This is a genomic window from Actinoplanes sp. CA-252034 (assembly GCF_050956125.1).
Taxonomy (GTDB): domain Bacteria; phylum Actinomycetota; class Actinomycetes; order Mycobacteriales; family Micromonosporaceae; genus Actinoplanes.
Map to the genome: position 1 here is coordinate 3666039 of NZ_CP191846.1, position 111943 is coordinate 3777981.

108 protein-coding genes, 3 pseudogenes and 1 riboswitch (2 of these 112 only partly in view) are annotated in these 111943 nt (G+C 71.0%); of the genes and pseudogenes, 64 read left to right on the forward strand and 47 right to left on the reverse strand.

Translation table 11 applies throughout. From position 1 onward, the window contains the following. Nucleotides 1-136: the 3' portion of a DUF6529 family protein gene (locus ACQPZW_RS16445; RefSeq protein ID WP_433795747.1), read on the forward strand. Its footprint begins 371 nt before the window's first position; 136 of the gene's 507 nt are visible here — the last part of the coding sequence; its start codon lies off the left edge, out of view; the stop codon is at nucleotides 134-136. 9 nt (nucleotides 137-145) lie between these two features. Here ACQPZW_RS16445 and ACQPZW_RS16450 read toward each other — a convergent pair whose 3' ends face one another. Beyond that, complete coding sequence (locus tag ACQPZW_RS16450) at nucleotides 146-931, reverse strand: cyclase family protein (RefSeq protein ID WP_433795748.1); 786 nt, start codon at nucleotides 929-931, stop codon at nucleotides 146-148. Between the two features lie 170 nt (nucleotides 932-1101). Between ACQPZW_RS16450 and ACQPZW_RS16455 the strand changes: the two genes are divergently transcribed. From ACQPZW_RS16455 to ACQPZW_RS16465, 3 genes are all read left to right on the forward strand, one after another. Beyond that, nucleotides 1102-2622: a hypothetical protein gene (locus ACQPZW_RS16455; protein ID WP_433795749.1), complete on the forward strand. Its 1521-nt coding sequence runs from the start codon at nucleotides 1102-1104 to the stop codon at nucleotides 2620-2622. Nucleotides 2623-2706: 84 nt separating this feature from the next. Continuing rightward, nucleotides 2707-3810 (forward strand): LLM class flavin-dependent oxidoreductase, encoded by a 1104-nt coding sequence (locus tag ACQPZW_RS16460; RefSeq protein WP_433795750.1) that lies wholly within the window; start codon nucleotides 2707-2709, stop codon nucleotides 3808-3810. Continuing rightward, nucleotides 3807-4421, forward strand: a complete 615-nt coding sequence (locus tag ACQPZW_RS16465; RefSeq protein WP_433795751.1) for a CE1759 family FMN reductase — start codon at nucleotides 3807-3809, stop codon at nucleotides 4419-4421. Before ACQPZW_RS16460 ends, ACQPZW_RS16465 begins: the two co-directional genes overlap by 4 nt. Before the next feature lie 83 nt (nucleotides 4422-4504). Here the strand turns inward: ACQPZW_RS16465 and ACQPZW_RS16470 are convergent, their stop codons facing one another. Together ACQPZW_RS16470 and ACQPZW_RS16475 are read right to left on the reverse strand one after the other, a co-directional pair. Then, nucleotides 4505-5755, reverse strand: a complete 1251-nt coding sequence (locus ACQPZW_RS16470) for a ThuA domain-containing protein (RefSeq protein WP_433795752.1) — start codon at nucleotides 5753-5755, stop codon at nucleotides 4505-4507. Between the two features lie 131 nt (nucleotides 5756-5886). Continuing rightward, nucleotides 5887-8532, reverse strand: a complete 2646-nt coding sequence (locus tag ACQPZW_RS16475; RefSeq protein ID WP_433795753.1) for a hypothetical protein — start codon at nucleotides 8530-8532, stop codon at nucleotides 5887-5889. 267 nt (nucleotides 8533-8799) lie between these two features. On the opposite strand from ACQPZW_RS16475, the gene chvE reads away from it, so the two are divergent. Continuing rightward, complete coding sequence (gene chvE / locus ACQPZW_RS16480; protein WP_433795754.1) at nucleotides 8800-9933, forward strand: multiple monosaccharide ABC transporter substrate-binding protein; 1134 nt, start codon at nucleotides 8800-8802, stop codon at nucleotides 9931-9933. Between the two features lie 78 nt (nucleotides 9934-10011). Here chvE and ACQPZW_RS16485 read toward each other — a convergent pair whose 3' ends face one another. The 4 genes and pseudogenes from ACQPZW_RS16485 to ACQPZW_RS16500 all read right to left on the reverse strand — a co-directional run bounded on the left by ACQPZW_RS16485 (nucleotide 10012) and on the right by ACQPZW_RS16500 (nucleotide 12951). Further along, complete coding sequence (locus ACQPZW_RS16485) at nucleotides 10012-10569, reverse strand: methyl-accepting chemotaxis protein (protein WP_433797557.1); 558 nt, start codon at nucleotides 10567-10569, stop codon at nucleotides 10012-10014. After that, nucleotides 10567-11565 (reverse strand): annotated as a pseudogene (locus tag ACQPZW_RS16490) (GAF domain-containing protein); the annotation flags it as partial. The pseudogene ACQPZW_RS16490 and the gene ACQPZW_RS16485, both read right to left, overlap by 3 nt. Before the next feature lie 211 nt (nucleotides 11566-11776). Then, nucleotides 11777-12268, reverse strand: a complete 492-nt coding sequence (locus ACQPZW_RS16495; RefSeq protein ID WP_433795755.1) for a transcriptional regulator — start codon at nucleotides 12266-12268, stop codon at nucleotides 11777-11779. 119 nt (nucleotides 12269-12387) lie between these two features. Continuing rightward, complete coding sequence (locus ACQPZW_RS16500; protein ID WP_433795756.1) at nucleotides 12388-12951, reverse strand: hypothetical protein; 564 nt, start codon at nucleotides 12949-12951, stop codon at nucleotides 12388-12390. A gap of 361 nt (nucleotides 12952-13312) precedes the next feature. Between ACQPZW_RS16500 and ACQPZW_RS16505 the strand changes: the two genes are divergently transcribed. The 4 genes from ACQPZW_RS16505 (at nucleotide 13313) to ACQPZW_RS16520 (ending at nucleotide 14807) form a co-directional block, all read left to right on the forward strand. Next, complete coding sequence (locus ACQPZW_RS16505) at nucleotides 13313-13771, forward strand: hypothetical protein (protein WP_433795757.1); 459 nt, start codon at nucleotides 13313-13315, stop codon at nucleotides 13769-13771. Nucleotides 13772-13990: 219 nt separating this feature from the next. Beyond that, on the forward strand, nucleotides 13991-14320 hold the full coding sequence (locus ACQPZW_RS16510) for a hypothetical protein (RefSeq protein WP_433795758.1): 330 nt from the start codon (nucleotides 13991-13993) through the stop codon (nucleotides 14318-14320). A 95-nt stretch (nucleotides 14321-14415) separates the two neighbouring features. Continuing rightward, a complete protein-coding gene (locus ACQPZW_RS16515) occupies nucleotides 14416-14664 on the forward strand; it encodes a hypothetical protein (protein WP_433795759.1) in 249 nt (82 codons plus the stop codon). Continuing rightward, nucleotides 14631-14807 (forward strand): hypothetical protein, encoded by a 177-nt coding sequence (locus ACQPZW_RS16520; protein WP_433795760.1) that lies wholly within the window; start codon nucleotides 14631-14633, stop codon nucleotides 14805-14807. Before ACQPZW_RS16515 ends, ACQPZW_RS16520 begins: the two co-directional genes overlap by 34 nt. 57 nt (nucleotides 14808-14864) lie before the next feature. Here the strand turns inward: ACQPZW_RS16520 and ACQPZW_RS16525 are convergent, their stop codons facing one another. From ACQPZW_RS16525 to ACQPZW_RS16540, 4 genes are all read right to left on the reverse strand, one after another. Continuing rightward, a complete protein-coding gene (locus ACQPZW_RS16525) occupies nucleotides 14865-15302 on the reverse strand; it encodes a cupin domain-containing protein (protein WP_433795761.1) in 438 nt (145 codons plus the stop codon). Further along, nucleotides 15299-16762 carry an FAD-binding oxidoreductase gene (locus ACQPZW_RS16530; RefSeq protein ID WP_433795762.1) on the reverse strand — a complete coding sequence of 488 codons (1464 nt, stop codon included), beginning with the start codon at nucleotides 16760-16762 and terminating at the stop codon, nucleotides 15299-15301. The genes ACQPZW_RS16525 and ACQPZW_RS16530 overlap by 4 nt, the downstream gene beginning before the upstream one ends. A gap of 524 nt (nucleotides 16763-17286) precedes the next feature. Continuing rightward, the gene (locus ACQPZW_RS16535) at nucleotides 17287-18168 is read right to left on the reverse strand and encodes a S66 peptidase family protein (RefSeq protein ID WP_433795763.1); all 882 of its coding nucleotides are present in this window, start codon (nucleotides 18166-18168) and stop codon (nucleotides 17287-17289) included. Between the two features lie 147 nt (nucleotides 18169-18315). After that, a complete protein-coding gene (locus ACQPZW_RS16540; RefSeq protein ID WP_433795764.1) occupies nucleotides 18316-18612 on the reverse strand; it encodes a hypothetical protein in 297 nt (98 codons plus the stop codon). Between the two features lie 101 nt (nucleotides 18613-18713). On the opposite strand from ACQPZW_RS16540, the gene ACQPZW_RS16545 reads away from it, so the two are divergent. The 5 genes from ACQPZW_RS16545 to ACQPZW_RS16565 all read left to right on the forward strand — a co-directional run bounded on the left by ACQPZW_RS16545 (nucleotide 18714) and on the right by ACQPZW_RS16565 (nucleotide 23055). Then, entirely contained in the window at nucleotides 18714-19340 is a 627-nt protein-coding gene (locus ACQPZW_RS16545) for a response regulator (protein WP_433797558.1), read from the forward strand. Between the two features lie 16 nt (nucleotides 19341-19356). Next, complete coding sequence (locus ACQPZW_RS16550; RefSeq protein ID WP_433795765.1) at nucleotides 19357-19524, forward strand: hypothetical protein; 168 nt, start codon at nucleotides 19357-19359, stop codon at nucleotides 19522-19524. A gap of 56 nt (nucleotides 19525-19580) precedes the next feature. Then, nucleotides 19581-21521, forward strand: a complete 1941-nt coding sequence (locus ACQPZW_RS16555) for an AAA family ATPase (protein ID WP_433795766.1) — start codon at nucleotides 19581-19583, stop codon at nucleotides 21519-21521. After that, a complete protein-coding gene (locus ACQPZW_RS16560) occupies nucleotides 21518-22444 on the forward strand; it encodes a hypothetical protein (RefSeq protein WP_433795767.1) in 927 nt (308 codons plus the stop codon). The genes ACQPZW_RS16555 and ACQPZW_RS16560 overlap by 4 nt, the downstream gene beginning before the upstream one ends. A gap of 65 nt (nucleotides 22445-22509) precedes the next feature. Then, nucleotides 22510-23055 carry a D-alanyl-D-alanine carboxypeptidase family protein gene (locus ACQPZW_RS16565; protein WP_433795768.1) on the forward strand — a complete coding sequence of 182 codons (546 nt, stop codon included), beginning with the start codon at nucleotides 22510-22512 and terminating at the stop codon, nucleotides 23053-23055. A 5-nt stretch (nucleotides 23056-23060) separates the two neighbouring features. Here ACQPZW_RS16565 and ACQPZW_RS16570 read toward each other — a convergent pair whose 3' ends face one another. Further along, entirely contained in the window at nucleotides 23061-23525 is a 465-nt protein-coding gene (locus ACQPZW_RS16570) for a GNAT family N-acetyltransferase (protein WP_433795769.1), read from the reverse strand. A 160-nt stretch (nucleotides 23526-23685) separates the two neighbouring features. On the opposite strand from ACQPZW_RS16570, the gene ACQPZW_RS16575 reads away from it, so the two are divergent. Both ACQPZW_RS16575 and ACQPZW_RS16580 read left to right on the forward strand, forming a co-directional pair. Further along, nucleotides 23686-24156, forward strand: a complete 471-nt coding sequence (locus tag ACQPZW_RS16575) for a hypothetical protein (protein WP_433795770.1) — start codon at nucleotides 23686-23688, stop codon at nucleotides 24154-24156. Continuing rightward, on the forward strand, nucleotides 24153-24470 hold the full coding sequence (locus ACQPZW_RS16580; protein WP_433795771.1) for a winged helix-turn-helix domain-containing protein: 318 nt from the start codon (nucleotides 24153-24155) through the stop codon (nucleotides 24468-24470). Before ACQPZW_RS16575 ends, ACQPZW_RS16580 begins: the two co-directional genes overlap by 4 nt. 44 nt (nucleotides 24471-24514) lie before the next feature. On the opposite strand, the gene ACQPZW_RS16585 is transcribed toward ACQPZW_RS16580, so the two are convergent. Together ACQPZW_RS16585 and ACQPZW_RS16590 are read right to left on the reverse strand one after the other, a co-directional pair. Continuing rightward, entirely contained in the window at nucleotides 24515-24826 is a 312-nt protein-coding gene (locus ACQPZW_RS16585; protein WP_433795772.1) for a hypothetical protein, read from the reverse strand. Between the two features lie 99 nt (nucleotides 24827-24925). Next, nucleotides 24926-25933, reverse strand: a complete 1008-nt coding sequence (locus ACQPZW_RS16590) for a hypothetical protein (RefSeq protein ID WP_433797559.1) — start codon at nucleotides 25931-25933, stop codon at nucleotides 24926-24928. Between the two features lie 135 nt (nucleotides 25934-26068). On the opposite strand from ACQPZW_RS16590, the gene ACQPZW_RS16595 reads away from it, so the two are divergent. The 5 genes from ACQPZW_RS16595 to ACQPZW_RS16615 all read left to right on the forward strand — a co-directional run bounded on the left by ACQPZW_RS16595 (nucleotide 26069) and on the right by ACQPZW_RS16615 (nucleotide 31588). Further along, entirely contained in the window at nucleotides 26069-26479 is a 411-nt protein-coding gene (locus ACQPZW_RS16595) for a helix-turn-helix transcriptional regulator (RefSeq protein WP_433797560.1), read from the forward strand. After that, nucleotides 26476-26889: a VOC family protein gene (locus tag ACQPZW_RS16600; protein ID WP_433795773.1), complete on the forward strand. Its 414-nt coding sequence runs from the start codon at nucleotides 26476-26478 to the stop codon at nucleotides 26887-26889. Before ACQPZW_RS16595 ends, ACQPZW_RS16600 begins: the two co-directional genes overlap by 4 nt. 10 nt (nucleotides 26890-26899) lie before the next feature. Beyond that, nucleotides 26900-29242, forward strand: coding sequence for an ATP-binding cassette domain-containing protein (locus tag ACQPZW_RS16605; RefSeq protein ID WP_433795774.1), 2343 nt, complete (start codon nucleotides 26900-26902; stop codon nucleotides 29240-29242). A gap of 19 nt (nucleotides 29243-29261) precedes the next feature. Then, entirely contained in the window at nucleotides 29262-30173 is a 912-nt protein-coding gene (locus tag ACQPZW_RS16610; RefSeq protein WP_433795775.1) for a hypothetical protein, read from the forward strand. 101 nt (nucleotides 30174-30274) lie between these two features. Continuing rightward, nucleotides 30275-31588 carry a hypothetical protein gene (locus ACQPZW_RS16615; protein WP_433795776.1) on the forward strand — a complete coding sequence of 438 codons (1314 nt, stop codon included), beginning with the start codon at nucleotides 30275-30277 and terminating at the stop codon, nucleotides 31586-31588. 144 nt (nucleotides 31589-31732) lie between these two features. Here ACQPZW_RS16615 and ACQPZW_RS16620 read toward each other — a convergent pair. Beyond that, a pseudogene (locus ACQPZW_RS16620) lies at nucleotides 31733-32514 on the reverse strand (MBL fold metallo-hydrolase). A gap of 444 nt (nucleotides 32515-32958) precedes the next feature. Between ACQPZW_RS16620 and ACQPZW_RS16625 the strand changes: the two are divergent. The 10 genes from ACQPZW_RS16625 to ACQPZW_RS16670 all read left to right on the forward strand — a co-directional run bounded on the left by ACQPZW_RS16625 (nucleotide 32959) and on the right by ACQPZW_RS16670 (nucleotide 43124). Further along, nucleotides 32959-34422, forward strand: coding sequence for an APC family permease (locus tag ACQPZW_RS16625; RefSeq protein WP_433795777.1), 1464 nt, complete (start codon nucleotides 32959-32961; stop codon nucleotides 34420-34422). A 26-nt stretch (nucleotides 34423-34448) separates the two neighbouring features. Further along, on the forward strand, nucleotides 34449-35393 hold the full coding sequence (locus ACQPZW_RS16630) for a hypothetical protein (RefSeq protein WP_433795778.1): 945 nt from the start codon (nucleotides 34449-34451) through the stop codon (nucleotides 35391-35393). Nucleotides 35394-35398: 5 nt separating this feature from the next. Continuing rightward, on the forward strand, nucleotides 35399-36664 hold the full coding sequence (locus tag ACQPZW_RS16635) for a pyridoxal-dependent decarboxylase (protein ID WP_433795779.1): 1266 nt from the start codon (nucleotides 35399-35401) through the stop codon (nucleotides 36662-36664). Between the two features lie 40 nt (nucleotides 36665-36704). Then, complete coding sequence (locus tag ACQPZW_RS16640) at nucleotides 36705-37229, forward strand: AAA family ATPase (protein WP_433795780.1); 525 nt, start codon at nucleotides 36705-36707, stop codon at nucleotides 37227-37229. An 84-nt stretch (nucleotides 37230-37313) separates the two neighbouring features. Further along, nucleotides 37314-37943 carry a lysophospholipid acyltransferase family protein gene (locus tag ACQPZW_RS16645; protein ID WP_433795781.1) on the forward strand — a complete coding sequence of 210 codons (630 nt, stop codon included), beginning with the start codon at nucleotides 37314-37316 and terminating at the stop codon, nucleotides 37941-37943. A 149-nt stretch (nucleotides 37944-38092) separates the two neighbouring features. Next, nucleotides 38093-39631 (forward strand): ABC transporter substrate-binding protein, encoded by a 1539-nt coding sequence (locus tag ACQPZW_RS16650; RefSeq protein WP_433795782.1) that lies wholly within the window; start codon nucleotides 38093-38095, stop codon nucleotides 39629-39631. Further along, nucleotides 39628-40593 (forward strand): ABC transporter permease, encoded by a 966-nt coding sequence (locus ACQPZW_RS16655; RefSeq protein ID WP_433795783.1) that lies wholly within the window; start codon nucleotides 39628-39630, stop codon nucleotides 40591-40593. The genes ACQPZW_RS16650 and ACQPZW_RS16655 overlap by 4 nt, the downstream gene beginning before the upstream one ends. Next, entirely contained in the window at nucleotides 40586-41425 is an 840-nt protein-coding gene (locus ACQPZW_RS16660; RefSeq protein ID WP_433795784.1) for an ABC transporter permease, read from the forward strand. Before ACQPZW_RS16655 ends, ACQPZW_RS16660 begins: the two co-directional genes overlap by 8 nt. Further along, nucleotides 41377-42468: an ABC transporter ATP-binding protein gene (locus tag ACQPZW_RS16665; protein WP_433795785.1), complete on the forward strand. Its 1092-nt coding sequence runs from the start codon at nucleotides 41377-41379 to the stop codon at nucleotides 42466-42468. Before ACQPZW_RS16660 ends, ACQPZW_RS16665 begins: the two co-directional genes overlap by 49 nt. After that, on the forward strand, nucleotides 42465-43124 hold the full coding sequence (locus tag ACQPZW_RS16670; RefSeq protein ID WP_433795786.1) for an ABC transporter ATP-binding protein: 660 nt from the start codon (nucleotides 42465-42467) through the stop codon (nucleotides 43122-43124). Before ACQPZW_RS16665 ends, ACQPZW_RS16670 begins: the two co-directional genes overlap by 4 nt. A gap of 25 nt (nucleotides 43125-43149) precedes the next feature. On the opposite strand, the gene ACQPZW_RS16675 is transcribed toward ACQPZW_RS16670, so the two are convergent. Beyond that, nucleotides 43150-43848, reverse strand: coding sequence for a hypothetical protein (locus tag ACQPZW_RS16675; protein ID WP_433795787.1), 699 nt, complete (start codon nucleotides 43846-43848; stop codon nucleotides 43150-43152). Between the two features lie 131 nt (nucleotides 43849-43979). Here ACQPZW_RS16675 and ACQPZW_RS16680 point away from each other — a divergent pair, with 131 nt between their 5' ends. Then, on the forward strand, nucleotides 43980-45137 hold the full coding sequence (locus tag ACQPZW_RS16680) for an NAD(P)/FAD-dependent oxidoreductase (protein ID WP_433795788.1): 1158 nt from the start codon (nucleotides 43980-43982) through the stop codon (nucleotides 45135-45137). 629 nt (nucleotides 45138-45766) lie between these two features. Further along, entirely contained in the window at nucleotides 45767-46192 is a 426-nt protein-coding gene (locus tag ACQPZW_RS16685; protein WP_433795789.1) for a DUF6196 family protein, read from the forward strand. Nucleotides 46193-46213: 21 nt separating this feature from the next. On the opposite strand, the gene ACQPZW_RS16690 is transcribed toward ACQPZW_RS16685, so the two are convergent. Continuing rightward, complete coding sequence (locus ACQPZW_RS16690; protein WP_433795790.1) at nucleotides 46214-46588, reverse strand: nuclear transport factor 2 family protein; 375 nt, start codon at nucleotides 46586-46588, stop codon at nucleotides 46214-46216. A gap of 122 nt (nucleotides 46589-46710) precedes the next feature. On the opposite strand from ACQPZW_RS16690, the gene ACQPZW_RS16695 reads away from it, so the two are divergent. Beyond that, nucleotides 46711-46932 carry a hypothetical protein gene (locus tag ACQPZW_RS16695; RefSeq protein WP_433795791.1) on the forward strand — a complete coding sequence of 74 codons (222 nt, stop codon included), beginning with the start codon at nucleotides 46711-46713 and terminating at the stop codon, nucleotides 46930-46932. 1076 nt (nucleotides 46933-48008) lie between these two features. On the opposite strand, the gene ACQPZW_RS16700 is transcribed toward ACQPZW_RS16695, so the two are convergent. Further along, complete coding sequence (locus tag ACQPZW_RS16700; RefSeq protein ID WP_433795792.1) at nucleotides 48009-48884, reverse strand: MMPL family transporter; 876 nt, start codon at nucleotides 48882-48884, stop codon at nucleotides 48009-48011. Nucleotides 48885-48925: 41 nt separating this feature from the next. Next, complete coding sequence (locus tag ACQPZW_RS16705) at nucleotides 48926-50437, reverse strand: MMPL family transporter (RefSeq protein WP_433795793.1); 1512 nt, start codon at nucleotides 50435-50437, stop codon at nucleotides 48926-48928. Between the two features lie 96 nt (nucleotides 50438-50533). On the opposite strand from ACQPZW_RS16705, the gene ACQPZW_RS16710 reads away from it, so the two are divergent. From ACQPZW_RS16710 to ACQPZW_RS16725, 4 genes are all read left to right on the forward strand, one after another. After that, a complete protein-coding gene (locus ACQPZW_RS16710) occupies nucleotides 50534-51106 on the forward strand; it encodes a TetR/AcrR family transcriptional regulator (protein ID WP_433795794.1) in 573 nt (190 codons plus the stop codon). 9 nt (nucleotides 51107-51115) lie between these two features. Then, on the forward strand, nucleotides 51116-52534 hold the full coding sequence (locus ACQPZW_RS16715) for a serine/threonine-protein kinase (RefSeq protein WP_433795795.1): 1419 nt from the start codon (nucleotides 51116-51118) through the stop codon (nucleotides 52532-52534). Between the two features lie 119 nt (nucleotides 52535-52653). After that, nucleotides 52654-54387: a hypothetical protein gene (locus ACQPZW_RS16720; RefSeq protein WP_433795796.1), complete on the forward strand. Its 1734-nt coding sequence runs from the start codon at nucleotides 52654-52656 to the stop codon at nucleotides 54385-54387. Then, entirely contained in the window at nucleotides 54380-54727 is a 348-nt protein-coding gene (locus ACQPZW_RS16725) for a hypothetical protein (protein WP_433795797.1), read from the forward strand. Before ACQPZW_RS16720 ends, ACQPZW_RS16725 begins: the two co-directional genes overlap by 8 nt. Nucleotides 54728-54729: 2 nt before the next feature. Here the strand turns inward: ACQPZW_RS16725 and ACQPZW_RS16730 are convergent, their stop codons facing one another. Then, a complete protein-coding gene (locus ACQPZW_RS16730) occupies nucleotides 54730-55512 on the reverse strand; it encodes a hypothetical protein (protein WP_433795798.1) in 783 nt (260 codons plus the stop codon). Between the two features lie 73 nt (nucleotides 55513-55585). Here ACQPZW_RS16730 and ACQPZW_RS16735 point away from each other — a divergent pair, with 73 nt between their 5' ends. Next, nucleotides 55586-55936: a GntR family transcriptional regulator gene (locus ACQPZW_RS16735; RefSeq protein ID WP_433795799.1), complete on the forward strand. Its 351-nt coding sequence runs from the start codon at nucleotides 55586-55588 to the stop codon at nucleotides 55934-55936. 20 nt (nucleotides 55937-55956) lie between these two features. Next, nucleotides 55957-56934 carry a hypothetical protein gene (locus ACQPZW_RS16740; protein WP_433795800.1) on the forward strand — a complete coding sequence of 326 codons (978 nt, stop codon included), beginning with the start codon at nucleotides 55957-55959 and terminating at the stop codon, nucleotides 56932-56934. Nucleotides 56935-57007: 73 nt separating this feature from the next. On the opposite strand, the gene ACQPZW_RS16745 is transcribed toward ACQPZW_RS16740, so the two are convergent. Together ACQPZW_RS16745 and ACQPZW_RS16750 are read right to left on the reverse strand one after the other, a co-directional pair. Then, nucleotides 57008-58300, reverse strand: coding sequence for an MFS transporter (locus tag ACQPZW_RS16745; RefSeq protein ID WP_433795801.1), 1293 nt, complete (start codon nucleotides 58298-58300; stop codon nucleotides 57008-57010). Between the two features lie 151 nt (nucleotides 58301-58451). Beyond that, nucleotides 58452-59000, reverse strand: a complete 549-nt coding sequence (locus tag ACQPZW_RS16750) for a CGNR zinc finger domain-containing protein (RefSeq protein WP_433795802.1) — start codon at nucleotides 58998-59000, stop codon at nucleotides 58452-58454. Between the two features lie 69 nt (nucleotides 59001-59069). On the opposite strand from ACQPZW_RS16750, the gene ACQPZW_RS16755 reads away from it, so the two are divergent. Together ACQPZW_RS16755 and ACQPZW_RS16760 are read left to right on the forward strand one after the other, a co-directional pair. After that, entirely contained in the window at nucleotides 59070-60098 is a 1029-nt protein-coding gene (locus tag ACQPZW_RS16755) for an EamA family transporter (protein ID WP_433795803.1), read from the forward strand. 106 nt (nucleotides 60099-60204) lie between these two features. After that, nucleotides 60205-60846, forward strand: a complete 642-nt coding sequence (locus tag ACQPZW_RS16760) for a sensor domain-containing protein (protein WP_433795804.1) — start codon at nucleotides 60205-60207, stop codon at nucleotides 60844-60846. On the opposite strand, the gene ACQPZW_RS16765 is transcribed toward ACQPZW_RS16760, so the two are convergent. From ACQPZW_RS16765 to ACQPZW_RS16775, 3 genes are read right to left on the reverse strand one after another with little or no spacing between them, the layout of a single operon-like run. Then, nucleotides 60770-62164 carry an RNA polymerase sigma factor gene (locus ACQPZW_RS16765; protein ID WP_433795806.1) on the reverse strand — a complete coding sequence of 465 codons (1395 nt, stop codon included), beginning with the start codon at nucleotides 62162-62164 and terminating at the stop codon, nucleotides 60770-60772. The two genes, ACQPZW_RS16760 and ACQPZW_RS16765, sit on opposite strands and share 77 nt — an antisense overlap. After that, nucleotides 62157-62498, reverse strand: a complete 342-nt coding sequence (locus ACQPZW_RS16770) for a YciI family protein (protein WP_433795807.1) — start codon at nucleotides 62496-62498, stop codon at nucleotides 62157-62159. Before ACQPZW_RS16770 ends, ACQPZW_RS16765 begins: the two co-directional genes overlap by 8 nt. Continuing rightward, nucleotides 62495-62965, reverse strand: coding sequence for an SRPBCC family protein (locus ACQPZW_RS16775; RefSeq protein WP_433795808.1), 471 nt, complete (start codon nucleotides 62963-62965; stop codon nucleotides 62495-62497). The genes ACQPZW_RS16770 and ACQPZW_RS16775 overlap by 4 nt, the downstream gene beginning before the upstream one ends. Before the next feature lie 81 nt (nucleotides 62966-63046). On the opposite strand from ACQPZW_RS16775, the gene ACQPZW_RS16780 reads away from it, so the two are divergent. Next, entirely contained in the window at nucleotides 63047-64144 is a 1098-nt protein-coding gene (locus tag ACQPZW_RS16780; RefSeq protein WP_433795809.1) for a GNAT family N-acetyltransferase, read from the forward strand. Between the two features lie 150 nt (nucleotides 64145-64294). On the opposite strand, the gene ACQPZW_RS16785 is transcribed toward ACQPZW_RS16780, so the two are convergent. From ACQPZW_RS16785 to ACQPZW_RS16795, 3 genes are all read right to left on the reverse strand, one after another. Beyond that, nucleotides 64295-64954 (reverse strand): MSMEG_1061 family FMN-dependent PPOX-type flavoprotein, encoded by a 660-nt coding sequence (locus ACQPZW_RS16785; RefSeq protein ID WP_433795810.1) that lies wholly within the window; start codon nucleotides 64952-64954, stop codon nucleotides 64295-64297. Between the two features lie 62 nt (nucleotides 64955-65016). After that, nucleotides 65017-65502 carry a cupin domain-containing protein gene (locus tag ACQPZW_RS16790; RefSeq protein ID WP_433795811.1) on the reverse strand — a complete coding sequence of 162 codons (486 nt, stop codon included), beginning with the start codon at nucleotides 65500-65502 and terminating at the stop codon, nucleotides 65017-65019. Nucleotides 65503-65512: 10 nt separating this feature from the next. Then, on the reverse strand, nucleotides 65513-65683 hold the full coding sequence (locus ACQPZW_RS16795) for a hypothetical protein (protein WP_433795812.1): 171 nt from the start codon (nucleotides 65681-65683) through the stop codon (nucleotides 65513-65515). A 62-nt stretch (nucleotides 65684-65745) separates the two neighbouring features. After that, nucleotides 65746-65961: riboswitch (cobalamin riboswitch) on the forward strand. Nucleotides 65962-66071: 110 nt separating this feature from the next. Between ACQPZW_RS16795 and ACQPZW_RS16800 the strand changes: the two genes are divergently transcribed. Both ACQPZW_RS16800 and ACQPZW_RS16805 read left to right on the forward strand, forming a co-directional pair. Further along, entirely contained in the window at nucleotides 66072-68471 is a 2400-nt protein-coding gene (locus ACQPZW_RS16800; protein ID WP_433795813.1) for a ribonucleoside-diphosphate reductase subunit alpha, read from the forward strand. Further along, nucleotides 68471-69466, forward strand: a complete 996-nt coding sequence (locus tag ACQPZW_RS16805; protein ID WP_433797562.1) for a ribonucleotide-diphosphate reductase subunit beta — start codon at nucleotides 68471-68473, stop codon at nucleotides 69464-69466. Before ACQPZW_RS16800 ends, ACQPZW_RS16805 begins: the two co-directional genes overlap by 1 nt. Before the next feature lie 56 nt (nucleotides 69467-69522). On the opposite strand, the gene ACQPZW_RS16810 is transcribed toward ACQPZW_RS16805, so the two are convergent. Continuing rightward, nucleotides 69523-70530: a hypothetical protein gene (locus tag ACQPZW_RS16810; protein WP_433795814.1), complete on the reverse strand. Its 1008-nt coding sequence runs from the start codon at nucleotides 70528-70530 to the stop codon at nucleotides 69523-69525. Nucleotides 70531-70622: 92 nt separating this feature from the next. Between ACQPZW_RS16810 and ACQPZW_RS16815 the strand changes: the two genes are divergently transcribed. The 5 genes from ACQPZW_RS16815 to ACQPZW_RS16835 all read left to right on the forward strand — a co-directional run bounded on the left by ACQPZW_RS16815 (nucleotide 70623) and on the right by ACQPZW_RS16835 (nucleotide 75804). Then, nucleotides 70623-71234, forward strand: a complete 612-nt coding sequence (locus tag ACQPZW_RS16815) for a TetR/AcrR family transcriptional regulator (protein WP_433795815.1) — start codon at nucleotides 70623-70625, stop codon at nucleotides 71232-71234. Next, nucleotides 71231-71755, forward strand: a complete 525-nt coding sequence (locus tag ACQPZW_RS16820) for an HAD domain-containing protein (protein ID WP_433795816.1) — start codon at nucleotides 71231-71233, stop codon at nucleotides 71753-71755. Before ACQPZW_RS16815 ends, ACQPZW_RS16820 begins: the two co-directional genes overlap by 4 nt. A gap of 173 nt (nucleotides 71756-71928) precedes the next feature. Beyond that, nucleotides 71929-73983 carry an NAD-dependent DNA ligase LigA gene (gene ligA, locus ACQPZW_RS16825; RefSeq protein ID WP_433795817.1) on the forward strand — a complete coding sequence of 685 codons (2055 nt, stop codon included), beginning with the start codon at nucleotides 71929-71931 and terminating at the stop codon, nucleotides 73981-73983. A 120-nt stretch (nucleotides 73984-74103) separates the two neighbouring features. Beyond that, nucleotides 74104-74340 carry a hypothetical protein gene (locus tag ACQPZW_RS16830; RefSeq protein ID WP_433795818.1) on the forward strand — a complete coding sequence of 79 codons (237 nt, stop codon included), beginning with the start codon at nucleotides 74104-74106 and terminating at the stop codon, nucleotides 74338-74340. A 567-nt stretch (nucleotides 74341-74907) separates the two neighbouring features. Then, complete coding sequence (locus ACQPZW_RS16835) at nucleotides 74908-75804, forward strand: phosphotransferase (protein ID WP_433795819.1); 897 nt, start codon at nucleotides 74908-74910, stop codon at nucleotides 75802-75804. Between the two features lie 27 nt (nucleotides 75805-75831). Here ACQPZW_RS16835 and ACQPZW_RS16840 read toward each other — a convergent pair whose 3' ends face one another. Together ACQPZW_RS16840 and ACQPZW_RS16845 are read right to left on the reverse strand one after the other, a co-directional pair. After that, complete coding sequence (locus ACQPZW_RS16840) at nucleotides 75832-76497, reverse strand: hypothetical protein (RefSeq protein WP_433795820.1); 666 nt, start codon at nucleotides 76495-76497, stop codon at nucleotides 75832-75834. A 6-nt stretch (nucleotides 76498-76503) separates the two neighbouring features. Then, on the reverse strand, nucleotides 76504-76983 hold the full coding sequence (locus ACQPZW_RS16845) for a SigE family RNA polymerase sigma factor (protein WP_433795821.1): 480 nt from the start codon (nucleotides 76981-76983) through the stop codon (nucleotides 76504-76506). 615 nt (nucleotides 76984-77598) lie between these two features. On the opposite strand from ACQPZW_RS16845, the gene ACQPZW_RS16850 reads away from it, so the two are divergent. The 3 genes from ACQPZW_RS16850 (at nucleotide 77599) to ACQPZW_RS16860 (ending at nucleotide 81099) form a co-directional block, all read left to right on the forward strand. After that, the gene (locus tag ACQPZW_RS16850) at nucleotides 77599-78591 is read left to right on the forward strand and encodes a GlxA family transcriptional regulator (RefSeq protein WP_433795822.1); all 993 of its coding nucleotides are present in this window, start codon (nucleotides 77599-77601) and stop codon (nucleotides 78589-78591) included. Nucleotides 78592-78600: 9 nt separating this feature from the next. Next, the gene (locus ACQPZW_RS16855; protein WP_433795823.1) at nucleotides 78601-80034 is read left to right on the forward strand and encodes a DJ-1/PfpI family protein; all 1434 of its coding nucleotides are present in this window, start codon (nucleotides 78601-78603) and stop codon (nucleotides 80032-80034) included. 66 nt (nucleotides 80035-80100) lie between these two features. Next, nucleotides 80101-81099, forward strand: a complete 999-nt coding sequence (locus ACQPZW_RS16860) for a GNAT family N-acetyltransferase (RefSeq protein ID WP_433795824.1) — start codon at nucleotides 80101-80103, stop codon at nucleotides 81097-81099. Nucleotides 81100-81661: 562 nt separating this feature from the next. On the opposite strand, the gene ACQPZW_RS16865 is transcribed toward ACQPZW_RS16860, so the two are convergent. Then, complete coding sequence (locus ACQPZW_RS16865) at nucleotides 81662-82762, reverse strand: alpha/beta hydrolase (RefSeq protein ID WP_433795825.1); 1101 nt, start codon at nucleotides 82760-82762, stop codon at nucleotides 81662-81664. Between the two features lie 133 nt (nucleotides 82763-82895). Between ACQPZW_RS16865 and ACQPZW_RS16870 the strand changes: the two genes are divergently transcribed. Further along, a complete protein-coding gene (locus ACQPZW_RS16870; protein ID WP_433795826.1) occupies nucleotides 82896-84176 on the forward strand; it encodes a sensor histidine kinase in 1281 nt (426 codons plus the stop codon). 232 nt (nucleotides 84177-84408) lie between these two features. Continuing rightward, nucleotides 84409-85053 carry a response regulator transcription factor gene (locus ACQPZW_RS16875; protein WP_433795827.1) on the forward strand — a complete coding sequence of 215 codons (645 nt, stop codon included), beginning with the start codon at nucleotides 84409-84411 and terminating at the stop codon, nucleotides 85051-85053. A 263-nt stretch (nucleotides 85054-85316) separates the two neighbouring features. Here ACQPZW_RS16875 and ACQPZW_RS16880 read toward each other — a convergent pair whose 3' ends face one another. Then, nucleotides 85317-90689: a carboxyl transferase domain-containing protein gene (locus tag ACQPZW_RS16880; protein WP_433795828.1), complete on the reverse strand. Its 5373-nt coding sequence runs from the start codon at nucleotides 90687-90689 to the stop codon at nucleotides 85317-85319. Between the two features lie 342 nt (nucleotides 90690-91031). Beyond that, the gene (locus tag ACQPZW_RS16885; protein ID WP_433795829.1) at nucleotides 91032-91466 is read right to left on the reverse strand and encodes a GNAT family N-acetyltransferase; all 435 of its coding nucleotides are present in this window, start codon (nucleotides 91464-91466) and stop codon (nucleotides 91032-91034) included. 47 nt (nucleotides 91467-91513) lie between these two features. Between ACQPZW_RS16885 and ACQPZW_RS16890 the strand changes: the two genes are divergently transcribed. Next, nucleotides 91514-92221, forward strand: a complete 708-nt coding sequence (locus ACQPZW_RS16890; protein WP_433795830.1) for an MOSC domain-containing protein — start codon at nucleotides 91514-91516, stop codon at nucleotides 92219-92221. A gap of 17 nt (nucleotides 92222-92238) precedes the next feature. Here the strand turns inward: ACQPZW_RS16890 and ACQPZW_RS16895 are convergent, their stop codons facing one another. The 6 genes from ACQPZW_RS16895 to ACQPZW_RS16920 form a co-directional block, all read right to left on the reverse strand. Next, nucleotides 92239-93015 carry a GNAT family N-acetyltransferase gene (locus ACQPZW_RS16895; protein ID WP_433795831.1) on the reverse strand — a complete coding sequence of 259 codons (777 nt, stop codon included), beginning with the start codon at nucleotides 93013-93015 and terminating at the stop codon, nucleotides 92239-92241. Between the two features lie 78 nt (nucleotides 93016-93093). Continuing rightward, complete coding sequence (locus ACQPZW_RS16900; RefSeq protein WP_433795832.1) at nucleotides 93094-93264, reverse strand: hypothetical protein; 171 nt, start codon at nucleotides 93262-93264, stop codon at nucleotides 93094-93096. A gap of 247 nt (nucleotides 93265-93511) precedes the next feature. After that, entirely contained in the window at nucleotides 93512-94195 is a 684-nt protein-coding gene (locus ACQPZW_RS16905; RefSeq protein ID WP_433795833.1) for a GTP pyrophosphokinase, read from the reverse strand. Nucleotides 94196-94203: 8 nt separating this feature from the next. Then, entirely contained in the window at nucleotides 94204-95988 is a 1785-nt protein-coding gene (locus tag ACQPZW_RS16910) for a diguanylate cyclase domain-containing protein (RefSeq protein ID WP_433795834.1), read from the reverse strand. Between the two features lie 228 nt (nucleotides 95989-96216). Further along, entirely contained in the window at nucleotides 96217-97092 is an 876-nt protein-coding gene (locus ACQPZW_RS16915; protein WP_433795835.1) for an excalibur calcium-binding domain-containing protein, read from the reverse strand. A gap of 258 nt (nucleotides 97093-97350) precedes the next feature. Then, on the reverse strand, nucleotides 97351-98124 hold the full coding sequence (locus ACQPZW_RS16920; protein ID WP_433795836.1) for a hypothetical protein: 774 nt from the start codon (nucleotides 98122-98124) through the stop codon (nucleotides 97351-97353). A 50-nt stretch (nucleotides 98125-98174) separates the two neighbouring features. Here ACQPZW_RS16920 and ACQPZW_RS16925 point away from each other — a divergent pair, with 50 nt between their 5' ends. The 4 genes from ACQPZW_RS16925 to ACQPZW_RS16940 are packed head-to-tail and all read left to right on the forward strand — an operon-like array spanning nucleotide 98175 to nucleotide 101287. Next, nucleotides 98175-98873 carry a GNAT family N-acetyltransferase gene (locus ACQPZW_RS16925; RefSeq protein ID WP_433795837.1) on the forward strand — a complete coding sequence of 233 codons (699 nt, stop codon included), beginning with the start codon at nucleotides 98175-98177 and terminating at the stop codon, nucleotides 98871-98873. A 13-nt stretch (nucleotides 98874-98886) separates the two neighbouring features. Further along, nucleotides 98887-99723 (forward strand): MEDS domain-containing protein, encoded by an 837-nt coding sequence (locus ACQPZW_RS16930; protein ID WP_433795838.1) that lies wholly within the window; start codon nucleotides 98887-98889, stop codon nucleotides 99721-99723. Next, nucleotides 99720-100637, forward strand: a complete 918-nt coding sequence (locus tag ACQPZW_RS16935; RefSeq protein WP_433795839.1) for an anti-sigma factor RsbA family regulatory protein — start codon at nucleotides 99720-99722, stop codon at nucleotides 100635-100637. Before ACQPZW_RS16930 ends, ACQPZW_RS16935 begins: the two co-directional genes overlap by 4 nt. Nucleotides 100638-100642: 5 nt before the next feature. Continuing rightward, nucleotides 100643-101287, forward strand: a complete 645-nt coding sequence (locus ACQPZW_RS16940) for an HAD family hydrolase (RefSeq protein WP_433795840.1) — start codon at nucleotides 100643-100645, stop codon at nucleotides 101285-101287. Here the strand turns inward: ACQPZW_RS16940 and ACQPZW_RS16945 are convergent. Continuing rightward, nucleotides 101232-101462 carry a DoxX family protein gene (locus tag ACQPZW_RS16945; RefSeq protein WP_433795841.1) on the reverse strand — a complete coding sequence of 77 codons (231 nt, stop codon included), beginning with the start codon at nucleotides 101460-101462 and terminating at the stop codon, nucleotides 101232-101234. The genes ACQPZW_RS16940 and ACQPZW_RS16945 overlap by 56 nt on opposite strands. Nucleotides 101463-101536: 74 nt before the next feature. Between ACQPZW_RS16945 and ACQPZW_RS16950 the strand changes: the two genes are divergently transcribed. Further along, complete coding sequence (locus ACQPZW_RS16950; RefSeq protein WP_433795842.1) at nucleotides 101537-101800, forward strand: winged helix-turn-helix transcriptional regulator; 264 nt, start codon at nucleotides 101537-101539, stop codon at nucleotides 101798-101800. A 437-nt stretch (nucleotides 101801-102237) separates the two neighbouring features. On the opposite strand, the gene ACQPZW_RS16955 is transcribed toward ACQPZW_RS16950, so the two are convergent. The 5 genes from ACQPZW_RS16955 to ACQPZW_RS16975 form a co-directional block, all read right to left on the reverse strand. Beyond that, a complete protein-coding gene (locus ACQPZW_RS16955) occupies nucleotides 102238-102624 on the reverse strand; it encodes a VOC family protein (protein ID WP_433795843.1) in 387 nt (128 codons plus the stop codon). A 321-nt stretch (nucleotides 102625-102945) separates the two neighbouring features. Beyond that, nucleotides 102946-103419, reverse strand: coding sequence for a DinB family protein (locus ACQPZW_RS16960; RefSeq protein ID WP_433797563.1), 474 nt, complete (start codon nucleotides 103417-103419; stop codon nucleotides 102946-102948). Nucleotides 103420-103473: 54 nt separating this feature from the next. After that, on the reverse strand, nucleotides 103474-104802 hold the full coding sequence (locus ACQPZW_RS16965; protein WP_433795844.1) for a PEP/pyruvate-binding domain-containing protein: 1329 nt from the start codon (nucleotides 104800-104802) through the stop codon (nucleotides 103474-103476). Beyond that, on the reverse strand, nucleotides 104799-105086 hold the full coding sequence (locus tag ACQPZW_RS16970) for a hypothetical protein (RefSeq protein ID WP_433795845.1): 288 nt from the start codon (nucleotides 105084-105086) through the stop codon (nucleotides 104799-104801). The genes ACQPZW_RS16965 and ACQPZW_RS16970 overlap by 4 nt, the downstream gene beginning before the upstream one ends. A gap of 307 nt (nucleotides 105087-105393) precedes the next feature. Beyond that, a complete protein-coding gene (locus ACQPZW_RS16975) occupies nucleotides 105394-106506 on the reverse strand; it encodes a TetR/AcrR family transcriptional regulator (RefSeq protein ID WP_433795846.1) in 1113 nt (370 codons plus the stop codon). A gap of 239 nt (nucleotides 106507-106745) precedes the next feature. Here ACQPZW_RS16975 and ACQPZW_RS16980 point away from each other — a divergent pair, with 239 nt between their 5' ends. Further along, nucleotides 106746-108317, forward strand: coding sequence for an ATP-binding cassette domain-containing protein (locus ACQPZW_RS16980; RefSeq protein WP_433795847.1), 1572 nt, complete (start codon nucleotides 106746-106748; stop codon nucleotides 108315-108317). A gap of 161 nt (nucleotides 108318-108478) precedes the next feature. On the opposite strand, the gene ACQPZW_RS16985 is transcribed toward ACQPZW_RS16980, so the two are convergent. After that, nucleotides 108479-110089 carry a methyl-accepting chemotaxis protein gene (locus ACQPZW_RS16985; RefSeq protein WP_433795848.1) on the reverse strand — a complete coding sequence of 537 codons (1611 nt, stop codon included), beginning with the start codon at nucleotides 110087-110089 and terminating at the stop codon, nucleotides 108479-108481. Nucleotides 110090-110269: 180 nt separating this feature from the next. On the opposite strand from ACQPZW_RS16985, the gene ACQPZW_RS16990 reads away from it, so the two are divergent. Together ACQPZW_RS16990 and ACQPZW_RS16995 are read left to right on the forward strand one after the other, a co-directional pair. Next, a complete protein-coding gene (locus tag ACQPZW_RS16990; protein WP_433795849.1) occupies nucleotides 110270-111034 on the forward strand; it encodes a 3-hydroxybutyrate dehydrogenase in 765 nt (254 codons plus the stop codon). A 1-nt stretch (nucleotide 111035) separates the two neighbouring features. Beyond that, nucleotides 111036-111943 (forward strand): annotated as a pseudogene (locus ACQPZW_RS16995) (helix-turn-helix domain-containing protein); it runs 1062 nt beyond the window's last position.

Here is a 111943-nt window from a genome sequence, read left to right on the forward strand (position 1 = left end):
GCTGCTGCTCAGCCGGCCGGGCGACGGGCGGGGCTGGGGTCTGCCGGTGGCCGGTGGGCTGGTGCTGACCGCGGTGGCCGGGTTGTGGCTGACGTCGGCGCTGTGGTTCTTCACCACCATCGGCCTGAAATGGTGACGTGACGGGTCACCAGGTGGCCAGCACCCGGGCCTGTCCGCCGGAGCCGCCCTCGTAGGGGATCAGGCCCACGAAGATCGTCGCGCCGGTGCGGGGCAGGCGGTCGAGGCCGGCCAGGTTCTCCAGGCCGTAGCGGTCGGCGCCGGTCAACGCCAGGTGCGTGTCGAAGGTCTCCGAGATCCCCGGGTCGATGCTGAGCGTGTCGACGCCGAGGCTGCGGATCCGGCGGCGGCGCAGCAGCCACTCGCAGGCGTCCGTGCCGAACCCGGGGAAGTGCAGCGTCCCGGCCGCGTCGGTGCCCCGGTACGCGTTCGCGTCGCCGACCCGGGAGCCCCAGCCGGAGTACATGAGCACCGCCGCGCCGTCCGGGATCCGCCCGTGCCGGCGCTCGAACTCCCGCAGGTCGTCGACGGTGACCTCGGTATCCGGGTCGTGGGCGGCCCGCCGGGCGATGTCGACGACGACGGCCGGCACGATCAGCTCGTCCGGCCGCAGTTCGGTGGCGAGCCGGCCACCCGCGGTGAAGTGCGCGGGCGCGTCGACGTGGGTGCCGATGTGCTCGAGGACGCGCCACTCCTGCATGTAGTAGCCGTCGTCCTCGATCGTCGTCACGGTCCGGCGGACCGCCTCCTCACCGGGGCTGAACCCCGGGAACGTCTCGGACAGCGGATAGGTGAGGTCGCGGAGGCCACGGCCGGTGCGGGCGGCGGCGGGTTCGGCGGTGACGGCGGTGGCGGCGAGCCCGGCAAATCCGGCGAGCGCGGCCCGGCGGGTGACATTGTGTCGAGTGCACATGCACACATCGTGCCGGTGGCGAGGCGTGCGTCCAATAGGAATCACACTGTGTCGATCCCGTGACCGTCGGTCCCGCCGGTGTCCACTATGACCACGACACGGGTGGCCGTACATCCAAAAGGTTCTGATCCGGGATCTCACCGTGACCAGCCGCTGACAGTGTGTCGAATGTGAACGCTGCTCGGGGGAAGGCGCTCGCCTGGCTCTGTCATCCGGTGACGGTGACAGCGCTGGCGCTACTCATCATCAATGACCATCTGCTGAAGTCCGCCTGGCCGGGATGGGTGACCGGCAAGCTCAGCGACGCGGCCGGGATGGTCCTGGCGCCGCCGCTGCTCGCGGCCCTGACGGGCCTCATCGTGCCGCGCCTGCCGTTCCGGAGGGTGGCGGTTGCGGCGATCGTCACGGTGGGTGCGGGGTTCGCCTTCGTCAAGCTCTGGGGGTACGGGGCGCAACTCGCGTCCGAGGCCTGGAGCCTGATCACGCCCTCGCTGGTCCGGGCCGACCCGTCCGACCTGCTGGCCTGCCCGTTCCTGGCAGTGGCCTGGTGGGCAGCGCACCGGCCGCTCGGGGCAGTGCCCGCCCGGCGCTGGATGCGCGCACTGCGGCTGGCCGTGGTGCTGCCCGCGGCGCTGTTCGGTGTGGCGGCGACCAGCGCGACGCCGACGCCGGAGGCGACCGGGGTGCTGGTCGAGGGCGACGTCGTCTATCTCGTCGCCCACGACGCCGGCTATGGGTCTGCCTGGTCGGTGAGCCGCGATGGCGGGCGCACGTTCGTGGACACCGAACCCCTGCCCCTCCCGTCGGCCTCCGTCCCTGCCCCCGCCTCCGCAGCCCCTTCCGCCTCGGCCTCCGCCGCCGCCGGGACGTCGGACTGCGCCCGATCGGTGCCGGTGGTCTGCTACCGAGTGACGGACGCATACCGGATCGCGGTGGATAGTCGCACCGGCGACGGCCCGTGGCGGGAGTACTGGAGCCTCAGCCAGGCGCAGTGGTCGGCACTCAAGGAGGGCTATCCGCACGAGGACTCGACGCACCTCAGGTCGGTCGCGCTGGCGGTGCTGGACGTGCCCGGCGGTCACGTTCTGGTGGTCGCGAACGGCCGGGACGGGTTCGCGGTCCGGGATGAGGCCGGCTCGTGGCGGCGCATCGGCATCCCGGCCCTGCCGGACGACGAGTCACCGCTCGACCTCCCGGAGGCCGACGCACCGGTGATGACCGACGACACGCCGGGCATCGCGGCGTTGTCGCTCGGCATGTTCCTGGCCGGCCTCGTGCTGACCTGCGCCGGCGTGCATCGGGCGGTACGGGCCGGGCGGAGCCGGGCCTGGTGGCTGCTGCCGGTCCCGTTCGTGGGGGTCTTCCTCTGCACGTTGCCGGCATCCGTACTGGCCTGGGACGGCATGCCGGAGCTGGCCGGTTTCCTGACGATCGTGACCGCGGCGGCGAGCCTGGCGCTCGCGGTCATCGCTCTCGTGGTCGGCCGGGCGCCTCTCGAGGAGTTGGGCCGGGCGCTCGTGCTGATCCTGGGGATGCTGGGCCTGGCGTATCTGATCTGGCTCCTGGTCGGCCGTCGTGACCCTCTGCTCCTGCTGTTGTGCCTGCCCGTCGGCGCGATCGTGGCCGCTCCGGGCGTGTTCTGGATCCTGAGGCCCCCTCGTGTGACCCCCGCCGCAGCCAGATTTGTTTGAATCTGAAATAGTTGCGCAGTCAAACGCGTTGTGCGGGGCAGTCCGGGAAGTCAGATTCCCGGCCGATCAGTCCAGGAGCCGGTCATGCAGTTCGGAATCTTCAGCGTCAGCGACATCACGACGGACCCGACCACCGGCCGGACCCCCAGCGAGGCCGAGCGGATCAAGGACATCGTCGCCATCGCCAAGCACGCGGAGGAGGTCGGCCTCGACGTCTTCGCGCTCGGTGAGCACCACAACGAGCCGTTCTTCTCCTCGTCGCCGACCACCACGCTTGCCTACATCGCCGCGCAGACCTCGACGTTGCAGCTGTCCACCGCCACCACGCTGATCACCACCAACGACCCGGTGAAGATCGCCGAGGACTTCGCGATGCTGCAGCACCTCGCCGACGGCCGCGTCGACCTGATGCTCGGCCGCGGCAACACCGGGCCGGTCTACCCGTGGTTCGGCAAGGACATCCGGGCCGGCATCCCGCTCGCCATCGAGAACTACTCGCTGCTGCACCAGCTGTGGCGTGAGCACGTCGTCGACTGGCAGGGCAAGTTCCGCACCCCGCTGCAGGGCTTCACCTCCACGCCGCGCCCGCTCGACGAGATCCCGCCGTTCGTCTGGCACGGCTCGATCCGCAGCCCGGAGATCGCCGAGCAGGCCGCCTACTACGGCGACGGCTTCTTCGCCAACCACATCTTCTGGCCGGCGTCGCACACCCAGCGGATGGTCCAGCTCTACCGGCAGCGGTTCGAGCACTACGGCCACGGCTCCGCCGACCAGGCCATCGTCGGTCTCGGCGGGCAGGTGTTCATGCGTAAGAACAGCCAGGACGCGGTGAAGGAGTTCCGCCCCTACTTCGACAACGCCCCCGTCTACGGCCACGGCCCGTCGCTGGAGGACTTCACCCGCGAGACGCCGCTGACCGTCGGCAGCCCGCAGCAGGTCATCGACAAGACCCTCGGCTTCCGGGAGTACGTCGGCGACTACCAGCGGCAGCTGTTCCTGCTGGACCACGCCGGCCTGCCGCTCAAGACCGTCCTCGAGCAGCTCGACCTGCTCGGCGAGGAGGTCGTCCCGGTGCTGCGCAAGGAGTTCGCCGCTCTCAAGCCCGCGCACGTGCCGGACGCGCCCACCCACGCGTCCCTGCTCGCCGCCAAGAACGCCACGGCCGCCAAGGAAGAAGTGAAGGCATGAAGCAGCGCAAGCTCGTCGTCATCAGCGCGGGCCTGAGCCAGCCGTCGTCGACCCGCCTGCTCGCCGACCAGTTGGCGGCGGCGGCGGGCGGAGCGGCCGCCCGGCTCGGGGTCACCCTCGACGTGCAGTTCATCGAGCTGCGCGACCTGGCCCACGAGATCACCGACAACATGCTCACCGGCTTCCCCGGGACCACGCTCAAACAGGCCCAGGAGGCGGTCACCGCGGCCGACGCCCTGATCACCGTGACCCCCGTGTTCTCGGCCGGCTACAGCGGACTGTTCAAGTCGTTCTTCGACGTCCTCGACAAGGACGCCCTGGTCGACAAGCCGGTGCTGCTCGCCGCCACCGCCGGCACCGCCCGGCACTCGCTGGTCCTGGAGCACGCGATGCGCCCGCTCTTCTCCTACCTGCGGGCGGCGATCCTGCCGACCTCGGTCTTCGCGGCCAGCGACGACTGGGGCGCCAACTCGGTCGAGGGCCCGCTGCGCGCCCGCGTCGACCGCGCGGCCGCCGAGCTCGCCCGCGAGGTCGAGCGCCGCGAGCCGGCAGTGGTCACCGACCCGTTCGCGCTCACCGCCAACTTCGAGGACATGCTGAAGAACCTCTGAGCCGGATGGCCCGGGTCTCCCCGGGCCACCGCTCCTGTCACCCTCTTCTCAAGCCTCGTGTCACCCGGGGCGGGAGCCTCGTGTCACCCGAGGCGGAAGCTCTGTGCGGCGCTTCCGTTGCACGCGTACTGGACGAGCTGGACGCTGTCGGCCGCGCTGGCGGCGGGGACGTCCAGGCACTTGCCGCTGTTGCGGTTGACGAAGTGGTAGTTACCGCCCCCCTCGGCGATCGCCTGCCACTGCTGGTTGTTGCCACCGCCGTACGCCCACGTCTGGATCTTGGCATTGTCGGCCGTGGAAACGTCGGTCACGTCGAGGACCTGGGCGCTGTTGCCGCGGTTGTCGATGCGGACGTAGCCACCGCCGGCCGAGGCGAACCGGTACTGCTGCGCGTTCGAGCCGTTGCAGGCGTACTGCTGGATCGCGGTGCCGTTGACTGTTCCGGCCGCTCGCGCGTCGACGCACTTGCCACTGCTCTTGTTGATCACCTGGTACCAGACGGCCGGGTCGATCGGGCTGTCGCCCGGCGGCGGGGTGGTCGGGCCCTGGCCGCCCAGCCACTGCAGGCCCTGGATCAGCCACTGGTTCTGCTGGGCGCTGGCGAACGTCGACGACGTACGCGTGTTGGTCTCGTAGTTCATGGCGTTGTGGCCGAAGTTGGCGTACAGCATCCGGTAGTTCTTGTTGGTCCACAGGATCGGGTAGTAGCCACTGCGCCACTGCTGGTTCGGGTCGGTGCCGACCGGGAACGTGGACGCGTCGAGCGAGGCCAGGACGTCGATGTTCGGGTTCTGGCGCAGGTCGTTGCTCCACGAGTACCACTCGCTGACCGACGACTGGATGGTGGCGGGCAGCCCGGCCGTGGACGGGTGGTTACGGTTGTCGATCCGCAGGGTCTCCGCGGTCGGGCCCCACGTGTTGGTGGCGAAGTTCCCCGAGCCCAGGAACGTGTTGTGGTACCAGCTCCACGAGCTCGCGCTGGTGGTGAACGCGCTCACGTGGAAACCGAGGAACCCGCCGCCGTTCTGCATGTAGGCCTGGAACGCGGCCCGTCGCTCGGCCGGCGGCCCGTCGTCCAGGAACATGACCACCTGCACGCCGGCCAGGCCGGAGGCGCTCAGGCGGCTCCAGTCGGTGGTGGCCTCCCAGGTGAAGCCGTGCTGGGCGGCGGCCTTCGGGAACCAGTCCCGGGCTTCGGAGTCGAAGTCGATGTGCGCGGCGTCCCAGGTGCCGTTGTAGAAGGCGAGCACCTTGAACGGGGCGGCGGCGGCCACCGGGGCGGTGTGCGCGAACAGGCCGGTGGCGATCGCGGTGAGCAGGGTAAACGATGCCACAAGGGCGCGTCTGAGCAGGGTTCTGGCCAACGGGGACACCTCGGGGACGCAGGGGCGGGGGAGGGCGGCGCCGCTTGGCGTACATCCTCAGACATCGATGCCCGGCCTCGCAAGGTTAACAGTCCTAATAGTTAAAACATTTTCCTAACGTGTCCGTCACCCTGGCGGACACAGCTCCTGCGGGGCCGCCCCCGGGAAGTCCCGACTCCAGTCGACCTCGACCGGCTGCGCGCAGGTGTGGCGGATGACAGCGTCGAGGTCACTCTCGATGCGCCACAGCGCCGACTTGCCGTCCAGCAGATACAACCGGTCGCCGTCGAGCCGGGGGAGCTCAGGCGCAGGCCCTGAGTGTGCAGGGACAGTATCCGTCTGCCGCTCCGGGCGTCCCAGACCCGGGCCTCGGCCCCGTCGACGACGGCGACAGTCCGCCCGGCACTGTCGAAGGCGGGAGTGTTCGTCTCGTCCAGGCCGTCGGCTCGGGCCACGACCCGCGGCGCCTCCGCGTCGGTGACATCCATGATCGTGACGGTGGCGTTGCCGAGGTAGGAGGTGACGGCGATCAGCCCGCCCGCCCCGGCCTGCACGACCGCGGGATGCGGAACATGCAGCAGGGTCGCGATCAGCCGACCGTCGGGCGTCCAGCTCTCGATGGCGTCCTGGTTGCCCTGACGGCGACTGAGGATGATGCCGGAACCGTCGGCGAGCACGGCGGTCCCGACGACGTCGCCGGGAGGCAGCCGTCGGAAGGAGGAGTCACCCGGGCGCCACACCCGGGCTGTCCCGTCCAACCCCACGGCACTCAGCAGGGAGCCTGAGCGGTCCATCCCGTCCAGCATCCCGAGGCCGTCCGGCGCCGCGATCCGGTAGGGGTGGTCCAGGTCCGCCAGATCCCAGAGGTCCGAGCGGGTACGCCCGGTCCAGTAGATCGCCCGGCGGTCGTCGACGCCGGCCGAGTGCCGGTGACCGTCCGCCACGGACATCCGGCCCGCCGGTAGCCAGGCCCCACCGTCGCGCCGCCAGAGCTGCTGGTCACCCGTGTCGTCGCCGTAGGTGAGCGCGTACCGCCCGGGCGGATCGAGGTATCCGCGACCGAGAGTGGTGGCGCCACCGGCGGCATGCGCCAGCAGCAGCGCATCGCGTGCCTTGGTGGTGGGTGCGAGCCGATAGGCGGCCAGTGCGAGCATGGCCGCCTCACGCGGCCGCCCGGCGATCATGTCCCTGGCGGTTTCGGAAGCCCGCAGGGAGAGCGCCTCGTTGCGCTGCCGGGCGGCCCGGTGCTGCGCGGCCGCCGCGGCCAGCGTGGTGCCGGCCAGGAGGATCGCCAGCGCGGCCATCCCCGCGGCGACCCGGCGCGACCGTCGTGCGGCGCGCCGGCCGGCCTCGGCACGCCCGCGATCCGCGTCCAGACCGGCGTCGAGGAACTCGCGTTCACGGTCGTTGAACCTGTCCCGCAGCGGCGCCGCCTGATCGAGGGAAGCACCCCGGTAGAGAATGTCGGGGTCGCGATCGTGAGCCTCCCAGTCCGCGGCGGCCCCGGCGAGCCGATGCTGGATGCGCAGGACGTCCCGGTCCTGGGCGAGCCAGCCTGCCAGCCGTGGCCAGGCTCGCAGCAGGGCCTCGTGGGTCAGCTCGACGGTGTCGCGGTCGATGGTGATCAGCCGGGCTGCGGCGAGCAGGTCCAGGAGGGCGTCCGGCACGGGCAGATCGGCGCGGCGGGCCCGCCGCTTGGTGTCCTCGACACCGTCGCCCGGCACCACCAGACGCGTGAACAACAGGCGGGCCGCCCTGCGATCGTCCTCGGTGAGATGTTCGTAGGTGCGTTCGGCGGTACGGGCGAGAGCATGCTCGATACCGCCGACGTCCTCGTAGCCGCCCAGCGTCAGCACCACTCCACGGCGGCGCTGCCAGGTCTCGGCGAGCGCGTGCGACACCAGCGGGAGCGCGTTCGGCTGCCCGGCGACATCCGAGATGAGCCGGGCGACGAGCGCCGTCTCGATCGTCGCTCCCGCACGGACGGCCGGTTCCGTGATCGCCGACCGCAGTTCCTCGACGGACATCGGCCCGACCAGCACCTGCGCGCGGTGCAGTGCGGTGACCAACTCGGGGTGCCGTGCGCAGTGACCGTAGAAATCGGCGCGCACGCCGACCACGATGTGAGCCCGTGGCCCGGCGGCGGCGGTCAAGGCCCGGATCAGCCAGAGCCGTTCGGCGTCGCCGCAGAGGGTGAACACCTCCTCGAACTGGTCGACCACCAGCAGCACATCGCCGCCGGCCTTCGCCAGCCAGCCGCGCAGCGACTCCGGGCCGGCGGCCAGGTCGCTGCGGACGCGGTGCGCGGGCTCGTCGGCGAGGTGCGCTATGGCCGCGGCCAACTCGGTGACCGGGTCGGCTCCCGGCGTGACCAGGATCGTGGTGCGGTCGGTGCGGGCCATCAACCCGGCCTGCAGCAGCGACGACTTTCCCGCGCCGGAGGGGCCGAAGACACCGACGAAGGGACGCTCGTCGACGAGGGTCACGAGGGTCCCGGTCACCGCCTCGCGGCCGAAGAACCGGTCGGCGTCACCCACCCCGTAGGCGGCCAGGCCGGCGTACGGGGTGGGCGCGTCGGGGTCCGTACCCCGTTGCGCCGCAGCGACGCGCCGCCACCGCTCGGTCCACTCGTCGACGTCACCGCCGCAGGCCCCGACGACGGCGAGGGTGATGGCGAGGCTGGGCAGGCGACGGCCGGACAGCGCATCGGACAGCGCCGCCGCGGAGTAGTTGGTCAGCCTCCCCAACTCGCGGTACGGCAGCCCCCGGTTCCGTGGCGAAGTCGTCGCAGGTCGCCGACGAGCCGCAGGAGCGGGGTGTCCTCGGAATCCAGCGGACGTTCCCGTCGGGGCACGTGACCTCCCTCGCTCGTCCGTGCTGCCGGCCCGTGTCCGGTGTTTGTTGTTCAGTTCTCAGCACGATCCCGAACATCCCGTCGACGCCTACGGTCGGGTTCATCCTCCGGCGAGCCGATCTCTCCACAGTAGATGTGGCGAAACAGCAAGGAGCTGCGCATGCGAAAGTCCCGTGTCGTCCTGGCGGCCGCGGCCGCCCTGCTGGCCCTCTCCCCGGGCGCCTGCGGCTCCAGCGAGAAGACCGTCGACAAAGACGCATCCTCCGGCGCCGCGGACAACGCCGGCGCCCTCATCGGGGTCACCATGCCCACGCGCGCGTCGCAGCGGTGGAACGGGGACGGCGAGAACGTCAAGAAGGAGCTCGAGGCGCTCGGGTACAAGGTCGACCTCCAGTACGCCGAGGACGACATCCCGACCCAGGTGAACCAGATCGACAGCCAGATCACCAAGGGCGTCCGGGTGCTGATCATCGCCTCCATCGACGGCGCCGCGATCACCTCGCAGCTGCAGACGGCCGCGGACGCCAAGATCCCGGTCATCGCCTACGACCGATTGATCCTCAAGTCGCCGAACGTCGACTACTACGCGACGTTCGACAACTTCAAGGTCGGTGTGCAGCAGGCGAACTCGCTGCTCATCGGCCTCAAGCTGGTCAACGCCGACGGTACGCCCGGCACCGCGAAAGGCCCGTTCAACGTCGAGCTGTTCGCCGGCTCGCCGGACGACAACAACGCCACGTTCTTCTTCAACGGCGCGATGTCCGTCCTCCAGCCATACCTGGACAAGGGCGCGCTGAAGGTGCCGAGCGGACAGACCGATTTCAAGTCGATCGCCATCCTGCGCTGGCAGGCCCGGGAGGCCCAGAACCGGATGGAGAACCTGCTGACCTCCACCTATCGTTCCGGGGTGAAGGTCGACGGCGTGCTGTCGCCCTACGACGGCCTGTCGATCGGCATCGTCTCGGCACTCAAGAGCAGTGGGTACGGCACCGCCGGCCTGCCGTACCCGGTGATCACCGGACAGGACGCCGAGGTGACCTCGGTGAAGTCGATCATCGCCGGTGAGCAGTACTCCACGATCTTCAAGGACTATCGCGATCTGGCGAAGACCAGCGCCCAGATGGCCGACGCCATCCTCAAGGGGAGGAAGCCGGTCACGAACAACGAGAAGGACTACGACAACGGCGTGAAGGTGGTGCCGTCGATGTTGCTCGACACCACGATCGTGAACAAGGACAACTACGAGAAGGCACTGATCGACAGCGGCTTCTACACGCAGGCCCAATTGCGGTGACGCTCCGCCGGGGCACGCGGACCGCCGGCGGCTGCTGCCGGCGGTCCGGCGACCACGCCATCCACCGAGGACGACGCCTCAGGCGAGGATCGCGTCCGTGACCATGACCTGCTCCTTGAGAACGCCGCTGATCAGCCGCTGGGTCTGGTTGATCTCCTCGACCGCGTGGTGGATCTGGGCCAGCGAGGCCGTGACCGCGTCGACCTTCACCTGGATCGCGCTGACCTTGGCGCTCACCTCGTCGGTGGCCCGCTCGGTCTCGGTGGACAGTTCCTTCACCTCGCCCGCGACGACGGCGAACCCCTTGCCGGACTCACCGGCCCGGGCCGCCTCGATCGTCGCGTTCAGGGCGAGCAGCTTGGTCTGCGCCGCGATCGTCTGGATCGCCCGCACCACGTTGTTGATCTCCGAACTGGCCTGGCCCAGGGCCGCCACCTGCTCGTTCGCTTCGGCTGCCAGGCTCTCGCTGTTCTCCGCGACGGCCGACGCCGAACTGACGTTGCGCTCCACCTCGGCGATCGAGTCGAGCAGTTCCCGGCCCGCCTGGTGCAACTGCTCGGTCGACGCGAACCGCTCGAGCGCCTGACCGACCAGGAACGCCGTGTTACGCAGGGCGCTCTCCCGGCCCGGGTACATGAGCAGCGTCCGGGTGGCGAAGAAGTCCATCGTCCCGACGATCCGCCCACCGACCCGGATCGGCAGGCACACGCCCGACTTCACCCCGACCGCCTGGGCCGCCGGCCGACGCACACAGTCGGTCAGCTCGCCCAGGTCCTCGACGAAGACGAGATCCCCACGGTCCCACGCGCGCCCGGACAGGCCGACACCCTTCGCGAACGACGCGGTCATCGTCACCTGCCGGAACTCCGCGCCCGCGTCACCGGACTCCAGGGCGAAACGCAGCACCTGCGCGTCGTCGTCGAGCGCCCAGAACGAGCCGTACTGCCAGTCGAAGTCCCGGCGGATCGTCTCCAGTGCCGACCGCAGCGCCTCGTCCCGGCTGGCGGCCTGGGTCATCTGCCGGATCACCGTGGAGACCGCCTCCACGTCCTGCGCGGTCTTCTCCTGCTGCACCAGTTCGTGCAGGCGTACCAGGGTGCCCGACGCCAGGACGCCGATCGCCCGGAGCGCGGCCAGCCGGCCCTCCGACGGGTCGAGCTCCTCGGTGGTGAAGAAGTCCATCGTGCCGATCACCCTGCCGGCCTCGATGATCGGGAAACAGATGCCGCTGCGCACCCCGGCACGCAGGGCCTCGGGTGCGCGCACGCAGTCCCGCACCTCAGCGAGGTTGCGGACGAAGACCAGGTCCCGGGTACGCCAGGCGCGCCCCGACAGGCCCACGCCCTCGGCGAACGACGCCTGCAGGGTCACCTTCCGGAACTCGTCGTTGACGGTTCCGCTGTCCTGCGAGAACCGCAGCACGTTCGCCGCGTTGTCCAGCTGCCAGTAGGAGGCGTACGCCCACCCGAACCGCTCCCGCACGAGCCCGAGGATGGCGCCGATCGCCTCGTCCGGGGTGGTCACCTTCTCCATCGCCTGCACGATCTCGGTCACCGCCTCGACGTCGGCCGCCGCCTCGGCGAGCTCCGACTGGAGACGGTTGATGGTCTGGCTGTTGCGCGGTCCGAACATGCGATGGTCCCTCCGTGGGAGCGACTCCGTGCCGCTCGAGACTCCCTTTCGGGTCGGACCCGTCCGGCATGAGCCTCGTGAGGGAACACCGGAAAGGTCAGGGCAACGCGGCTGCAACGTACGCGTCCGTCCGCGGCTGACGCCGTCGGCTCTCAGGCCGGTTGACCGGCTCTCACACCGGTGGCCGGCTCTCAGACCTGTGGGCCGGCTCTCAGATCGGCGGGCCGGCGATGATCAGGGCCGACACGGCGAGCCAGCCGATGTGCCAGGCCTGGTCCAGCTCGAACAGGCCGGTGCCGGGACCGCTGGTCGCCGCGCCGGACGGCCGGACCACACCGACGTGGTCGAGGTAGCCGCCGCGGCCCAGCAGCCGGCCCAGACGGATCAGCGGGGTACGCAGGTCGGCGACGAAATGGGTGACGGCGTTGAGCGCGATGCCCGCCACGAGCCACGGCGGCTCCAGCGGCAGGCGCAGCCACCAGCCGGCGGCGAGCAGGAAGATCGTGGTCGTCGCGGTCCACGACATGACGTGCTTCGCGCAGTGCCACAGCGCCACCGACCGTACGCATCCCGCGTTGTCGAGGCCCTTGCCGTACGCCTGCCCGCTGGTCTGCACCCAGTGGTCACCGATGTAGTGCCCGGCGAGCATGACCGCGAACGCCACCGCCGCGATGACCGCCCTGACCAGATCCTCGTGCTGCATGCCACGATCCGCCTTCGCCGAGAGTGCCGTCCCCTGCCCCACTCCAGCACTACGACGCGGCTGGAACCCGAAAACGTGTCCGCGCACACTGGGTCACGTCCGTCACCCCAAACCATAAATCAGGTCAGATCCCACCCCTGTACGCGGTGGACGCGGGCGGTCTTGGGGTAGGCGCCGTCCGCGGACCGGCCGCCGATCTCGAAGATGTCGATCATCAGGATCAGCGGGTAGCCCGGAGCCTGCCCGAATCTCCCGAGCACCCGGCCCTCGCAGCCGATCACCGTGCCGCCCGCACCCCAGATCGCGGTCCACGTGTGCGGGCGGGCCGCGTCGACCGGCACGAGGACCTCGGTCATGTCGGTGCGCAACCGGTCGTCGTGGTGCGCCTTGACCCCGATCCTCGCGGTCGTCGTGGAGCCCACCGCGTCGGCGTCGATCTCGAACACGCAGATCTCGCCGCTGTCACGGGGGCCGAGATGCTCGCTGCCGACCAGCCAGACGGCGAGCATGGCGCCCGGGTCGACGGAGGCGCTCACCGTCACCTCGACCCGGCCGGCCGACGGCGTCCAGAGCAGGCGGGTCCCGGCCGGGGTGCGCACGGTCAGTCCGTCCGGGCGATGCCGGTGGGTGCCACGCTCCTCGCCGGGCGCGCCGGAGAAATCACCGGTCTGCAGGTTGGACACCCGCAGCGGGGCGTCCTCGGGCCGCCAGTCCGGCTGGTCGGCGTCGATCCGCAGCCGCAGCCCGTCACCCTCCAGGTCGTAGCGGGCCGGGACCGCTCCGGAGTGCTCCAGTGCGGCAGATAGTGATCGATCCAGAGGTCCTCGCGCAGCGCCGGGCCGGTGAAGTCGTCGGCGAGATCAGGCGCGCGGGGCGGCGGCGCGGGCAGCGCTTCAAAGGTCACACCCCATCGTTTCCGATGACGTAACGTCATCGCCGCGCGGGTCGCTATGACAGTGCGTGACTCCCACGATGCGGACGACTGCGTCACACCCGTACGGGCCCGCGCCCGGCCCGGCACTGCCGGAAGGTAGCCTCCGGCCCATGCGAGCAATGACCACCGTGGCCGTCGTCACCAGCACCCTTCTGGCGATCTCCGGCTGCGCCACCAGCGGACAGTCCGTCGAGCCGGCCGCCACCGCGGCCCCGGCGGTGAGCATCAGCGGCCTCGACGAAGCCACCGCGGCCGTGTGTGGCATCGCCCACCAGGCCACTCTGGGTGAGGGCGGACACGACTTCGACGTCACCACCGCCAACCAGATCGTGACGCTCGGTAAGAACTCCAAGAGCACGATCATCACCGCGGCCGCGAACGTCCTCTCGGTCTCGACCCGGCAGGCCCAGAGTGCCGCGGGCCAACCGGAGGAGGCCAGCCATCTCGCCGAGCTGCGGACCGCGATGCTGAAGTTCCAGACCATCTGCCAGGACGTGGACGCCCTCGTCGTCAGCATCGAGGAGAGCGAGCACGCCGTCGACGACGACTCGGTCAAGTCGACCCGCTGATCGCCCTGCAGAGAGCCCCCGGCCCGCGTACGGCCCGGGGGTTCCGTGTATCCGGGGACGACATCGGTCACGACGTGCTGATACGGTTCCGGGCGCTCACCCGGAAGGAGTCGTTTGTTCGATGAGGATGATCGGCTGTCCGGCCCATGTGAGCGGAACCGGTGGGGGCGGTAGGGTCACCGTCCACACGTCACCTGGCCTTGGGGGAGTGCCTTGCAGGTGAACGATCCGGCCCGCGACGCGTTACAACAGGTGGAGAGCGCCGCACACCTGTACGCGACGGCCGAGAACGAGATAGCGGAGTTCCGGGAGATCCTGGCCCGGCAGCACCCGAACGACCGCGGCACCTACGCGTGCGCCGCCCTGGACCGGGTGATCACCGACATCGCCTTCGATCACCGGACCGAATGTGACGGCGGCGCGGACTGCCGGACCTGCGCGGGCATGCGGGACGCGCTCACCATCGCGGTGGCGAGCGTTCGTTCGATGATCGCGGACGAGATGACCTGGCGGAACCGCCGGAACCGGCGCTGGTTCTGGAATCGCTGACCGGCCGGTGACGGACCGGACTCGCCGAATCCGGGGGATCGGCGTTTGCCGGGTGCAAACATGGGGAAAAGGGGACGGGCGGCAAGGGAGGCGTCATGTCCGACACCCTGCTGACGCGGGCCGGCGCCCGCCTCGACCAGGCACCGCCCACCGGGCCACTGGCCTGGCAGCGGACCGGGACGATCGGGACCGAGCTGGTGCTCCCGCACGCCGGTGAGCGGCCCGGCGGGACGGCCGTGGTCACCGGGTGCACGCCACACGCGATCGACTGGCAGGCCGGGATCGACGCCGGCGCCGCGGTCCGGTGCGGGTGCCGTCGGCCCGGATCCTCACGTCGTCGCTGACCGTGGTCTCCGGCACGGCGACCTACCACCTGATCAGCCCGCATCGCCTGCGGATCACCGGCGACGGGCCCGCGGTCACCTACGAGATGAACCCGGCCGGGCTGGTCGCCCATCACCCGGGGACCCTGCGCCTGGTCCGCTGACCGTTCACCGCAGCCCGGCCGGCCTCACTGAATGCGGGAAGCGGCTGGGCGGCGGCGTCACTGCATGTGGAAGTCGGCGAAGTCGAAGCCCGGCGCGACCACACAACTGACCAGGACCGGCTCGGTGCCGGCCGGCTCGGCCGCCTGCCAGACGCCGGCCGGGATCAGCACCTGAGGCTCCTGGCCGGCCGCGACGTCCGGGCCGAGCAGCACCTCGTCACCGCCGGACGGCCGGTCGCCGTCACCACCACGCCGGAGCAGCAGCGGGCCACCCGAGTGCCAGAACCACAGCTCGGCCGAGCGCACCACGTGCCAGGCGGACTGCTCGCCCGGATGCAGCAGGAAGTAGATGGCGGTCGCGGCATGCCGGGGGCCGTCGTAGCCGTCCGGCTCGAACGTGACGGGAGAGCGCCACGTCTCCCGATACCAGCCGCCCTCGGGATGCGGCTCCAGTCCGAGGCGTTCGACGAGATCAGAAGCCATGGAACGGATCATAGGGCGTACGGGACCCGGAACAGTCCACTCGGGTCGGTAGCGGCCTGGAGACGGCGTAGCCGCTCGAGGTGGGGGCCGTGATAGCGGAGCGGATCGGTGGGCCCGGGCTCCAGATAGTTCACGTAGCGCCCCGACGACCACGGCGCCATCGCACGATGTCCCGACTCGATCCACCCGTACCCGTCGGCCACCGCGGCCGGCTCGGCCTCCCGCAGGTCCACCAGCCACTGCAGCATGCTGCTTGCACCGTGCCACGGAAACGCGGTGGCGTCCGCCGCGACCCGGGCCGGCGCGCCGGTCATCCGCTTGAGCTTGGCCAGGCCCGGACGGCGGCTCGCGGCCCGCGCCCGCACCACGGCGAGCAGCGCGTCCACGCCGGCCGGCGGAACCGTCGCGGGAAGGATCTCGCTACCGATCACGTGGGTGCCCCGGGCCGCGCCGGCCGCTCGTTCCCGTAGCAGCTGGACGTGCGGTTTGCTCTCGAACGACGTGGTGGCGGGCTCCCGGCCGATCGCCCGGGTCAGCGCGGCCACCTCGGCCGGGGCGTCGCCGCCGAGGACGTAGCCGCCGATCCGCACCGACAGCGTGCCCGCCGCGTCCGAGACGAACTGGCACGCCGACCAGCTGTCGTCCGGCGCCGTCATGATCCGCGCCTGCCAGCCGGCGGCGACCGCGGCCGCGTCCGCCCACGGATAGGTGAGCTGGTACGCCCCGGTGGTCCCGGCCGGGTGGGTCCGCATCCGCCACGACGTGACCACCCCGAACCTGCCGCCGCCACCGCCCCGCAGCCCCCAGAACAGCTCCGGCTCCCGTTCCTCGTCGACCGTCCGGTGGCTGCCGTCCGCCGTCACGACGTCCGCGGCCACGACGTTGTCGCAGGTCAAGCCGTAGGCCGAAGCGGCCGACCCGATCCCGCCGCCGCAGGTGAGGCCGCTGATGCCGACGCTGCCGCAGGTGCCGGCCGGAACCGACACGGCATGCGCGCCGAGGCCGGTGTAGACGTCGAGCAGCGACGTGCCCCCGCCGATCGTCGCGGTCCCGGTCGCCGCGTCGTACGCCACCGTCCGCATCGGCCGCACGTCCAGCACGATCCCGGTGGCGGTGGTCGACGCGCCGACATAGGAGTGGCCACCGCCGCGCGGCACGACCGGCAACCCGGTCCGCACGGCGAATCGCACCGCCTCCACGACGTCCGCCGGGCCGGCACACCGCACGACCGCCGTGGGACGAATGCTGTCGAACCGGGGCGAGAAGAGCTGTCGTGCCTGATCGTAGGAGGTGCTCCCCGGTTGTTCGAGCCCGCCTTCGAGGCCGGCGGCCAGCGCCTGCCAGTCCGCCGCGGTCGGTCCGGGCGGGGGTGTCCGCACCGGGCTCGGCGTGATTCCGTTCCGGCCCGCCGGCCGGGACCCGATCATCCCGGCAAGGCCGGCGCCGAACAGGGCGCGACGGGAGAGCGGCATAAAAACATCCTGACATATGCCGTTCTGTCCGTTTGGCGGTTCGCCGATCTGAGCCCGTTACAGTTCCGGCGAGGGCGAGGGCGAGGGCGAGGGCGAGGGCGAGGGCGAGGGCGAGGGCGAGGGCGAGGGCGAGGGCGAGGGCGAGGGCGAGGGCGAGGGCGAGGGCGAGGGCGAGGGCGAGGGCGAGGGCGAGGGCGAGGGCGAGGGCAAGGGCAAGGGCAAGGGCAAGGGCAAGGGCAAGGGCAAGGGCAAGGGCAAGGGCAAGGGCAAGGGCAAGGGCAAGGGCGATTCGCTCACCCTTCTTTCTTCGTACGGTCCACCCTCAGAACCGTGGCTGTCCCCGCGAGCGATGCGCCCCTCCCGGCCGCAGCGCGACCGCCGGGCTGAATGCGGTGGTCACCGGCACGTCCGGGCGGCCACGATCACGTCGGTGGCGCGTGGGTGGTGTCCCGGCTGCCGCCGACCGGGACATGAGGTGCCGCCGACCGGGACGTGAGCTGCCACCGGCCGGGACGTGATCGGTGTCAGCGGACGGCGGGTTGGACGGTGAGGGTGCCGGTGTCGGCGTCGAGGTGCGCCGGAACGCCCAGCGGGACCGCCAACCCGGTGGGACCGTGACCGATCGGAAGGCCGGCGAGGACGGGGATACCCAGGTCGTTGAAGTGTTCGGCCAGGACCCGGTCGGCGTCGGGGCAGGCGGTGAACGAGCCCACGGCCACGCCGGCGAGCCCGTCGAGCAAGCCGCAGCGTCGCAACTGGACGATCATGCGGTCCACTCGGTAGGCGGCCTCGTTCACCTCCTCGACCAGCAGGATCGCGCCGGTCAGGTCGGGCTGGTGCGGGGTGCCGGCGGTGGCGGCGAGCAGGGTCAGGTTGCCGCCGAGCAGTGTGCCCTCGATCTTCCCGCAGTGGTGAACCGGCGAGGGTGAGGCTCTGATCGTCAGCGGGGTGGTGGTCATCAGGGCCTGGCGGGCCGAGGCCGTGGTCGGTGCGTCGTTCAGCAGGGTGCTGCCGGTGGGGCCGTGGACGGTGGCCAGGCCGATCTCGTGCCACAGGGCCAGGTGGAGGGCGGTTATGTCGGAGAAGCCGATCACCAGCTTGGGGTCGGCGCGCAGGGCGGCGTAGTCGAGGTGGTCGACGATGCGCTGGGTGCCGTAGCCGCCCCGTAGGCACAGGACTCCGCGGACCTCCGGGTCGCGGAACGATGCCTCGAGATCGAGGCGGCGCTCGTCGTCCGTACCGGAAAGGAAGAATCGCCTGCCGAGAGCGTGCCTGCCCGGCCGAGTCCGCAGACCCCAGGTCTTCAAGATCCGGGCCGCGTCGGCGGCCTGCGCGTCGGTGACCGGGCCGGCCGGCGCCACCAGGGCCACGAGGTCGCCGGGTTGCAGGCGCTTCGGTCGGATCATCACCGCAGCGTAGGCCGACGGCACGGACCGTCCGTGCGGGGTGGGCGGCGTAGGTGCGGGATCAGCGCCGGGGCCAGGGGCGGCCCGCGCAGAGCCGGCACGGGCCCACACGGGTCACCCGGAAGGGATCGCCCGCGGGTATGTCCGTCAGCGGCGGTCGGCGGCGGCGTAGGAGACGGCCGCGGTGACGGCGGAGACGGCGATGACCGACGGCCAGGAGCCGATGCGCTTGGCCAGGGGATGCGAGACGGCGAACGCTCCAAGGTACGTCGCGACCAGGGCGCCGGTGGTGACCGGGCCGGTGCGGCGTGCCCACTCGCGGCCCGCGATCAGGCCACCGGCGGCGAGGACTGCGCCACCGAGGGGGCGGATGCCGGTGCGGCGGGCGATCTGCCATCCGCTGATCAGGGAGCCGGCGGTGATCACCGCGGTCGGTACGCGCATGACCCGACCGTACACGGCTGCCCGGCCACCCCGATCGGGACTCGGCGGCGCGCGGCTATCGTGACGCGGTGACCCCTGCGAACGACGCCGTGACCCGCGTGATGGTCGTCGATGATCATCCGATGTGGCGGGACGGGGTGGCCCGTGATCTGAGCGAGGCCGGCTATCTGGTCACCGCGGCGGTCGGGGAGGGCGCACAGGCGCTCCGGGTCGCGCCGGCCGCGGCCCCCGACGTGGTCGTCCTCGATCTGCAACTGCCCGACCTGTCCGGTGTCGACGTGATCCGCGGGCTGCTGGCAGCGCTTCCGGGCGTGCGCATCCTGATGCTCTCGGCCAGCGGCGAGCAGCAGGACGTGCTGGACGCGGTGAAGGCCGGTGCGAACGGCTACCTGATCAAGTCGGCGGGGCGGGACGAGTTCCTCGACGCGGTCCGGCGCACCGCCGAGGGGGACGCCGTGTTCACCCCGGGGCTGGCGGGCCTGGTGCTGGGGGAGTACCGCCGTCTGGCCGCCACCCCGGCCGCCGACGACCGGCCGCAGCTCACCGACCGGGAGACCGAGGTGTTGCGGCTGGTGGCGAAGGGTCTCACCTACCGGCAGGTCGCCGGCCGACTGGTGGTCTCCCACCGCACGGTGCAGAACCACGTGCAGAACACGCTGGGCAAACTGCAGCTGCACAACCGGGTCGAGCTGGTCCGTTACGCCATCGAGAACGGCCTGGACGTCTAGCGTCTACTGTCGAGCCGTGATCCGTGTCGATCGTTCCCGGATGCCCGCCCCGCCGCAGTTGACAAGTCACTGGGCTGCGGAGCGCGCGGTGGCCTCGCAGTTCTACTCGGTTCCGGTGTACGAGCGCCGTCAATCGCAGTTCGCCTTCGATTCCCCCGGGCTCGGCATGTCCGGCAGGCCCTGAACTTGTTGTTCCACGGGAAATGCGCGTTCTGCGAAAGCCTCGGGCGGTTCGACGTCATGCAGTTCCGTCCCGAGGCCGGCGTGGTCCGCCCGGACGGCACGCTGTTGCCCGACCACTACTGGTGGATCGCCGGTGAGTGGAGCAATCTGTATCTCGTCTGCTCCGCCTGCAACCGGCATCTGGCGGGCGGCCGCGGGAGCAGGTTCCCGCTGGAGGACGAGACCTTCCGCGCGCCCCTCCTGGCGTCGCCGGAGGCGCTCGCCGCGGAGATGCCCCTGCTCCTGGACCCCTGCGAGGATGAACCGGAGGACCATCTCGTCTTCCTGGCCGATGGCACCGTCATCAGTCACACCGAGCGGGGTGAGACCACGGTCGAGTTGCTCGGCCTCAATCGTGCCGATCTCGTCGAGGCGCGCGCGGAGCATGCCGAGACGATCCAGGACATGATCGGGTACCTCAGGCCGGGCAACGCCGACGACATGGTGCCCGTGGCGCAGCATCTGGGCGAGATGATGGGTCCTGATCACCCCTGGACCGGGCTCACACGTCAACTCGTCGGCAATCTCAAGTCCTTGCTCCCGCTCAACCTGCGTCGGTATCTCGACGCCGGTGTCACCCAGCCGGAATCACGACGGCACACGGCGTCGGATCGCCATCGTGACTTCGCCCGGCGGCAGGAGAGCTTCAGTCTCGCCCGTCCCGGCGACGCCGAGATCTATCGCAGCTTCAGCCGCTACATCGAGCGTGTGACGATCAGGAACGTCAAGGCGATCGGGGAGATGGATCTCGACCTGACCCGTTCGGCGGCCCTCACGACCCCCTGGACGGTCCTCCTGGGCGAGAACGCCGCCGGTAAGAGCACCGTCCTCCAGGCCATCACCCTGGCTCTGATCGGCCGGGTCGGCGTGGAGCGTCTGGGCCTCGACGCCCGCGCCTTCATCCGCCGGTCGCCGGGCGTGAACAACGGCTGGGTGCGCGTACGGCTCAGCGGCTCGCACGGGGATCGGATCCTGCGGTTCACCCAGAAGGGTTTCCGGTACGACAACGCCGAGGAGCCGCAGACGCTGGTGCTGGCGTACGGCGAGACCAGGTTGCTCCCGGCGCCCGGGCTGCCCGGCGCGTCGGGCCATCGCTGGGGCCGGGTCGAGGGACTCTTCCGGCCGGCCCGCGCGCTCGTCGACGCCCGGCAGTGGCTGCTCGACGCCTCACCCGAGACCTTCGATTACGTGGCCGCCGCAATCCGGGACCTCCTCGGGTTGCCGGAAAGCCGGTGGCTGTACCGGGACGGTCAGTCGGTCTGGGTCGTGGAGCGGAATCGCCGGATCTCGCTCGGCGAGCTGAGCACGGGATGGCAGTCGGTGCTGGCCACGGTGATCGACATCCTTGAGCTGGTGACCCGGTTCTGGCCCACGCCGGGCTCCGCCGAGGGGGTCGTGCTGATCGACGAGCTCGGCGCCCACCTGCATCCCCGCTGGCGGATCCGCGTGGTGAGCGGCCTGCGCCGAATGCTGCCGCGGATGCAGTTCATCGTCTCCACGCACGAGCCGCTCTGCCTGCGCGGCGTCGAGGAGCACGAGACCGTGCTGATGCAGCGCGACGAGCAGGGTCTGGCCCACGCCACCACCGATCTGCCGTCGCCGCGGGACCTGCGCGTCGACCAGCTGCTCACCTCTCGTCACTTCGGTCTGGGCACCACCCTGGATCCCGAGATCGACGCACGGTTCGACGAGTACTACCAGCTGCTCGCCGTGCCGGAGAGCGCCCTCACCGGCGACCAGCAGAGCCGTCGCGAGCGGCTGGCCGTCGAGTTGCAGGGTCACGGCGTCCTCGGCTATACCCGCCGTGACCAGCTCGTATACGAGGCCATCGATGCCTTTCTGGCGGCCGAACGGCATACCCGCAACCCGGACCCCGGGCTCAAGGAGACGACTCTGCGGCGGGTTCGCGATCTGTGGAACATCACTCGGATCGCCGAGTCGGGGGACGAGCGGACGTGATCCGGGTCGACCGGGGGCGGGTGCCGGCGCCGACCGTGCTCACCGACGTCCGAAGCAAGGGGCTACGGGAGGCCGTGCGGGCCCGGAAGTCTCTGGAGAAGTGGATCGCCGACGGCAACACGCCCGAGAAGTGGACGTTCTCCTTCACGGCTTATCGCGAGCAGGAGATCAAGGCAGCCCTGACGAGGCTGTTCCACGGCAAGTGCGCCTATTGCGAGACCAGGTATGCCGCCACCCAGCCCATGGACGTCGAGCATTGGCGGCCGAAAGCACAGGTCGAGGACACCGCAGGCCCGATCCGGCCCGCATACCACTGGCTGGCGGCGTCCTGGACCAATCTGCTGCCGAGCTGCATCGATTGCAACCGGCGACGCATGCAGGACGACGTGCTGGCCGGCCGAACGCACGCGATCGGCAAGCAGGACCAGTTCCCGTTGGATGTGGGCTCGCGGCGCGCCACATCGGCCGCCGAGATCGGCTCCGAGGTTCCGCTTCTGCTCGACCCGTGCGTAGACGATCCGACGACGTTCCTGGACTGCACCGATGACGGCCTGATCACGTCCCTGGCCGCGGGCGGTCTGCCGCACCGCCGGGCTCGCGCGTCGATCGAGGTGTACGCGCTCAACCGCAACGGCCTCGTCTTCGAGCGCAAGGAGCTGCTGCGGCGGATCCGGTTGCGGATCGCCCGGGTCGCGCAGATCCTGCGGCTGCTCGACGGTCTCGTTGCCACGGATCCGGTCGCTCTCGTGCTGGACGAAGTCCTCGCCGACGATCTGCGGGAGCTGGCCCGGATGCGCCGGGACGATCAGCCGTACGCGTTGTTCGCCCGTTGCCTCATCGACCGATGGATGGATGAGATGACCACCCGTGGCGCGGCGCCGGGTGCTCTCGATCCGCGCGCCGCACCCGGCCGGGCACAGTAGGTACTCAGCCCGGATTGAGTAGGCGTACCCATGTTCCGGGATCCATGTTCGGCGATCTTCTTCTCATGTCTGAAGAACGTCGCCGGGATCCGGTCTATCGTGCTGTCACCCGGGTCGCCGCCTATCTGCTGTCGCCGGTCGCCTGCCTGGTCGCTCCGGGGCGGGCCCGGGTCACCGCCTGCCGCTGGGCGCTGACGCTGCGCTTTCCGGCCGAGGACCTGACCGGGCTGCGGCCGGAGGCTCGTGCGGCGTTCGAGGCGGCGCGGACGCGGGCGCTGTGGCGGCACGGCGAGCCGATCGGGCTGACCTCCGGTCATCGGACGGCCGCGCGGCAGGCGGCGCTCTACGCCGAGGAGGTGCGGCGCAGCGGGTCGGTCGCGGCGGCGCGGCGGTGGGTGCTGCCGCCGGGCGAGTCGCGGCACGTGGCGGGGACGGCCATGGACGTACGGCCGACCGAAGGTGCCCGCTGGCTGGAGGAGCATGGTGGCCGGCACGGGCTCTACCGGATGTACGACAACGAGTGGTGGCATTTCGAGCACTGCCCGGACGGCCCGCCGGCCCGGTTGCCCCACCCGGGGGTGAGCGGCACGGTCGACGCCGACCGGCCGTGACCGCGTCACCCCAGTTTCAGGACCACGAACTCGTCGGAGCCCTCCCGGATCACCTCGAGCTCGTCGAACCCGCATCGTTTCAGCGCGCGGATGGACGCCACATTGTGGACGGCCGCTTCGGCGTACAGCGGGCGGGTCTCCTCCTGGCCGGGCCCGACGAACGCCGCGAGCGCCCGCGTGCCGAGGCCGCGCCCCCAGAACTCGCGGCCGAGCCAGAACCCGACGAGCCGCCGCCCGTCCTGCCACCAGGCCACGATGTTGCCGGCCACGTCACCGTCGACGACGATGGTCCGGGCGCGGCCGGTCGGGTTGCCGAGCACCCGCTGCTCCCAGTGCTTGACGAACGCGTCGCGCTCGCGACCGGGGAAGTCGGCGCGCCGCTGGGCCTCGGGGTCGCTCTGCTGCACGAAGAAGACCTCGATGTCACCGGCCTCGACCGGGCGAAGCCGCAGCGGTTCACTGTCGTCCACCCATCGACTCTACGCGCGGCCGAGAGCGGGATCACGATCGTGTCGCGTCGACGACGCGCACGGGTGTCCGAGCTGATCCTTCCTAAAGGAAAGCACTTGCCTACCAGGAAAGTGAGGGTGTACTTTCCTGGTAGGCAAGTGCTTTCCGGAGGAGGAAGTAATGGACATTCCCCCGATCGACGCCGAGCTCGCCCTGGCCGAGGTGCGGGCCCGCCGCGAGCAGGTCGTCGACACCAATCTGGTGCCCACCTGGTTCTGGCCCTCCGTCGGCGCCCTGATGCTGCTGTTCGTCGGAGCCATGGAGACCGACATCCCCTGGGTGATGGCGGTCGGCACGATCGTCTACACCCTGGGCCTGGGTGCCGTGATCCTCGCCGTGGTCCGCAAGGCGCGTGTCCAGGTCCGGTTCGAGCTGCTCGGCGCTCGCGGTCTCGGCGCGATCCTCGGGTTCGCCGCCGGCCTGACCGCGATCGGTGTCAGCCTGGGCTTCGTGCTGGAGGCGCTGTCGGTTCCGTTCCCGGCGTTCCTGGCCGCGGTGCCGGTGGCCGTCGGCCTGACCGTGGGCGGTCCGGCGCTGATGTCCTACCTGCGCCGGCTCATGCTGTCGCGCCCGCCGGCGGGTTCCCGGTGACGCCCCGGTTCGACGAGCTGATCCACGCGCCGACCCGGTTGTCGCTGGTCAGCCTGCTGGCGGCGACCGACTGGGCCGACTTCAAGTTCCTCCGCGACAGCCTGGAGATGTCCGACTCGGCCCTGTCCAAGCAGCTGACCACGCTGGAGGCCGCCGGTTACGTGGAGATCCGCAAGTCGTTCATCGCCAAACGCCCCCGCACGTCGGTGCGGCTGACCGTTCCCGGTCACGCCGCGTTCGCCGGGCACGTGGCCGCCCTGCAGGAGATCGTCGCCCGGGCCGGTCTGGCGGTCCTGCCCGACCAGGTGAGCTGAGCGCCCGGTCCAGAAAGCCGGCCGGCTCGCCCCGAAGCGCCGGCTCACTCGACCGGCAGCTCGACGCGGCGCCCGAGGCCCCACTCCAGGGCCTCGTCGTCGGTGACCATCGCGAACGCCCCGCCCGGCACGTCGTCGAGCGAGACCGCCCGCGACGCGGCGGCGAGCAGCTCCGTCTCGCCGGCTCCGGCGATCGGGAAGACGTAGACGTCGCCGAACTCCTCCCCGTCGTCGATCAGCGCGACCGTCCCGTCCTCGTCGAGCTCGGCGAGGAACTCCTCGATCCGGTCGATCCACTGGTGCGGGCCGGCCACCGGGATCATCGGGACGTGGATCTCGACGACGACTTCAGCCATGCCCCCATGCTCGGCCACCCCGCCGCCGCCCGCACCCGGTATGGCTCTCACCGGTGTCCCGGCGACGCCGGGACACCGGTGACGACCACACGGCGGCTGTCAGTCGGTGACGGCGGGCAGCGACTGGGCGGCCTTGAGGGCGGCCGCCGCGGCCTGGTACGGGTTGTGGGTGTAGCCGCGTGACAGCGTGCCGGTGACGGTGAAGTAGGAGGCGGCGAGCTTGGCCGGGTCGGTGGCGATCTCCCCGCGTCCGGGAACGTCGTTGCCGTCGTCCCAGCCCCACGGCGCGTTGGCCGAGTTGGTGCCGCAGGAGAAGGTGCCGGTGCCGCAGCCGCCCGAGGTGTCCCCGGCGAAGGTGCCGAGCGACGCGAAGAGGCTGGAGTTGTTGCGCTGCGCCCACAGCCCGCCGTCGGCGAAGACGTCGATCAGCCGGTAGCGGACGTCGCGGTCGTTGGCGTCGCCCGGTGCCTCGGAGACGCTCAGTGACGGGTAGTAGACGATCCCGTCCCCGTCGATGTCGTACTGCGGCCACGCCTTGAGCCCGTGCCCACCCCGCTCCTGGGCGGTGACCGGGTGCTGGAAGGAGTCGTGCGGCGACGACTGCAGCTGCAGGGTCCCGTCGATGGTCTCGGCCCCGTTGGCCCAGCCGCTGCCGGCCGGCTTGTAGGAGTAGAAGTCGCTGTGCGCCACCGTGACCGCGCCCTTGAGGCTGCCGTACTCCGAGCCGTCCTTCTCGACGATCTCCAGCACGCCTTCGCCGTCGTTCTCGTGCTCGGTCTCGAAGAACGGGTGGTCGATCCAGTCGCGCGGGTGGAAGAACAGGTACGTCAGGTACCAGTGGGTGCCGGTCTCGACGACCGAGTAGTAGACCGCGGCGTCAGTGTTCGTCCCGGCGTTGTCCCAGTTGTCCCTGCCGTTCAGGTTCCCGTCGAAGTCGTATCGGGTGATGTAGTCGCTCTTGCCGCCCAGGGCGTGCGAGCCGGTGGTGTCGACGTCCTGGTAGTGGATCGGCGCCCAGCGCAGCGCGATCTCGGCCCGGCTGGGCGCCGCCTGTGCGGGGGTGGCCAGAGCGGTCGCGATCAGGGCGCCGGCCGCCAGTGAGCGCATGATTCGCACACGTCCTCCTTGTATCGGTGGACGTGAATATAAAAGATTCTTCACTTTTTGCGGTAGCCGCCGGGCGAACCGACGACGAACTACTCTGGGCCGGTGACTGACGCCCGGTTGCGCGAGCTCGTGTTGATGCGCCGTGTCCGCGACCGGATCGACCGTGACTACGCTCAGCCGCTCGACGTCGAGGCACTGGCGCGGTATGTGCACGTGTCCGCCGGGCACCTGAGCCGGCAGTTCAAGGCGGCGTTCGGCGAGTCGCCGTACAGCTACCTGATGACCCGCCGGATCGAGCGGGCGATGACCCTGCTGCGCCGGGGCGATCTGTCCGTCACCGACGTGTGCTTCGCGGTCGGCTGCTCGTCGCTGGGCACGTTCACCACCCGGTTCACCGAGCTGGTCGGCATCTCCCCGGGCGCCTATCGCAAGCTGGGCGCCGACGGGCTGCGCGGCCTGCCCGGATGTGTCACCAAACAGGTGACCCGGCCGGTCAGGAATCGAGAAGTCACCGGCGACCGCACGTCTCTAGCATCGAGGGCATGAGCAGCCTGGTCATCCACTCCGCGTTCCTGCCCGCCGACGACCCGGAGAAGTCCCTCGAGTTCTATCGTGACGGCCTCGGCTTCGAGGTGCGCAACGACGTCGGTTACGGCGACATGCGCTGGATCACGGTCGGCCCGCCCGATCAACCGCAGACCTCGATCGTCCTGCACCCGCCGGTCTCCGACCCCGGCATCACCGACGACGAGCGCCGGGTCATCGCCGAGCTGATGGCCAAGGGCAGCTACGCCGCCATCATCCTGGGCGCCACCGACCTGGAGCAGACTTTCGACAAGCTTCAGGCCACCGGGGCCGACGTGGTCCAGGAGCCGGCCGATCAGCCGTACGGTGTCCGGGACTGCGCGTTCCGCGACCCCGCGGGCAACCTGGTGCGTATCAACCAGCTCGTCTGAGAGGACCTCGATGACCGCCCACCGCTCGATCCGCGTCCACGGAGCCCGGGTCAACAACCTCAAGGACGTCAGCGTCGAGATCCCGAAACACCAGCTCACGGTCTTCACCGGGGTGTCCGGTTCGGGGAAGAGCTCGCTGGTGTTCGGCACGATCGCGGCCGAGTCGCAGCGGCTGATCAACGAGACCTACAGCGCGTTCGTGCAGGGCTTCATGCCGAGCCTGGCCCGCCCGGACGTGGACGTGCTGGAGGGCCTGACCACGGCGATCATCGTCGATCAGGAGCGGATGGGCTCCGACCCGCGTTCCACGGTCGGCACCGCCACCGACGCCAACGCGATGCTGCGGATCCTGTTCAGCCGGCTCGGTGACCCGCACATCGGCTCCCCGCAGGCGTACTCGTTCAATGTCGCCTCGATCTCCGGGGCCGGCGCGGTGACCGTGGAGAAGCACGGGGCCACGGTCAAGGAGCGGCGCAGTTTCAGCATCACCGGCGGCATGTGCCCGCGGTGCGAGGGCCGGGGCAACGTCAACGACTTCGACCTGACCCAGCTGTACGACGACACGAAGTCGATCAACGAGGGAGCCATCTCGATCCCGGGCTACAGCATGGAGGGCTGGTTCGGCCGGATCTTCCGGGGCTGTGGCTTCTTCGACGTGGACAAGCCGATCGGCAAGTACACCAAGCGCGAGATGCACGACCTGCTCTACAAGGAGCCCACCAAGATCAAGGTGGACGGGATCAACCTGACCTACACCGGCCTGATCCCCAACATCCAGAAGTCGTTCCTGTCCAAGGACGTCGACGCGATGCAACCGCACATCCGCGCCTTCGTCGAGCGGGTCATCACCTTCACGGTCTGCCCCGAGTGCGACGGCACCCGCCTGGCCGAGCACGCCCGCAACTCGAAGATCAAGGGGATCAGCATCGCCGACGCGTGCGCGATGCAGATCAGCGACCTGGCCGCCTGGGTGCGCGCCCTGGACGAGCCGTCGGTCGCCCCGCTGCTGGAGAAGCTGCAGCACACCCTCGACTCGTTCGTCGAGATCGGCCTCGGCTACCTCTCCCTGAACCGGCCGGCCGGCACGCTCTCCGGCGGCGAGGCGCAGCGCACCAAGATGATCCGGCACCTCGGGTCGGCGCTGACCGACGTGACGTACGTCTTCGACGAGCCGACCATCGGCCTGCACCCACACGACATCCAGCGGATGAACGAGCTGCTCCTGCGCCTGCGCGACAAGGGCAACACGGTGCTCGTGGTGGAGCACAAACCCGAGGCCATCGCCATCGCGGACCGGGTGGTCGACCTCGGCCCGGGCGCCGGCACGGCCGGCGGAGAGATCTGCTTCGAGGGTACGGTCGACGGCCTCCGCGCCAGCGGTACCGTCACCGGCCGTCACCTGGACGACCGCTCCCGGCTCAAGTCGTCGGTCCGGACCTCGTCGAGCGCCCTGGAGATCCGCGGCGCCGCCACCCACAACCTGAAGGACGTCGACGTCGACATCCCGCTCGGCGTGCTGGTCGTGGTGACCGGGGTGGCCGGCTCGGGCAAGAGCTCCCTGATCCACGGCGCGGTCGCCAAGCGTGACGGGGTGGTGGCGATCGACCAGACGGCGATCCGGGGGTCCCGGCGGAGCAACCCGGCCACGTACACCGGCCTGCTCGAACCGATCCGCAAAGCCTTCGCCAAGGTCAACGGGGTGAAGCCGGCCCTGTTCAGCGCCAACTCCGAGGGTGCCTGCCCGACCTGCAAGGGCGCCGGCGTCATCTACACCGACCTGGGCATGATGGCCGGCGTGGCCAGCCCGTGCGAGGAGTGCGAGGGCAAGCGGTTCGAGGCCTCGGTGCTCGACTACAAGCTCGGCGGCAAGGACATCAGCGAGGTCCTGGCCATGCCGGTGACCGAGGCCGAGCGGTTCTTCGCCGAGGGCGAGGCCCGGATCCCGGCCGCGCACGCCATCCTCGAGCGCCTGGTCGACGTGGGTCTCGGCTACCTGACTCTGGGCCAGCCGCTGACCACCCTGTCCGGTGGTGAGCGGCAGCGGATCAAGCTGGCCACCCGGATGGGCGACAAGGGCGGCGTCTACGTCCTGGACGAGCCGACCACCGGCCTGCACCTGGCCGACGTCGAGCAACTGCTGGGCCTCCTGGACCGGCTGGTCGAGGCCGGCAAGTCGGTGATCGTCATCGAGCATCACCAGGCCGTCATGGCGCACGCCGACTGGATCATCGACCTGGGCCCGGGCGCCGGCCACGACGGCGGCCGGATCGTCTTCGAGGGCACCCCGGCCGACCTGGTGAAGGAGCGCTCCACCCTGACCGGCGAGCACCTGGCGGACTACGTCGGCGCCTGAGATGGATTAGCCTGCCTCGATGGGGCAGGAGAGGTTCGCGCGGCAGACGGCCCGGATCAGCCGGGAGATCCACGACAGCGGCCTGCGTGTCTTCGCGCTGGCCGCTGTCGTGGAGCCGGTCGCGGCCGTGTTCGGCAATCTCGTGGAGACCGGCGGCGAGATCACCGCGGTCCAGGTGGAGTATCCGGCGCCGGACGGCCGGTGGGTCCAGGTCGAGTCGGCCCGCGGTCCTCTCGCGCCGTTGCGGCTGCTCCTGGAGCAGCGGGCGGGGCGCGACGCCGGCCTCAACTGGTCGCAGGAGGCGGGGACGCTTCTGGTCGACGGCCGGCCGGTGCCGGCCGAGACCGTCCGTGCGGGCGACCGGTGGCGGGCCTGGCGCTGCGACGTCGAGGGGATCCGCATCACCGTGCTCGGTCGCGACTGGGCGGCCGATCCGGTGCCCGTGGTGACGCTCGCCGACCCGGCGCCGATGCTCGACCGGCTGGCCACCGCTTCCCCGGTGCAGCCCTGGCAGCATCTGCGGTCCAATGCTCCGCGGGAACCGCACCGTGTTCTGATCGAGACCATTCTGAGTCGTGATATTGAGCACTCGAAATGGTCTGTAGAAATCGGCGCGATGCCCGATTCGTCAGTTGTCCCGGGCGAGTTGTGGGAGGCCGCGGTGCTGCGACAGAGGGAGCTCGGTGATGATCCGGACGCGGAGCGCTCGATCCGCGACATGGTGCACCTCGTCTCCAGTCTCCAGCACGAGGCCGACTGGTTCCGGAATGACGCTGACCTGCGCAGACGTGCGCTGGCCGAGATCCTTCTCAAGGTCACCGGCCTCTCTCCGGACGTGCCGAGCTCGGCTGCCCAGGAGGCCTGGCGCCACCGTGCGGACGGCCGGGACTGGCGGGCCACCTGGCGCGACTGGGCGGCCGGACGACCCTGACCGGGGGAATTGACGCGCATCGTCTTGGCGGTTGCTCGTACACTGCCAAATCGCGGCACCGGGGGAGTGCCGTTCTACCTCTCGAATGGAGATCTCTGCGCATGAAGCGCTTTGTGACCGGCGCGGTCGCCGGCGTCGCCGCCGCGGCCCTCATGGTCGGGTGTGCGGACCAGATTCAGCAGCTCGAGCCGAAGCTCGAGTTGAAGAAGGCCGCGGAGGACCTCGGCGCGGCGGACAAGCTGGGCTTCACCATCAAGGCCGGCGGCAACGTCGACGACCTGATCGCCCTGGCGAAGAAGGAGTCCGGCGAGGAGGGCTTCACCGACGAGGACGCGGACATCCTCCGCAAGATCTACAACTCGTCGTTCACCGTCGCCTGGGACAAGGCTGCCGAGGGCGTCAACGACGACAAGGCGCTGATCAACGCGACGATCGACGGCCTCACCGGCGCGGAGATCCGGGTCGTGGACCAGATCGCCTACATCAAGGTGCCGGTCAAGGAGATCGCCGCCAAGTTCGGTGCTCCGGCCGCCGAGATCGATGAGCTCTCCGCCGAGATCGGTGGTGAGATCCCCGGCGTCGACAAGCTGATCGACGGCGGGTGGGTCTCGATCGCCGCGTCCGACGTGGAGAAGTTCACCAAGGAGCTGGGCGGCGCCGCCGCCACCACGCCGACGACTCAGGAGGAGAGCGAGAAGCTCGCCGCCGAGTTCAAGACCAGTGCCGAAAACCTGCTCACCGGCGCCGACGTCGTCCGTGACGCGAACGACGAGACCCACCTCACCGTGACCTCGTCGACCGTCAAGGCCCACGCCGAGGCGAAGCGGCTGGTCGAGGCGATCGAGAAGCTCGCCACCAAGGACCAGGGCGAGATCCTGAAGGGGGCTGTCGGCGACAGCTTCGACACGCCTCCGGCCGACAAGCCGATCGTGATCGACCTGTGGATCGACAACGGCAAGTTCAAGGCGTTCGAGGTCAACTTCCTGCAGTTCGTCGAGGGCAACACCGGCCGTGCCTCGGTGCGCGTGGAGATCTCCACCAGCACCGAGATCACCGCACCGGAGGGCGCCACCAAGCTCGACGTCGCCCCGATCTTCGAGGCGATCAGCCAGGCCGGCGCCGGCCTCGTCGGTGCGGGCGGCCTCGGCTCGGAGGGCACCGGCACCGGCACGGGCGGCGACGCCAAGGTGTGGGCGGAACTGGTCGGCCAGCAGGCCGTCCTCTCCGCGCTCGCCGAGGGCGGCAAGCCCGCCAAGTACCTCAAGGAGGCCGCGGAGGAGACCGCGTTCGGCGACATCAAGATCAAGGTCGTGCGCAACGGCGTCGCCCAGGTCAACTCCGGCGGCAGTGTCGCCTGCGTGACCGTCCCGGCGTCCACCAGCGGCAAGCCGAAGGTCGTCGCGGCCGCCTGCTGACGTCCCGGAACTCCGCCGAGCCCGGCCCGCTTTCACAGCGGGCCGGGCTCCGGCATTTCCACCCCCGCCCGCTCTGACCCGCTCTGACCCGCCCGGCGCGGCGCGGCGATCGTGCGGCACGGGCTCATCGGGTCGGTGGACGGATCATCCGGCCTGGGCGCGGCGCAGCAGTTCGGGGTCGTGGGCGTTGACGATGGTCAGGTCGGGCGAGGCGGCGGCCCACAACTCGGCCAGGCGGGCGTGGTTGGCACGGACCAGGGAGCGGTCGTGGGCGATCATCCGTTCCGAGGCGACGAGCATCCGCGGGCCGGGGTGGTGCCGTCGATCTGTCCGCGGTGGTAGAAGGCGTCACCGGCGTGCAGGACCCAGCGGTCGCCGGCGTCCACGGCGACCGCCGCGTGGCCGCGGGTGTGACCGGGCAGGGCGATCAGCACGACGCCCGGCCGGATCTCGGTGGCCGAGGCGAATCCGCGCCACCCGTCTCCGGCCGCCGGGTGATGCTCGACCAGGTGGGGGTTGTGGTCGCGCTGGGCCGGTGGGTACCGGTAGCGCTCGTTGCGGGTGCGCGGGCGCTGGGCGGCGTCCGACTCGGCGGCGGTCAGGTGCACCCGCGCCTGCGGGAAGTCGGCCAGGCCGCCCGTGTGGTCGGCGTCGAAATGCGTGAGCACGACGTCGCGTACCGCCGCGGGGTCGTGACCGAGACGCTGCACCTGCCGTGACGCCGTCTCGGAAGGGTCGAGGACCGGCTTGATCAGGTGTCGCGCGGCGCCGATGCGGCGTGCCGGATCGGCGGCGTCGCGCAGACCGAAGCCCGAGTCGACCAGCAGCAGGCCATCGCCGCTCTCCACGAGCAGCACGTGGCAGACCAGTCCGCCGGGGGTCAGTGCGGGCCGCATGGTGCCGCAGTTGAGGTGGTGGACCCGCATCGGCCGGCCTCCGTTTCCCATTCGTGAGACGAGGTGCCGAAATCCTATGCGGCGAGATCTGAAAGTGATGTCACCGTCTGTGGCGGATGGATATTGCAGCGCTGAAGATCGTTTTCCCTCGCGTGACCCGGCGCTGCCCACGGAATCCTGATCGTCATGGCAATTGTCGGGCCTGAATTCTCATGCGTTCCGACGTATGTGCTAGTCGGCTGCGGGCCCGCGCTGGAAGGCGGTCACCGAAGGTGATTGTGGGGCGCGCAGCACATTGAACGTCACTGATAGCCATACCCGTTGTTCACCGCGTAAGGTTCTTCCGGCTCAGTTGATCAACTGTGGGCACGACCCTCGCGAAGGAGGCCGATCGGGACCAACTACTCTTCTGGCTTCGTCCACATCGGACAACTCTCCTGCTGACTCCTTCCCCCCTCAAGGAGATAGATAATCATGGCTACAGTAGCCGCGGCGATGGCCCGCCGTACGGTCACAGCGGGCGCAGCCTGGGCTCTGGGCGCCACCACGTCCGCCCCGATGGTCGTTCTCGTCGGCGGTATCGTCGCCACCTACGCCGGTTCCGAGGTGACGGCGCTTCCTCTCCTCTTCGCACTGGTCGGCGGCGTGGTCACGCTGCTGCTCGTCGGATACGCCGCGATGGTCCGGGCGGTCCCGCACTCGGCCCCCTACTACGCCGTCACCGCCCGCGGGCTGGGCGCGACGAGCGGTGTCGCGGCCGGCTTCGTCGCGCTGCTCGCCTACAACGCCCTGCAGATCAGCCTCTACGGACTGTTCGGATCGATCATGTCCGGGATCACCGGCATCGGCGCGTGGTGGCTGTTCGCGGCCGCGGCGATCGGTGTCGTGACGGTCCTCGGGACCCGCCGCATCGTCCTGTCGACCCAGATCGTGATGGGCGTACTCGTACTCTCGCTCGTGGTCGTGGGTCTGTTCGTCGTCTTCGGGTTCGTCGACGCGCAGCACGGCATTCCGACCGCCGCCTTCGACCCGGCCGGCCTGAGCGTCCCCGGCCTCGGCCTCGCGGTGGCCCTGACCCTGGCCGCCTACACCGGTCCCGAGGGCATGGCCGCGTTCATCGAGGAGGAGGACAGCGGCGAGGGCAAGCGCGGTAAGGCGATCAGCCGGGGCATGATGATCTGCGCGCTGAGCCTGATCGGCGTCTACACCGCCGCGGCGTGGGCCATGCAGGCCGCGACCGGTACCGCCGAGGTGGCCGGCGCCGCCAAGGCGGACCCCAATCTGCCGGTGACGCTGCTGTCCGAGCGCGTGCACCCGGCCTTCGGCATCCTCGGCGTCGTCGTCCTGGTCCTGGCCATCCTGACCTCGCTGATCAGCTTCCACAACATCATCAACCGGTACGCGTTCGCGATGAGCCGCGAGCAGGTCCTGCACCAGTTCCTGTACCGCACCGGCGCCGGCACCGCGGCCGACGCCCCGGTCGGCGCGAGCCGTGCCCAGAACGCGCTCGCCGCCGTCGTGGTGCTGGTGTGGGCTATCTCCGGCGCCGACCCGGCCACCACCCTGTTCAGCTGGGCCAGCACCGTCGGCGCGATGGGCCTGCTCGCGCTGCTGATCGTCTCGGCGGCGGCCGCGTTGCGCTACTTCGCCCGCAACGCCGACTCGGGCGAGAGCGGCTGGGCCACCACCGTCGCGCCGCTGTTCGGCCTGGCCTTCGGCATCGCCATCCTGGTCACCATGCTCCTTCAGCTCGACGCCCTGGTCGGCGCCGAGCCCGGCTCACTGGCTCCGTACGCCCTGCCCGCCCTGCTCGTCGTCGCCGCGATCGCCGGTGTCTGGCGGGCTGTCAGCCTGCGCCGGTCCCGGCCACAGGTCTACGAGGGCATCAGCCACGGCGTGCCCAGCGTGTACGCGGTTCCCGACCGCATCGACCTCTGAGCCCCGCGAAGGGAAATCGAGATCCCATGTCGTACAACGTCCCCGGCCGACATGCTCAGCCCTCCTGGGACGACGGCTCCCCGACCCCACCCTGGGGGCCGCCCGTCTCACCGCAGCAGCCGCAGCAGTACCCGCCGCAGCAGTATCCGCAGCAGCCCGCGTACCAGCAGCAGCCGTCCTGGCACCAGCACGCCGCACCGCCGCCGCCCCCGCCGCAGTGGCAGCAGCCGGGCGGGCCGACCCAGGAGGACCGGCGCTGGGCGTATCTGCGGCACAGCGCCGGCACCAGCCTGCGCGGGATCAACGCCATCCACGTCACCCGGGCGCTGGAGCGGCTGCACTCCCGGGACCAGCCGCTGGCCCCGCACGGCGTGACCCTCTTCTTCGTCACCGAGGCGCCCGCGCAGCACCTGGGATACCAGGTCCTCAGCGCCTCCCGATGGGGTTACGCCGGCCCCGAGTACGACAACCTGATCGCGTTCCTGACCGGTCTGAACGCCACCGCCGAGACCTTCATCGCCCAGCACGAGAAGGCCGGCCGTGTGTGGGATCCGCGCGACCCCGACTACCTGATGGTCAACGTCGGTGACATAGAGCGCCCGTCGACGCCGACCCGCTACGTCGGGATCGGCATGGAGACGCTCAACACCGACAGCCGGCAGTGGTACGAGGTGGTGCCGGTCCTGCTCAGCTCGGGCATCAGCAGCCTCCAGGCGATGAGCTACGTCCCCGGTGAGGGGGCGGCGCAGCTCGTCGACGGCTCGGAGATAAGGGTGGTCCGCGACGACAACAAGCGCGGCCGGGGCAACGACCTGATCTGCAACAACCCGCTCGACGCGACGCAGGTCTACTCCACCACCCAGAACGTCCCGGAGCGGCTCGGCACGCAGCTGCGCCAGGCCTGGCCGGCGTTCGAGGAGCTGGCCAGGACACTGGCCGGGCACCTGAATCCACACGGTCAGGTCTGGTGAATCCGGTGGACGCGCCTGCGATATGGCCGGGGGACTGGTCCGAGGCGCTGAGACTGGACCGGGCCCCCGGGCTGATCGACGTCGACGCGGTGCTGACCATGATGGTCGCCCGCGCCGAGCAGGCACAGCGCCGGACCATCGGGTTCCCGGCGGCCACCGACATCGACTGGAGCCGGACCCAGGGGTTGTTCACCCGGCTGTTCAACAACGTCGGTGATCCCGGCACGGCGCCGGCCGGGGCCGCGCACACCAACGTGCTGGAGGTCGAGGTCATCCGGTGGTTCGCCGACGTCGTCGGGCTGCCGCAGAACGACCGCTGGGGGTATGTCACCTCCGGCGGCACCGAGAGCAACATCGCCGCGCTCCGGGTGGCCCGTGACCGCTATCCGGACGCGGTGCTCTACCTGACCCACGCCGGCCACTACTCGATCCGCAAGACCGCCGGCCTGCTCGGCATCCACCCGCACGACGTCGCCATGGTCCGCGACAGCTGGTACGGGGAGATGGACTACGGCCACTTCGAGCAGCTGGTCGCCCGGCACAGCGGCCGTCCCGCGATCGTGGTCGCCACCGCCGGCACCACCCTGTGGGAGGCCGTCGACCAGTGGGACCGGATCGAGGCGATCCTCGACGACTACCACGTGACCCGCCGGCACATCCACGTCGACGCCGCCTTGTCGGGCATCCCGCTGGCTCTGGACGGGATGCTCGGCCTGGGCGCCGGCAGCCCGATCGACAGCATCGCCATCTCCGGGCACAAGTTCCTCGGCACGCCGATCCCGTGTGGTGTGGTGGTGATGCGCGACAGTGTCCGGGTCGAGCGGGGCGAGCACATCAGCTACACCGCGACCGTGGACAGCACGGTGCTCGGCTCCCGCTGTGGGCAGGCCGCGGCCCTGCTGTGGACGGCCATCGCCATGTACGGCCGCAACGGCCATCAGGCGCGGGCGCTGCGGGCCCGGCGGATCGCGGCGTACGCGGTGGAGCGGATCAGCGCGCTCGGCTGGCCGGTCTACCGTCACCCGGACGCGTTCACCGTCGTGCTGCAGACGCCGCCGGCCGCGCTGACCGCCGAGTTCGGCTGGGTGCTGTCGGTCGACGGCGACTTCTGCCACATCATCTGCATGCCCGGCGTGACGACCGAGGTCGTGGACGAGTTCGTCGCCGACCTGGGCCGTGTCGTCGCGCGGTGGGCGGTGATGGCCGAGTGCCGCAGCCGGCCGGTATGGCGGGCCGTCGATGCCGGGGAGGACCGCATCCTGTCCGCGTGATCACTGCCTCAGGAGGCATGCGGGTGACAGCATTCAGTCTGTGGCGCAGCGGCTGATTCTGATCAACGGGCTTCCCGGCTCCGGCAAGACGACTCTCGCCCGCCGGCTCGCGTCCGCACTGCGGGTGCCCCTGATCGGCAAGGACGCCCTGAAGGAGGCGATGGCGGCTGCCGCGCCCGGGGTTCCGCCGGGCGCTCTCGGGCGGGTCGCGTCGCGGGTGATGTGGGAGCTGGCGGCCGCCACGCCGGGTGTCGTCATCCTGGAGAGCTGGTGGTTCCGCCCCCGTGACCTGGGGTTCGTCGTCGAGGGCGTGGCCCGTTCGGGAGCCGTCAGCACGGTCGAGGTGTGGTGTTCGGTGCCGCCCGAGGTGGCCGCCGAACGCTACCGGAACCGGGGCCGGCACGCCGTCCACGACGACGCCCGGCGACTCGCCGAGGACTGGCCGCGCTGGGCGGCCGAAGGCGAGCCACTCGACATCGGCCCCACCGTCGTGGTCGAGACCGACCGGCCGGTCATCGCCACCCACCTCATCCAGGCGATCACCCAGGCCATCGGGGGCGTGTAGCAGTTGGTAAGGCGTACGACCCCGCGCGGTTGTCCGCGCCGACGACAATGGCATGGGTCAGCGGGGCTCACGGAGAGGGCGGACGTGTACGAACTGGTCAAGAGGGCTGTCCGATTGCGGGTCGAAGGGGCCGAGCACGTGCCGGCCGAGGGGCCGGTGCTGCTGGCGTCGAACCACCTCTCCATCACGGACTCGACGTTCCTGCCGATGGCGGTGGCACGGCACGTCACCTTCATGGCGAAAGCCGAGTACTTCACCGGGCGCGGGCCGTTCGGGCGGTTCGTGTCCTGGTTCATGTCGCGTGACGGGCAGGTCGCCGTGGACCGTGACGACAAGCGGGCCGCGGTCGCGTCGCTGGACACGTGTCTCGACGTGCTGCGCAAGGGCAACGCGTTCGCGATCTATCCGGAGGGCACCCGCTCACCGGACGGGCGGCTCTACCGGGGGCGTACCGGGGTGGCGTGGCTGGCGCTGAAGTCGGGGGCGCCAGTGGTGCCGGTGGCGATGTTCGGCACCGACCGGGTGCTGCCGCCCGGCTCGGTGATCCCGCGGCCGGCGCGGGTGCGGGTCGTCTTCGGCAAGCCGGTGCAGCTCGCGGCGATCGCCAGTGATCCGGAGAGCGCCCGGGAGCGGCGCGCGGCCACCGAGGCGATCATGGCGGCGATCGGCAAGATCTCCGGCCAGGAGTACGTGCCGAAGTACGCCCGGCCCTAGCACGGCGTGAAGGGCGTCCCGGCGGACGGGGCGCCCTTCGGCGTACATCCCTGTGCCCATCTTTGTGTAGTTGCCATGAGTTTGCAATAGAACCGTCGGACTGATCACCGCTTATTGCCATGAATGTGCAACAGCACAAGGATGGCGGCATGCTTCGTCTCCTAGGGACCGCCGCCGTCACCGTGCTGGCCCTCACCGCCTGCTCGGCGCCGGATGCCACCGGGTCCACATCGGCCGGCAGCACCTTCGTCGTCGCCACCTCCGGCGAGCCGGACACCCTCAACCCGATCCTGGGGTACGGCACGGACGGCGCCGCACTGATCTTCGACGGCCTTGTCGCACGGGACGCGAGCAACACCCTGGTCCCGGCCCTCGCCGCCGAGCTGCCCACGGTCGCGGCGGACGGGCGTACCGTCACCGCGAAGCTCCGCCCCGGGATCACCTTCCACGACGGCAGCCCGCTCACCGCCGACGACGTCGTCTTCACCTACACCGCCGTGCTGGACCCGGCCGTCGACTCGACGCTCCGCTCCGACCTGGACATGCTCACCGGGGTCACCGCTCCCGACCCGTCCACCGTCGTCTTCACGCTGAGGTACGCCTACGCCCCGTTCCTGCAGCGGCTCACCCTCGGCATCGTCCCGGCGAAGGCCCTGCGCGGCCAGGACGTCAACAAGTCCACCTTCAACCAGAAGCCGGTCGGGACCGGGCCGTACCGGATCACCTCCTGGACACCCGGCGACCGGCTCGCCCTCGCCGCCAACGACACGTGGTGGGGCGGAAAGCCCGCCAACAGCGGTGTGATCGTCGCGTTCGTCGCCGACGACAACGTCCGCGCCCAGCGGGCCCGCGCCGGCGAGTTCGACGCCGTCGAGCTGGCCCCCAAGCTGGCCACCGCGTTCCCCGGCCACACCGTGCACAGGACGCCGACCGCCGACTACCGCGGCGTCATGCTGCCGATGAGCGACCCGGTCACCGGCGACATCGCGATCCGCAGGGCGCTCAACGCGGCCGTCGACCGGACGGCCATGGTCACCGGTGTGCTCGCCGGAGCCGGCGATGCCGCGTACGGCCCGGTGCCGCCCACCTCGCCGTTCCACGTCGCGACCGAGCCCGTCCCGGTGAGCCTCGACGAGGCCGGATGGGTCGCCGGCGCCGACGGCATCCGGGCCAAGAACGGGCAGCGGGCCGAGTTCACGCTGATGTACCCGGCCACCGACAGCCTCCGCAAGGAACTCGCGCTCGCCGTCACCGCCGACGCGAAGAAGGCCGGCATCGAGGTCCGGCCGGAGGGCCTCACCTGGGACGCGATCGAGCCGCGGATGACGAGCGACGCGCTGATCATGGGATGGGGCACGCCGTACGACCCGGACTTCGTCTCCTACAAGCTGTTCGGCTCGCAGTTCGCCGGGCAGGGCTTCTTCAACCCCGGTGGCTACCGTTCGCCGATCGTCGACCGTGCGCTGCAGGACGGCCGCGACAACGCCGACCCGGCGAAGCGCCAGGCCGCCTACGCCACCTTCCAGCAGCAGCTCGCCGCCGACGCCCCGTGGGTGTTCCTGACCTACCTGCGGCACACCTATGTGGTCCGTGACGACGTCGCCGGGGTCACCCCGCGCGTCGAGGCCCACGAGCACGACGTCGCCAACAGCCTTTGGTGGAACATCCACACCTGGACCCGCCGATGATCAGAGTGATCCGGCGGCGGCTGGCCTTCGCGTTGCCGGTGCTCCTGGCCACCAGCATCGGCATGTTCCTGCTCGGCGCGGCGTCCCCGATCGACCCGGCCAAGCAGTACGCCGGGGCCGCCGCCTTCACCATGAGCGAGGAGAGCCTGCGGCAGATCCGGGAGAACTGGGGCGTCGACGATCCGCTGCCCGTGCAGTACCTCCGCTGGCTCGGCAACCTCCTCCAGGGCGACCTGGGCTGGTCCACGTCCCGTCACGAGGCGGTCGGATCGGTCATCGCCGCCCGGGCCGGATGGACGCTGCTGCTGATCGGCATCACCCTCGCCGTGGTGCTGATCGGCAGCCTGGCCCTCGGCACCGTCGCCGCCTACCGACACGGCGGGCTGCTCGACCGGGGGGTGCGGGCCGCCGCGTACGCCGTCGAGTCGATGCCGGTCTTCTGGATCGCTCTCGCCGCCATCGCCGTGTTCGCGCTGGGCCTCGGCTGGTTCCCGGCCGGCGGCCTGACCGACGTCCGCGCCACCGGTGTCGAGTTCACCGACGTCGCCCACCATCTGGTGCTGCCGGTGACCGTCCTGGCGATCTCCCAGGCCCCATGGTTCGTGCTGTTCGTCCGCGACGCGGTCGCCGAGAGCCTGCGCGAGGACCACGTGCTGGCCGCCCGGGCCCGCGGCCTGGCCGGCCGGACCGTCCTGTTCGGGCACGCCCTGCGCACCGCGCTCCTGCCGTTCCTCACCCTGGTCGGCACCCACCTGCCCGAGCTCGTCGGCGGCTCGGTCCTGGTCGAGACGGTGTTCTCGCTGCCCGGCCTCGGCGCGGTCAGCGTGCAGGCGGCGCTCGGCAGCGACTTCCCGCTGCTGGCCGCGATCACCCTGATCACCACGGCGGTGGTGCTGACCGCCAACCTCCTCACCGACCTGGCCTACACGGCCGCCGACCCCCGGGTGCGCATCGATGGCTGACCTGCTGACCGCGCGGCGGGCACGGGTCTCCGTGCCGCTCGTCGTGCTGCTCGTCGCGGCCGGTGCCGTCCTCCTCGTGCCGCTGATCGCCCCACTCGACCAGAGCGCCGTCGCCCTCGACCGGGTCGCGCTGCCGCCGTCGGCCGCCCACCCGGGCGGCACCGACGACCTCGGCCGTGACGTGCTGCACCGCAGCATCTACGGACTGCGGGTGTCGCTGCTGGTCGGCGTGGTCGCCGCCCTCGCCGCCACGGTGATCGGCGGCGTCGTCGGCGGGCTGGCCGGCCTGCTCGGCGGCTGGGTCGACCGGGTGCTGATGCGCGTCGTCGACACCGTCGCCGCGCTGCCACACCTGCTGCTCGGCATCTTCATCGTGGCGATGCTGCGGCCCAGCCTGGGCGCGGTGATCCTGTCGATCGGCCTCACCCACTGGCTGTCCACCGCCCGGATCGTCCGCTCCGAGCTGCTGTCGCTGCGCACCCGCCCGTTCATCGACGCCGCCATCGCCGGAGGAGCGAGCCGCGCCCGGATCCTCACCCGGCACCTGCTCCCGCACGTGCTCCCGAAGATCGCCCTGGCCACCACCCTGATGATCCCGCACGCGGTCTGGCACGAGACCTCGCTGAGCTTCCTCGGCCTCGGCCTGCCACCGCATCTGGCATCACTGGGCAACATGATCAATGACGGTCAGCGCTCGTTGCTGACCGGCGCCTGGTGGGCGAGCATCGTCCCCGGCGCGGTCATCGTCGTCGTCACCCTCGCCATCGCGGCGCTGGCCGCCCGATGGCGCGACCGTCTCGACCCCCGAGTCCGTGCGGAGCTCAACCTGTGAACCCACTGCTGGCCATCGAGGGCCTCACCGTCCGCTTCCACCTCCGCGACGCGGTCGTCGAGGCTGTGACCGACCTCGATCTGACGGTACGCCCCGGCGAGCTCCTGGCCGTGGTCGGCGAATCCGGGTGCGGCAAGTCGGTGCTGGCCCACGCCCTACTGGGCCTGCTGCCCGCCAACACCACGGTCACCGGCCGAGCCCTGCTCGGTGCGGTCGATGTCCCCGGCGCGGCGGATCCGTCCGGGGCGGTGGATCCCTCTGAGGCGGTGGATCCCTCTGAGGTGGTGGGTCCGCCCGGGGTAGGGGGTCCGTCCGGGGTGGTGGGTCCGTCCCGGGCGGTGGATCTGCTCGGGTGCGGGGAGAGGACGCTGGCCCGGCAGATCCGGGGCCGGCGGGTCGGACTCATCCCGCAGAGTCCCGCCACCGCGCTCACCGCGGTGCGGAAGGGCCGGCGGCTCCTCGCCGAGACGCTCAAGGCACACGGACGCGACCCCGGGCTGGCCGACCGGGTCGCGCTGGAGGCCGGGCTCGACCCGGCGGCCCTGGAACGGTACCCGTTCGAGCTGTCGGGCGGCATGGCGCAGCGACTGGCCACGGCGCTGGCACTGGCCACCGAACCGCCACTGCTGATCGCCGACGAGCCGACCAGTGGACTGGACCGGCCGCTCGTCGACCACACCCTCGACCTGCTCCGGCGCCGCTGCGACGACGGCGCCGCGGTCCTGCTGATCACCCATGACCTCGCCGCGGCCGAACGCGTCGCCGACACCGTCGCCGTCATGTACGCCGGCCGGATCGTCGAGCACCGGCCGGCGGATGATCTGTTTCGGGCGCCGGGTCACCCGTACACTCGAGGGCTCCGGAATGCCCTCCCGAACCGTGAGTTCCGGGCCATCGCCGGCCATCCGCCGATGCTGACCGCGCTCCCGGAGGGATGCGCGTTCGCGCCGCGCTGCGACCGGGTGAGCGAGGCGTGCGCGACCCAGCCGGCCGGGCCGGTCGCCTGCCACCACCCGCTCACCACCGCGGAGGTGCTCGCATGAGCCTCGTCGCCGACGGCGTCAGCGCCGGATACGACGGCCGGCACGTCCTCGACGGCGCCTCCCTGACCATCGAGGCGGGCGAGACGGTCGGCCTTCGCGGTCCGTCCGGCAGTGGCAAGTCCACGCTGGTACGGGTCCTCGCGCTCCTGCACCAGCCGGACGCCGGGCACGTCACCCTCGACGGCGAACGGGTCACCGGAGTCCGCCATCGGGTGCCGGCCGTCGTCCGCACCCGGATCGGTCTGCTGTTCCAGAGCCCGCGCGCCGCGAGCGACCCACGCCTGACCCTCGCCGACCTGATCGCCGAGCCGCTGCACGCCGTCCGGCACCCGCGGGACGCGATCGCCGGCCGTGTCGCCGAGCTCGCCGACCGGACCGGGCTGACCGCCGACCTGCTGGCCCGGCGCCCGCACGCGGTCAGCGACGGCCAACTGCAACGCGCCTGCCTGGCCCGCGCCCTGGCGAACCGTCCTCGCTACCTGTTGTGCGACGAGGCGACCACCATGCTCGACGCCTCCACCCAGGCGCTGGTGGCGGCCGTGATCACCGCCGAGCAGGAGACCACCGGCCTGGGCGTCCTCGTCGTCTCCCACGATCCGGCCCTGCTGTCCCGCTGGCCGGACCGGGTGGTGGACCTGGAGCCCCGCGGTGACTGATGCCCGGGCGGCCGCGCCGGGTGGCTTACTGAAGCTCGCTGAACTTCTTACCGGCGCGCATGTCGCTGATCATCGTGAGGACGCCGGCCGCTCCACCGTGCTCGTCCACCCAGTGGGTCACCACGCACGCCGCCAGCAGGTATTTGCGGTCGGACCCGGCGTCCCCGAACGTCGCCCAGTCCGCGTCGACGATCGGCGCCGCCTCCTCGTAGGGGACGCGGCACCGGTTGCCGCCGTTCGCCGGATCCAGGTAACGGGCGTCGTCGGAGATCAGCACGGCAAGGCCCTCGTCGAACCAGTCCGGCACCGACTCATACACCGAACCGAGCCGTTTGTGCAGCTCGATGTGCGCCAGCTCATGCGTCGCGATCGTCTCGTTCGCCCCGTCCGGTGACAGCCGCAGCGCCCACCGGCCGAACGCCTGCCCCTTCTCCCCGCCGCCACCGATGCTCTGGTAGCACTCCTCGGTGGCACAGATCAGCACCCGGGCATCGGAGGTCCGCTCGCCGTAGAAGCCGCTGATCCGCTGCTCCGCCGTGGTCACGATCCGCTGATAGGCGTCGTCGTCGCGCTCGGCGTAGACGCCCTCGCCCAGGCTGGACAACCCGTAGCATTGCGGGCAGGCGATCGCGGCGATCGACGGGGCCGCGACCGCGGTCGCGCCGATCGCAAGGCCGAGAAGACCGGCCACCAGCCCGGTGATGATCCAGCGACGCTTGGGCATGCGGCCGACAATAGCCCCTCCACCTGTCGAGGCGGACCGGCCGGATGATTCGCCGAACGCGACCCGGGTGGCCCATCGACAGGCGAACCGCGAGCCTCCACTATGGCCTGGAGATCGGCTAGGGGAGATAGATGACGACATACGATGTGATCGTGGTGGGGGCGCGCGTCGCCGGGTCCCCGTTGGCGGCGCTGCTGGCCAAACGCGGATACCGGACTCTGCTGGTGGATCGCGACACGTTCCCCAGTGACACGGTGTCGACCCACGTCCTGCACCCGCCGGGCGTGGCCGCGCTCCGCCGCTGGGGCGTACTGGACCAGGTCATCGCTACCGGTGTGCCGCCGGTCAGGCGGTACACCACGGACTTCGGGCCGGTCACCGTCGGCGGTGCGCCCGGCACACCCGACAACCCTCATGCGTACGCACCCCGCCGCATCCTGCTCGACAAGATCCTCCTGGACGCGGCCGTCGCCGCCGGTGCCGAGTTCCGCGAGGGCTACACGGTCGAGGAGGTGCTGGTCGACGACGACGGCCGGGTCACCGGCATCCGGGGCCTCGACGGAACGGTCGAGCACGCCCGCATCGTGGTCGGCGCCGACGGTCGCAACTCGGTGGTCGCCAAGGCGGTGAACGCGCCCGCCTACGAGGACCATCCGCCGCTCACCGTCGGTTACTACGCCTACTTCAGCAATCTGCCGATGGACGGGACGTTCGAGGCGTACAGCCGGCCCGGCCGCGGCTGGGCGGTCTGCCCCACCAACGACGACCTGACCATGGTCATCGGCGGCTGGCCGCACTCCGAGCTCGCCGAGCACCGCAACGACATCGACGGCACCTTCGCGACGATGTTCGAGACGGCCCCCGCCTGGGCCGACCGCTACCGCGACGCCAAGCAGGAGACCCGCTGGGTCGGCGCGTCGGTGCACAACTACTTCCGCGTGCCACACGGCCCGGGGTGGGCGCTCGTCGGCGACGCCGGCTACTCCCGCGACTACATCACCGCGCAGGGCATCACCGACGCGTTCCTCGACGCCGAGCTGCTCGCCGACGCCATCGCCGACGACGACCTGCCCGGTTACCAGGCCCGCCGCGACGCCCGGGCGATGCCGTTCTACCAGATGACCCTGGGCATCGCGTCCCTCCAGCCGCCGGACGAGCAGACGATCCAGCTGGTCGGCGCGATCGCCGGAGACCAGGAGAAGATGGACGCCTTCACCCGCCTCAACTCCGGCGTCACCTCACCGGCCGAGTTCTTCGCTCCGGAGAACATGGCCCGCCTCTTCGCCTGACCTCGCCCGCCGCCTTGCTCGGCCTAGCCCTGCCTCGCCCTGCCCTGCCTGGCCTCGCCCTGCCTGGCCTCGCCCTGCCTGGCCTCGCCCTGCCTGGCCTCGCCCTGCCCTGCCTGGCCTCGCCCTGCCCTGCCTGGCCTCGCCCTGCCCTGCCTGGCCTCGCCTGGCCTTGCTCGGCGTCGTCTTTTCTTGGCTGGCCTTGGCCGGCCTGGCCGCGCTTGGCCTTGCCTCGCCTATCCGAACGCCCGGCCGCATCCCGCGGTCGGGCGTCCCGGTGGCCGCCTCTAGTCGAGCTTCCGAGGTTGGAGTCTGTGTCCACGTCACCCGCCGGGCGGCAGGTGTGCCCACCTTCACCGCCCCTGTAACGGGCGCCCGAACCCACTCCCGGCACCGGGCGCACTCGGCCGTCCTCGGCCGGAGGGCGCCATTGGCACCCGAACCGCCGACCGGGTACACCTACCGGCACGACAGTCACCGCAACAGCGACCAGCCGCCTTCGGGACCGCCTCCCCGGCGCCGCCTTTCCTCGCCTCTCGATCCGCGCCCCGGTTGCTCGGTTGACGGTCGGCCGCCCGGATGTGGCAGAGACGACTGCGCCGGCGTGCGATGCCGTGCAGGATCACCGCACGGTGAGCATCAGCCGGGAGTCGCCCGAGGAGACGGGGCAGCGTCTGCGCGCGGTCGTCGCGGCCGCGCGGCTACACATCCTCGACGGCGAATGGTCCTTCTTCGAGGCCCCGCTGAGCGAGCCGCCGGCCCTGACGGCCGACCTGCTCGCGGTGGTCCGGGACGACGACCGATGGTCCTGGCTGGCGCCCGCCGGTGCGACCGGGGGCGAGCGCTTCGCCGTCTTCTCCTTCCACTTCCCGCCGGAGATGGACAACAGCGGCTTCGTGGGATGGCTGGCCACCGAGCTCAAACGCCGATTGGGTACGGGCGTGTTCGTCATCTGCGGTCAGAACAGCGACCGTGGTGGCATCTACGACTACTGGGGCTGTCCGGCACAGCTGCGCGCCGAGGCCACCGAAGTGCTCGGGGACCTGCGGGCCGGATAGCGCCGCGGGACCGGGCGGCGGTCAGGCGGGGGAGAGTTGGGCGGCGACGATGCGCCACCCGGTCGTCTCGTCGAACGCCCACGTGCGGGCGTAGCGGAGGCGGGCCGCGAACGGCTCACCGTTGAACGTGCCGGTCACGGCGCACAGGGCGAACGTGGCACCGGTAGAGCCGGCGACCAGGACCTCCAGGTCCTCCTCGACGAGGGTGTCGATCTTCGAGCTGCCGGACCGGTACGCGTCCAGATCGTCATCCTTGCGGAAGCGGGTGCCGTCCGGGCCGATCGCGATCAGGCGGTCGTCGAGCAGCGCGTCCAGCACACCCACGTCGCCGTCGCGCTGGGCCTGCTGCAGGCGGTGCTCGGCGTCGAGCAGCGCGGCCTCGGTAGCGCTCACCATAGCCTCCGTTAAGAGTGTTTCCGCTGGTCCGATGATTGCACCCTACCGCGCGGAACCGACCGAAGATGATCAAGTAGGCTGCCCGCCCGGAAGGTCCACTGTAGACGTCGTATGGAGGAAACGTGGCTATCACCGCCGACCTGTCGAAGGTGCTGGACAAGGCGTACCAGGACAAGAGCCTGGAAGAGATCCTGGACGCCCCGGTCGAGGCCCTGGCCGGCGTGAGCGTGTCCGGGGGCAAGCTGATCCGCGACGCCCTCGGCGTCAAGACCATCGGTGAGCTGGGCCGCAACAAGTACTTCCGCGCCGCCCAGTCCCTCGCCGCCCTGGCCGACGCCCGCTGATCCAACCGGGGGCAGGGCCGTCATCAGGCGGCCCTGCCACCGGCCGGCGAGGTCGTCGGCATCCGATGGCGGGATCGGGGCGGGTCCGACCGACACGCGGATCCCGGGGGCGGAAGCGGCCACCCACCTGACGACTCCGTCCCTGTCCGGGCACATTCCCCGCCCCCGCCCGTCCGCTGGCCCTGCCCGTCCTGCCGGCCCTGCTCGTCCGTCGGGTAGGTGCGCCCGGTGTCCTTGCCCGTCGCCGGCCCTGCTCGTCCGTCGGGTAGGTGCGTCCGGTGTCCTTGCCCCTCCGCCGGCCCTGCCCGTCTGCCGGCCAGGTGCGTCCCGGCGGCCCCGCCCGCCTGTCGGGCAGGTGCGTTCGCCGGCTCTGTTCACCTCGCCGGCCGGGTATGGGTGTGCCGCACGGCTTACCTGAGTGGCTCACGGAGGGATGCGCCCGGCGATCCCGGAACGGGGAGGTCCCGCAGCGGCGTGGGCGGTGTCGGCACGGTGGCCTCCCCTGACGCGGTGACTGAGCCGGAACGAGGAGGTCCCGCAGCGGCGTGGGCGGTGTCGGCACGGTGGCCTCCCCTGACGCGGTGACTGAGCCGGGACGAGGAGGTCCCGCACCGGCGTGGGCGGTGTCGACGCGGTGAGCTCCCCTGACGCGGTGACTGATTCCGAGGCGTGTTTGAAGGTGCTCGGAGAGGCGGCTCGTCGCCGATGGATGCGGTGACCCAGGAGCGCATCGGGGCATCTCGGTGCTGGTGGTTCAGGCCGCAGGGGAAAGCGGATGCATGTCTTAGTGGTGGCGACACGGGCAGGCCGGGGTGGTCGGGGAACGGAAGCGAAGGGAGGACACCGAGGCGTTGGTGAGCCTGGCCGGGGACCGAAGATGACAGTCGTGGGGCCGTAGTCCGCGGTGCTCGCGCTTCCGTTCGGGTGGCGGATCGGGCCGAGCAATCGGCGGTGCCGGTGACCGGGGGCGCCTACCCGCTCAACCTCGGTGGGTTGGCGCCGGTGACTCAGCCGGCCGTGGTCGACGTCTCTGCAGGCCGGGACGTTCCGGAGACGTGACCGTGGGGGATAGGCGTTCAACGGGATGATCCGGCGGGAATACGCTCTCGGCGGCCGGCCGCCGCACGTGGCTTGACGTTGGCGGGCCACCAGTTGGCGTGGCCGGCCAGGCGCATCAGGGCCGGGACCAGGACGGCGCGGATCACGGTGGCGTCGACCAGGATGGCCACGGCGATTCCGACGCCGACCATCTGGAGGTACATGACCTCGCCGGTGGCGTAGAGGGCGAAGGACACGGCCAGGATCGTGGCGGCGGCGGTCACCAGTGGGGCGCTGCGCTGCAGGCCTTCGAGGACCGCTCGGGTGTTGTCGCCGGTGGCGTCGTAGCGCTCTTTGATGCGGGCGAGCAGGAAGACCTCGTAGTCCATGGACAGGCCGTAGGCGACGCAGAACATCAGGATCGGGAATGCCGGGTCCAGGGTGCCGATCGGGGTGAAGCCCAGGGCGTCGGCGAGGAACCCGTTCTGGAAGACCGTCACCAGGACGCCGAACATGACGGCCAGGCTCAGCAGATTGAGGATCGTCGCCTTCACGGGGATGAGCAGGCTGCGGGACATCGCGGACAGGATGACGAACGAGATGGCCAGCAGCACCGCCGCCACCAGTGGAATCCGGTCGGTCAACATGGCCCGGAAGTCGGTGAGCTCAGCCGGGTAGCCGCCGACCAGGACTCCGCCCGGTGGGGCTGGGACCGCGCGGACGGCGGCGACCAGGGCCGGAGTGTCCGTGCCGGCGAGGGCCTCCCGGCTGGGGACGGCTTCGAGCCGGGCGGCGGATGTGGGGACGGTGGAGCCCGGAGCGGCGGAGGTGACCAGGTCGGCGGGGCCGTCACCGGTGCGGACACCGGCGACGAACACTCCGGCAGTGGAATTGACCTGCGCGATCCCTGCCACACCGGACACCGCGGCGGCGTAGGCGGCGACGTCGGCTGAGGTCAGGCTGCCACTCGACGTGTCACCGGGTGGGATGGTGCCGCCTGAAGTGCCACCGGATGAGGTGGTGCCGCCTGAAGTGCCATTGGGTGGGGTGGTGCCGCCTGGAGCGCCATCGGGTGGGGCGGTGCCGCCTGGAGCGCCATTGGGTGGGGTGGTGCCGCCTGGAGCGCCACCGGGTGGGGTGGTGGCGAATGAAGTGTCGGCAGGTGCGACGTTGGGGGCCCTGGTGTCGGAGGAGGGGCCGGCAGGCAGGGTGACTGGCCGCCTGAGGACGATGTGCAGGGCGTCCTGCGGCTCCGTGGGCAGGACCTGGCGCATGACGTCGTAGGTTTGGCGGGTGGTTGCGGTCGTGGGCAGGACCCGGTCGTCGGGCAGACCCAGGCGCAGGCCGAGTGCGGGGCCGCGAGGACGCCGACGACCAGGAGGCCCAGCGCGGTGAACAGCACGGGTCGGCGCATGACGCGGCTGCCGATGCGGAACCAGAATCCAGTCTCGCGCGGGGACGGGCGAGTGCGGCGCTGGGCACGGGGGCCGAGGACGGCGAGGGCGGCGGGCAGGATCGTCAAGGCGCCGACGACAGCCAGGACGACGACCAGGATGCCGGCGTAGGCGAACGATCTGAGGAACGCGAACGGGAACAACAGCAGCGCCGACAGGGAGGCGGCCACGGTCAGGCCGCTGAAGACGACCGTGCGGCCTGCGGTGCGGATCGTGGTGCCGACCGCGGCGGGGACGGGTGCTCCCGCTGCCAGCTCCTCGCGGAAGCGGGCGATCACGAAGAGGCTGTAGTCGATGCCGAGACCGATGCCCATGACGAGGGTGATGTTGGCGGCGAACGTGGCGACTTCGGTGAAGCCGGCCAGGACACGGAGGCCGGCCAGCGTGCCGACGACCGCGAACAGGCCGACGCCCAGGGTGAGCAGGGCCAGCCGGAAGCGCCGGTAGAGAATGAACAGCAGCACGACCATGACCGGCAGGATGAGCACCTCGGCGCGCACGAAGTCGCGGGTGGCCTGCTGGCTGACCTGGCCGGCGACTGCCTCGGCACCGCCCACGGCGACCCGGATCAGGCCGGTGTCCCGTGTGTACGCCGGAAGGATGCGCTCCCGGATGTGCAGGCGAGCGCTGGTGGCGTCGCCGGTGACGTGCGCGAGGATCAGAGCGTGCCGGCCGTCGGCGCTGCGCATCGTCGGGTCGCCGCGGCGCGACCAGTACGACCAGACGTCGGCCACCGCCTCCTCACCGCGCAGTCCGGTGGCCACGTCATCGGCCGCGGCGGCGACGGCCGGATCGTCGATCACGCCGCTGACCAGCAGCACGAGATTGGCGTTGCCGGTGTGGTGGTCGCGCTCGAGCAGCTCCTGCACCTGGACGGACTCGCTGCCGGGCGCCTCCCACCGGCTGAGCACGAGCGTGGTCATCGCCCCCGCGGCGACAACAGCCAGCGCGAGGGTGAGCAGGGCGGCGACCAGCAGGATCAGACGTCGATGACGGAAGAGCACAGGACTCACCCCTGGTAAGCTCCCGGTGAATACGAGCGATCGCTCGTGAAGTGAGAATACGAGCGACCACTCGTATTCGTCAAGCGACGCCCGGGACGGTGCTCATTGGTCAAACGGCAGGCGCGCGGCCGGCAGCGCATCAGCGAGATCCTCGACGCGGCTCTCGCCCTCTTCGCCGAGTCCGGATATGACAGGACGTCGACGAACGCGATCGCCGCCCGGGCCGGCATGTCGCCCGGCTCGCTGTACCAGTACTTTCCGAACAAGGAGGCGATCGCCGACGCGCTGTCCCAGCGGCTGCTCGACGAGCTGCGGGAGGCGCACGCGGCCGCTTTCGACGACACCGCGGTGACCGAGCTGCCGCTGCCCGACGTGGTCTCCCGGGTCGTCGATCCGCTGGTCTTCTTCCACGTGGCCAACCCGGGCGCCAAGGTGCTGATCGGGGAGCGGGGCCAGCCACTGCACGCGGGTGTCACCGACCGGGTGGCGGGGCTGCTGCGAGCCAGATCGCCGCAACTGCCCGACGAGGACGTGCGCCGCAGCTCGACGGTCGCGGTGCAGATCGTCGCCGCGCTGATGGGCGGCATCGTCGCTGCTCCGGAGCCGGAGCGGGCGGCCCTGGTCCGGGAGCTGAAAAAGGCGCTCGCCGGATACCTCGCCGCGTCGGACGGCCTCTAAGCTGTCGCGGTGCTTCAGGCCGGTGCGCGACTCGGGACCCGTTACCTCCTCCAGCAGCGCCTCGGCGCGGGCGGTATGGGTGAGGTGTGGCTGGCCGTCGACGAGGTGCTACGGCGTACCGTCGCGGTCAAGGTCATGCTGCCGGCGGTCGCTGACGACCCGGACTTCGCCAAGCGGTTCGAGGCGGAGGCCACGTCGATGGCGCGGATCAATCATCCGGCTGTCGCGTCGATCCACGACTTCGGCCGTGACCAGGGCGTTCACTACCTGGTGATGGAGTTCGTGGACGGCGAGTCACTGGCGCAGCGGCTGGCCCGGGAGGGGCGGATCGCCCCGGAGGAGACGATGCGGCTGATCGAGCAGGCCGCGATCGGGTTGCAGGCGGTTCACGACGAGGGCCTGGTGCACCGCGACATCAAACCGGCGAACCTGCTGGTCCGCCGTAACGGCTCGGTGGTCATCACCGATTTCGGCATCGCCCGGCACGAGGCGGCCAGCCGCCTGACGGTCTCCGGAGCCATTCTGGGTACGCCGACCTACCTCTCGCCCGAGCAGGTGCGGGGCGAGCCCGCCGGCGCCCTCAGCGACGTGTACTCGCTCGGCCTCGTCGCCTACGAGTGCCTGGCCGGCGAGAGGCCGTTCGTCGGCGACAGCCCGTACGCGGTGGCGTTGCAGCGGCTTCAGGAGGGCCCGCGCACGATGAAGGTCACCCTGCCGGTACGCGTGCAGGCGGCCGTCGAGCGGGCCCTGGCGATCGAGTCGAGGGACCGCTGGCCGTCGGCGGCCGCGTTCGGCGCCGCCGCCCGTGAGTCGGTGACCGGGCCCGCGCCCGCCGCCACGCCGACGCCCGCACCCCGGCCCGCCGCGGTTTCGTCGTCGCCGAAGCGCCTGCCGGTGCTGCTCGCCGCCCTGTCCGTGGTGCTGCTCGCGCTCGTCGGCGTGCTCGGCTGGGGCCTGCTCGCGAAGGACGGCGAGGGCGAGGCCGTCATGCAGGTGCCCTCGACGTCGTCGGCGGCGGTCGCCGGTGGGCAGGGTCAGGACTGGGAGCCGCAGGGCTTCGTGACCTGCGGTGACGCCTTCTGTCCGGTGGAGCCGATGTGCTGGGGTGGGCTGACCGCCAACAGTGGCCTCGCGGTGCCGCCACGGCCGGTGGACTGTGCCGAGCCGCACTACTGGGAGACGTTCCGGGCGGTGCCGATGCCGGCCGGCGGGGTGCGCATCGACGACGCGGATCCGCTGATCGAGCGGACCGGGCTCGCCGAGGCCTGTTCCGCCCAGGCGATGACGTCGCGCAGCAGCGAGCCGGCCAAGACCCGCAAGTGGCGGCGGGACGTCTGGCCGATCCCGGTCGGCGCCGACACCACGCTGCACTGCGTGGCGAGCGCGCCGGGTGGCGAGTCGACCGGGGGCTACTTCCGGCAGCCGTGACCGGTGGCCGGTGACCGTCGCATCAGCCCGGCGGTCGCCACCATCACCCGACCGGGGGAGGTGCGTCACTCGCCGAAGTCGATACGTTGACCATCCTCATTCCACTCCGGAGGGTTGAGATGGTTCATCCCGATCCGCAACAGCCGCTGTTGAGTACCCCCGCCTATCGGGCGCCCGAGACGATGAGCGCGACGACCAGGCATCTCTCCGCCGCGCCCTATCTCGATGTCGACTTCGCCAACCGGGTGATCCGCGAGATCCTCGAGTCCGAGCGCAAAGCGGTGCCACCGTCCTTCGGGTTCGACCTCGATCCGGTGGTCCGGCACAGCCTGCGGGCACGGCGTCTGCTTCTTCTGCGGTACGCGCTGGTCACACTCGTGCTGGTGGTGGGCTTCTGCCTCAGTCCGATCGCGACGATCACCTGGCTGCTGCTCTGCGGCGCCGTCGTGGCCTTCCGGTCACGGGTGCTCGGCGGGCTGCCTCCACAGGTGCGGACGGGCATCGTGACGGCGGGCGCTTTCGCCCTGGTCTGCCTGGGCGGCTACTGGCTGCTGCAGACCATGTCCGGTGATCTCGGTGACCTGCTGTTCAGCTCGCAGGACGGCTACTACGACTACGGCGGCCGTGACTTCCCCGGCACCGGCCTCGGATTCACGTTCCTCGACTTCCTGTACCCGGTGCTGCTGACCGTGGCGATGGCCGCGGTGCTGTTCCTGTCGCGGCGGCACGCGCTCGGCGTCATCACCACCGAGCTCGCGCCGGGCGCGCCGGCCGCCGCGCCGCGCACCGCGAACCCGCGTGTGGAGCGCCGGCTCGCCATCGTCGCCGGCATGCAGCGGGGCAACCTGTCGGTGCACGACCGGGAGCCGTTCCTCGGCGCAGGGCGGATCTGGCACGGCTGGGACTTCGCCATCACGCTCAAGCCGGTCGAGGGCACCGAGCGGATCCGGCTCGACGGCGCCGCCCTCAACCGGCGGGTGGCCGACGCGATCGTGGCGCTGCGCTCACCGGCTCTGGGCGACGGCGAGAAGGTGCCGAACGTCTTCGTCGTGCCCTATGTGGTGGCCAACGGCTGGCGGCGGACCGATGATCCGCTCATCGATCCGAACACGAAGGCGCCGTACACGATGGCCTCGCCGGAGACGCTCGCCGCGATCGAGGGCAGCCCCCAGGGCGGCATGCGCTACTACCTGCGGGCCGTCGTTCCGGCGCACGGCAAGGAGATCAGCACGCCGGGGCAGCGGCCGGTGCTGCCCGGGCAGGACAGTGGAGTCGCCGTCACGGCGTTCGTGCACCTCGCGGTCGAGGGTGGCATGCTCTACGCCGAGTTCGTCGCCACGGTGATGCCCGAGGTCCTGCGCTATTACCAGCTCGGTGACATCCTCCGGCCGGAGCGCGTGCCCGGGTACGCCGCCATGGACACGCTGCGATCGTTCTTCCGGGAGAACCTCTTCGCGCCGCTGTGGCTCCTCCAGATCGGCTGGGACGCGATCCGGCTCACCGGGCGGATGGCCAAGTCGTCCCAGGAGGCCGAGGAGTTGCGCTACCACGATTACGGCGCCGATCTGAGCGTACGGGAGGAGGGCGCCGAGTATCCGGTCTACAAGTTCCTCAGTCAGCTCGACGCGGCGAAGTACATTTCACTGCTGGACAAGGCGGTGGTCGAGGAGGTGCTCGACGTCCTGGACGAGGCCGGTGTGGACACCGGTGAGTTCCGGGCGAAGGCGGCGAACGTGTCGATCGACTTCAGCACCAAGACGTTCACCGGCGGTCAGCAGATCTTCGGCAACAACAACCGGATCAACCAGACCAACTTCCCGAAGGCTCCCCGGAGCGGAGGCAGCGGTGGCTGAGCAGCGGTTCGAGAACTTCACCTTCCACGGTGGCCAGCAGGTCTTCGGCGACGGCAACACGGTCAGCCAGACCAACAACCACTACTACGGCGACCAGCGCGACGAGATCCTCGGCCACCTGGCGACGATCCGGTCGACCGCTCCCGAGCCGGCCGCCGTCGAGCCCGAGATCGTGATCATCGAGCGGGCGCTGGAGCACCCGACCGTGGACGGCCGTGGCCGGGTCGAGGAGGCGCTCGGCCGGCTGCGGCACCGGCTGGCCGGCGTGCAGACGGCCGGCGAGGCGGTCGCGGCCATCGGGGCCATCGCGGCCGTGGTCGCGCAGAACTGGCCGTTCTGACCTCAGATGTCGTCGGCGGAGCGGGTGCGCAGCCCGTTGGCCCGGGCCAACGGGTTCCAGCGGGCCAGGAACGCCCGCTTCGCCGTGCCGGCGCTCGTCGACGCGGCACGGCCACGGGTGTAACCCGCGTCGTCGGCGGCCCCGCAACCGCCGGTCAGGGTCGGCTCGGCCCAGGCCAGGAAGCCCTGATCGGCGTCGTAGGCATACTGCAGCGCCGCCACCAGGGCGGATCGTAGGTCCTCGCCGGTGGGCACCGCGCTCAGGTCGGCGCCGCGCACCGTATCCATCTGCGACCGGCGCTCGTCGCCGACCGCACGGATGTCGGCGACCGCCCCGCGCAGGTCGTCACACCCGCCCACCTGCTCGATCGCCTGGTTGAGCTTGCGGCGGCTGGCCACACTGCCGGACAGCACGGCGTCGATCGCCGTCAGTTGGGCCCGTGGGTCGGCCGCCTTCGACGTCGGCGGTGTCGTGGGCGTCGTGGTGGGCTGCGTCGTGGGATCCGTCGTCGGCGGTGTGGTCGGGGCCGGCTGCGCCTCGGTGGGTTGCGGGGCCGCCTCCTGCCCGGTCGCGGCCGGTCGCATGTAGATCCCGGCGGCCACCGCCAGCGCCACCAGCAGCACGGACACCCCCGCGATCAGGGGAAGTCGGTTCGGCCGCGCACGGGTGGGTGGGGGCGGCGGCGCGTAGTGGGTGGTGACCGGGGCGGGGGCCAGCGCCGAGTTGCACCGTGCGCACACGGCCGCGGCCGGGTCGTTGTCGAGTCCGCACGTGGGGCACACCATGTCACCCATCGTATCGAGGAACGTTCCTCTCGGTGGGTGGTGCTTGTTTGGATTGTTCGCATAGAATGCGAACATGTTGATGCGCATCGACCCGGCTTCCGGGGTGCCGCTCGCCGATCAGATCGCCGCCCAGGTGCGCGGTGCGGTCGCCGCCGGCACGCTCGCAGCAGGCGACCGGCTCCCCGCCGCCCGGGATCTGGCCGAGTCGTTGCAGGTCAACATGCACACCATCCTTCGGGCCTATGCGCGGCTGCGCGACGAGGGCCTGATCGAGCTACGGCGCGGCCGCGGCGCCACGGTCCGGCGCGGCGACGCCGCCGACCGGGCCCACCTGGTCGACGCCGTGCGAAACCTGCTGGCCGCCGGCCGGCGCCTCGGCATGGACGTCGAGGAACTGGTCGACGAGGTGCGAAAGCTGGCATGACGATTCACGGGAGGACGACGATGACCGAACGAACCGGACGACGTGTCCGCCGGCTGCTGCCGGTGACGCTGGCCGCGCTGCCGATCGCGGTGGTTCCCCTCACCGCCCGCTGGTGGACCGGCCGCCTGCCCGACCCGCTGCCCAGCCACTGGGACTTCGCCGGTCGTGTCGACGGCACCACGGGTGTCGGCGCCATGGTGACCGCACTGCTCGTCGTGGCGGCGGCGCCGGTGCTCGCGGCGCTCGTCGCCGTGCTGGTGCCCGCGGTGCGGTGGCGGGTGCGCCGGGCGCTGGCCGTCACGGCCGGTGCCGTCGCCGCCGGGGCCGCCGCCATCTGGCTTGTCACCGCGGCCCTGTCCCTCGACGTGACCGCCGCCGCCGAGGTGCCCAGCCCGTCCTGGCACATCATGGTGCTGTTCCTCGGATCCGCCGCCTGGGGCGCGCTCGTGGCCCTGGCCTGCGGGCGGGTCCCCGAGGAGCCGGCGGTCGCCGACGCGCCGCCCGCCGATCTGGATCGGCTCGACCTGGGGCCGGGTCAGCGGGCCGCGTGGAGCGAGACGCCATCCCTGCCGCCCGTGCTGTACCTCGCCCTGCTGCCCCTGGTGGTGGCCGCGGTGGCCCTCGCCGTCGGCGTCGACGTGTGGGCGGCCGCGCCCCTGCTGATCGTGGCCGTGGCCGTGCTGCTGCTGGTGCGGACCCGGTTCACCGTCGACGCCCGTGGGCTGACCGTCGGCTTCGGGCCCTGGGGACGGCCGCGGGTCCGGGTGCCGATGCGGGAGATCGTGTCGGCGGCGCCCACCACGGTGCACATCGCCGCGTGGGGCGGCTGGGGTTACCGCTACAGCCTCGACGGCCGCGGGCGCGGGCTGATCCTGCGCAGCGGGCCGGGTGTCCGGGTCGAGCTCTCCTCCGGGCGCTACTTCGTCGCCACCGTCCGCGACCCGCGGACCGTGTCCGCCCTGGTGAACAGCCTTCTCGACAGCGCGCGGGCCGGCTGAGGCCCGGATGGGCGGCCACGGAGGTCCAGGGCGGCGCACCCGGCCGAGGCCGCCATCATGGCCAGACAGATCGTCAGGGCCGGGGTGACACCCCGCGAGGTGACCTCAGACCGGTGACCACCGCCGTCGCCAGCGTCGCCGAGATCCGCTGGGAGACCTGCAGGAACGCGCCGGCCAGTCCGGCCGCGCCGGCCGGCGCGTGAGCGAGGGTCAGCGCCTGGTTCGGTGACATCATCAGGCCACTGGAGAAGCCCGACACGAGTTGGGTGCACGACAGCGCCAGACCGAGTGCCGACGCGGGGACGGTGTGCAGGACCACGATGGTCGCGGCGATGGCGAGCACCGAGCCGATCAGAGCCGCGACCACACCGGCACGGCCGAAACGGGCCAGCAGGCGCCAGCTCTGCGAGGACGCCAGCGCGAAGCCGACGGCTCCCGGGACGGTCGTCGACGCGGCGGCCAGCGGTGACCAGCCCAGGGTGTCCTGCAGGTGGAGCACCAGCACCAGGACGGTCGACAGCGACGCTCCGAACTGGAACATGGCGGTCAGCGTGCCGAGGCTGAAACCGCGGGAGCCGAGCAGCTCCGGCATCATCACCGGGGTGCGGCCGGATCGGGCGTAGCGCCGCTCCCACCAGGCCAGCGACACCAGCGCGGCGACGGCGGTCAACGGCCACACCACCGTCGGCGGACCCTGACCGGCCGGCAGCACGAACGGGAGCAGAAGACAGAGCGTCACGGCGGCGAGAAGGGCCAGTCCGGGGAGGTCCAATGTGGTCCGGCGCGACGTCTCCGGCCGCCCGGCGGGCAGAAACCTCATGGCCAGGGGTACGGTGACGAGCCCGAACGGGACGGTCAGCAGGAGCACCACCCGCCAGCCGTCCATATCGCCGGCCGCTCCGAGCACCGCTCCACCGACGAGTGGCCCGAGGATCGCCGCGATCCCGCCGACGGTGGCGTAGGCGCCGAGCGCGCGGGCCCGGTCACGCCCGGTGAACAGGTCCTGGATGATCCCGTAGACCTGCGGGTTGACGATCCCGGCGCCGGCGCCCTGGACGAGCCGGGCCACCGCCACCACCCACGCCTCGGAGGCGGTGCCGGCCACCACGGCGGCAACCGTGAACAGCGCGATGCCGCCGGCGAACAGCCACCTGCGGCCGTGCGCGTCGCCGAGCCGTCCGGCCGGGATCATGGCCAGGCCGAACGTCAGCGAATAGCCGGCGAGGATCCACTGCAGGGTGGCCGGGCCGGCGCCGAGCGAGCTGCGGAGCGCCGGGATCGCGGTGTTCAGACTGGCCTGGTCGATCAGGGTGGTGAAGGCGGCGGCGAGGCAGACGAGGAGGACGACGGTGTTCCGGCGGGGCACCTACTAATCCTATCGAATATGTGACCTATGGCTGTCCGGTGCGGTACGGGCCATCCGCCGGACCACCGCATACGCCCGGCGGTCGCGCTGTCGGGCGGGACCGGCCGCCCGCGTCGCGGTGTAGGCGGGGACTCTGCGTGGCCGTACCGGATCATGGTTTCTCGGATCTTCTCGCCCGGAAGGCCGTCATGTTGACGCGGTTGCCGCAGCGGACCGAGCAGAAGCGCTTGGAGCCGTTGCGGGAGAGATCGATGAACAGGCCGTCGCAGTCGTCGGCGTCGCAGACACGCAGGCGGCCGGTCTCGTCCATGCGGATGACGTCGATCAGGGCCATGGCTGCCTCGACGCGGATCCGCTCGGCCAGGGGCGCGTCCTGGCCGGTGGCGTGGATGTGCCAGTCCGAGCCGTCGTGACGGGTGAGGTAGGGGACGGCGTGCGCCTCGCGCAGCATCCGGTTCACCGCCTCCACGGCGTCGTCGCGATCCAGCGACCAGACCTCGCGCAGCTGGTCGCGGGTCTCCCGGACGGCCTGGAGCTCGGCCTGGTCGCGGTCCTTGCGGCCGGAGTAGGTGACGAGCAGCGCATCGAGGTCCTCGAGTGTGGTGAGTTCGTCGTCGCCGGAGCGAGAGGCGCCGGCCGTGGTGTTGGCGAGCTCCACGACGAATTGCAGCGCCTCCTCCGTGTCAGGGGCGAAAAGCAAGTTGACTCCTTATCCGGGGCGGCCTAGCGTGAGGGGCGTAAGTAATTTAGCCCATCACTGGGGGTCGTCGTGAAATCGCCGCAGCTCGTCGGGCTGGCCGCCGCGGTCACCTCGGCCGCCACCTTCGCCACCTCTGGCGCATTCATCAAGCCGCTGCTCGAAACGGGCTGGTCACCGGCCGCCGCCGTCACCGCCCGCGCCATCGTCGCGGGGCTGTTGCTGCTGCCGCTCGTGTTGTTCTCGTTGCGCGGCCGGTGGGACGCGCTGTGGCGGGGCCGCCGGCGGATCCTCGGCATGGGCGTCATCGCGGTCGCGTTCACCCAGCTCACCTACTTCGCGGCGATCCGGCTCATCCCGGTGTCCACCGCCCTGCTCGTCGAATACCTGGCGCCGCTGCTGCTGGTCATCTGGGTCGCCGTCACCACCCGGCGCGTGCCCCGGCCGATGGTGCTGGTCGGCTCGGTGCTTGCCATCGGCGGTCTGGTGCTGGTCATCGGACCCGGTGCACTCGGCGCCGTCGACCCGGTCGGGGTGGCCCTCGCGTTCGCCGCGGCCGTCGGGTGCGCGGTCTACTTCATGGTCGCCGCCCGGCCCGCCGACGGCCTCCCGCCGGTCGCGCTCGCCGGCACCGGGCTGCTGCTCGGCGGCCTCACTCTCGGGGTGGCCGGGCTCGTCGGGATCGTGCCGATGGAGATGCGGTTCGGCGAGGTTCCACTGCTCGGGGCGGTCGTGCCGTGGTGGGTGCCGCTCATGGTGGTGGCATTCTTCGGGACGGCGGTGGCGTACGCGACAGGCATATTCGGCTCGGGTCGGCTCGGGTCCCGGCTGGCATCGTTCGTCGGATTGCTGGAGGTCGTGTTCGCGTCGATCCTCGCCTGGATCGTCGTGGGGGAGCGGTTGACGCCGCTGCAGATGGCCGGTGGGGTGCTGATCCTCGCGGGCATCGCGGCGATCCCGGCCGAGCCGGCCGCCCCCTCGGAGGTCTCGGCTGAGCCGGCCGCCCCCTCAGGGGTCTCGGCTGAGCCGGCCGTCCCCTCGGGGTCTCGGCGTTGGAGGCGACACCTCACTGATCGGCTGACGCGTGCGGCGCCGGTGTGACCTCAGGATTCGGTCGTGTGACCCGCCGAAGGTAGTGCCAGCACTACCCTCAACCCTAGGGCCCGCTGTATCCACAACCGACCCCGCTTTGCATAGCGTCGACAGCATGACGACGACGCAGCTCGAACCGGTCCTCATCCCCGCCCCGGTCGCCCGTGTCCTGCCCAGGCTGGCTGCCGACACCCGCTATGTCCTGTCCGGCCTGCCGCTGGCGCTGGCCGCGGTCCTCGTCTGCGTCACCGCGCTCTCGGTGGGGCTGGGCCTGGCGGTGCTGTGGGTGGGTGTGCCGTTGAGCTTCTTCGCCCTGATGCAGGCCCGCGGCTTCGCCGCCACGGAGCGCGAGAGGATCGCGCCGGTCCTGGAGCGGGAGATCCACCACCCCTCTTACCGTACGGCGGAGTCCGCCACCCTCCTCCCGAGGCTGTTCGCCGTGCTGGCCGATGCCCAGACCTGGCGCGACATGGCTCACGCCGGCCTGCGCTGGATCCCCAGCACGATCGCCTTCACCGCGGTCGCGACCTGGTGGGCCGCGGTCCTCGGCGGCCTCACCTGGGTCCTCTGGGGCTGGTCGCTGCCGAGCGACGCCAAAGAGCTACCGGAGCTGCTGGGATTCGGCGACGCCTACATGACCAAGGTCGCGTTCTACGGCCTCCTGGCGGTGGCTTTCGTGATCACCCTCCCGGCCGTGGCACGGTCGGCGGCCCGGTTCGAGGCCCGGTTCGCTGAGAGGCTGCTAGCCGGTCGGTGAGCAGCCGCCGCTCCGCCTCGGTGGGCGCCAGCTCGAGCGCACGACGCCAGCTGCCGGCCGCCTCGTCGTCGCGGCCGGCCCGCCGCAGCAGGTCGGCGCGGGTGGCGTGCAGCAGGTGATAGCCGTCCAGCCCGTCGATGGCGTCGACCAGGCCGAGCCCTGCCTCCGGCCCGTCGGCCATGGCGACGGCGACCGCCCGGTTGAGGTCCACGACAGGGCTCGGGGCGACCCGCCGCAAATGGTCGTAGAGTCCGGCGATCTGCGGCCAGTCCGTCTCGTCGACACCGACCGCCGTCGCATGACAGACCGCGATCGCCGCCTGCAGCTGAAACGCCCCGGCTCGCCCTCGGCGCAGCGCCCGTTCACAGAGTGCGGCGCCCTCTTCGATGCGGTCCCGGTCCCACCGGCTGCGGTCCTGGTCGTCCAGCGTGAGCAGCGTCCCGTCGGCCCCGATCCGCCCGGCGCGGCGGGCGTCCTGCACCAGCATCAACGCGAGCAGTCCCAGCGCCTCAGGCTCGTCGGGCATGAGCCCGGCCAGCGTCCGCCCGATCCGGATCGCCTCCCGGCACAGGTCCCCGTTCCCTCCCGGCCCGGTCTCGGCGCCGCCGTCGCGGCGTGGTCTCCCGGCCCCCTCACGATGCGGTGTGCCGGCTTTCGACAGATGCGGTGTGCCGGACTCCGACAGATGTGGTGTGCTGTCGGGCTCCGACAGATGTGGTGTGCCGGCGCCCTCACGGCGCGACGGGCCGGAATAGCCCTCGTTGAACAGCAGGTAGAGCACGTGCAACACCGCCGACAGCCGCTCCGGCAGCAGGTGGCCCGGCGGGACCCGGAACGGGATGCCCGCCTGCCTGATCCGCTGCTTGGCCCGGAACAGCCGCTGTCCCATCGTCTTCTCCGGCACCAGGAAGGCCCGCGCGATCTCCGCCGTGCTCATCCCGGCGACCCCGCGCAACGTCAGCGCGACCTGCGCCTCCACGTTGAGCGCCGGATGGCAACAGGTGAACATGAGTTCCAGGCGGTCGTCGGGGATCTCCGAGTCGACCGTCCACGGAGCGGGTTCCATGGCGACCTCCCGCAGTTTCGCCCGTTCGACCGAGGCTCGGCGGACCCGGTCGATCGCGGTCCGGCGGGCCACCGTGGTCAGCCAGGCGAGCGGCTGGTCGGGTGTCCCGGTCTCCGGCCACACCCGCAGCGCGGTCGCGAAGGCCTCCTGTGTGCACTCTTCCGCGAGACTCCAATCGCCGGTGAGCCGGATCATCGTGGCGACGATCCGGCTCCACCCGTCGGCGTAGACCGCGGCGATGTCGTTACTCATCACCCCAGGGCCACACCGGCCGCAGCTCGATCGCCCCGGCCCACGCCATGGGGTGTTTCGACGCGACCTCGATGGCCTGGTCCAGGTCGTCGCACTCGAGGACGTCGAACCCGGCGATCACGTCTTTCGTCTCGATGAACGGCCCGTCGGTGACCAGCACCTCGCGGCCGCGCACGCGAACCGTGGTGGCGGCGCTCGCCGGCCGGGTGCGGTCGCCCATGAGGCGGATCCCTTTGCCGTCCATCTCGCCGGCCCAGTCGTCGACGTCCGGTCTGCCGTCGTCGGCTCCCGGCGTGAAGTCCGGATCCACACACACCAGCATCAGATATCTCATCGTGCCACCCCCGTCATCGCCGTGATCGTCGTCATCATGTTGCTGCACAGGGCGGTCAGCCGCCCGCCCATCTCGCCGCCCGCACGCGCGCCGGTCGTGCCGGGCCCGTGCCGGAACGACTGCCGCACGACCGTACTGCCCGGCGTGCTGCCGTCGGTGAGGTCGTACCGCCACGACGACCCGGTGGCCCCGGCGTCGTCGAGGACGTCCCAGGCGAACGTCTCTCGCTCGCGAGCCTCGCTGACGATGCAGGTCACCGTGCTCTCGGAGCCGTTCGGGTAGCGGTTCGTCGCGATGAACCGGGCGCCCGCGGCCGGGCCCGGGCTCTCGTCGCACCAGCGGCCGCCGGTCGCCTCGGGACTCCACTCGCCGACCCGTTCGACCGCGGTCACCAGCTCCCACACCCGTTCGCGGGGCAGCGGCACCACTATCGCGACGGCCACGCCCGTACCCGTGATCAGGTCCATGTCTCGTGCTCCTCTCACCTCGGACACCGGCATGACGAACGGGCCCCCACGATTTCTACCGGCTTCCCTAAACTTTTTCGGATGACCGACGTGAGGGTGCGGCCGATGACCGCGACCGAGTACGACCGCTGGCAGCACGACCTCGCCACCGACTACGCCGCGGACCAGGTCGCGGCGGGAAACTGGCCGGCCGCGGGTGCCTACGAGCGGGCCCTCGAGGAGGACGCGGCGCGTCTGCCACAGGGCGCGGCCACCGAGGGCATGCTGATCCTGACGGGCACGGTCGACGGCGAGCCGATCGGCCGGCTGTGGATCGGCCTCGCCCATCCGCGCGGCGTCCCCGACTGCGCGTTCCTCTACGACATCGAGGTGGCGGCTGAGCATCGTGGGCGCGGCCTGGGCCGGGCGCTGCTGGCGGCGGGTGAGGCGGCGGCCCGCGAGCAGGGGGCGCACGCGCTGGAGCTCAACGTCTTCGGCGCGAACCCGACGGCCGCCGACCTCTACCGCACCTCCGGCTACCAGGTCACCACCCAGCAGATGCGCAAGGACCTGCGGCGTGCCACTCCACGGTTCGCGCCGTCGCACGCGTACGAGCGAGCCGCGTTCGCCGGAGATCCGGGCGAGCTGGCCGGCGCCGACCGGCGGCTGGCCGTGCAGGAGGCGGAGACGTGCCTGAGCCGGGCGAAGCTGGCGCACGCCCGCTTCCTCACCGGGACCGGCGACCACGACGAGGAGTTGCCGCTGCTGGACCGGTCGGTGACCCTCTTCCGCCGGGCCCGGGACGTCACCGGCGAGGCCGAGGCGCTGGCCTGGACCGGGATCTTTCACCAGGTGGTGCGCCAGGACGATGCCGCGGCGGTGCCGTACCTCCGCCGGGCCGCGGACCACGGCGACCCGCTGACCAGGTCTTTCGCGCTGCGGCATCTGGGTGTCGCCGAGCATCGCGCCGGCAATCTGACGGCCGCCCGCGAGCTGCTGGAGGAGTCGACGGCGCTGCGCCGCGAGCACGGTTTCCCGGCCGGCGTAGCGGCGAACCTGGTCGGTCTGATCTACATCGCGGCAGCCGAGGGCCGTGACACCACCGACATGGTCACCGAGGCCCGCACACTGGCGACCGAGACCGGCGCGACGACCATCCTGGCCGAGGTGAACGAGGCGGCCCTGGCCGCAAACCCTTGAAGATCGATCCCCTTCGGTACGGCCATCGAGCGGCCCGATCCGGAAGGCCTCCACGTCGCGCCCCGGTGTCGCGACCCTCGTCCCGGCGGCCCGGAGGTAGCGGGCGCGCGGATTTCGCGAGGGCCTCCGCACGCATCCGATTCATGTCCGTCACTCGTATCGGTACTTCAGCGCGTCCGCCTCGTTCTGCTCGATGTCGGCGATGGTCAGGTCCGGCATCCGCAGCTGGGCCAGGGTCACCTCGGCCGAGGTCGGCTGGGCGTCGGCGGGGAGCCACTGGTCCGGTTTCCAGGCGTTGCCGCGCAGCAGCGACTTGGGGCAGTGCGGGTAGACCTCGTCGATCCCGACCACCAGCGCGCTGGCCGGGGGCTTGCCCACGGCGGTCAGCTGGGACAGCAGGTCGGGGCGGGTGGAGATGCAGGCCCGGCCGTTGAGCCGGAGCGTCGTGGTGCGCCCGGGGATGATGAACAGCAGCCCGGCCCGCCCGGTCGCGATGACGTTCTGCCAGGTGTCGAGCCGCTTGTTGCCGGTCGCGTCGGGGATCGCCACGGTCCGCGAGTCCAGGACCGAGACGAAACCGGCGGGCCCGCCGCGCGGGGAGACGTCACAGTTGCCCGCGGCGTCGACGCTGGCGACCAGGACCAGCGACGAGCAGGCGATCAACTGGCGGGTCTGCTCGGTGAGCTCGGTCATCTGCTTGCGCACGGCGGCTTCGCTGGGAAGGTCGTAGACCCGGCGCAGCGCCTCCTGGTCGGGCACGGCGTCGAGGCGCAGCGAATCGAAGACACCGGTGTCGAGGACTGACGTCATGCCCCGACCCTAATCGACCGGCGCCGGTCCGGGCTCCCCGCCGGAGGGAGCCCGGAAAACGGTCAGTCCAGCCAGATGTTGTCGTGCTTGAGATAGAACTCGGTGCGTTCCTGCTCGGTCATCTCGTCGAGGTGCGCGATGCCCTCGAAATAGCTTTCCCGCGGTGCTCCGGGGGAGAAGTGCAGCAGCATCGACACGGGCGCGCCGGACCGGTTCTTGAATGCGTGGATCCCGCCGATCGGCACGTGCACCCAGTCGTTCGGCTCCGCTTCGATCCACTTCTCGCCGTTGTAGATGCTCATGACACCGGAGAGGATGTAGAACGACTCGCTGATCGTACGGTGGAAGTGGGGCTCGGGGCCGGTGACGCCGGGCCCGCACTCCCACCGGTAGAGGCCGAAGAGCCCGCCCGTGGAAGCCCCGGTCGACAGGTGGTGGACCCGGGTCCCGTTGTTCGGGTAAACGAAGTCGGGCGGCGTGCCGGCGGGCCGGTGAAGGGCGCTCTTCTCTCCGGTGATCCCGTGATACCGCGGTGGTGGGTATGTCATGGATCAATGTCTACCCGAAAGTCGGGATCGGTTTGACGACCTTTCCGGAGGCCGCGTCCCGGGCGGCGGCCGGGTCGACGGCGACCACCTCGCAGCCCGAACAGGCGGCGGCCATCGGATCTTCGGCGGGGTTGCTCTCGAGGCGGTGGCCACCACGGGCGCTGCGGCGTGAATCCGACACCGCGGAGAAGTGACAAGGTCAACACACCATGTTGGGTTAGGAGATTGGGAAGCCGCCCATATATGGTGTCTCCCGCAGCTGGTTCGGACAGGTCGGCATTCGGCCTGCCCGAGGCAACAGGGAACCCGGTGGGAAACCGGGACTGCCCCGCAGCGGTGAGTGGGAACGACCGCCGTCACAGAAGCACTGGGCTCGCACGAGCCTGGGAAGCGACGGCCAGTAGGTGGCGTCACGCCGTGCCCACGAGTCCGAAGACCTGCCAGCGCGCCGCACGCCACCGTGGTGTGCGGCGGTCGAAGGCCGCGTGGGACGGCCGACGCCGCAGGGCCCCGCCTGGCCGGGGACCGATGGTGTCTGCCCCCGCGCGCCCAGCTCGCGAGGAGAGGGCATGACGATCACGCCGCAGCAGACGGCCGTGCCGGAACAACGCCGGCACGCGATGCAGGTGCGCAAGAGAAACGGCGATCTGGAGCCGGTCGACGTCAACAAGATCGTTCGTGCGGTGGAGTTGTGGGTCGCCGACCTCGACGAGGTCGACCCCCTGCGGGTGGCGACCAAGACCATCAGCGGGCTGTACGACGGAGCGACCACCGCCGAGCTGGACAAACTCTCCATCCAGACGGCTGCCGAGCTGATCGGTGAGGAGCCGCAGTACTCGAAGCTCGCGGCGCGACTGCTGGTGGCGTATGTCGACAAGGAGGTCCGGGGGCAGGGTGTCGCGAGTTTCAGCCAGTCGATCCGCTACGCGCACGGCCTCGGACTGATCGGCGACGAGACCGCGGCCTTCGTGGCCGGTAACGCCCGCAAGCTCGACGACGCCGTGGATCTCTCCGGTGACCTGCGGTTCGAGTACTTCGGTCTGCGGACGGTCGCCGACCGCTACCTGCTGCGCCATCCGCAGGAACGCCTGGTCGTGGAGACCCCGCAGTACTGGCTGCTGCGCGTCGCGTGCGGGCTCTCCCAGGACGCGCGTGAGGCGATCGGCTTCTACCGACTGATGTCGTCGCTGGCGTATCTGCCCAGCTCACCGACGCTGTTCAACTCCGGAACCCGGCACACGCAGATGTCGTCGTGTTTCCTGGTCGACTCGCCGATGGACGAGCTCGACTCCATCTACGAGCGTTATCACCAGGTCGCGAAACTGTCGAAGTTCTCCGGCGGCATCGGGATCGCGTGGTCGCGGATCCGTGGCCGGGGCGCGCTGATTCGCGGCACGAACGGGAAGTCGAACGGCATCGTGCCGTTCCTGAAGACGCTCGACGCGGGTGTGGCGGCGGTCAATCAGGGCGGGCGGCGCAAGGGCGCGGCCTGTGTCTACCTGGAGCCGTGGCATCCGGATGTCGAGGAGTTCCTGGAGTTGCGCGACAACACCGGTGAGGAGTCACGGCGTACCCACAATCTGAACCTCGCCAACTGGATTCCGGACGAGTTCATGCGCCGGGTCGAAGCCGACGAGGAATGGTCGCTGATCGACCCGTCGGAGGCTCCGGAGCTGCCCGATCTGTTCGGTGACGCGTTCACCGAGGCGTACCGGGCGGCGGAGAAGAAGGCGGTCAAGACCGTCAAGGCCCGGGATCTGTACGGGCGGATGATGCGCACACTCGCACAGACCGGCAACGGGTGGATGACGTTCAAGGACCGCTCGAACGCTCTGTCGAATCAGACCGGTGAGCCGGGCAACGTCATTCACCTGTCGAACCTGTGCACCGAGATCCTCGAAGTCAACAACGACGCCGAGACGGCTGTGTGCAATCTCGGCTCGATCAACCTCGCTGCGCACGTCGATGGGGACGATGTCGACTGGAACAAGCTGAGGGAGACCGTCCGGACCGCGGTCGTCCATCTGGACCGGGTCATCGACATCAACTACTACCCGTCGCAGCAGGCCGCGGCGTCGAATCCACGCTGGCGGCCGGTCGGGCTCGGGCTGATGGGCTTGCAGGACGCGTTCTTCACCCTGCGGCTGCCGTTCGACTCGGCGGAGGCCAGGGAACTGTCGACCCGGGTGCAGGAGGAGATCTTCCTGACCGCACTGGAGACGTCGGTCGCCCTTGCCGAGCAGTTCGGCCCGCATCCGGCGTACCCCGAGACCCGTGCCGCCAAGGGTGAGTTGCACCCGGACCTGTGGGGCGCGTCGCTGTCGCAGATCGCGCGGTGGGACGCCCTGCGTGCCGCCATCGCCGAGCACGGCCTGCGCAATTCGCTGCTGGTCGCGATCGCGCCGACGGCGACGATCGCCTCCATCGCCGGCGCCTACGAATGCATCGAGCCACAGGTCTCCAACCTCTTCAAACGGGAGACGATGTCCGGCGAGTTCCTGCAGATCAACACCTATCTGGTACGGGAGCTCAAGTCCCGTGGCCTGTGGACGCCGGAGATCCGGGAGCAGATCAAGCGGGCCGAGGGCTCCGTGCAGGGCATCGCCGAGATCCCGGACTCGGTGAAAGAGCTGTTCCGCACCGCCTGGGAACTGCCGCAGCGCGCCCTGATCGACCTGGCCGCGGCCCGTGCCCCGTTCATCGACCAGTCGCAGTCGCTGAACCTGTTCATGGCCGCGCCGACCATCAACAAACTGTCGTCGATGTACCTCTACGCCTGGAAGGCCGGTCTCAAGACCAGCTACTACCTGCGCTCGCGGCCGGCGACGCGTATTCAGCAGGCGACCGTGTCGGTGGCTCCGGCGGCGGTGATCCCGGTGCAGGCCGCGCCGGTCTCGCTGATTCCGGCGCTGACCGAGGCCGAGCTCTGTTCCCTGGAAAACCCCGAATCGTGTGAGGCGTGCCAGTAATGCTGTTGGACCCCGGAATGGACCTGACCCTGCGGCCGATGAAGTATCCGCACTTCTTCGACCGGTTCAAGGACGCCATCAAGAACACCTGGACCGTGGAGGAGGTCGACCTGCACGGCGACCTCGCCGACCTGGCCAAGCTGACGCCCGCCGAACAGCACCTGGTGTCGCGGCTGGTCGCGTTCTTCGCCACCGGCGACACGATCGTGGCCAACAATCTGGTCCTCAACCTGTATCAGCACGTGAACTCGCCGGAGGGCAGGCTCTATCTGTCGCGGCAGTTGTTCGAGGAGGCCGTGCACGTCCAGTTCTATCTGAACCTGCTGGACACCTATGTGCCCGACGAGCAGGAGCGTTTCGAGGCGTTCGCCGCCGTCGAGAACATCCCGTCGATCGCGCGCAAGGCCGAGTTCTGCTTCAAGTGGATCGACTCGGTCTTCGAGCTGCGTGCTCTTCGCTCTCGTGACGATCGCCGAGCGTTCCTGCTCAACGTCATCTGTTTCGCCGCGTGCATCGAGGGGCTGTTCTTCTACGGCGCTTTCGCCTACGTCTACTTCCTGCGGTCACGGGGTGTGCTGCAAGGGCTCGCGTCCGGCACCAACTGGGTGTTCCGCGACGAGAGCATGCACATGGCGTTCGCTTTCGAGGTCGTCGACCAGGTGCGGGCCGAGGAGCCGGATCTGTTCGACGCCGGAATGGAGCAGCAGGTCCGCGACATGCTCGCCGAAGCGGTGGAATGCGAGGTCCAGTTCGCCGAGGACCTGCTCGAACAGGGCGTCAGCGGACTGTCCCTGGCCGACATGCGCGAATACCTGCAACACGTCGCGGACCGGCGGCTCGCCGCGCTCGGCATCGACCCGATGTACGGCAGCCGGAACCCGTTCGCGTTCATGGAGCTGCAGGACGTCCAGGAGTTGTCCAACTTCTTCGAGCGGCGCGTTTCCGCGTACCAGGTAGGGGTCTCCGGAAGCGTCTCCTTCGACGACGACTTCTGAGGACATCGAGCGGCCGCCTCCGTTTCCTCGGAGGCGGCCGCTCGCTGGTGCGCCGGTCAGACCGTCGCGGTCTCCCGCGCGGCCGGCTCGGCGGCGGCCGGCGCCGTCCGGCGGCGGGATCGCACGGCGCTCGCCAGGCAGAGCAGGGCGCCGAGGGCGAGCCAGCAGGACAGGACGACGACCGGGTGAGTCGCGCCGGCGCCGTCGAAGAAGGCGGTCGAGCGCAGCAGCGACCCACCGGCGCCGGGCGGCAGCAGCTGGCCGAGCTCGCCGGACCAGCCGGGCAGCATCTGCGGGGCGGAGGAGACCCCGGACAGCGGGTTGCCGACCAGCATCATCGTCGCCGCGCCCAGGCCCAGGCCGGCCACACCGAGCAGCGACTCCAGTCCGAGCAGGGTGAGAGCGGTGGCGCCGACACTCAACGCGATCCCGCCCGCGTTGGCGAGATAGTCGCCGCTCAGCGAGCCCAGCCAGAACTGCAGGATCGCGGCCATCGCCAGGCCTCCGGCGATCGCGAAGGCCAGCGCGCCGGTCACCCGCTGTGCGGCGCCGCGCAGGCGGGCGGTGAGCAGGGCGGCGGCCATGATGCCGCCGATGACCAGGGGCAGGGCCCCGGCGGCCAGGCCGGCGCCGCGCGGGTCGTCGGACGGCAGCGGGACCAGGTCGCGGGCCGCCACGGCGGGCGTCTCGCCCTGGGCCAGACCTGCGGCCAGGGCGGACAGGGTCTGCGCCACCGGGGCGCTGGCCGCGGAGGCGGTGACGACCTGCGGCTTTCCGCTGCTCAGGTCGATGGCACCGTACGCCTCCCGGTCGCGGATCAGCTGTTCGGCGGCGGCCGTGCTGTCGACCGCGGTGATCTCGAAGGCGCCGGGCAGGCGCTGCTCGAGGGCGGCGGTGACCTGTTGCACGGCGGGGGCGGGCCCGACCACGGCGATCGGGATGTCGTGAACCGTGGACCGGACGGCCGGCCATGCGAAGGCGGTGAGCAGCACGCTGATGATGACCGTGAGCAGCCCGACCGTCGCGGCGACCTGCGGCCAGGACGACGGTTTGTCGCTGGTCATGTCGACTCCTTTAAGAGAACGGTTGTTCGTTTTTCAGAGTCCACCGATGGCTGCCGTTTGTCAAGAATGACCGTTCGTTTTAGCTTTGGCGCATGCCACGGGTCACCGAGTCACACCGCGCCGGACGCCGGGCCGAGATCCTCGCGGCCGCCGCCCGGCTCTTCGCCGCCAACGGGTTCCACGCCACCTCGATGGCCGGGATCATCGCCGAGTCGGGGCTGTCCGCCGGCGCCGTCTACAGCTATTTCCGCAGCAAGCACGAGCTGATCGAGGCTGTCGCCGAGTTCGTCATGTCGACCGCTGACGACGTGTTCGGCGAGTTGCTGGCCGGGGACGCCGTCCCATCACCGGCCGACGTGACCAGCGCCATGGTCGAGGGCATCGCGGGGCAGCTGATCCACCATCCCGTCATCGGGGCCGACATGACGCGTCTGGCCGTACAGACATGGTCCGAGGCTCTTCGTAATCCGGACGTGCTCGCCCGCGTCTCCCACGTCGTGGTCCGGCTTCGGGGCCACTGCGCGGAGGCGGCCCGGCGCTGGCAGGACGCCGGAAACCTGCCCGCCGAGGTGACACCGGACCAGGTCGGCGCGGCCATGCTCAGCCTCGTGCAGGGCTACATCCTGCAGCGGCTGCTCCTGCCGCAGACCGACGCCCCCTACTATGTTGCCGGGATCCGCGCGCTGCTCTCGGGGAAGACGTGAAACCGGTCTGGCTGCTCGACGTCGACGGTGTGATCAACGCGTTCCGTGCCGGCTGGTGGCATTCCCGGCCGCACCTCGTGCAGGTCTGGTCCCGCGCCGACGCCTACGACTATCGGATCCGCTACGAGCCACGCCTCGTCTCTGCCGTTCGCGCCGTCCACGACGAAGGGCTCGCCGAGGTCGTCTGGTGCACCACCTGGTGCAGTGACGCGGACGCGATCGAGGAGGCGTTCGGCCTTCCGGTGCTTCCCCGGGCGTTCACCGAGCCCGTCAAGGGGATGGAGGCCTGCGCTGCCAAGATCGATGCGGCACGGCGGGTCGTCGAGGCCGGGCGGCCGCTCGTCTGGACCGACGACGTCGAGGTGGGGCACCACGCGGACGAATGCGCGGCCTGGGCGGCGGACGGGAGAGCGCTGACCATCGCGCCGGACGAGAGCCGAGGGCTGCGGCCCGGTCACGTGCGGCGGATCCGGGCCTACCTCACCGGAGCACCGGTGCCGCCGATCCGATCGAGTGATTAGCCTGCCCGGCATGCCGGTCGACGTGGACGCGCAGCTCCGGACGCCCGGTGACGCTCGCGGCGGACACTGGCCGGTGGCCGGTTCCTCGACGAGCGGCTCCAGCGGTGCCCCCGGGTGGTGTCACGGATCCGAAGCGGCGAATTTTTGTCGGACCCTGGCCGTACCCTTCGGGCATGGTAAATCGTTCACCGGAAACCGACGGGTTGTCGTCTTCTGAGGTGGCCTTCGGCTCCTCCGGCTCAGCCCCTCCCTTCGAGGATCGCGGCGCGTTCGACGAGGCCGTCGAGTCGGCTCGTGGGGCGGCTCGGGTCTATTACGACACCGGCGACGCGGTGATGACCGACGGGGAATACGACGAGCTCGCCGACCGGATCGCGGCATCGGTGGCCGAGCATCCGGAGTGGGACGACCGGGGCGTCACCACCGCAGTGGCCGCGGGGGCCTCTGCGGGCGGCGACGTGCGGCACCCGACGGCGATGCTCTCCCTAGACAAGATCAAGACGCCGGAGGAGGTCGAGGCGTTCGTCGCCACCCTGGGCGGCGACGCCTGCCTGGTCGAGGTGAAGCTCGACGGGCTCGCGATCCGGGCGGAGTATGTCGACGGCAGGCTCGTTCTCGCGGCACTGCGCGGCGACGGCACCACCGGCGAGGACGTGACCGCCCAGGTGCGGCGCGGCATCACCGGCCTGCCGGCCGAGCTGACCGCACCCTGGACGGGTGAGGTGCGCGGCGAGGTCTACATGACCGTCGACGACTTCGAGGCGGCCGGCGCCAACCGGGTCGCCGCGGGTGGCAAGCCGTTCGTCAACTCGCGGGGCGCGGTCGCCGGGGCGATCCGCAGCATCGACCGGGCCTACGAGGCGCCCATGACGTTCGCGACCTACGAGATCACCGGCGACGGCGTCGACCCGGCCGGCACCCACCTGGGGCGGATGGACCGGGCCGAGGAGCTCGGCTTCCCGGCCGCCTGCCGGCTGATCCCCGAGGTCGCCGGCGAGTGCTTCACGGCCGAGCAGGTCAACACGGCGATCGAGGTGATCGGCAGCCGGCGGGCCACCCTGGTGTTCCCGATCGACGGCGCGGTCATCAAGGCCGATGCCGAGTCCACCCGACGCCGGTTGGGGCTGGCCAGCCGCACCCCCTATTGGGCGGTCGCCTTCAAGTACCCACCGGACACCGCCTCCACCTACCTGCGCGACATCGAGGTGCGGGTCGGCCGGACCGGCCGGATCAGCCTGCGCGCCATCATCGACCCGGTCGTCGTCGGCGGCACCACGGTCACCAAGGCCACCCTCCACAACCCACAGTGGGTCGCCGAGCAGGGGCTCGCCATCGGGCAGAAAGTCGCGGTGTGGCGAGCCGGTGACGTCATCCCCCGGGTGACCTCGCCCATCGGCGACCAGCCACACGGCCTGACCCCCTGGGTGGCGCCCGAGGTGTGCCCCCAGTGCGGTGAGGCGTGGGACAGGTCGAGCCTGCTCTGGCGTTGCCACACCGCTTCGTGCGCCGCGGCGAACGCGCTGGCCTACTGGTGCAGCCGGGAGGCCCTCGACGTCGACGGGGCCGGCGACTCCTTCTGTGACGCGGTGATCGAGGCGGGCCTGGCCCGCAACGTCGCCGACCTGTATGCCTTGACCGTCGACGCCATCGCCGATCTGCCGGTGGGAAAGACAGTCGCCGGGGGCACGGTGATGCTGGGCCGGTCCAACGCCGAGCGGATCATCGCCGGGCTGGAGGCGAGCAAGCAGCAGCCGTTCAATCGGGTCGTCACCGGCCTCGGCATCCGGATGACCGGCCGCAGCGTCGGTCGCTGGCTCGCCGCCCGGTTCAAGTCGATGGCGGCGCTGCGTGCGGCCACCGTCGAGGAGATCGCCGAGATCGACAAGATGGGCCTGATCAAAGCGCAGCACGTCGTCGACGGCCTGGCCGCGATGGGTGACGTGATCGATCGTCTCACCGGTTTCGGCCTGACCATGGAGGTCGTCGACGACGGCGGCGCGAAACCGCTGGCCGGGCAGACCTATGTGGTGTCCGGCTCGGTGCCCGGCTACACACGCACCACGGTGAGCGAGCGGATCGAGGCTCTGGGCGGATCGGCCAGCAGCAGCGTGTCGGCCAAGACGACCGCCCTCGTGACGGCGGAGACCACGACCAGCAAGGCGAAGAAGGCGGCCCAACTCGGCATCCCCGTCATCGACCCGGAGGAGTTCGCCCGCATGCTCGCGTGAGCGCCGGTTCGGCTGTGCCGTCTCGGCTTCCGTGGTGGAGCGATGGTCCGCTCAGGTATGGCCACCGCCCGTCCTGGGTAGACAGGAGGCGTCAAAGAAAGTCGCCGGGAGGAGCCCGAGATGTCGCACACCACCAGCCGCCAGACCGTTAGCGCCGCCCGTATCTGCACGATCATCGCCTTCGTGTTCGCGGGCTTGGCCGTCCTGTTCTGGCCGTTCATGTTCGGCCTGGTCGCCATCATCCTCGGCCTGGTCGGCGGCTTCCTCGGTGACCGCCCGCTCGGCTTCTACGCCGCTGCCGCCGGTGCGGCCGGCGCTGTGCTCGGCATCGTGCTCGCCGCGGCCATTCTCGGCTGACCTGGGCCGTTGCGCTCTCCGGGTGATGCCGGTCGCCTTGTCCGTCGGCGGGTTTCGTCTGCGGGTCTGCGCCGGCCGGCATCTGTCGATCGGCTTTCTCGATCGCCCCGTACTCGTCCATCCGATCGGCCCGCATTCGTCGATCGGTAACTGTCGGTCGGTGTCTGTGGGCCGGTGTCTGTCGGTCGGTGTCTGTGGGCCGCTGTCTGTGTGGGCCGGGTTACGTCGGCTGGGTTACGTCGGCCCCTATTCGCCGATCGGATCCGGCCGGTATTCGTCGATCGGGATCCGTCGGCCGGAATTCGTCGGCCGGTCCCGGGAGTCGTGCCGGCAACCGGCGTAGTGCTCGTCTGCCGGCGCCGAGTCATTCGACAGTGGGCCGATACCACTCTTTCCTGACGGCATGACGCGCCGCTCTCGCCCTGTTCGTGGCGCCGGGGAGCGGCGTGTTTCGGTGACTTTCTGCGGAGGCGGCCAGCCGGCGCGGCCTCACCGAACCGCACGTGACCGGTCGCATGTGCGCTGAGCATGTCGGTGACGTGTGATCTGCTCTCTACAGTGGCGGTGGTGAGTGTCGATCGGCGGCCGTTGCTGAGCGAGGCGCCTGATGCGGTTCGGGACTGGGTGGCCGGGCTGCTCGGGGAGCCGGTCGTGGTGGAGCGGGCCGCGGAGGCCGGGTTCACACCGTCGATCGCCTCGGTGGTGAACGGGCGGTCCGGAGCTCGGTTGTTCGTCAAGGCCGCGCCGATCGGGAACGGCCTCGGTGAGGCTGTGGAAGCCGGGACTGCTCTGGCCGAAACGGTCGGTGATCTCGGGCCGCGGCTCGCGGGAGCGGGGTCGTGCGGCGAATGGCGGGTAGCCGCCTACGAGGTGGTCGACGGGACGGCCGTGGAGGAATGGACCACCGCCGACGTCGACGAGTTGCTGCGGGTCACCGCCCGGATGCGCGAGCGGCTCGCATCAGGTCCGATCGAGGGCGTCCGGCCGTACGCCGATGATTTCGTGCCCTTGCTCGGCGATTGGGCGACGCTCGGAGTGAGCCGGCCCCCGCCGATCTCCGTGCCGGTGGCGCGGCTCGCCGAGCTGGAGGCCCGCTGGACCGCCGTGCTCGCACCGGGCGTCGCGCTGCATCACGGAGATCTGCGGCGCGACAACGTGATCCGGGAGCCCGAGGGGCGGCTACGAATCGTCGACTGGACTCATCTGTGGACGGCGCCGGGCTGGACGGACCTGATCCGGTTGCTGCCCGACCTGGCGTTGTGCGGACACGATCCGGAAGCCGTGCTGAGACGGTCCTGTTGGCGTGACACGCCCGACGAGCATGTGAACGTGGCGCTCGCCGGGCTCGCCGGCAGGGCCTGGCGCGACTGCGCGCTACCCGGTGGGTCACGGCTGCGAAGCATGCAGCGTGAACAGGCCGAGCAGCTCCTGTCGTGGCTGGACTCCCTGCTCCGGCGGGAGTGAGGCGATCACTCTCGTGGGGAGCGCGGTTCAGGCGGGTGTCAGACCGGCGGCGACCGCTTTCAGGACGTCGGCGGGCACGCGTGTGTTCGCCTCGATCGTGATCACGGTGCGGTCGGCGCCGGCGATCACAATGCCGTACCCGGCGCTCGCCGACGCGGATGGCCTGGTCAGATGGGCCTTGCCGGTGGGAACGTCGAATTTCTCGACCAGGACGGATCCGGTCAGCTGACGGTTCAGAAGGGCGTTGAAAGTGGTCGCCGGCAGCGTCTCGGAGGGCGGCACCGACGGGCGCAACACGGTGATCCACAGATACGAGCCGCCGTTGGCCTGCTCGAAACGGCGCATCGACTCCACCACGTTCAGGTCCCGCGGGCTGGAGGACGGACCCGCTTCGGTGCCGTCCGTCCTGATCATCAGCGTCCTGCTGCCGTGCTTCTCGTCGAGCCGGATGCCGTCCGGGAGGTAGCCGATCAGGAACCGGTCCACGTCGGGAACCGTGGGGGAGGCCGCCGTGACCGGACTGGGCGCCGGTCTCAGCTGCGTGACGGTGACGACACCGGTGACAGCCAGAACGGCGAGTCCCGCGGCAGCCACCCGGAACGCTCGCCGACGGCGCACGCCGCGCTGGACCCGATGCAGGAACTCCTCCGTCACCGGGAGATCGAAATCGGTCGTCTTCAAAATCTCCGGCATGTCAGTTCAGCCTTCCGCCGTCATGCGTTCACGAAGTGTCGCCAGGCCCCGTGAGAGATACGACCGAACCGTGCCCGCGCTGCACCCGAGCGCTGTGGCGATCTGGTCGTCCGGTTGGTCGGCCAGGTAGCGCAGCGCAATCGCGGCCCGCTGCTGTGGTGGCAGGCCGGCCAGGAGCTGACGGACGGCCGCGGCCTCGTCGATCGACGCCAGCGCGGTGTCCTCGGCGGCGCGATCAGGCACTTCAGCGACCGGAATCGGACGGCGGCGACGGCGCTCGTTCAGGAACAGGTTGACCATGGTGCGCTGGGCATACCCGACCGGATTGCCGTCCCGGCGAACCCGGGACCATGCCAAGCCGACCCGGATCAAGGTCTCCTGAGCGAGATCCTCGGCGGCGGCCCGATCAAGGGTCAGTGCGTTCCCCAGACGCAGCAGAGCCGGGGAGCTCTGCCGTAGGAACGCCTCGAACCCGTTACCTCTCATATCCTTAACTACACAGCCGAGTCCGCGATCTGTTGCGTTCCCGGAGAACTTCTCCCCGAAAATCCGTCGCAGCGCTCTCACCACTGAGGCCGTGGTGACCGCCTCGATCGGCCGCAAGGCCGGGTCGACGGGCCAACCCGTCAAAGGCGCGAGCAGAGGGTACGTGGCCGCCAGGCAGCGCAGCCAATCCGGTGGCGTCCGCAGCCAGTGATCCAGTCCGCGTCGACCTGCGGTGACTCGCGGGCGACCTGCACGGCTGCGGCGACATCGGCCGCCGCCGCCGGATAGGCGGTCGAATGATGCAGCCGGTGATCGACCGTCACCCCCGACGACGCCGCGTGCCGCCGCGAGCGACCCGTATCCCCGATACACCGGCCAGTCCCGTGGAGCCGGGCGCAACTCGGGCGGCACCGGCCCGCCATGCACGAAGACGATCGCCGGCCGAGGCACGGTGGCCCCGACGGATACACGTCAATGGTCCCCCGGCGATCCGGCGTCACCGTCTCCACCGGCACGACGAACGGGCATCCATGCAGACCACCGCTGCCGGATCCGTCCGGTGGGGGACGCTCACAGCCCTCCTCCCGCGGCCGCCGACCGCCTACCGTCGACGTGGTGAGCAGCGAGAACGATGTCAGAGGCCGCGTGGTCGTGCTGGTGCTGCCGGACGTGAACCTGCTGGACCTGGGCGGTCCGGTGCAGGCTTTCGACGCGGCGGCACAGCTGGGTGCCGGATATCGCCTCGAGTTCGTGGCTGCGGGCCCCGGAGAGGTGCGGTCGGCGCAGGGACTGCGGTTCGCCGGGCTCGAGCCGTTACCCGCCGTCGAACCCGGCGATCTCGTGCTGATCCCCGGGCCGCGGCTGCGGGCGCCGGGCCCCGACGTCCCGGAAGCAGCGGTGACGTGGGTACGGGAGGCGGTCCGGGCCGGGGCACGGGTGGCGTCCGTGTGCACCGGAGCGGCCGTGCTCGCCGAGGCCGGGCTGCTCGACGGCCGACGGTGCACCACGCACTGGTCGCTCGTCGACCTGATGCGGGCACGGTATCCCCGGGCCCACGTGCGAGACGCCGTGCTCTACGTCCACGACGGGCCGGTCAGCACCAGTGCCGGCATCGCCGCCGGCATCGACCTCGCGTTGTCCCTGATCGAACGCGACCACGGCCCCGCCCTCACCGCCGCCGTGGCGCGGGACCTCGTCGTCCACCTCCGCCGGAACGGCAGCCAACGGCAGATCAGCCCCTTCCTCGAACACCGCGGCCACCTGCATCCCGGCGTCCACCGCGTCCAGGACCACCTCGCCCAGCACCTCGACCTCCCGCACACCCTCGATGAGCTGGCCAGATTGGCGAACCTGTCGCCACGCGGCCTGACCAGAGCCTTCACCGCGGCGACGGGCTGCACTCCACTCGAATACCAGCAGCGCCTGCGTCTTGACCTGGCGGCGAACCTGCTCGCCGAGACGACGCTGACGGTGGAAGCGGTCGCGGCCCGATGCGGTTTCCGTGACCCCCGCCACTTCCGGCGGCTGTACGGCGTCCACTACGGCAGACCGCCCTCGGCGGGCCGGAACACACGGCCGGCCGCGCGGACTGTCCACCCCGACCACTGAGAGGTCGTCATGCTTCGGTTCCTCCTCGGATTGATGGCGGCACTCACGGTTCTCGGTGGGGTGGTGCTCGGCGGGGTGACGGTCACCATGAGCGACAGCTATCCCGGTGCGGGCCCGGCCCGGGGCGACTGGCCCGCACCGCGCAGCTGGCCGGACGCTCCGACCGTGGTCGCCGTGCTCCTCGGCGCGGAGGGAACGGTCGTCAGTGACGCGCTGCTGCCCTACGAGGCCTTCGCGCGGACCTCCGGGTTCCTCGTCTACACCGTGTCCGCGCAACGCCGGCCGGTCTCGCTCTCCGGTGGGCTTCGCGTGGTGCCCGACCACACCTTCGGCAGCGCACCCGCACCCGACGTGGTCGTCGTGCCCGCGGTGGTCCAGCAGGAACCGGAGCTGCAGGATTGGCTCGCCGGGCAGGCCTCGCGTGGAGCGTACGTCCTCGGCGTCTGTGCGGGCGCCGAGGTGCTCGCCGACGCCGGCCTGCTCACCGGGCGCCGGGCGACCTCGTTCTGGCAACGCCTGGACGGCCTGCGTGACCGTCACCCGGACACCACGTGGGTGGCGGGCGAACGGTTCGTGGAGGACGGGCGGATCGTCACCACCGCCGGCGTCACCTCGGGGCTGGCCGGCTCCCTGCGCCTCATCGAGCTGCTCGCCGGCCCGGCCGAGGCCACCCGGGTCGGACGTGAGGTGTCCTACCATGACTGGGCGCCCGGGAGGGCCACCCGCATTGCGGAGCAGCACCTGGCGGTCGGAGACCTGCCCTATGCGTTGAACGCCGCGTTCCCCTGGCTGCGGCCCACCATCGGCATCGGCCTCACCGACGGCGTCGGCGAGATCGACGTCGCAGCGGCCTTCGAGGTGTACGCCGGGACGTCCTTCGCCTCCACGACGGTGCCGGTGGCCGTGCATCCGACAGTGACGACCCGCCACGGCATGCTGCTGACGGCCGGACTCGCCTCGGTGGACCGGCTGATCGTCCCCGGCGTCGACCGGCCCACACCGGACATGGCCGACTGGGCAGCCGACCAGGGCCTCGAAGTCACCCTCCCGCACAGCGAACGCCGGCTCGACGAGTTCTCTCTGGATCCGCTGCTGCGCGATCTCGCCGAGCGCACCGACCGTGCGACCGCCCGCACCACGGCGAAGTTCACCGAGTATTCGGCTGATCATCTGCACCTCACCGGCGCTCTCTGGCCTTGGCGGTCCACCGCGCTCGGACTGCTGGCGATCATTGCCGCGGTCGTCGCGGGCGCTTTCCCGTCCGTCGCCGCCCGTTGTCGTCGGGCATTGGCGGCTGTGGCCCACCGTTGTCGTCGGGCACTCGCGGCGGCGGCCCACCGTCGTCGTCGGGCACTCGCGGCGGCTTCCGACCGTGAGCCGGCGATGCCATCGGAGTGCTCGGCCGAATCCGCCGAGCGGCGGCCGTCATCCGCGTCGCGGTAGGTGGTGGGTGCCCTGACCCCGATAAACGCTGTCGATGTCTTCGCGCGCATGGCTAGGCTCCCTCGAATGGAGATCCGGATGCTGACGAGGTTCGACGGAACCGAGGCCGGCGCCTGGTACGAGGCCTGGCATGAGGGCTCGGCAGCGGAGCGGCATTCGGCGCTGGTCACCGCCAAGAACACCGAGCTGCGGTCGCTCGCCGACAACGGCACCAACCCGAACCGGCATCGCGAGGCCTGGGGCGCCTGGGACGGCGGCCTCTGCATCGGGGGAATGCTCGTCGAATGGGCGCGTCAGGAGAACCTGCACCGTGCTGAGATCGGCATCGCCGTCCCGGTCGCCCACCGCGGCCGCGGCATCGGGGCCGCGCTGTGGGATTCCGGGTCCCAGCTTGTCACCTCGGCCGGCCGGACCACCGTCAGCGTCGAGGTGCACGTCCCGCGTGGACGGTCCCTCGGTGACTGGCCGGGTGGCCGTTTTGCGGCAGCACGCGGTTTCACCTCCGGTCTTGCCGAGGACCGGCTGGTCCTCGACCTGCCCGCGCCGGCCCAGGTCCTGGACGCCCACGAGCGTCCGGCGGCCGGCTACCAGACCCACTCGTGGCATGGGCCGATGCCCGCCGACTGGCTGCCGGTGCTCGCCCGACTCACCGGTGAGATGGCGGCCGACGTGCCGACCGGCGACCTCGACGTCGAAGCAGCCGCCTGGAACGCCGAACGGGTCGGCACCAATCAGGAGCGACTCAGCCGCATCGGATACGCCCTGGTCACTACCGTGATCACCACCGCTGCAGGTGAGCCGGCGGGTTACACACAGCTTCTCGTCGAGAGCGACGGCGTCCACGTCCACCAGGACGACACCTACGTGCGCCGTGTCCACCGCGGCCATCGGCTCGGTGGCCTGGCGAAGGCCCGCAACCTGCGTGAACTCGTAGCCCATCATCCGGGAGCCAGGCACGTGCACACCTGGACCGCCGAATCGAACGCCGCGATGCAGGCGATCAACGAACGCTTCGGCTTCCGCCCGGTCGAGACCAGCCACTCGATGGAGACGTCCTTGCGCTGATCGCCGGCCCCGCATCCGTCCTCGCCTGGCGAACCGTTCGCCCGGCAGAGGCTGTCGTCGGCGCTACCAGTCGAGGGAGAGGCTGAGGTCGGCGAACGGCGAACGGCGAACGGCGAACGGCGAACGGCGCACGGCGCACGGCGCACGGCGCACGGCGCACGGCGCACGGCGCACGGCGCACGGCGCACGGCGTTTCGGTCGAGGGCGGCTGAGGTAGGCGCACGGCGTTTCGGTCGAGGGCGGCTGAGGTTGGCGCATCGGCGTCACCGGTCGGGAGTGGCTGAGGTCGGCGAGCGGCGCTACCGATGGGGAGAGGTCTGCCCGGCTTGTCGACTTTGAGCGTGTGGGCTGATCGGCACACTGGAGTGGACGGTCCCCTCGGGTGAGGCCCTCTGTTGCGGCCAGTGCTCGTGGCTGACGTGAGTGGTTGCGTCGCTGCCGGAGGTCGGCTCCTCGCGAGCGTCTCTGCCTCGCGGTGCCGGAGCAGCCTCCGGGATTCTTGGTCGAAGCGCCGGGGTACGTGGTCGGCCCCAGCGGGCGAGCAGCGCGAAAGCGTCCATGATCATCGCGGATCCTCGATCGTGCGGCCGATGCTTATCGCCTGCTGGATGGCGCTCGTGCCGCCGGAGGTGGGCCCGGTGACGACGGCCGCCATCGCGGGCAGGGCGGAGGCGGCTGCATCGAAGTAGCCGTCGTGGCCGTCGACGTCGTCGCATGGCAGCGGATGAGCCCCGAAGTCCGGCTCGGACGGCAACCTGCCGTGCCCGAGATTGAGCAGACGCACGCCTGGGACACGGCGGATCCAGTCGCCCGGCGCGGCGCACGCCCAGACTCGGGCGGAGGTGTGCAGGTCGGAGCGGCTGCCAACGCCCATGCCGGGACCGCCGACCGAGACCAGATCGGAGACCTGCTCGCTGAGCCGGGGTGCGGCCAGGCCGACGACGGTGGAACCATAACTGTGGCCGATGACGGTGATCGAACGATCCGGGTGGCCGAGCACGAGGCCGTCCACGAAACGGCGGAGGGACTCGGCGCCGGCGGCGGCCCTGTCCTCCCGGACGGCGTTGATGTCGAGACCTTCCGGCGAGTCGTAACCGAGCCAGGCGATGACCGCGACCTGTGCGCCCGGGTCGGTCGCATGGATCTCGTCGAACAGCTGGCGGGCCTGCCACGCGATGGCGCGACGCTGCACCCCGCCGTGCCCGGTGTCGAACTCGGGCGACTCGGTGTCCGAACCCGGGACAAGGACGACGACCCGGGTGGCAGTCTCCAGATCACCCAGCACCTCGGCGATGCGGCCGTCACCGCGATCGTCGTAGACCAGTGTCTGCCGGCCGGCCGAGGCCGGACGCTGCGTCTGGTTTGCGGTATAGCGCAGGTGCACGGGAGCGCCGTCGAGATTGCCGACGATCTCGGGATAGCGGCTGGTCAGACCGGCGGCCTCGGCGGGCGTCAGATGAGCGAAGAACCCGGCTATCCGTGCCGGGGTGGCCGTGCCCGGGTCGGGTGGCTTGGTGGGCTCGGCCAGCCAGGCGGGGAGCGAGGGCGGGGGAACCGGCGGCTCCGGGCGAGCCGGGCCGACCAGCGAGCCGCTGATCAGGCCCAGGCCGGCGAGGGCGGTGGCCGCTAGAGCCTTCCGTGACGTCAAGGCGATGCTAGGCATGCATTGAGGCTGGTCGCGAAACGCGTCGAGCGCAGTCGAGCAGGCACGCGGTCGATGGTTCGGTTATCCGAACCATCGATCCGGGTGCTGGCACCATCGCGCTCGCAGACGGGGAGGGGGCATGCTGTCCGCGATGAAGCTATTGACCGCGATCTTCGACCGTCGCTCGCGCACCGGACTGGCTTATCTTCTGCTGGTCGTGCCGATCGACCTGCTCAGCTTTGTCCTTCTGATCGTGGGCAGCCTGGCCGGCACCGTGCTGCTGCTGACGCCGCTCGGCACGTGGCTGTTAGCCGTCGTTCTGCGTGGGGCTTCCGGTCTCGGTGGCCGCCGGAGAGCGCTGGCAGCTCGGATGCTCGGTGATCGTGTCCCCGCGCCGGCTCGGCCGGTCACCTCCGGAGGCGGGCTGTTCGGGTGGAGGCGCGCGGTCCTCCGTGATCCGGTCAGCTGGCGCGTCCTCGCGTACGCGCTGATCAAGCCGCCGGTCGCGGTGCTCTCGCTGGCGCTGGCCGGTGGCTTCTATACGTACGGGCTGATCAGTCTCATCTATCTGCCCTTCTACGAGGGCGTGCTGGGATACGAAGCGCTCGCCATCCTGGTGACCAGCGTGATCCTCCTGCTGCTAGGGCCGTGGATGCTGCGGTCTGTGCTGGGCGTCGAGCGACTGATGATCCGTGGGCTCCTCGGGCCCACCCGGGCCAACCAGAGGATCAGCGACCTCCAGGACTCTAGGGATCGAGCGGTCAAGGACGCCGACATCACTCTGCGGCGTATCGAGCGCGACCTGCACGACGGAGCCCAGGCCCGGTTGATCGGAGTCGGCATGCACCTGGCGATCGTTCGGGAGCTGATCGGAGCCCAGGCGCCGACCCAGCAGGTCGTGGCGGCGGTCGACACGGCTCAGGCCACCCTCGCCACCGCGGTCGCCGAACTGCGCGATCTGGTCCGCGGGATTCACCCCCCGGTGCTGGACGCGGGCCTGGAGGCGGCGCTGGCCACCGTCGCAGCCGGTAGCGCTGTGCCCGTGACCGTCCAGATCGACCTCCCGAGTCGACCACCGCCGGCATTGGAGAGCATCGCCTACTTCACGGTGTGCGAGCTGCTGACCAACGCCGGGCGTCACAGTGAGGCGCGAAACGCCACGATCCGGGTCCTTCTGCGGAGTGGGATCCTCGTGCTTCAGGTCCATGACGACGGACAGGGCGGTGCATACCAGCGGGCCGGCGGCGGACTGGCCGGTCTGGCGGAGCGGGTGCGTGTGGTCGACGGTCACCTGACGATCGACAGCCCGGCCGGCGGTCCGACCACTGTCACCGTCGAGATCCCGTGCCCAGCGGAGGACGAGCCAGTTCCGCAGGGTCGACCGGATCCGGAGCGAAGATCGGTTGGCTCAGGTCTGCCGGTTCCAGGGTGATGGTCCGCCCTGGGGAGGCGTCGGCGACGGGAACGGCTTCGGTGGCGAGACGAATCGTCGTCGGCGGCGAGCATGCCGCCCGCATCGGAGGAGAACGTTTGCGTCGGCAGGAGGAGGTAGGGCCGGCGGTCGGGTTCGGTGGTTGGGTTCGGTGGGTGGGTTCGGTCGTCGGGACAGGTTGTAGATCGGCTTTGCGAGAGGTCGCAGTCGGGGGAAGGGCCGTAACAGAGACATGCGCGTCGTCATCGCTGAGGACTCCGCGATCCTGCGGGAAGGTCTTGCCCAGCTGTTAGCCATGCGAGGGCACGAGGTGTTGGCCGCCGTCGTTGATGTGCCGTCGTTGTTCGAGGCGGTTGCCGTGCGGGCGCCGGATGTGGCGATCGTGGACATCCGGCTGCCACCCAGTCATACCGATGAGGGGTTGCGGGCGGCGATTCGGCTGCGGCGGGAATGCCCGGGGGTCGGCGTGTTGATCTTCTCGCAGTATGTGGAGACCGCCTTCGTCGCCGAACTGCTCGCGGGTGGATCGGAGGGTGTCGGCTACCTGCTGAAGGAGCGGGTTGTTCAGTTGGATGACTTCGTTGATGCTCTGCATCGTGTTGCGGCGGGCGGCACGGCGCTCGACCCGCAGGTGGTGACGCAGATGTTCGGCCGGAGCCGGCATCGTGAGTTGCTGGCCGAGTTCACACCACGGGAACGAGAGGTGCTCGCCCTCATGGCGCAGGGGCGGTCCAACACCGCGATAGCGACGTCGATCCGGGTCACCGAACGGGCCGTGGAAAAGCATGTGAGCAACATTTTCGGCAAGTTCGACCTACCGCCGTCCGATGCGGACCACCGGCGGGTTCTCGCGGTCATTCGCTACCTGCAGAACTGAGCCGAAACCAACGAGCGAGCAGCCTCCGGCCAGGCGAGGCGACCAGCAAGCCGCAGCGACGTGGGCGCGGCAGCGAGGGGTGGCCGCGGCCGGGGCGTACCGGAAAAGAAACGGGGCCGGGGCGTACCGAGAAGGAGCGCGGCTGGGGGCGTACCCGAGAAGGAACGCGGCGGGGGTGTATCGAAACAGATGCGCGGCCGGGGCGTATCGGAAAAGGAACGCGGCGGCCCGGAAAGGACCGCCGCGTTCAGACAGGCAGGGGGTCAGCGCTTGAGACCGTGTTCGATGGCCTCGATGATGCGGGGACGCAGTTCGGCGGTGCTGACGATGGCGTCGACCGAGCCGACCTCGACCGCGCGCTGGATGCTGTGGACGCGGTCGAACTCCGCGGCCACCTCGCCCAGCTTCTCGGCTCGGACCGAGCTCTGCACCTCGGCGAGACGGGCGTTGAGGGCGGCCCGTTCGGCGGCTGACGCGGCCTGGGCCTGCAGTTCGGTGACCCGAGGGTCGTTGGCGGTGCGGTTGTTGACTTCGCCGGAGAAGACGACGGCTGCTGCGGGGGCGCCGCCGAGTACGGAGGCGAACGACCCTTCCAGGGCCAGGACGGTCATGTTGGGGTTGAGGGCCTTGGAGAACACGACGAAGGCACCGCCGTGGTAGCGCGAGATCACGGTGAACACGATCGGGCCGTCGAAGTTGACGATGGCCCGGCCGATCTCGGCGCCGTACTCCAACTGCAGGTTCCGCATCGACTCGGGGGAGCCGTCGAAGCCGGACAGGTTGGCCAGCACGACCAGGGGGCGGTTGCCGGAGGCGGCGTTGATCGCCCGGGCAGCCTTCTTCGACGACCGGGGGAACAACGTGCCCGCGGTGTAGGTGTCGGGGCCGTCGGTGGGCGGGAACCCGCGGCGGGGCACCGACCGGGACTCGATGCCGAGCAGGCAGACGGGCCGGCCACCGATGTGGGCGTCCTGGACGACGGCGGTGTCGGCGTCGGCCATGCCCGCCCAGCGTTCCAGCACGGGGTGGTCCTGGTCGGACACCGCGCGCATGACGGTGCGGATGTCGAAGGCCTTCTTGCGGTCGGGGTTGTGGCTGGTGGAGAAGATCTGCCCGACCGTGGCGAAGTCACTGCCCTCGACGGTGTGCGGGTAGTCGGAGACGTCCCGGTCGGCCGGGTCGGTGGTCGACGCCGGCCGCGGCCCGGTCTCCCCGGGGGCGACGTAGGTGTGGTCGTAGTGGGACATCAGCACGTCACGGGCGGCGGGGAGCGACGGCGCCCAGTACTGTGCCTGGCCGTTGGGCCCCATGACCCGGTCGTAGCCGCCGATGCCGAAGTTGTCCTCGGCCGAGACGCCGCCGGAGAAGTCCAGCGACTGCTTGCCGGTGAGGACCATCGCCGAGTCCGGGGTCATGACCAGGATGCCCTTGGTGTGCATGAGCATGGTGGCTTCGGCGTTCCAGTAGGGCTGCGCACCGACGTTGATGCCGGCGACGACGATGTTGATCTCGCCGCCGTCCTGGGTGAACGTGACGATGCGCTTCAGGGCTGCGGCGACCCAGTCCATGTTCTCGGTGCCGGAGGTCATCGAGATCCGGGCGCCGGCCGACAGCGCGAACCACTCCAGCGGGACGCGGAGAGAGGCCGCCAGGTCGAGGGCGGCGATCACCCGTGCGCACTCCGGCTCGGAGAGAGCGCCCAGCGACTTGGTCGGGTCGCCGAGCAGCACCACGCGGGTGATGCCTTCGGGATACCGGTCGGTCGGCGTGGTGACGACACCCGCCACGATCGCCGCCGAGTTCTTGCCCTTGGGGCGGTCGACCGGTTCGAGCACCCCGGACGGCGCCAGATCGTACTCGGTGAAGCTACCCAGCAGGCTGGTCAGCTCGTACGGGTAGACCGTCCCGCGGCGGGCCGCGCGCAGCACCTTCTGCCGGTAGTCGTCCAGTGGCTGCACCGGATCGGTCGACGGCTCGCCCACGTGCAGGTGCGCGCCGTTGCCCGGCTCCAGGGTGATCGTCACCGCGACCTCGGTGAGCTCCCCGCTGGAGCGGCGCTGCCGGGCGATGAACTGGACCTCTTCGAGACCGGCGCCGGACGCGGTGGGCAGGATGCGCTGGACCAGGGCGTTGAGCTCGTCGATGGACAGTTCGGTGACCGGCCACACGTACATCATGATCCGGTTGGTGTCGAATCTCTTGTTCTGCGGGCGCTGCGCCTGGATGTTGCGGATCGCGTCGAGGGTGAGGGTGATGCCCTCCTCCAGAGCGGGCAGGGCGACGAGCCGGCCGTCGGTCTCGCGCAGGGCGGTCAGGTCGCGGACCTGGTACATCGCGATCAGCCGCTCGTCGGACGGGTTGCTCTTGGCGACCGCCCGGAAGAGGTACATCTCCTCGTCGGTGGAGGGCAGGCGGGTGAGGTCGAACTCGCGCTGCCGCTCCAGTTGGAGTCGCAGCGCGATCTGCGGGTGCAGGCCGCGGATGAGCCGGTCCTCGGTGAAGTCGCCCCGCTCGTCGGCGCGGAAGGTGAAGTGGTGGTGCATGACCGCGCCGCTGGTCCCGGCCACGGTGACGGTGATCCGCCGGGTGCCGGGAAGCTGCAGCCGGTCGAAGAGCCTGCCGAGCTCGGCCGCCATCTCGTCGGCGCCGGGCTGCCCGTCCCAGGCGACATAGAGGTCGGCGACGTCCGACGACACCGATGCCAGTGTCTCCGGCAGCTCCGCGATGTCGACGGCGGCGGCCGAGACGCGGGTGACGCGGGAGGCGCCGGTGTGCGTTGTCGTCATGAAACGGCCGTCGATCGCGAAGTCGGACAGGTCGCGGTTCTCGTAGTAGCGCCGGGTCAGCACTTCGAGCAGCGGCATGTGATCGCGCCCGGGGCGCCCGATCCGCTGGCCCACGAGCCGGACCAGCGGCTCCGAGCACGCCACCATCCGCTGGATCCGCTCGGCGCGGTCCGGCGAGTCCGGGTGATGGTCGAGATGGCGCAGGTCGGCCCGAACGGCCGCGTAGACCTCGGCGCGGGTCCGCCGCAGCAGGGGCTGCGCGTACCACCGGAAGACGATGCCCCGAGCGAGGTCGGAGACCGACGGGAACCGGACCTGTGTCGCCTCGATGAGGTGTTCGAGCGCGATGCCGGCCCGCTCGGCCAGCGGCTCCTGCGGGGGCGACCCGGCGATCCACTGCCGCAGCAGAGCCGAGACGATGTTGATGTTCGCGGCCGACTTCTGCAGGGCCAGGAAGATCCGGAAGACCGCGTCCTCCAGCTCCGGGGTCCGATCAAGACCGGTCACGCCGTAGTGCGCGAGCACCCGGGTGAGCCGGTCCTGGAACGCCGCCGTGACTCCGGCCCGCTCCACGTCGAGGCTCTGCAGATAGGTGTGGAAGTTCTCCCGGGGGCTGTGCACGGCGTTGCCGGGCTCGACCTTCCAGCCGTCACCGGGCTTGTTGCGGCTGAGTTCCAGCAGGTCAGCGCTGATGGTGAGCAGGTCGATCTCTTCGGCGCCGGGCCGGTGTCCGTGGGCGGCGGGCAGCACCGCCTCGACGTCGTAGCCGAGCAGCAGGGCCCGCAGATCGTCCAGCCCGTGATCGGCCGGGGCTCCGGTCGGGAGATCGATCTCGACCGCGGCGGTGGGGGCGGCGACCTCTTCGGAGTCCGAGGCGGCGAGCGGCTCCAGGCGCATCAGCGGTGCGCCGGTCTCGACCTGGCTGCCTACGGCGACGGGGCATTCGCGGACGCGGGCGCGGAAGGGTGCGCGGAGGACGTTCTCCATCTTCATGCTCTCCAGCACGAGGATGGGTGCGCCGGCTTCGACCTCGTCGCCGACGGCCAGCGGTGTGGCCACGACCAGGGCGGGGGCGGGGGAGCGGACGACGCCGCCCTCGTCGCGGCTGACGCGGTGGGTGACGCCGTCGACTTCGATGGTGTGGATCGGGCCGTGGGTGGCGGTGGTGAGCCGGAACCGGTGGCCGTTGACCCACATCTGGCCGCTGTGCTCGTCGAAGCGTTCGCTGATCACGTCGGCGTGCCCGTGCGACGCGCCGGAGAAGATCGCGACCCGGAACCGTTTCAGCCCGAGCCGCGACACCTGTACGCGGTAGCCGACGCCACGCAGTTTCAGATCGAGCGGGCGGCCGGTGTCGTGCTGGACCTGGGGACGGCCGCCGTGGGCGGTGGTGAGCAGCCGCTGCCGGCTGATCTCCTCCTCGTCCAGATAGGCCTCGATCCCGGCCGCGGCCAGCGCGATCGCCGAGTGCCGGTGACTGACGAGGCGGCCCTCGGCCCGGACGCGGTCGATCCAGCCGGTGTCCGCGCTGCCGTCGACGACCTCGGGCTGGCCGAGCAGGTCGAGGACGAAGCTCTTGTTGGTGGAGCCGCCCTCGATGATGACGGTGGTCTCGGCCATGGCGCGGCGCAGCCGGCCGAGGGCTTCGTCGCGGTCCCGGCCGTAAGCGATGATCTTGGCGATCATCGAGTCGAACGCCGCGGGGATGCTGTCGCCCTCACTGACCCCGGTGTCCACCCGGATGCCGGGCCCGGCGGGCAGGGCGAGCCGGGTGATCCGGCCCGGCGACGGGGCGAAGTCGCGGTCGGGGTCCTCGGCGTTGAGCCGTGCCTCCACCGCATGGCCCTGCTCGGGGGGCGGCGGACCGTCGAGGGTGCCGCCGGCGGCGACGTGGAGCTGGAGTTTGACCAGGTCGGTGCCGGTGGTGATCTCGGTGATCGGGTGCTCGACCTGCAGTCGGGTGTTGACCTCGAGGAACGCGAACAGCTTCTCACCCGGGTGGTACAGGAACTCCACGGTGCCCGCGCCCCGGTAGCCGACGGCCAGAGCGAGGCGCACGGCGGCGGCCTTCAGTTCGGCGGCCTGCTCGGCGGCCATCACGACCGACGACGACTCCTCGATGATCTTCTGGTTGCGCCGCTGCACCGAGCAGTCACGCACACCCAGCGCCCAGGCGCCGCCCTGCCCGTCGGCGATCATCTGGACCTCGACGTGCCGCGCCCCGGTGACCAGACGCTCCAGGAACACCACACCCGAACCGAAGGCGCGCAGCGCTTCCTGACTGGTGCGCTCGTAAGCGTCGGTCAGATCCTCGGCAGAATCCACCCGCCGGATGCCGCGCCCACCACCACCGGCGGTCGCTTTCAGCATCAACGGGTACCCGATCTGCTCACCGGCCCGCAACGCATCCTCGAGGGTGGCGACCTCGCCGCGGCTCCACGGCGCCACCGGCACACCCACCTGCTCGGCGATCAGCTTCGAGCCGATCTTGTCACCGAGCTGGCGCATCGCCTCCGCGCTCGGCCCGACGAAGGTGACCCCGATCCGGTCGCACAACTCGGCGAAGACCGGGTCCTCGGCCACGAATCCCCAGCCCACCCAGGCGGCGTCCGCCTGCACGGCCAGCATCGCCTGCTCCAGCAGCGCGTGGTTGAGGTAGGGCCGCGCGGCCGCCGGGCCCAGCGGATACGACAGATCGGCTTCACGCACGAAAGTCGAGGTCCGGTCCTCGTCGGTGTAGAGCGCAACCGTCTCGATCCGGGCACCGGTCTCCGCGGACAGATCCCGCACGGCGTGGATCAGCCGCATCGCGGCCTCTCCACGGTTGATGATCGCGACACGCCTGAACACTTGCCGAGCCTCCCTGACACCATCAGCAATCTGCACCCCAACCCTCCCGGCTACTGACCGGTCGAGCCATGGGCCGGATCATGCATGTCGCGCAGCGTTAGTTGTAGGAATCCCACAAACCCCGTTGTCTCCGGCGACAGATCAAACCCATGCGGAGGTACGGTCCACCGCCAGTCAACCGCACGAGCACGAACCGGACCTACCCCGCGGCGTGCTCCCGGCGCCCGGCCGCAACGCGACCGCCGGGCTGATGCGCCCCTCAAGGCGCCACTCGCGGCCCCGGTGCGGTACGTCCCGTCGTGGTGCAGTGCAGTGCTGTGCGGGGCGGGTGGTGGGACCGGTTCAGTGCTGTGCGAGCCGGAACACCTTCGAGTCTCGGATCTCGAAACCGAGCCGCTCGTAGAGCCGGTTGGCTGCCACCCGTGTCGGCCTGGAGGTGAGGTCCACGGTTCGTGCGCCGGCCTCCCGGGCGATCCGGACCGCCTCCCCGGTAAGCGCCGCACCGACCCCGTGCCCACGGGCCTCCTCGTCGACGACCACGTCCTCGATCCAGGCCCGCAGCCCGGTCGGGATCGGAAAGGTGACGAGCGTCAACGTGCCGACGATCCGGCCGTCGAGACGCGCCACCAGCACCCGGTTGCCGGGCCACTCGATCAGCTCCCGCAGCGCCGCCGCGTCGAGAACCGGCGCCGACCGGGACAGCTGCGGCAGCAACCGGCCGAACGACTCCACCAGGTCCTCGGTGACCGAGCGCACGACCTCGATGACCACACTCACACCGCCGACCCTAACAATCGGTTTTCCGCATCCCCTACTGTCGGCGCGTGCAACTCGTCGAGATACGTCGCTACCCGGTGAAATCCCTGCTCGGAGAGGTGACCGAGACTACCGCGGTCGACTCCCGCGGCCTGGCCGGTGACCGTCTGTGGGCGGTCCGCGACGCGGACGGCAAGTTCGGCAGTGGCAAGAGCACCCGCCGTTTCCGCCGCATGCCCGGGCTCTTCGATCTGCGCGCCCACACCGGCACCGCGGGCGCCCCGGTGGTGGAGCTGCCCGACGGCCGCCGTTTCGCCGCCGACGATCCGGCCGGCCATCAGGCGATCAGCGACCACCTGGGCCGGCCGGTGACACTTGCCGCGGAAGACGGGGTCCCGCATCACGACGAGGGCCCGGTCAGCCTGATCACCACAGCGGCGTTACGCGCGGTGAGCGCCATGGCCGGTCCCGAGGCGAACGGCGCCTCGGTCGACCCGCTGCGATTCCGCGCCAACCTGCTGCTCGACCTGCCCGGCACCGGGTTCCCCGAGGACGACTGGTCGGGCCGCCGTCTCCGAATCGGCCCCGGTGTGGTGCTGCGCGTGGTCCGCCCGCTGACCCGCTGCGTGATGATCGACATGGCTCAGGAGCGGGCCCCCGAGCGCAACGACCTGCTGAAGTCCCTGGCCGAGCAGAACGACATGACGTTCGGTGTCTTCGCCACCGTCGAGCGCCCGGGTCACCTGACCACGGGCGACACCGCCACCTGGCTCTGACCGCCGGGGCGGACCGGTCAGGCCTTGTTGTACGGGATCGTGTTCGTCAGGACGGCGAAGCCGAGGCGCTCCAGGATCGGGCGGCTCTGGCTGGAGGCGTCCACCTGCAGGTATTCGTAGCCGAGGTCGGCGGCGATCCGGGCCCGCTCGGCGACCAGCGCCCGGTAGATGCCCCGGCCCCGCCAGGCGCTGACCGTGCCGCCGCCCCACAGCCCGGCGAAGGCGGTTCCTCGGTTGACGTCCATCCGGCAGCCTGACACCGGCTCGTCACCGGCCATCGCCACGAACATGTAGGCGTTCTCCGGGTCGTTGGCCAACTGATCCAGCAGGCGGTGCCGCAGCCAGTCGGCGTCCTCGCCGAACGCCAGTTCGCTCACGCTCGCCATCATCTCGACGCCGGCCGCGTCGGTGACCCGGTCGATGCGCACGCCGTCGGGCAGTCTCACGTCGAGATCGAGGTCACCGATCGCGGCGATCATCAACGTCTCCTCGTCGTCCGGGACGAAGCCGGCCGCGGTCAGCCGGTCGCCCAGATCGGCGGGTTTGTCGTAGCCGTAGAGCTTCCACTCGAACGGATGGCCGATCTCGGCGAAGCGCCGCACCTCACCGGCGATCGCGGCGTCCGCGGTGGTCTCGTCCAGATCCGACCAGACGACGGCGTTCCAGGCTTTCGGGTCGGCGCCGATGTGCCGGACCACCGACCCGTCCCTCTCGATCCGGGACCCGTCGCCCTCGGACCGCATGTCGCGTCGCATCTGCCGGTCGAACAGGGCCAGCACCTCTTCATGATTCACGCGCTCACCCCAGCATCCGAGCCCCGCTCCGGCAACGCATTTTCCGGTCCACCGCGAGCTACGGCCCCCGGCAGGTGGTCAGGAGGCGGCTATCGCGAAGCCCAGGATCACGGCGGCGGAGACGACCACCTGGCCGGGCGCCAGGTCCTCGGCAGAGGTGTCGTCGCTGGAGCCGTGACCCCGGTAGCGCTCGTTGCCGCGGCGTTCCGGGTCCACGTCCTCGATGTGCAGGACCCGGCCCAGACGCACGCCCGCCGCCTCGGCGTCGCGACGGGCCGCGGCGCGCAGGTCGGGACGGCCCGGACCGTGCGGGCACTCCCCAGGGGCTCTCGATCAGCTGCACGGCGGAGATCCTGGTGTCCGGATCGGTTCGTCAAGGGGCTGCGACCGTCGGACCACCGCATCAGCCCGGCGGTCGCGCCGCGGCCCGGAGAAGAACGGACGTCGCGCGGCGCGGGCGGGGCGGGGTGGTTCGGCGGGAGGTGTGGACCGTACCTCAGCGTCTCGGTCCGTGAATCTCGCGGTGTAACCGTTCCATCCGGACGTCGAGACGCGCGGCATCCTCGGCCGCGGCGGTGAGCTCGTCGCGCAGGCGCGGTGGAACGACGTCCGGGTCGTGCTTGTAGTAGATCTTGTGTTCGAGGCTGGCCCAGAAGTCCATGGCCACCGTGCGCAGCTGCACCTCGACCGGCACGGCGACCACCCGGTCGGACATGAAGACCGGGATCTCGACGATCAGGTGCAGGCTGCGGTAGCCGTTGGGTTTCGGCTTGGCGATGTAGTCCTTGGTGACGACCAGGTTGACGTCGGGCTGGCGGGTCAGCATGTTCGCGACCGTGTAGACGTCGGAGACGAAACTGCACACGATCCGGATGCCGGCGATGTCCCTTATCCGGGAGCGCAGGTCGTCGAAGTGCAGCGGGCAGTTCAGGCGGCTGGCCTTCGCGGTGATGCTGGCCGGTGACTTGAGGCGTGGGCTGACGTGCTCGATCGGGTTGCCGGAACCGCGGTGGGTGAGCTCCTCGGCCAGGATCGTGATCTTCGTGTTGATCTCGGCCAGTCCGAACTTGTAGACCATCAGGAAGTGGTTCAGGTCGGTCCATTGGTCGTGCCAAGCCTCGGGGTAGCTCCGGCGGGCCAACTGGCCGGGCTGGTCGGTCGTCACGTCGCGTTTCTCCACGGAATCCGTCATCGTCGGCGGCCGGCCGACTTCGCCCGGTACATGGCGGCGTCGGCCTCCCGCAGCAGCAGGTCGGGGTCGGACGACCCGTCGCCGGAGACCGCCGACCCGATGCTCAGCCCCACCTCGACGACGTGCCCGTCGATCGTGTACGGCTCGGTCACCGCTGCCTCGATCCCAGCGCGGACCGCACTGTCCCCGCCCGGCCCGGAGACGTCGTCGATCAGCACGACGAACTCGTCCCCGCCCAGCCGGGCTACCGTATCGGTGCGCCGCAACAGCCCGGTCAGCCGCCTCGCCACCTGGATGAGCAGCTGGTCGCCGGCCGCGTGCCCCAGACCGTCGTTGATCGCCTTGAACCCGTCGAGATCCATCAGCAGCACGGCGAACCGGTAGCCGGGCTCGCGCGCCGCCCGCATCCCCGCGTGGGCGAGCCGGTCCTCCAGGAGCAGACGGTTCGGCAGGCCGGTCAGATGGTCGCGCATCGCGGCCGTACGCAGCCGTTCCTCCACCACGCGGTAGTCCAGGGCCTTGGCCAGCAGCGAACCCGAGTGGTTCATCATCTCCCGGCCCGGCGGGGTCGTCGACTGGATCCGGCCGACCGCGGCGAGCATTCCCCAGTCCCGCGTCCGGCTGCGCACCGGCACGGCGAACACGATGTCCCCCCGCGGGCCGTCGGCCGCGGCGAACAGCTCGGCCGGCGGAAATTCATCCACCGGGAGGACTTTCCCGGCGGCCTCCGGGCACTGGAACGCCCCGACCGTCTCCAGCGTCTCCGGCTGGTCCGGATGCCACAGTCCGAGACAGCCGGCCAGCGCCGGCGTCTGGTCCAGCCAGTTCAGGCCGGCGGGATCGGACGCCTGGTCGCCTAGCAGCGCGATCCCCAGCTCGTACTGCACGTTCAGCGTGTCCTGCAGGTAACTGACCTGCCCGAACAACTCCCGGGTCTGCGCCTCGGACAGCGGCAGGCCATCCGAGACGCAGCCGCACGACTCCCGCGGCTCGAACACCGTCGGCACCTGCAACTTCTGCGGCGGCTTCGACATCAGGCCGTAGACGGCCACGCCGATCGCGTCCAACGGCTGCCGGACGCTCGACAGCGCCGGGCGCAGGTAGGCGGCGTCGGCGATGTCGTCGAAACCGACGACCGCCAGATCCCGCGGCAGCTCGTAGCCGGCCGCCTGCAGCCGCCCGATCAGCCCGATCGCGTTACGGTCCGTGCCGAGCACGATCGCCGTCACCGGCATGCCCGCCCGGATCAGCGCGTCCGCCACCGACTCGCCACCGGACTCGTGGTTGTCGCCGCTGTCGAACACCATCGGGCTCAGATCGTGCTCGGCCAGCCCGGCGCAATACCCGGCCAGCCGCTCGCGCAGGTCGAAATGAGCCATGTAACCGGCGAACGCGATGCGCTCATGACCGTGTTCGATCAGGTGGGCGACGGCATCGCGGACACCGCTGCGGTTGTCGGCGGCCACCACCGACATGCCCTCCCCGGACTTCTCCGCAGCCACCAGCACCACCGGCAGCCCGGCCTGACGCGCGGCCTCCGCATACTCCGGGCCCACCGCCCCCGGCAGCACGGCCAGCCCGGACAGGTGCCGCCACGCCACCGGCCGATGGAACTCCGGCAGGCCGCTGCGGTCCGCGCTGTGCGCGCCGGGATCCAGGGTCTGCAGGGCCATCACCCGGTCACCACCCGCGACGGCTGCCGCGTTGATCCCCTCGATGATCGCCCCGTAGTAGTCCCCTCCGACGAACGGCGACAATATCCCGAACGTGCGCCCACTCACGTACGTCATGATTCCGCAAATCAGCGGCGCTCATGCGCGTACTCGCTGTCCGAATGCGTTCGGAGGGGCCCCATCACGGCAAACCTCCTTCACGGTACGGTCCCGGCAGCCCACGCCGACCGGGGCCGTACCGTCGGCTACCCCGCGAGGGGGCTGCCCGGTCACGGCCGCAACGCGACCGCCGGGCCGAGGCCGCCAGTCACCGTCTTTGGCCGTTGCGCCCGCGGGTCAGCGCTCGCAGACCACCCCGTCGCCGTCCCGGTCCTGGTACCAGGAGTACTCGGGGTCCAGGCCCCTGCGGTAGGGGCCGAGTCCCGCGTCGTTCGCCGCGGCGCACGTCCTGTACCGGGGATCGGTGCCTCCGGTGGGCTCCTCGTCCTCGATCGGCTCGTCGTCGTCACCGCCCGATTCGCAGGCGACACCGTCCCCGTCGCGGTCCAGGGCCTTGCGGTATCCGGGATCGGTGCGGGTCAACTCTCCCGGGGCGGCGTCGCAGTCGGCGTAGTAGACCGGTTTGGCGGATTTGGTCGCTTTCCGGGTAGGGCTGGGCTTCGTGGTCGCGGTCCTGGTCGGCTTGGCTTTCGCCGTCGTGGTCGCTTCCGTCTTCGGCGTGTCGGTGGCGGCCTGCTGGAGCGCGGCCACGGCGGGACTCTCGGCCGGTCCCGGTGACTTGTCCGTGTCCGAGTCCGGATCGAAGAGCGCCGCCCCGCACAGGACCAGGGTCAGCACGCCGACGACGCCCAGGACCTTCTTGTGCCACGGTCGCCACTTCGAGACCGTTGCCGGCGGCGCCGAGAACATGCTGGTGGGCGGCACACCGAACGCCGCCGAGCCCGGAGCGCCGGCGGGCGGACCGTAACCGGGCGGGCCGGCGGGCGGACCGAAAGCGGGCGGGCCGTAGGCCGGGCCACCGTAGACCGGCTGGTTGTAGCCCGGAACGGTGTCGCCGGTCCGGCCCGGGACGGTCGGTGGTCGGTTGCCGGGAGGCGTGCCGGGGTGCGCGCCTGGTGGTCCGGGGGGAGTGTGCGGACCGTGACCGGGGCGGGGTGTCGAAGACTGGCCGGGCTGGCCGGCCCACGGATCCTGAGGCGGCGGCAGATTCACAGAGTGAGCCTGCTGTCGGGTCGTCACCTACGGTACCGGCCGTCCGGTTCGCATCCGGAGCCGTATGTCGTCACCCGGATGGGCGAATCCGCCATCCCGCGGTTCATGTCCGGAGCCGGGGCGTCGGTCCGACGGTAGCGGATCCGTCGCCTCAGCCCGGCGGGCGCGTTGCGGCCGGGAGTGGGCAGCCACCTCGCGGGGTAGCGCCGTGACGGGTGGGTTGCGGTCGGGGAGGTGTGGCCCGTACCGCATGGGGGGTCATCCGAGGGAGGAGAGCAGTGACCGGATCGCGGTGCCGGTGGGGCGGATGATCTCGTCGCGGAGCCAGCGGCCGGTTGGTGCGAGGACGTGGCGCCAGACGGCGCCGATCGTGTAATGCCACGTCACCGCGATGGCCATGCCGATCGGGCGAAGGAGGAAGCGGTAGATCTGGCGGAACAGCCAGCTCGTGCCCTGCCAGCCGAGACGCAGGAACCAGACGACGGCGCGCAAGAACCAGACCACCGCGCGGCCGACCGGGACCAGGATCCACGTCCACAGGAAGGCGGCGACCGGGCGCAGGACCCAGCGGTACAGCAGGTGGGCGCCGGGGACGAGGGCGTGCTCCCAGAGCCACATCAGCGGCACGCCGACCAGGATCACCGGGATGGCGAGGAACCAGCCGAGCACGGTGACCAGCGCTTTTCCGAGCCAATGGAGCGGTGGACGCAGCACGTTGACCCACAGCCAGGTGGCGGGGACGACGATCAGCCAGTGCCAGGCCCAGGTCGCGGGGATGACGATCAGCCAGTGCCAGGCCCAGGTCGCGGGGATGACGATCAGGTGGCGCCAGAGCCAGGTCGCCGGGATGACGATCACGTGCTGGAAGAACCAGCCCAGCGGCACGATCAGATAGCGGTACAGAAACCGGCCGATCGCCTCCAGGGCCATGCCGAGCAGGCGGAACGGCAGCACCACGACGACCGCGATCGCCCGGATCGGCCACAGCAGCCAGGCGGGTGCGGCATCGGGGGACTCGTCGGCTCGCGGCATCGGCCCAAGGTAGCGGACACCACAAACGGTGATCCATAAGATCATCGATCATGACGAGCGTCGCGAAGATCGAGGAGCACGCGGTCGTCGCGTGGCCGTCCACCCACGCTGAGCAGGGTGGCGGCTGGCTGCTGCGGCACACCCCCGGTGTCGGCAAGCGGCGCAACAACTCGGCGCTGCCGTACGGGCCGTCGGTGTCCGTGGACGTCGCCGAGGCGTTCTATCGTGAACGCGACATTCCGGTGACCGTCCAGATCAGCCCGGCCGAGGAACACGCCGAGTTGGACGCGGTCCTGGCAGCGCGCGGCTACCGCCACGACGCGCCGACCCTGGTCCTGACCGCGCCGGTCGCCGGCGTGGCGGCCCCGGAGCCGACGGTGACGATCGAGCCGGAGCTGACGCCGGCGTGGCGGGCCGCCTACGGCAACGATCCGGTCAGTGAGCACGTCCTCGCGCGCATCGGCGTCGCCACGGGGTTCGCGTCGGTCACCGTGGACTCCGGAATCGCCGCGCTCGGGCTGTTCGTCGTGGCCGACGGGCTGAGCGGTGTGTTCTGCATGGCCACCTCACCGGAGCACCGGCGCCGGGGTCATGCGGCGGCGATCCTGCGGGCCGGGGCGGCCTGGTCCGCCGGGCACGGCGCCGACGTGCTCTATCTTCAGGTCGAGGACGATAATGAGGGTGCCCGGGCGCTGTACGGGAAAGTCGGCTTCATCCATTCCCACAGTTACCATTACCGGGTCCGCTGAATTAGGAGTCGTCATGATCGAGGCAGGGATGCTCGGGCGGCTCCGGCCCGGCGACCATGCGTGTGTCGTGGTCGACGATGACGACGTGCGGCGCCGCAGCCTCGCCACCTACGTGAGCGCGGGCCTCCGTGACGACGAGCGCATCCTCTATTTCGGAGCTGATCCGCAGCGTCTGGCCGACGAGCTCGGCCTCCACGACGCCGTCGCGCGCGGCCAGATCGAGATGGCGACCCCGGAGGACTCCTATCTGGCGGGCGGCCGCTTCGACCCCGAGGCGACCATGGAGGGCTGGCGGTCGGAGGCGGCCCGGGCCCGTGCCGACGGCTACCGCGGTCTGCGCGCGATCGGTGACATGTCGTGGGCGGCCGCTCCGGTGCCCGGCGCCGAGCGGCTCGCCTGGTATGAGGCGAATGTGAACCGGGTCTTCGCCGAGCGGCAGGCGATGGCGATCTGCCTGTACGATCGGCGGCTGTTCTCCGCGGCGGACCTGCAGCGCGTCACCTGGGCGCACCCGGCCGCCGTGGACGACACCACCAGCCAGGACGCCGAGCCGGCCCTCCGGTTCGCGCGGACCGTCGACCCGCCCGGTGTCCGCCTGCAGGGCGAGGCCGGCCTGTCCAACCGGCAGGCGCTGCGGGCAGTCCTCGATCGCCTCGTCGACGATGCTCCCGGCGACCGTTCACCGGTCACCGTGGACGTGTCCGAGCTACGGTTCGCCGACGCCGCGACGGTGCGGATCCTGCTGGAGGCCGCGGTCGCCGGCGCGCCGCGGCTGCGGGTTGCCGGCTGCTCGCCCGGGCTGCGGCGGCTGCTCCTGTTCAACGGCGCCGAGGCGGTCTGCGAGTCGTGAGCTTCGATCATCCGGCTCTGCTCCACCGGGACGCCGGCGACTATCTGCGGATCACGACCGGCTTCGTGCGGGAGGCGGTGGCCGCCGGGGACGCCGTGCTCGTCGCCGTCCCCGGGCATCGCCTGGGACCGCTGCGTGACGCGCTGCCGGATGTCGCCGCAGCGGTGTCGTTCACCGACATGACCGAGGCGGGACGCAACCCCGGCCGGATCATCCCGGGGGTGCTGCTGGCGTTCGCGTCCACCCACACCGGGCGGCGGATCTCGGTCGTGGCGGAGTCGATCCGGCCGGTCCGGTCCGCCGTCGAGTATCCGGCGTGCGTGCAGCACGAGGCGCTGCTCAATGCGGTGTTCGCCGGGCGGGATGCGTCGATCCTGTGCCCGTTCGATGTGGGCTGTCTCGATCCGGCCGCCGTCGACGACGTCCGGCGCACCCACCCCGTGTTGATCGTCGACGGGCGGCGTCACGACAGCCCCGACTTCGCCGACCCGTTCGCCGTCGCCGAGGAGCTCAACCGGCCGCTGCCCACCGCGCCCGGCGACGCGGCCTGGGTGGCGTATGCGGCGCCCACCGATCTGAGCCGGGTCCGGCGGTTCACCGGGACGCACGCCACCAAGGCCGGCCTACCCGATCCGCGGGTCGAGGACCTGGTCACCGCCGTCAACGAACTGGCCGAGAACACGTTGGTCCACACCTCGGGCGGCGGCGCCGTCACCGTCTGGATGGACGACGGCCGACTCGTCTGCGAGGTCAGCGACGAGGGGTTCATCGCCGATCCGCTGGCCGGGCGGATCCCGGCGGACCCTCGCGTCCCCGGCGGCCGGGGACTGCTGCTCGCCCACTACCTGTGCGACCTGGTGCGCGTGCACACCCGGCCGGGAGCCACCACCATCCGTCTGTACATGGCGCTCTGACCCGCATGCCGCTGCTGGTGGTCGATCTCGACAACACACTGATCGACCGGGACGCGGCCTTCCGAGCGGCGGTCGTCGCCTTCCTCGACGACCACGGTCTGCCGGCCGCCGACGTCGACTGGGTGATGGCGGTCGACGCGAGCGGCTACACGCCCCGCGATCGGGTCGCGGCGGCGATGGCCGGCCGGTTCGGGGCGCGCGATCTCCGTACCCTGCTGGACGGCGGCGCCGCCGACCGGGCCGTTCTCGCCGCGCCGGTCGCCGACGCCCTCCGCCGTGTCCGCGCCGCCGGTTGGACATGCGTGATCGTCACCAACGGCCGCACCGTCCAGCAGGAGGCCAAGATCCGCAACACCGGGCTGGACCGGCTGGTCGACGGCTGGGTGATCTCCGAGGCGGCCGGCTGCCGGAAACCGGATCCGGCGATCTTCCGCGCCGCCGCCCCGGACCTGACCGGCGCCTGGATGATCGGCGACTCCCCGCACGCCGACATCGCCGGAGCGGTCGCGCTGGGGCTGACCAGCGTCTGGGTGTCCGGCGGGCGCCCGTGGACCGAGACCGCCTACCGCCCGGCCCACACGGCTGCCGACATCGTCACCGCCCTCGGCCTGCTGTCACAACCAGAGGAGGGCGGCGCTCGCGGCCGGTAGCGATCACCCTCACCTCACCGCGCGTGACGTGCACGATGATCCGGCCGACCTGAGCGAGGCCGAGCCCGACCGCCGCGGCCGGGGCCAGCCACGGCGCGATCCCGGTGAGCGGCGGCAGGATCAGCCCGGCCGCGCCCGCGAGCTCCGGGCCGCCGATCGCCCGGACGAGCGGCATCGGCGTGCGATCGACCCAGCGGCCGGACGCTCCGGGCGATCCTCGATCGGATCTGCAACAAGTGGACACTGCTGGTGGTCGCGACCCTCGACCAGGGCACGCTCCGCTTCACCGACCTGCACCGCCAGGTTCCCGGCATCTCCCAGCGCATGCTGACCCTCACCTTGTGCAACCCGGAACGCGACGGCCTGATCACCCGAACCGTTCACGCCGAGGTGCCGCCGCGCGTCGAGTACACCCTCACCGCCACGGGCAAGAGCCTCGTCCCACCCGCATTGGCCCTGGCCGGGTGGGCGATCAAGCATGCGCCGGGCCGCGAGGCCTGCGTCCGTCGCTGACGCTGCGCGACGGCCGCCGCGTCACTCACTGTTCGCGTGGGGGCATTCACCATCAGGAGTACGGCCACACCTCCCACAACCGCATCCACCACCCCTCCGCCTTCGGCGGCTACCGCCCGCCGTCGGGCCGCCCCGCACGCAACCTCGAGCCGCCACAGCGGATAGTGCTGCCGCTGCCGCTGCCGCTGCCGCTGCCGCCGTCACGGCCACCGTCGCTGCCGTCACGGCCACCGTCGCTGCTCGCGTGCCGTCGTCGCTGCTCGCGTGCCGTCGCTGAGGTTGCTGTCCGCGTTGCCATCGAACCGTGGTACTCGTTTCAGGCGGGATGCGACCCCTGAGAACGCTCGCGTGGTCCCGTGACTCCAGAGACTTCGGTTCGGCGCTCTTGGCGGGGCGGCGGGTGAGCCCGATGGCGGGACTGGAGCGGGCGGGGGGGGTCAGGAGGTGTACAGGCAGAAGGGGTGACCGGCGGGGTCGAGGAGCACCCGCACGCTCGTCTGCGGCTGGTGGGCGGGCAACTCCGCGCCGAGACCGACCGCGTGTTCCACCGCGGCCTCCAGATCGGTGACCTCGAAATCAAGGTGGAGCATCATCTGCTGCCGCCCGCTCTCAGCGGGCCACACCGGCCGCACGTAGTCGGGATTGTGCTGAACCGTCAGGTAGGCGACGCCCTCACCGACGTCCAGCACGATGTTGCCGGGCTCACGCCGCCAGATCGACCAGCCGCGCAGCTCCGCGTAGAACGTGGCCAGCACATCGACGTCGGGCGCGTCGAGCACCACGCCCCACCAGTCAGAACGCGCCCAGCGATCGGTCTCCGGCATGTGCCCACCGTACGCGTGAGGGCCCGCCTCAGCCGTGGGGTCCCGCACGCCGAGGGGCGTTGGTGTGGCCAAGCTGGCCCGTGGTCCGACGCTGGTTCCGTGCAGCCGTCCGCCGGCGTCGGCGGTCTGGGAAGAACCTGTTCGCGGCTGCTCGCTGCCGGTGGTCTTGTGCGGCCATCGGGCCGGCCCGGCCTAACTCGGTGAGCGGAGAACGGGTGAGCGGAGAAAGGGTGAGCGGAGAAAGGGTGAGCGGAGAAGCCCAGTGTGTCGGCGCCTGAGTCGGGCGACGATCTCTTGCGGAGATGTCAGTGGGCCCGCGCCTCACTCGGTGAGGATCTGCTCGCGGAGGATGTCGGCATGCCCGCAATGCTGGGCGATCTCCCGCAGGAAATGCAGGTAGATCCAGCGCAACGGCACCGGCCCGCGACGGTTGCCGGTCACCACGTCGTCGAGGTCGAGCGGGGCCGCCGCGGCCCGGGACGCCTCGCAGGCCTGCCGGTACGCCGTGCGCACACTGTCGATGGTGTCCGTCTCGTCGAGCACGAAAGACTCGTCCGGTGTGGCCGGAATGCCGATCTCGGCGCGTGGTCGCCCGGTGATCGCCTCGTCGAACCACACCTTCTCCACGAAGGTGACGTGCTTGACGAGCCCGAGCAGTGTCGTCCGCGAGGGCACGAGCTGTCGGCGGGCCTGCTCCTCGGTCAGCCCGTCGAGGCTTGCGTGGAGCGCCGCCCGATGGTCGTCGAGAAACGACTCCCACTGGACCCGCAGCGGCTGATCGATGACGTCGTCCATGGGCACGCCGCTCAGCCTGCCATGTTCGCCGGGCGGGCGCCGTGACCCCCCCGGTCATAGGCCGGACCCCGCCCAGCGGAGCAGCCGGCCGAGGTGCGGGTCGGTGTCGCCGGTGGTCGTCTCGGCGGGGCCGGCCACCACGTCGCCGCCGGTGCCGTCGATGGTGAACAGGCTTCCCTCGGTGAAGGTGCCGCCGGTCGTGTGGACTCGGCCGGTCTCGGGGTCGACGGTGAGGGCGGCCACGCCGACGACGGCGGGTTTGCCCATCGACCGGGCCACCACCGCGGCGTGGCTGGTGGGCCCGCCGACGGTGGTGACGATGCCCGCGGCGGCGGCCAGGCCGTGCATGTCGAGCGGCGACGTGTGCGGGCGGACCAGGACGACGGGACCGTCCGTGGCCATCCGGACGGCGCGGTCGGCGGTGACCGCGATCCGGCCGGACGCCACGCCGGGACTCGCGCCGACACCCCGGGCGAGGACCGGTGTGCCGGCCCGGATCCTCGGGGTACGGGCCGCGCGGATCTGCCGGGCCGAGACCCGCCGCACCGCCGTCGCCCGGTCGATGATCCCCTCGTCGGCCAGGTCGACGGCAGCCCGCACCGCCGCACGTCCAGCCAGCCCACCCGGCCTCACCTGCAGAAACCACAGGCGGCCGGACTCGTACGTGAACTCGACGTGGCACACGTCCCGGTAGTGGCGCTCGACCCGGTCGAGCCCGTCGAGCAGAGCGGCCCACACCGCGGGGTCACGGCCGGCCAGCTCACCGAGCGGACGGGTGGCCACCCACCCGGAGACGACGTCGTCGCCCCGATGCCCGAACAGCACGTCCCCGTAGGCGGCTTTGGCTCCCGTGCCGGGATCACGGCTGAAGGCGACCCCGCTCCCGCTGTGCCCGTCGCGGTCGCCGTGCACCATCGCCTGCACGACGACCGCGGTCCCCTGGTCGTGCGGAATGTCGTGCAGCTCCCGATAGGACACCGCCCGCGGGCTGTGCCACGACGCGAACACCTCTTCGACGGCCTCTCGCAGGCGCCCGGACGCGATCGCCGGTGTGGGCCCGCCGACGTCGAGGAGTGTGCTCATCATGCCGGGCATCGACACGGCCGCTCCGGATCGCACCGACACCAGCAGCGGCCGGCCCGGTCCGCCGAACCGGCGCTCGGTCACCGCTTCGAGGTCTCGCATGGCGTCGGTCAGCGACGTCGGGAGCCCGGGCGGCAGCCGTCGGCCCCGCAGGAACTCCCGGCACGCCGCCGGTGAGATGACGAAACCGTGCGGCACCGGCAGGCCGAGCCGCATCAACGTGACCAGCCCGGCTCCCTTGCCGCCGAGCGTCTCGGCGTCGTCGGGCGTCGCCGGGGACAGCACACGGAGGTACGTCATCGCGGGATACCGAGGGTCACCAGCAGGTCTTCGTGCAGCTGGAACCACACGTTGTGGTACGAGGTGGTGGTGTCGGCGAGGTGTTCGAGCCGGCCCGCCCGCGCGTGGTCGAGCGCCGCGGTGAGCCGCCTCCGGTACCGCCCGAACCGTGGGAGTGCCGCGCTCAGCGCCGAGCAGACGACCGTCGCCCGCTGATCGAGGTCGACGAACCGCGCGAGGACCCGGGCGTCATAGGCGGAGTCGGTGTGATCGTTGACCTCGGTCACCCCGTCGACCGACCGCATGTGCCAGGCCGTGCAGAGATCGAGCAGTTCCGGATTGAGGATCAGGAACGCCTCGTACGCCGCCGTGACGGCCGCCCGGCTCCCGGCCGCGTCCAGCTCCGCGGCGACCAGGCGCGCGTCCTCGGCCTTGCCCGCCTCGGTGAGGCCCCAACCCCGAAAGCGCCGGGGGTACGGGTGACAAGCCCGTCAACCGCAAGGTCGATGAGCCGTGACTCGGCGTCGGACGACGTCAGGCCGCCCGCGTCGGCCACCCGCTCCAGGTCGGTGAACCCGAGGCACCGCAACGTGTGCAGCACCGGAAGGTCGGTCACGGCTGCCCCGTCCCGCCATCGTGGAGGGCGACCGCCACGGCATGGCCGGCCCCGCGCCCGGAGGCCCGTGCCACGATCCGCCCGTCCTGGATCCGCACCGCGATCTCGGTCTCGTCCCCGACGGGAAAGCCGTCCAGGAAGCCGTCCGCTGCCGGGTGGGTGGCCGTGGAGTCGGTGAAGGCGGCCTCGACCGCGGTGGCCAGGGCCGGACCGTCGTCGAGCTCGATGTGGAGCGGGCGGGCGACGCCCGGTGGAAACGACTGCCGAAGGCAGGCGGTGAGGCCGGTGAGGCGCAGGCGGGCCAGCGCCCCTGTCTCGGCCGGGTCGCCGGTGACCACGGCCATGGTGACCTGATCGTCCGGGCCGGCGGCGCGGACCACCTCCTCGGCGGCGCCGAGCCGGGCCGTGCCGAGGATCACGAGCAGGCCGTCGTCGCCGACGCCGTCGGGCGGGCTCCACGGGGCGTCGCATCGCTGCGCGGGCGGGATGAACGGCAGGTGCGGCGGATCCCACTCGTCGGTCAGGGGGACCTCGGCCAGGTGCCGGCAGGCGCGGATGACGTCGAACAGGTCGCCGAACCCGGGGGCCGTGTCGGCCAGATGGTCGGCGCCGTGCAGGAGGGTGAGGAGCAGCTCGGCCAGGCGGACCCGGCGCCGGGCGACCGGTGGGCACCCCTCCAGCGCGAGGGCCAGCAGCAGCGCCTCCAGCCGGGTGATCTGGGCCAGCGCGGCGCGGCCTGGCTCGTCGTCGAAGACCCCGGCGACCGATCGTGATCGTAGGCGCCCGCCGGCCGCGGTGTCGCCGGCCAGCGGCAGATGCTCCAGCCAGGCCCGGGCGAAACCCTCGACGGCGGTCTCCATCGGCATGCTCTCGGGCAGATCGACGGCCGCCGGGGTGTGCCGGGGCGCGAAGTCGAGCAGAACCGCCAGGTAGAGCGATCGTTTGCCGGCGAAGTTGGAATACACCGCTCCACGGGTGAGGTCGGCGCGCGCGGCGATCCGGTCGATCTTGGCGTCGGCGTAACCGTGTTCCGCGAACTCCTCGACCGCCGCGTCGAGGACAGCCGTTCTCGTGCGGGCCTGTTGCAGCGCCCTCGTCAACCGAACCATGACGAGCAAGATACCTCCATCATCGGGATGATGAGAACATCCAAAAATAGGGTCGCAGGCTCGTACGGGCGTCGGCTAGCGTCTCCGGCATGCACAAGGGAATCGCGTTCATGAGGATCCGCAGCGTCCGCTGACGGCGGCGCTACCTGCACTGATCTGCATCATGCCCGCCGTCTCGGCGTTCTGCCGGGCGGCCGCTTCCGGCTACCCGGCTCACTCTCGAGCTGCGGAGCACACCCATGTCCCTTGCGCATCTTCGTGCCGACGGCATCACCGTCCGTCTCGGCGCCCGTCTCGTCCTCGATCGCGTGTCCGTCACCGTCTCGGCCGGCTCCCGGCTGGCCGTGGTCGGCGAGAACGGCCGTGGCAAGACCACCCTGCTGCACGTCCTGGCCGGCCTGATCGTCCCCGACGGCGGCACGGTGCAGCGCGCCGGAACGATCGGGCTGGCCGCCCAGGCCCTGCACGTCCGTCCCGGTGACACCGTCGGAAGCCTCACGTCGGCGGCGTTGCTGGAGTCCCGTACCGCGCTGAATGACCTTGAAAAGGCGGCGGGTGACCTGGCCGCGGGCCGGGCCGGCGCGGACGACCGTTATGCGGCCGCGCTGGAGGCCGCCGGCCGGCTGGACGCGTGGGACGCCGAACGCCGCGTCGACATCGCCCTGGAAGCACTCGACGCGTGCACCGACCGGGCCCGGGAGCTGGGCACCCTTTCGGTCGGCCAGCGTTACCGGGTGCGGCTGGCGTGCCTACTCGGCGCGCACCACGACCTGCTGCTGCTCGACGAGCCCACCAACCATCTGGACGCTGCGGGGCTGGCGTTCCTGACCGCCCGGCTGCGCGCCCACCCCGGCGGCATCGTGCTGGTCAGCCACGACCGGCAGCTGCTGCGCGACGTGGCCCGCGAGCTCACCGATCTCGACCCGAGCCGGGACGGCCTGGCGCACACCTACGCCGGCGGCTACGACGAGTGGCAGCGTGGCCGGCGCCGTGACCGGGAACGATGGGTGCAGGAGTATGACGAGCAGCGGGCCGAGCACCGTCGGCTGGCCGAGGCCGTCGATCGTGCCCGGTCCCGGCTGAGCACCGGCTGGCGCCCCGACAAGGGCGTCAACAAGCACAAACGACAGTCGCACACGCCGGGGGTGGTGCAGGCGCTCAACCGTGAGCGGGAGGCTCTCGAAGCGCACCGGATCACCGTTCCGGCGCCACCCGCGGTGCTGCGCTGGCCGGAACTGACCACGCGCAAGGGTGTGCCGCTGCTGCGTGCCGAGGGGGTTCGCGCGCCCGGCCGCCTGGACCGGCCGGTCACTCTCGGCCTCGACGGCGGCGACCGGCTGCTGATCACCGGCGCCAACGGGACCGGCAAGTCGACGCTGCTCGCGCTGCTGGCCGGCCGGTTGCGGGCGCCGGCCGGCACGGTGCACCGCTCACCGGACGCCCGGATCGCGCTGGTCGCCCAAGAGGTCCCGGACCGGCCGGACGACGTCACGGCGCACCGGCTGCCGGCCGGGCGGAGCACGATGGGCCTGCTCGACGCGGAGGCGCTGCGCACCCCGGTACGGCTGCTCTCCCAGGGGCAGCAGCGCCGCCTCGACCTGGCCGTTGCGCTGGCCGGGTCACCGGATCTGCTGCTCTTCGACGAGCCCACCAATCACCTGTCGTCCACGTTGGTCGACGAGCTCACCGAGGCGCTGCTGACCACACCGGCGGCGGTCGTGATCGCCACCCACGACCGGCGGCTGCTGGCCGATCTGGCCACCTGGCCCCGCCTGCACCTGACCGCGGGCGATCAGACGGGGACCGGGTGACCGGCGGGCCTGGGGACGTTCCGGGCGGTGCTGTCCGCCCGGTCGTACCCTGGGGCCGGCCGGGAGCGGGTGGCGGCGACGGTGTGCGCGATGCCGACGGACTCGGGCGGCCGGTTCGCCGAGCATCTGCCACCCATGGCGATCCGCATCCCGCGCAAGCCTCAGACCCGGTAGTTGCTGACGGCGCTGCCGAGCCGCTGGGCCATGCCGGCGAGTTCGGCGGCGGTGACACGGGCCTCGTCGGCGCTCCGTGTGGTCTCGTTGGCGGTGGCCGCCACGGTGGTGATGTCGGCGGCGATGTTCCCGGAGCCGGACGCGGCCTCGGCGACGTTGCGGCCCATCTCACCGGTGGTGGCGGTCTGCTCCTCGACGGCCGCGGCGATGGTGGTGGCGTAGTCGTTGATCCGTGCGATGACGTCGCCGATGTCGCCGATCGCCTCGACGGCCGCGTCGGTGTCGGACTGGATGGCGGCGATCCGCTTGCTGATGTCCTCGGTGGCCCGCGCCGTCTCCTGTGCCAGGTCCTTGACCTCGGACGCGACGACCGCGAAGCCCTTGCCGGACTCGCCGGCACGTGCGGCCTCGATGGTGGCGTTCAGGGCCAGCAGGTTGGTCTGCTCGGCGATGCTGGTGATCGCGTTGATCACCTCGGTGATCTCGGCGCTGGCCTGACCGAGTTTGGCCATGGTGTCGCTGGTGCGCTGGGCGGCCGTGGTGGCGTTCCCGGCGACCTGGGCGGCGTCGCCGGCGCTGGTGGCGATCTCCCGGATCGAGGCGCTCATCTCCTCGGTGCCGGCGGCGACGGTCTGCACGTTGGAGGAGATCACCTCGGCCGCCGCCGAGACCGATCCGGCCTGCTCGGCGGTGGTCTGCGCCGACCGGGTGAGCTCCTCGGCGATGACCGACAGCCGGCCGGAGGTGCTGGCCAGGGCCTCGGCGTCGTCGCGGACCTGCCGCACGGTGGTGGCCACCTCGGACGCGGTGTGGTTGAGGGCGGTGGCCAGCTCGCCGATCTCGTCGCCGCCGCCGAGGTCGGTACGGGCCGTCAGGTCCCCGCCGTCGATCCGGCGCAGCACCTCGACGCAGTGGGCGAGCGGCCGGGTGATGCCGCGGGCGAACAGCACCGCGATGACCGAGCCGACCAGCAGCATGAGCACGATCGCGACGATGATGATCGTCCGCCCGTTGCCGTACGCCCCGTCGGCGTCCTGGTGGGAGGCGCCGGCCTGGGCGATCGCGTAGTCGGAGAGGTTGGTGAGGTCCTCGCGCATGGTGCCGACGAGGTCCAGGACCTCCCCGTCCCGGAGGTCCCGCACCTGATCGAGGCGGCCCTGCTCGGCGAGGGGGAACAGTCGGTCCGTCACCACGGTCACGTACTTCTTCCAGGCGCCCGCGAACGAGTCGAGACTGTCCCGCTCGCCGTCGGTGCCGGCCATGGCCCGGTAGGCGGCGGACAGGTCGGCGACGTCGGTGACCTCGGTGTCGAACTGCTTGCGCTCGGTGGTCCGGGTGGCGGCGTCCCCGGCCAGCAGGAACTCCAGGGCGTTGATCCGGGTCCGGTTGAACGCCGAGCGGACGTCGGCGATGGCCTGTGCCTTGAGGGTCTGCGCGTACTCGCCCTCGCTGGCGTCGGCGAGCGTGGACATCTGCCGCAGCGCGAACAGCCCGACGGCCCCACCGAGGGCGGCGACCAGGAGCACGACCAGGAGGATCTTGGTGCCGAGCCGGACGTTCTCGGCCAGGCGGGTCGTGGATGGTACGGGCTCGCTCATGTCGTCGTCCCCCTCGTCGCCGTATCTGCCCCGAAAGAATCATTGGCCATCGGTCCCGGCTCAACGGCCCGATTGCCGGGAAAAGGGGCCCCGATTGTGCCGGAGGGACACGTCGGGGCCGTTCGGCATGTCGGTTTCACACATGGATCGGTGTCGTGTGGGGCTCATAGGGTGTGCGGCATGACGACGCGGGTGGTCACGCTGGATCTGAACGGCCGGACGGCGCTGGTGACCGGGGCCGGCAGCGGCATCGGCCGGGCCTGCGCGGCCCGGCTCGCCGCTGCGGGGGCGGCCGTGCTGGTGGCGGACGTGGACGAGACGTCGGCGAAGGAGGCCGCGGCGGAGGTTGGCGGGCGCCCGCTCGTGGTCGACCTGGCCGACCCGGGTGCTGCCGACCGGGTGGCCGCCGACGTGGACGTGCTGGTCAACAACGCGGGCCTACAGCATGTGGCGGCGCTGCCGGACTTCCCGCCGGAGCGGTTCGCGCACCTGCAGAAGGTGATGGTGGACGCCCCGTTCCGGCTCGCGCGCCGGGTGCTGCCGCACATGTACGACCGGGGCTGGGGCCGGATCGTGAACGTCTCCTCGGTGCACGGGGTGATTGCGTCCCCGTTCAAGTCGGGCTATGTCGCGGCCAAGCACGGCCTGGAGGGGCTGTCGAAGGTGATCGCCCTGGAGGGGGCGCCGCACGGGGTGACGTCCAACTGTGTGGAGCCGGCGTTCGTGCGTACGCCTCTGGTCGACCGTCAGATCGCCGACCAGGCCCGCCTGCACGGCATCGGCGAGGACCGGGTGGTCGAGGAGATCATGCTGGACCGGGCGGCCATCAAGCGGCTGATCACCCCGGAGGAGGTGGCCGAGCTGGTCGCCTACCTGTGCACCCCGGCGGCCGATCTGATCACCGGCGCGTCGATCCCGATCGACGGCGGCTGGACCGCGCACTGACATGCCGGACGGACGCGACTATCTGGAGCTGCTGGCCCGTGAGGCGGCGCTGGTCGAGTTCGAGCGGCCGGTCGTGGCGGCCCGCACGGCGGGCGCGTCCGGAGCCGAGCTCGACGACCTCGAACAGGCGAAGATCCTGGCCCTGAAGGTACGGGCACTGCTGGAACGCCGCCGCCGACGGGAGGAGGAGCTGTCCGCCCTCTACGACACGGCCGGTGACCTGGCCGGGCTGCGGGACGTGGACGCGGTGCTGCGGGCCATCGTCCACCGGGTCCGGACACTGCTCAACGTGGACGTGTCGTACATGACGCTCGACGACGCGGAGCGCGGGGACACGTACATGCGGATCACCGACGGGTCGGTGGCGGCGAGTTTCCAGGCGCTGCGGCTGCCGCCGGGGGCCGGGCTGGGTGGTCTCGTGGCGTTGACCGGGGCGCCGTACGCGACGGCCAGCTACCCGACCGATCCCCGGTTCCGGCACACCGGCGAGATCGATCAGGGCGTGGCCGACGAGGGGCTGGTCGCGATCCTTGGTGTGCCGATGCGGCTGGGGTCGGCGGTGATCGGGGTGCTGTTCGCGGCCAACCGGGCCGAGCGCCCGTTCGCCCGGGAGGAGGTCGCGCTGCTGTCGTCGCTGGCCGCGCACGCCGCCGTCGCCCTGGACACGGCCCGCCTGCTCAGCGAGACACAGACCGCGCTGGCCGAGCTGTCGGCGGCGAACACGGTGATCCAGGCGCACAGCGCGTCGGTGGAGCGGGCCGCGGCCGCCCACGACCGGATGACCGCCGTGGTGCTGCGCGGCGGCGGGGTCGAGGACGTGGCCGCCGACCTGGTCGACGTGCTGGCCGGTGCGCTGCTGGTGATCGACGCCGACGGCCGGGCGCTGACCACGGCCCGCAGCCCGGGGCT

Excerpts from the sequence above, each read along its gene's own strand:
- ACQPZW_RS16450 (WP_433795748.1), bottom strand. The coding sequence starts at position 931 with ATGTGCACTCGACACAATGTCACCCGCCGGGCCGCGCTCGCCGGATTT.
- ACQPZW_RS16460 (WP_433795750.1), top strand. The coding sequence starts at position 2,707 with ATGCAGTTCGGAATCTTCAGCGTCAGCGACATCACGACGGACCCGACC.
- ACQPZW_RS16465 (WP_433795751.1), top strand. The coding sequence starts at position 3,807 with ATGAAGCAGCGCAAGCTCGTCGTCATCAGCGCGGGCCTGAGCCAGCCG.
- chvE (WP_433795754.1), top strand. The coding sequence starts at position 8,800 with ATGCGAAAGTCCCGTGTCGTCCTGGCGGCCGCGGCCGCCCTGCTGGCC.
- ACQPZW_RS16485 (WP_433797557.1), bottom strand. The coding sequence starts at position 10,569 with ATGTACCCGGGCCGGGAGAGCGCCCTGCGTAACACGGCGTTCCTGGTC.
- ACQPZW_RS16495 (WP_433795755.1), bottom strand. The coding sequence starts at position 12,268 with ATGCAGCACGAGGATCTGGTCAGGGCGGTCATCGCGGCGGTGGCGTTC.
- ACQPZW_RS16505 (WP_433795757.1), top strand. The coding sequence starts at position 13,313 with ATGCGAGCAATGACCACCGTGGCCGTCGTCACCAGCACCCTTCTGGCG.
- ACQPZW_RS16515 (WP_433795759.1), top strand. The coding sequence starts at position 14,416 with ATGTCCGACACCCTGCTGACGCGGGCCGGCGCCCGCCTCGACCAGGCA.
- ACQPZW_RS16525 (WP_433795761.1), bottom strand. The coding sequence starts at position 15,302 with ATGATCCGTTCCATGGCTTCTGATCTCGTCGAACGCCTCGGACTGGAG.
- ACQPZW_RS16530 (WP_433795762.1), bottom strand. The coding sequence starts at position 16,762 with ATGCCGCTCTCCCGTCGCGCCCTGTTCGGCGCCGGCCTTGCCGGGATG.
- ACQPZW_RS16535 (WP_433795763.1), bottom strand. The coding sequence starts at position 18,168 with ATGATCCGACCGAAGCGCCTGCAACCCGGCGACCTCGTGGCCCTGGTG.
- ACQPZW_RS16540 (WP_433795764.1), bottom strand. The coding sequence starts at position 18,612 with ATGCGCGTACCGACCGCGGTGATCACCGCCGGCTCCCTGATCAGCGGA.
- ACQPZW_RS16545 (WP_433797558.1), top strand. The coding sequence starts at position 18,714 with ATGGTCGTCGATGATCATCCGATGTGGCGGGACGGGGTGGCCCGTGAT.
- ACQPZW_RS16555 (WP_433795766.1), top strand. The coding sequence starts at position 19,581 with ATGCAGTTCCGTCCCGAGGCCGGCGTGGTCCGCCCGGACGGCACGCTG.
- ACQPZW_RS16565 (WP_433795768.1), top strand. The coding sequence starts at position 22,510 with ATGTCTGAAGAACGTCGCCGGGATCCGGTCTATCGTGCTGTCACCCGG.
- ACQPZW_RS16575 (WP_433795770.1), top strand. The coding sequence starts at position 23,686 with ATGGACATTCCCCCGATCGACGCCGAGCTCGCCCTGGCCGAGGTGCGG.
- ACQPZW_RS16585 (WP_433795772.1), bottom strand. The coding sequence starts at position 24,826 with ATGGCTGAAGTCGTCGTCGAGATCCACGTCCCGATGATCCCGGTGGCC.
- ACQPZW_RS16590 (WP_433797559.1), bottom strand. The coding sequence starts at position 25,933 with ATGCGCTCACTGGCGGCCGGCGCCCTGATCGCGACCGCTCTGGCCACC.
- ACQPZW_RS16595 (WP_433797560.1), top strand. The coding sequence starts at position 26,069 with ATGCGCCGTGTCCGCGACCGGATCGACCGTGACTACGCTCAGCCGCTC.
- ACQPZW_RS16600 (WP_433795773.1), top strand. The coding sequence starts at position 26,476 with ATGAGCAGCCTGGTCATCCACTCCGCGTTCCTGCCCGCCGACGACCCG.
- ACQPZW_RS16605 (WP_433795774.1), top strand. The coding sequence starts at position 26,900 with ATGACCGCCCACCGCTCGATCCGCGTCCACGGAGCCCGGGTCAACAAC.
- ACQPZW_RS16610 (WP_433795775.1), top strand. The coding sequence starts at position 29,262 with ATGGGGCAGGAGAGGTTCGCGCGGCAGACGGCCCGGATCAGCCGGGAG.
- ACQPZW_RS16615 (WP_433795776.1), top strand. The coding sequence starts at position 30,275 with ATGAAGCGCTTTGTGACCGGCGCGGTCGCCGGCGTCGCCGCCGCGGCC.
- ACQPZW_RS16625 (WP_433795777.1), top strand. The coding sequence starts at position 32,959 with ATGGCTACAGTAGCCGCGGCGATGGCCCGCCGTACGGTCACAGCGGGC.
- ACQPZW_RS16630 (WP_433795778.1), top strand. The coding sequence starts at position 34,449 with ATGTCGTACAACGTCCCCGGCCGACATGCTCAGCCCTCCTGGGACGAC.
- ACQPZW_RS16650 (WP_433795782.1), top strand. The coding sequence starts at position 38,093 with ATGCTTCGTCTCCTAGGGACCGCCGCCGTCACCGTGCTGGCCCTCACC.
- ACQPZW_RS16655 (WP_433795783.1), top strand. The coding sequence starts at position 39,628 with ATGATCAGAGTGATCCGGCGGCGGCTGGCCTTCGCGTTGCCGGTGCTC.
- ACQPZW_RS16660 (WP_433795784.1), top strand. The coding sequence starts at position 40,586 with ATGGCTGACCTGCTGACCGCGCGGCGGGCACGGGTCTCCGTGCCGCTC.
- ACQPZW_RS16665 (WP_433795785.1), top strand. The coding sequence starts at position 41,377 with ATGGCGCGACCGTCTCGACCCCCGAGTCCGTGCGGAGCTCAACCTGTG.
- ACQPZW_RS16670 (WP_433795786.1), top strand. The coding sequence starts at position 42,465 with ATGAGCCTCGTCGCCGACGGCGTCAGCGCCGGATACGACGGCCGGCAC.
- ACQPZW_RS16675 (WP_433795787.1), bottom strand. The coding sequence starts at position 43,848 with ATGCCCAAGCGTCGCTGGATCATCACCGGGCTGGTGGCCGGTCTTCTC.
- ACQPZW_RS16680 (WP_433795788.1), top strand. The coding sequence starts at position 43,980 with ATGACGACATACGATGTGATCGTGGTGGGGGCGCGCGTCGCCGGGTCC.
- ACQPZW_RS16690 (WP_433795790.1), bottom strand. The coding sequence starts at position 46,588 with ATGGTGAGCGCTACCGAGGCCGCGCTGCTCGACGCCGAGCACCGCCTG.
- ACQPZW_RS16720 (WP_433795796.1), top strand. The coding sequence starts at position 52,654 with ATGGTTCATCCCGATCCGCAACAGCCGCTGTTGAGTACCCCCGCCTAT.
- ACQPZW_RS16730 (WP_433795798.1), bottom strand. The coding sequence starts at position 55,512 with ATGGTGTGCCCCACGTGCGGACTCGACAACGACCCGGCCGCGGCCGTG.
- ACQPZW_RS16735 (WP_433795799.1), top strand. The coding sequence starts at position 55,586 with ATGTTGATGCGCATCGACCCGGCTTCCGGGGTGCCGCTCGCCGATCAG.
- ACQPZW_RS16740 (WP_433795800.1), top strand. The coding sequence starts at position 55,957 with ATGACCGAACGAACCGGACGACGTGTCCGCCGGCTGCTGCCGGTGACG.
- ACQPZW_RS16760 (WP_433795804.1), top strand. The coding sequence starts at position 60,205 with ATGACGACGACGCAGCTCGAACCGGTCCTCATCCCCGCCCCGGTCGCC.
- ACQPZW_RS16765 (WP_433795806.1), bottom strand. The coding sequence starts at position 62,164 with ATGAGTAACGACATCGCCGCGGTCTACGCCGACGGGTGGAGCCGGATC.
- ACQPZW_RS16770 (WP_433795807.1), bottom strand. The coding sequence starts at position 62,498 with ATGAGATATCTGATGCTGGTGTGTGTGGATCCGGACTTCACGCCGGGA.
- ACQPZW_RS16775 (WP_433795808.1), bottom strand. The coding sequence starts at position 62,965 with ATGGACCTGATCACGGGTACGGGCGTGGCCGTCGCGATAGTGGTGCCG.
- ACQPZW_RS16780 (WP_433795809.1), top strand. The coding sequence starts at position 63,047 with ATGACCGACGTGAGGGTGCGGCCGATGACCGCGACCGAGTACGACCGC.
- ACQPZW_RS16785 (WP_433795810.1), bottom strand. The coding sequence starts at position 64,954 with ATGACGTCAGTCCTCGACACCGGTGTCTTCGATTCGCTGCGCCTCGAC.
- ACQPZW_RS16790 (WP_433795811.1), bottom strand. The coding sequence starts at position 65,502 with ATGACATACCCACCACCGCGGTATCACGGGATCACCGGAGAGAAGAGC.
- ACQPZW_RS16800 (WP_433795813.1), top strand. The coding sequence starts at position 66,072 with ATGACGATCACGCCGCAGCAGACGGCCGTGCCGGAACAACGCCGGCAC.
- ACQPZW_RS16805 (WP_433797562.1), top strand. The coding sequence starts at position 68,471 with ATGCTGTTGGACCCCGGAATGGACCTGACCCTGCGGCCGATGAAGTAT.
- ACQPZW_RS16810 (WP_433795814.1), bottom strand. The coding sequence starts at position 70,530 with ATGACCAGCGACAAACCGTCGTCCTGGCCGCAGGTCGCCGCGACGGTC.
- ACQPZW_RS16815 (WP_433795815.1), top strand. The coding sequence starts at position 70,623 with ATGCCACGGGTCACCGAGTCACACCGCGCCGGACGCCGGGCCGAGATC.
- ligA (WP_433795817.1), top strand. The coding sequence starts at position 71,929 with ATGGTAAATCGTTCACCGGAAACCGACGGGTTGTCGTCTTCTGAGGTG.
- ACQPZW_RS16830 (WP_433795818.1), top strand. The coding sequence starts at position 74,104 with ATGTCGCACACCACCAGCCGCCAGACCGTTAGCGCCGCCCGTATCTGC.
- ACQPZW_RS16840 (WP_433795820.1), bottom strand. The coding sequence starts at position 76,497 with ATGCCGGAGATTTTGAAGACGACCGATTTCGATCTCCCGGTGACGGAG.
- ACQPZW_RS16845 (WP_433795821.1), bottom strand. The coding sequence starts at position 76,983 with ATGAGAGGTAACGGGTTCGAGGCGTTCCTACGGCAGAGCTCCCCGGCT.
- ACQPZW_RS16855 (WP_433795823.1), top strand. The coding sequence starts at position 78,601 with ATGCTTCGGTTCCTCCTCGGATTGATGGCGGCACTCACGGTTCTCGGT.
- ACQPZW_RS16860 (WP_433795824.1), top strand. The coding sequence starts at position 80,101 with ATGGAGATCCGGATGCTGACGAGGTTCGACGGAACCGAGGCCGGCGCC.
- ACQPZW_RS16865 (WP_433795825.1), bottom strand. The coding sequence starts at position 82,762 with ATGCCTAGCATCGCCTTGACGTCACGGAAGGCTCTAGCGGCCACCGCC.
- ACQPZW_RS16870 (WP_433795826.1), top strand. The coding sequence starts at position 82,896 with ATGAAGCTATTGACCGCGATCTTCGACCGTCGCTCGCGCACCGGACTG.
- ACQPZW_RS16875 (WP_433795827.1), top strand. The coding sequence starts at position 84,409 with ATGCGCGTCGTCATCGCTGAGGACTCCGCGATCCTGCGGGAAGGTCTT.
- ACQPZW_RS16920 (WP_433795836.1), bottom strand. The coding sequence starts at position 98,124 with ATGCCGCGAGCCGACGAGTCCCCCGATGCCGCACCCGCCTGGCTGCTG.
- ACQPZW_RS16925 (WP_433795837.1), top strand. The coding sequence starts at position 98,175 with ATGACGAGCGTCGCGAAGATCGAGGAGCACGCGGTCGTCGCGTGGCCG.
- ACQPZW_RS16930 (WP_433795838.1), top strand. The coding sequence starts at position 98,887 with ATGATCGAGGCAGGGATGCTCGGGCGGCTCCGGCCCGGCGACCATGCG.
- ACQPZW_RS16940 (WP_433795840.1), top strand. The coding sequence starts at position 100,643 with ATGCCGCTGCTGGTGGTCGATCTCGACAACACACTGATCGACCGGGAC.
- ACQPZW_RS16945 (WP_433795841.1), bottom strand. The coding sequence starts at position 101,462 with ATGCCGCTCGTCCGGGCGATCGGCGGCCCGGAGCTCGCGGGCGCGGCC.
- ACQPZW_RS16955 (WP_433795843.1), bottom strand. The coding sequence starts at position 102,624 with ATGCCGGAGACCGATCGCTGGGCGCGTTCTGACTGGTGGGGCGTGGTG.
- ACQPZW_RS16960 (WP_433797563.1), bottom strand. The coding sequence starts at position 103,419 with ATGGACGACGTCATCGATCAGCCGCTGCGGGTCCAGTGGGAGTCGTTT.
- ACQPZW_RS16965 (WP_433795844.1), bottom strand. The coding sequence starts at position 104,802 with ATGACGTACCTCCGTGTGCTGTCCCCGGCGACGCCCGACGACGCCGAG.
- ACQPZW_RS16970 (WP_433795845.1), bottom strand. The coding sequence starts at position 105,086 with ATGCGGTCGGTCGACGGGGTGACCGAGGTCAACGATCACACCGACTCC.
- ACQPZW_RS16975 (WP_433795846.1), bottom strand. The coding sequence starts at position 106,506 with ATGGTTCGGTTGACGAGGGCGCTGCAACAGGCCCGCACGAGAACGGCT.
- ACQPZW_RS16980 (WP_433795847.1), top strand. The coding sequence starts at position 106,746 with ATGTCCCTTGCGCATCTTCGTGCCGACGGCATCACCGTCCGTCTCGGC.
- ACQPZW_RS16985 (WP_433795848.1), bottom strand. The coding sequence starts at position 110,089 with ATGAGCGAGCCCGTACCATCCACGACCCGCCTGGCCGAGAACGTCCGG.
- ACQPZW_RS16990 (WP_433795849.1), top strand. The coding sequence starts at position 110,270 with ATGACGACGCGGGTGGTCACGCTGGATCTGAACGGCCGGACGGCGCTG.